General features: G+C 69.2%; 92 protein-coding genes and 5 pseudogenes. 56 read left to right on the top strand and 41 right to left on the bottom strand.

The genetic code is table 11. The features are described 5' to 3' along the window. Together ACWCP6_RS20345 and ACWCP6_RS20340 are read left to right on the top strand one after the other, a co-directional pair. Nucleotides 1-607 (top strand): hypothetical protein (locus tag ACWCP6_RS20345; protein WP_450933853.1); only part of this gene is annotated, 607 nt, incomplete at its 5' end. Nucleotides 608-1,052: 445 nt separating this feature from the next. Beyond that, nucleotides 1,053-1,826 carry a scabin-related ADP-ribosyltransferase gene (locus tag ACWCP6_RS20340; protein ID WP_450933852.1) on the top strand — a complete coding sequence of 258 codons (774 nt, stop codon included), beginning with the start codon at nucleotides 1,053-1,055 and terminating at the stop codon, nucleotides 1,824-1,826. A 424-nt stretch (nucleotides 1,827-2,250) separates the two neighbouring features. Here the strand turns inward: ACWCP6_RS20340 and ACWCP6_RS20335 are convergent, their stop codons facing one another. Next, nucleotides 2,251-3,303, bottom strand: a complete 1,053-nt coding sequence (locus tag ACWCP6_RS20335; protein ID WP_450933851.1) for an aldo/keto reductase — start codon at nucleotides 3,301-3,303, stop codon at nucleotides 2,251-2,253. Nucleotides 3,304-3,592: 289 nt separating this feature from the next. On the opposite strand from ACWCP6_RS20335, the gene ACWCP6_RS20330 reads away from it, so the two are divergent. Genes ACWCP6_RS20330 through ACWCP6_RS20320 form a run of 3 tightly spaced genes read left to right on the top strand, consistent with a single transcriptional unit; the run spans nucleotide 3,593 to nucleotide 6,428 of the window. Then, nucleotides 3,593-4,237 (top strand): TetR/AcrR family transcriptional regulator, encoded by a 645-nt coding sequence (locus ACWCP6_RS20330; protein ID WP_450933850.1) that lies wholly within the window; start codon nucleotides 3,593-3,595, stop codon nucleotides 4,235-4,237. Between the two features lie 26 nt (nucleotides 4,238-4,263). Beyond that, complete coding sequence (locus ACWCP6_RS20325) at nucleotides 4,264-4,947, top strand: VC0807 family protein (RefSeq protein WP_450933849.1); 684 nt, start codon at nucleotides 4,264-4,266, stop codon at nucleotides 4,945-4,947. 8 nt (nucleotides 4,948-4,955) lie between these two features. Beyond that, the gene (locus ACWCP6_RS20320; RefSeq protein WP_450933848.1) at nucleotides 4,956-6,428 is read left to right on the top strand and encodes an FAD-dependent monooxygenase; all 1,473 of its coding nucleotides are present in this window, start codon (nucleotides 4,956-4,958) and stop codon (nucleotides 6,426-6,428) included. 265 nt (nucleotides 6,429-6,693) lie between these two features. Here the strand turns inward: ACWCP6_RS20320 and ACWCP6_RS20315 are convergent, their stop codons facing one another. Together ACWCP6_RS20315 and fxsT are read right to left on the bottom strand one after the other, a co-directional pair. Then, the gene (locus ACWCP6_RS20315; protein ID WP_450933847.1) at nucleotides 6,694-7,194 is read right to left on the bottom strand and encodes a hypothetical protein; all 501 of its coding nucleotides are present in this window, start codon (nucleotides 7,192-7,194) and stop codon (nucleotides 6,694-6,696) included. A 279-nt stretch (nucleotides 7,195-7,473) separates the two neighbouring features. Next, the gene (fxsT, locus tag ACWCP6_RS20310) at nucleotides 7,474-9,762 is read right to left on the bottom strand and encodes an FxSxx-COOH system tetratricopeptide repeat protein (protein WP_450933846.1); all 2,289 of its coding nucleotides are present in this window, start codon (nucleotides 9,760-9,762) and stop codon (nucleotides 7,474-7,476) included. Between the two features lie 541 nt (nucleotides 9,763-10,303). Here fxsT and ACWCP6_RS20305 point away from each other — a divergent pair. From ACWCP6_RS20305 to infA, 5 genes are all read left to right on the top strand, one after another. Then, entirely contained in the window at nucleotides 10,304-10,774 is a 471-nt protein-coding gene (locus ACWCP6_RS20305; RefSeq protein WP_450933845.1) for an RICIN domain-containing protein, read from the top strand. Nucleotides 10,775-11,773: 999 nt separating this feature from the next. Next, nucleotides 11,774-12,274, top strand: coding sequence for a hypothetical protein (locus tag ACWCP6_RS20300; RefSeq protein ID WP_450933844.1), 501 nt, complete (start codon nucleotides 11,774-11,776; stop codon nucleotides 12,272-12,274). Between the two features lie 71 nt (nucleotides 12,275-12,345). Further along, complete coding sequence (locus ACWCP6_RS20295) at nucleotides 12,346-15,150, top strand: M48 family metallopeptidase (RefSeq protein WP_450933843.1); 2,805 nt, start codon at nucleotides 12,346-12,348, stop codon at nucleotides 15,148-15,150. Nucleotides 15,151-15,472: 322 nt separating this feature from the next. Then, nucleotides 15,473-16,270 carry a GNAT family N-acetyltransferase gene (locus ACWCP6_RS20290; RefSeq protein WP_450933842.1) on the top strand — a complete coding sequence of 266 codons (798 nt, stop codon included), beginning with the start codon at nucleotides 15,473-15,475 and terminating at the stop codon, nucleotides 16,268-16,270. A 213-nt stretch (nucleotides 16,271-16,483) separates the two neighbouring features. Then, nucleotides 16,484-16,708 (top strand): translation initiation factor IF-1, encoded by a 225-nt coding sequence (infA, locus tag ACWCP6_RS20285; protein WP_450933841.1) that lies wholly within the window; start codon nucleotides 16,484-16,486, stop codon nucleotides 16,706-16,708. Between the two features lie 86 nt (nucleotides 16,709-16,794). Here infA and ACWCP6_RS20280 read toward each other — a convergent pair whose 3' ends face one another. The 3 genes from ACWCP6_RS20280 to ACWCP6_RS20270 all read right to left on the bottom strand — a co-directional run bounded on the left by ACWCP6_RS20280 (nucleotide 16,795) and on the right by ACWCP6_RS20270 (nucleotide 19,845). After that, the gene (locus tag ACWCP6_RS20280; RefSeq protein ID WP_450933840.1) at nucleotides 16,795-17,667 is read right to left on the bottom strand and encodes an SCO6745 family protein; all 873 of its coding nucleotides are present in this window, start codon (nucleotides 17,665-17,667) and stop codon (nucleotides 16,795-16,797) included. 272 nt (nucleotides 17,668-17,939) lie between these two features. Beyond that, nucleotides 17,940-18,509 (bottom strand): winged helix-turn-helix domain-containing protein, encoded by a 570-nt coding sequence (locus ACWCP6_RS20275; protein WP_450933839.1) that lies wholly within the window; start codon nucleotides 18,507-18,509, stop codon nucleotides 17,940-17,942. A 289-nt stretch (nucleotides 18,510-18,798) separates the two neighbouring features. Then, nucleotides 18,799-19,845, bottom strand: coding sequence for an amino acid ABC transporter permease (locus ACWCP6_RS20270; RefSeq protein WP_450933838.1), 1,047 nt, complete (start codon nucleotides 19,843-19,845; stop codon nucleotides 18,799-18,801). Nucleotides 19,846-20,538: 693 nt separating this feature from the next. Here ACWCP6_RS20270 and ACWCP6_RS20265 point away from each other — a divergent pair. The 13 genes from ACWCP6_RS20265 (at nucleotide 20,539) to ACWCP6_RS20205 (ending at nucleotide 34,069) form a co-directional block, all read left to right on the top strand. Further along, nucleotides 20,539-21,690 carry an LLM class flavin-dependent oxidoreductase gene (locus tag ACWCP6_RS20265; protein ID WP_450933837.1) on the top strand — a complete coding sequence of 384 codons (1,152 nt, stop codon included), beginning with the start codon at nucleotides 20,539-20,541 and terminating at the stop codon, nucleotides 21,688-21,690. Next, complete coding sequence (locus ACWCP6_RS20260) at nucleotides 21,687-22,223, top strand: GNAT family N-acetyltransferase (RefSeq protein WP_450933836.1); 537 nt, start codon at nucleotides 21,687-21,689, stop codon at nucleotides 22,221-22,223. Before ACWCP6_RS20265 ends, ACWCP6_RS20260 begins: the two co-directional genes overlap by 4 nt. Further along, the gene (locus tag ACWCP6_RS20255; RefSeq protein ID WP_450933835.1) at nucleotides 22,220-23,188 is read left to right on the top strand and encodes an ABC transporter substrate-binding protein; all 969 of its coding nucleotides are present in this window, start codon (nucleotides 22,220-22,222) and stop codon (nucleotides 23,186-23,188) included. The genes ACWCP6_RS20260 and ACWCP6_RS20255 overlap by 4 nt, the downstream gene beginning before the upstream one ends. A gap of 21 nt (nucleotides 23,189-23,209) precedes the next feature. Next, complete coding sequence (locus ACWCP6_RS20250; protein ID WP_450933834.1) at nucleotides 23,210-24,238, top strand: amino acid ABC transporter permease; 1,029 nt, start codon at nucleotides 23,210-23,212, stop codon at nucleotides 24,236-24,238. Further along, nucleotides 24,235-24,999 (top strand): amino acid ABC transporter ATP-binding protein, encoded by a 765-nt coding sequence (locus tag ACWCP6_RS20245; RefSeq protein WP_450933833.1) that lies wholly within the window; start codon nucleotides 24,235-24,237, stop codon nucleotides 24,997-24,999. The genes ACWCP6_RS20250 and ACWCP6_RS20245 overlap by 4 nt, the downstream gene beginning before the upstream one ends. A gap of 40 nt (nucleotides 25,000-25,039) precedes the next feature. Beyond that, complete coding sequence (locus tag ACWCP6_RS20240) at nucleotides 25,040-26,023, top strand: ABC transporter substrate-binding protein (protein WP_450933832.1); 984 nt, start codon at nucleotides 25,040-25,042, stop codon at nucleotides 26,021-26,023. 92 nt (nucleotides 26,024-26,115) lie between these two features. Beyond that, on the top strand, nucleotides 26,116-26,682 hold the full coding sequence (gene ssuE, locus ACWCP6_RS20235; protein WP_450933831.1) for an NADPH-dependent FMN reductase: 567 nt from the start codon (nucleotides 26,116-26,118) through the stop codon (nucleotides 26,680-26,682). A 450-nt stretch (nucleotides 26,683-27,132) separates the two neighbouring features. After that, complete coding sequence (locus ACWCP6_RS20230; RefSeq protein ID WP_450933830.1) at nucleotides 27,133-28,092, top strand: glutathione S-transferase C-terminal domain-containing protein; 960 nt, start codon at nucleotides 27,133-27,135, stop codon at nucleotides 28,090-28,092. Between the two features lie 285 nt (nucleotides 28,093-28,377). Beyond that, nucleotides 28,378-29,580, top strand: a complete 1,203-nt coding sequence (locus ACWCP6_RS20225) for an LLM class flavin-dependent oxidoreductase (RefSeq protein WP_450933829.1) — start codon at nucleotides 28,378-28,380, stop codon at nucleotides 29,578-29,580. A gap of 18 nt (nucleotides 29,581-29,598) precedes the next feature. Beyond that, the gene (locus ACWCP6_RS20220; protein ID WP_450933828.1) at nucleotides 29,599-30,999 is read left to right on the top strand and encodes an NtaA/DmoA family FMN-dependent monooxygenase; all 1,401 of its coding nucleotides are present in this window, start codon (nucleotides 29,599-29,601) and stop codon (nucleotides 30,997-30,999) included. Then, nucleotides 30,996-32,123, top strand: coding sequence for an LLM class flavin-dependent oxidoreductase (locus ACWCP6_RS20215; RefSeq protein ID WP_450933827.1), 1,128 nt, complete (start codon nucleotides 30,996-30,998; stop codon nucleotides 32,121-32,123). The genes ACWCP6_RS20220 and ACWCP6_RS20215 overlap by 4 nt, the downstream gene beginning before the upstream one ends. A gap of 16 nt (nucleotides 32,124-32,139) precedes the next feature. After that, the gene (locus tag ACWCP6_RS20210; RefSeq protein ID WP_450933826.1) at nucleotides 32,140-33,267 is read left to right on the top strand and encodes an LLM class flavin-dependent oxidoreductase; all 1,128 of its coding nucleotides are present in this window, start codon (nucleotides 32,140-32,142) and stop codon (nucleotides 33,265-33,267) included. Nucleotides 33,268-33,562: 295 nt separating this feature from the next. Next, nucleotides 33,563-34,069 (top strand): DUF6624 domain-containing protein, encoded by a 507-nt coding sequence (locus tag ACWCP6_RS20205; protein ID WP_450933825.1) that lies wholly within the window; start codon nucleotides 33,563-33,565, stop codon nucleotides 34,067-34,069. Nucleotides 34,070-34,158: 89 nt separating this feature from the next. Here ACWCP6_RS20205 and ACWCP6_RS20200 read toward each other — a convergent pair whose 3' ends face one another. Next, on the bottom strand, nucleotides 34,159-34,980 hold the full coding sequence (locus ACWCP6_RS20200) for an alpha/beta fold hydrolase (RefSeq protein WP_450933824.1): 822 nt from the start codon (nucleotides 34,978-34,980) through the stop codon (nucleotides 34,159-34,161). Between the two features lie 420 nt (nucleotides 34,981-35,400). Here ACWCP6_RS20200 and ACWCP6_RS20195 point away from each other — a divergent pair, with 420 nt between their 5' ends. Further along, a complete protein-coding gene (locus tag ACWCP6_RS20195) occupies nucleotides 35,401-36,924 on the top strand; it encodes a hypothetical protein (protein WP_450933823.1) in 1,524 nt (507 codons plus the stop codon). A gap of 221 nt (nucleotides 36,925-37,145) precedes the next feature. Here ACWCP6_RS20195 and ACWCP6_RS20190 read toward each other — a convergent pair whose 3' ends face one another. After that, on the bottom strand, nucleotides 37,146-37,835 hold the full coding sequence (locus tag ACWCP6_RS20190; RefSeq protein ID WP_450933822.1) for a CBS domain-containing protein: 690 nt from the start codon (nucleotides 37,833-37,835) through the stop codon (nucleotides 37,146-37,148). 532 nt (nucleotides 37,836-38,367) lie between these two features. Between ACWCP6_RS20190 and ACWCP6_RS20185 the strand changes: the two genes are divergently transcribed. Beyond that, nucleotides 38,368-38,811: a universal stress protein gene (locus ACWCP6_RS20185; protein ID WP_450933821.1), complete on the top strand. Its 444-nt coding sequence runs from the start codon at nucleotides 38,368-38,370 to the stop codon at nucleotides 38,809-38,811. 31 nt (nucleotides 38,812-38,842) lie between these two features. Here the strand turns inward: ACWCP6_RS20185 and ACWCP6_RS20180 are convergent, their stop codons facing one another. The 8 genes from ACWCP6_RS20180 to ACWCP6_RS20145 form a co-directional block, all read right to left on the bottom strand. After that, complete coding sequence (locus tag ACWCP6_RS20180; RefSeq protein ID WP_450933820.1) at nucleotides 38,843-39,499, bottom strand: potassium channel family protein; 657 nt, start codon at nucleotides 39,497-39,499, stop codon at nucleotides 38,843-38,845. Further along, the gene (locus ACWCP6_RS20175) at nucleotides 39,496-40,155 is read right to left on the bottom strand and encodes a potassium channel family protein (protein ID WP_450933887.1); all 660 of its coding nucleotides are present in this window, start codon (nucleotides 40,153-40,155) and stop codon (nucleotides 39,496-39,498) included. The genes ACWCP6_RS20180 and ACWCP6_RS20175 overlap by 4 nt, the downstream gene beginning before the upstream one ends. Then, a complete protein-coding gene (locus ACWCP6_RS20170) occupies nucleotides 40,152-42,989 on the bottom strand; it encodes a cation-translocating P-type ATPase (RefSeq protein ID WP_450933819.1) in 2,838 nt (945 codons plus the stop codon). Before ACWCP6_RS20170 ends, ACWCP6_RS20175 begins: the two co-directional genes overlap by 4 nt. A gap of 228 nt (nucleotides 42,990-43,217) precedes the next feature. Further along, nucleotides 43,218-43,862 carry a CBS domain-containing protein gene (locus ACWCP6_RS20165; RefSeq protein WP_450933818.1) on the bottom strand — a complete coding sequence of 215 codons (645 nt, stop codon included), beginning with the start codon at nucleotides 43,860-43,862 and terminating at the stop codon, nucleotides 43,218-43,220. Next, nucleotides 43,859-44,512 carry a CBS domain-containing protein gene (locus tag ACWCP6_RS20160; protein ID WP_450933817.1) on the bottom strand — a complete coding sequence of 218 codons (654 nt, stop codon included), beginning with the start codon at nucleotides 44,510-44,512 and terminating at the stop codon, nucleotides 43,859-43,861. Before ACWCP6_RS20160 ends, ACWCP6_RS20165 begins: the two co-directional genes overlap by 4 nt. Before the next feature lie 173 nt (nucleotides 44,513-44,685). After that, complete coding sequence (locus ACWCP6_RS20155) at nucleotides 44,686-45,411, bottom strand: CBS domain-containing protein (RefSeq protein WP_450933816.1); 726 nt, start codon at nucleotides 45,409-45,411, stop codon at nucleotides 44,686-44,688. Nucleotides 45,412-45,491: 80 nt separating this feature from the next. Further along, on the bottom strand, nucleotides 45,492-45,914 hold the full coding sequence (locus ACWCP6_RS20150; protein ID WP_450933815.1) for an Hsp20/alpha crystallin family protein: 423 nt from the start codon (nucleotides 45,912-45,914) through the stop codon (nucleotides 45,492-45,494). 282 nt (nucleotides 45,915-46,196) lie between these two features. Continuing rightward, nucleotides 46,197-46,853, bottom strand: coding sequence for a CBS domain-containing protein (locus ACWCP6_RS20145; protein ID WP_450933814.1), 657 nt, complete (start codon nucleotides 46,851-46,853; stop codon nucleotides 46,197-46,199). Between the two features lie 475 nt (nucleotides 46,854-47,328). Here ACWCP6_RS20145 and ACWCP6_RS20140 point away from each other — a divergent pair, with 475 nt between their 5' ends. Beyond that, nucleotides 47,329-49,722 (top strand): glycoside hydrolase family 65 protein, encoded by a 2,394-nt coding sequence (locus tag ACWCP6_RS20140; protein WP_450933813.1) that lies wholly within the window; start codon nucleotides 47,329-47,331, stop codon nucleotides 49,720-49,722. A 22-nt stretch (nucleotides 49,723-49,744) separates the two neighbouring features. On the opposite strand, the gene ACWCP6_RS20135 is transcribed toward ACWCP6_RS20140, so the two are convergent. Continuing rightward, nucleotides 49,745-50,725, bottom strand: coding sequence for an Acg family FMN-binding oxidoreductase (locus ACWCP6_RS20135; RefSeq protein WP_450933812.1), 981 nt, complete (start codon nucleotides 50,723-50,725; stop codon nucleotides 49,745-49,747). 335 nt (nucleotides 50,726-51,060) lie between these two features. Continuing rightward, a complete protein-coding gene (locus ACWCP6_RS20130; RefSeq protein WP_450933886.1) occupies nucleotides 51,061-51,966 on the bottom strand; it encodes a DUF1918 domain-containing protein in 906 nt (301 codons plus the stop codon). Nucleotides 51,967-52,414: 448 nt separating this feature from the next. Between ACWCP6_RS20130 and ACWCP6_RS20125 the strand changes: the two genes are divergently transcribed. Then, nucleotides 52,415-55,057: a cation-translocating P-type ATPase gene (locus ACWCP6_RS20125; protein WP_450933811.1), complete on the top strand. Its 2,643-nt coding sequence runs from the start codon at nucleotides 52,415-52,417 to the stop codon at nucleotides 55,055-55,057. Between the two features lie 65 nt (nucleotides 55,058-55,122). Here the strand turns inward: ACWCP6_RS20125 and ACWCP6_RS20120 are convergent, their stop codons facing one another. Further along, nucleotides 55,123-55,767 carry a CBS domain-containing protein gene (locus tag ACWCP6_RS20120; protein ID WP_450933810.1) on the bottom strand — a complete coding sequence of 215 codons (645 nt, stop codon included), beginning with the start codon at nucleotides 55,765-55,767 and terminating at the stop codon, nucleotides 55,123-55,125. A gap of 112 nt (nucleotides 55,768-55,879) precedes the next feature. Further along, on the bottom strand, nucleotides 55,880-56,719 hold the full coding sequence (locus ACWCP6_RS20115; RefSeq protein WP_450933809.1) for a universal stress protein: 840 nt from the start codon (nucleotides 56,717-56,719) through the stop codon (nucleotides 55,880-55,882). Between the two features lie 403 nt (nucleotides 56,720-57,122). Here ACWCP6_RS20115 and ACWCP6_RS20110 point away from each other — a divergent pair. The 3 genes and pseudogenes from ACWCP6_RS20110 to ACWCP6_RS20100 all read left to right on the top strand — a co-directional run. Continuing rightward, a pseudogene (locus ACWCP6_RS20110) lies at nucleotides 57,123-57,293 on the top strand (acetate--CoA ligase family protein); the annotation flags it as partial. A 49-nt stretch (nucleotides 57,294-57,342) separates the two neighbouring features. Beyond that, nucleotides 57,343-57,876, top strand: a complete 534-nt coding sequence (locus tag ACWCP6_RS20105) for a flavodoxin domain-containing protein (RefSeq protein WP_450933808.1) — start codon at nucleotides 57,343-57,345, stop codon at nucleotides 57,874-57,876. Then, nucleotides 57,857-58,444 (top strand): Rv1733c family protein, encoded by a 588-nt coding sequence (locus ACWCP6_RS20100; RefSeq protein ID WP_450933807.1) that lies wholly within the window; start codon nucleotides 57,857-57,859, stop codon nucleotides 58,442-58,444. The genes ACWCP6_RS20105 and ACWCP6_RS20100 overlap by 20 nt, the downstream gene beginning before the upstream one ends. A gap of 101 nt (nucleotides 58,445-58,545) precedes the next feature. Here the strand turns inward: ACWCP6_RS20100 and ACWCP6_RS20095 are convergent, their stop codons facing one another. After that, nucleotides 58,546-58,893, bottom strand: coding sequence for a VOC family protein (locus ACWCP6_RS20095; RefSeq protein ID WP_450933806.1), 348 nt, complete (start codon nucleotides 58,891-58,893; stop codon nucleotides 58,546-58,548). 369 nt (nucleotides 58,894-59,262) lie between these two features. On the opposite strand from ACWCP6_RS20095, the gene ACWCP6_RS20090 reads away from it, so the two are divergent. Further along, entirely contained in the window at nucleotides 59,263-59,733 is a 471-nt protein-coding gene (locus ACWCP6_RS20090; RefSeq protein ID WP_450933805.1) for a hydrogenase maturation protease, read from the top strand. A gap of 386 nt (nucleotides 59,734-60,119) precedes the next feature. Here the strand turns inward: ACWCP6_RS20090 and ACWCP6_RS20085 are convergent, their stop codons facing one another. Next, entirely contained in the window at nucleotides 60,120-60,293 is a 174-nt protein-coding gene (locus ACWCP6_RS20085) for a CsbD family protein (protein WP_450933804.1), read from the bottom strand. A 137-nt stretch (nucleotides 60,294-60,430) separates the two neighbouring features. Here ACWCP6_RS20085 and ACWCP6_RS20080 point away from each other — a divergent pair, with 137 nt between their 5' ends. From ACWCP6_RS20080 to ACWCP6_RS20070, 3 genes are all read left to right on the top strand, one after another. Continuing rightward, the gene (locus ACWCP6_RS20080; protein WP_450933803.1) at nucleotides 60,431-60,601 is read left to right on the top strand and encodes a hydrophobic protein; all 171 of its coding nucleotides are present in this window, start codon (nucleotides 60,431-60,433) and stop codon (nucleotides 60,599-60,601) included. Nucleotides 60,602-60,894: 293 nt separating this feature from the next. Beyond that, on the top strand, nucleotides 60,895-61,173 hold the full coding sequence (locus ACWCP6_RS20075) for an SHOCT domain-containing protein (RefSeq protein ID WP_450933802.1): 279 nt from the start codon (nucleotides 60,895-60,897) through the stop codon (nucleotides 61,171-61,173). Then, nucleotides 61,173-61,796 carry a hypothetical protein gene (locus ACWCP6_RS20070; RefSeq protein WP_450933801.1) on the top strand — a complete coding sequence of 208 codons (624 nt, stop codon included), beginning with the start codon at nucleotides 61,173-61,175 and terminating at the stop codon, nucleotides 61,794-61,796. Before ACWCP6_RS20075 ends, ACWCP6_RS20070 begins: the two co-directional genes overlap by 1 nt. A 178-nt stretch (nucleotides 61,797-61,974) precedes the next feature. On the opposite strand, the gene ACWCP6_RS20065 is transcribed toward ACWCP6_RS20070, so the two are convergent. Then, complete coding sequence (locus tag ACWCP6_RS20065) at nucleotides 61,975-63,450, bottom strand: bifunctional aminoglycoside phosphotransferase/ATP-binding protein (RefSeq protein WP_450933885.1); 1,476 nt, start codon at nucleotides 63,448-63,450, stop codon at nucleotides 61,975-61,977. 97 nt (nucleotides 63,451-63,547) lie between these two features. Continuing rightward, on the bottom strand, nucleotides 63,548-63,703 hold the full coding sequence (locus ACWCP6_RS20060; protein WP_450933800.1) for a hypothetical protein: 156 nt from the start codon (nucleotides 63,701-63,703) through the stop codon (nucleotides 63,548-63,550). Between the two features lie 321 nt (nucleotides 63,704-64,024). Between ACWCP6_RS20060 and ACWCP6_RS20055 the strand changes: the two genes are divergently transcribed. Then, nucleotides 64,025-65,233 (top strand): phospholipase D-like domain-containing protein, encoded by a 1,209-nt coding sequence (locus ACWCP6_RS20055; protein WP_450933799.1) that lies wholly within the window; start codon nucleotides 64,025-64,027, stop codon nucleotides 65,231-65,233. 72 nt (nucleotides 65,234-65,305) lie between these two features. Here the strand turns inward: ACWCP6_RS20055 and mdlC are convergent, their stop codons facing one another. Further along, nucleotides 65,306-66,898, bottom strand: coding sequence for a benzoylformate decarboxylase (gene mdlC, locus ACWCP6_RS20050; protein ID WP_450933798.1), 1,593 nt, complete (start codon nucleotides 66,896-66,898; stop codon nucleotides 65,306-65,308). A 710-nt stretch (nucleotides 66,899-67,608) separates the two neighbouring features. Between mdlC and ACWCP6_RS20045 the strand changes: the two genes are divergently transcribed. Then, complete coding sequence (locus tag ACWCP6_RS20045; RefSeq protein WP_450933797.1) at nucleotides 67,609-69,258, top strand: allantoin permease; 1,650 nt, start codon at nucleotides 67,609-67,611, stop codon at nucleotides 69,256-69,258. Nucleotides 69,259-69,719: 461 nt separating this feature from the next. Next, complete coding sequence (locus ACWCP6_RS20040; RefSeq protein ID WP_450933796.1) at nucleotides 69,720-70,463, top strand: PIG-L deacetylase family protein; 744 nt, start codon at nucleotides 69,720-69,722, stop codon at nucleotides 70,461-70,463. A 223-nt stretch (nucleotides 70,464-70,686) separates the two neighbouring features. On the opposite strand, the gene ACWCP6_RS20035 is transcribed toward ACWCP6_RS20040, so the two are convergent. Then, a complete protein-coding gene (locus tag ACWCP6_RS20035; RefSeq protein WP_450933795.1) occupies nucleotides 70,687-71,025 on the bottom strand; it encodes a VOC family protein in 339 nt (112 codons plus the stop codon). A gap of 308 nt (nucleotides 71,026-71,333) precedes the next feature. Here ACWCP6_RS20035 and ACWCP6_RS20030 point away from each other — a divergent pair, with 308 nt between their 5' ends. The 5 genes from ACWCP6_RS20030 to ACWCP6_RS20010 all read left to right on the top strand — a co-directional run bounded on the left by ACWCP6_RS20030 (nucleotide 71,334) and on the right by ACWCP6_RS20010 (nucleotide 75,753). Beyond that, the gene (locus tag ACWCP6_RS20030) at nucleotides 71,334-71,948 is read left to right on the top strand and encodes a nucleotide-binding protein (RefSeq protein WP_450933794.1); all 615 of its coding nucleotides are present in this window, start codon (nucleotides 71,334-71,336) and stop codon (nucleotides 71,946-71,948) included. A gap of 98 nt (nucleotides 71,949-72,046) precedes the next feature. Next, on the top strand, nucleotides 72,047-72,211 hold the full coding sequence (locus ACWCP6_RS20025) for a hypothetical protein (RefSeq protein WP_450933793.1): 165 nt from the start codon (nucleotides 72,047-72,049) through the stop codon (nucleotides 72,209-72,211). A 685-nt stretch (nucleotides 72,212-72,896) separates the two neighbouring features. Then, nucleotides 72,897-73,712 (top strand): L,D-transpeptidase, encoded by an 816-nt coding sequence (locus tag ACWCP6_RS20020; protein WP_450933792.1) that lies wholly within the window; start codon nucleotides 72,897-72,899, stop codon nucleotides 73,710-73,712. 511 nt (nucleotides 73,713-74,223) lie between these two features. Continuing rightward, a complete protein-coding gene (locus ACWCP6_RS20015; protein ID WP_450933791.1) occupies nucleotides 74,224-74,616 on the top strand; it encodes a nuclear transport factor 2 family protein in 393 nt (130 codons plus the stop codon). Between the two features lie 105 nt (nucleotides 74,617-74,721). Beyond that, nucleotides 74,722-75,753, top strand: a complete 1,032-nt coding sequence (locus ACWCP6_RS20010) for an alpha/beta hydrolase (RefSeq protein ID WP_450933790.1) — start codon at nucleotides 74,722-74,724, stop codon at nucleotides 75,751-75,753. 251 nt (nucleotides 75,754-76,004) lie between these two features. Here the strand turns inward: ACWCP6_RS20010 and ACWCP6_RS20005 are convergent, their stop codons facing one another. Further along, nucleotides 76,005-76,919, bottom strand: coding sequence for a ketopantoate reductase family protein (locus ACWCP6_RS20005; protein ID WP_450933789.1), 915 nt, complete (start codon nucleotides 76,917-76,919; stop codon nucleotides 76,005-76,007). Nucleotides 76,920-77,177: 258 nt separating this feature from the next. Here ACWCP6_RS20005 and ACWCP6_RS20000 point away from each other — a divergent pair, with 258 nt between their 5' ends. From ACWCP6_RS20000 to ACWCP6_RS19990, 3 genes are all read left to right on the top strand, one after another. After that, entirely contained in the window at nucleotides 77,178-77,327 is a 150-nt protein-coding gene (locus ACWCP6_RS20000; protein ID WP_450933788.1) for a hypothetical protein, read from the top strand. Between the two features lie 179 nt (nucleotides 77,328-77,506). After that, on the top strand, nucleotides 77,507-77,707 hold the full coding sequence (locus ACWCP6_RS19995; RefSeq protein WP_450933787.1) for a hypothetical protein: 201 nt from the start codon (nucleotides 77,507-77,509) through the stop codon (nucleotides 77,705-77,707). Nucleotides 77,708-77,985: 278 nt separating this feature from the next. Next, a complete protein-coding gene (locus tag ACWCP6_RS19990) occupies nucleotides 77,986-79,035 on the top strand; it encodes a PP2C family protein-serine/threonine phosphatase (protein ID WP_450933786.1) in 1,050 nt (349 codons plus the stop codon). Between the two features lie 213 nt (nucleotides 79,036-79,248). On the opposite strand, the gene ACWCP6_RS19985 is transcribed toward ACWCP6_RS19990, so the two are convergent. Both ACWCP6_RS19985 and ACWCP6_RS19980 read right to left on the bottom strand, forming a co-directional pair. Next, nucleotides 79,249-80,169, bottom strand: coding sequence for an RNA polymerase sigma-70 factor (locus ACWCP6_RS19985; protein WP_450933785.1), 921 nt, complete (start codon nucleotides 80,167-80,169; stop codon nucleotides 79,249-79,251). Next, entirely contained in the window at nucleotides 80,166-81,371 is a 1,206-nt protein-coding gene (locus ACWCP6_RS19980) for an NAD(P)/FAD-dependent oxidoreductase (protein ID WP_450933784.1), read from the bottom strand. Before ACWCP6_RS19980 ends, ACWCP6_RS19985 begins: the two co-directional genes overlap by 4 nt. Before the next feature lie 535 nt (nucleotides 81,372-81,906). On the opposite strand from ACWCP6_RS19980, the gene ACWCP6_RS19975 reads away from it, so the two are divergent. After that, entirely contained in the window at nucleotides 81,907-82,482 is a 576-nt protein-coding gene (locus ACWCP6_RS19975; protein WP_450933783.1) for a hypothetical protein, read from the top strand. Between the two features lie 280 nt (nucleotides 82,483-82,762). Here ACWCP6_RS19975 and ACWCP6_RS19970 read toward each other — a convergent pair whose 3' ends face one another. After that, complete coding sequence (locus ACWCP6_RS19970; protein ID WP_450933782.1) at nucleotides 82,763-82,948, bottom strand: hypothetical protein; 186 nt, start codon at nucleotides 82,946-82,948, stop codon at nucleotides 82,763-82,765. Between ACWCP6_RS19970 and ACWCP6_RS19965 the strand changes: the two genes are divergently transcribed. Together ACWCP6_RS19965 and ACWCP6_RS19960 are read left to right on the top strand one after the other, a co-directional pair. Next, the gene (locus ACWCP6_RS19965; protein ID WP_450933781.1) at nucleotides 82,928-83,530 is read left to right on the top strand and encodes a sensor histidine kinase; all 603 of its coding nucleotides are present in this window, start codon (nucleotides 82,928-82,930) and stop codon (nucleotides 83,528-83,530) included. The genes ACWCP6_RS19970 and ACWCP6_RS19965 overlap by 21 nt on opposite strands. Beyond that, nucleotides 83,527-84,192 (top strand): response regulator, encoded by a 666-nt coding sequence (locus ACWCP6_RS19960; RefSeq protein WP_450933780.1) that lies wholly within the window; start codon nucleotides 83,527-83,529, stop codon nucleotides 84,190-84,192. The genes ACWCP6_RS19965 and ACWCP6_RS19960 overlap by 4 nt, the downstream gene beginning before the upstream one ends. An 865-nt stretch (nucleotides 84,193-85,057) precedes the next feature. On the opposite strand, the gene ACWCP6_RS19955 is transcribed toward ACWCP6_RS19960, so the two are convergent. Continuing rightward, nucleotides 85,058-85,717 (bottom strand): MSMEG_1061 family FMN-dependent PPOX-type flavoprotein, encoded by a 660-nt coding sequence (locus ACWCP6_RS19955; RefSeq protein ID WP_450933779.1) that lies wholly within the window; start codon nucleotides 85,715-85,717, stop codon nucleotides 85,058-85,060. A gap of 274 nt (nucleotides 85,718-85,991) precedes the next feature. Here ACWCP6_RS19955 and ACWCP6_RS19950 point away from each other — a divergent pair, with 274 nt between their 5' ends. Then, nucleotides 85,992-86,318: a hypothetical protein gene (locus ACWCP6_RS19950; protein WP_450933778.1), complete on the top strand. Its 327-nt coding sequence runs from the start codon at nucleotides 85,992-85,994 to the stop codon at nucleotides 86,316-86,318. 59 nt (nucleotides 86,319-86,377) lie between these two features. Here ACWCP6_RS19950 and ACWCP6_RS19945 read toward each other — a convergent pair whose 3' ends face one another. Next, entirely contained in the window at nucleotides 86,378-86,947 is a 570-nt protein-coding gene (locus ACWCP6_RS19945; protein WP_450933777.1) for a GNAT family N-acetyltransferase, read from the bottom strand. A gap of 253 nt (nucleotides 86,948-87,200) precedes the next feature. Between ACWCP6_RS19945 and ACWCP6_RS19940 the strand changes: the two are divergent. The 3 genes and pseudogenes from ACWCP6_RS19940 to ACWCP6_RS19930 all read left to right on the top strand — a co-directional run. Beyond that, nucleotides 87,201-87,350: pseudogene (locus tag ACWCP6_RS19940) on the top strand (IS5/IS1182 family transposase); the annotation flags it as partial. 56 nt (nucleotides 87,351-87,406) lie between these two features. Continuing rightward, nucleotides 87,407-87,949, top strand: a complete 543-nt coding sequence (locus ACWCP6_RS19935; protein WP_450933776.1) for a GNAT family N-acetyltransferase — start codon at nucleotides 87,407-87,409, stop codon at nucleotides 87,947-87,949. A gap of 188 nt (nucleotides 87,950-88,137) precedes the next feature. Further along, nucleotides 88,138-89,007 (top strand): alpha/beta hydrolase family protein, encoded by an 870-nt coding sequence (locus ACWCP6_RS19930; RefSeq protein WP_450933775.1) that lies wholly within the window; start codon nucleotides 88,138-88,140, stop codon nucleotides 89,005-89,007. Between the two features lie 42 nt (nucleotides 89,008-89,049). On the opposite strand, the pseudogene ACWCP6_RS19925 reads toward ACWCP6_RS19930, so the two are convergent. Beyond that, nucleotides 89,050-89,268, bottom strand: a pseudogene (locus ACWCP6_RS19925) (CGNR zinc finger domain-containing protein); the annotation flags it as partial. Nucleotides 89,269-89,509: 241 nt separating this feature from the next. On the opposite strand from ACWCP6_RS19925, the gene ACWCP6_RS19920 reads away from it, so the two are divergent. Both ACWCP6_RS19920 and ACWCP6_RS19915 read left to right on the top strand, forming a co-directional pair. After that, a complete protein-coding gene (locus ACWCP6_RS19920; protein ID WP_450933774.1) occupies nucleotides 89,510-89,905 on the top strand; it encodes a VOC family protein in 396 nt (131 codons plus the stop codon). Nucleotides 89,906-90,409: 504 nt separating this feature from the next. Beyond that, a complete protein-coding gene (locus ACWCP6_RS19915) occupies nucleotides 90,410-91,309 on the top strand; it encodes a LysR substrate-binding domain-containing protein (protein ID WP_450933773.1) in 900 nt (299 codons plus the stop codon). A gap of 113 nt (nucleotides 91,310-91,422) precedes the next feature. Here ACWCP6_RS19915 and ACWCP6_RS19910 read toward each other — a convergent pair whose 3' ends face one another. From ACWCP6_RS19910 to ACWCP6_RS19900, 3 genes and pseudogenes are all read right to left on the bottom strand, one after another. Beyond that, nucleotides 91,423-92,175 (bottom strand): SDR family NAD(P)-dependent oxidoreductase, encoded by a 753-nt coding sequence (locus tag ACWCP6_RS19910; protein WP_450933772.1) that lies wholly within the window; start codon nucleotides 92,173-92,175, stop codon nucleotides 91,423-91,425. A 544-nt stretch (nucleotides 92,176-92,719) separates the two neighbouring features. Further along, entirely contained in the window at nucleotides 92,720-92,917 is a 198-nt protein-coding gene (locus ACWCP6_RS19905; protein ID WP_450933771.1) for a winged helix-turn-helix transcriptional regulator, read from the bottom strand. Nucleotides 92,918-93,292: 375 nt separating this feature from the next. Continuing rightward, nucleotides 93,293-93,571 (bottom strand): annotated as a pseudogene (locus ACWCP6_RS19900) (hypothetical protein); the annotation flags it as partial. 117 nt (nucleotides 93,572-93,688) lie between these two features. Between ACWCP6_RS19900 and ACWCP6_RS19895 the strand changes: the two are divergent. After that, a pseudogene (locus ACWCP6_RS19895) lies at nucleotides 93,689-93,835 on the top strand (IS5/IS1182 family transposase); the annotation flags it as partial. A 110-nt stretch (nucleotides 93,836-93,945) separates the two neighbouring features. Here ACWCP6_RS19895 and ACWCP6_RS19890 read toward each other — a convergent pair. Together ACWCP6_RS19890 and ACWCP6_RS19885 are read right to left on the bottom strand one after the other, a co-directional pair. Then, on the bottom strand, nucleotides 93,946-94,659 hold the full coding sequence (locus ACWCP6_RS19890; RefSeq protein WP_450933770.1) for a M24 family metallopeptidase: 714 nt from the start codon (nucleotides 94,657-94,659) through the stop codon (nucleotides 93,946-93,948). Nucleotides 94,660-95,123: 464 nt separating this feature from the next. Next, nucleotides 95,124-96,035, bottom strand: a complete 912-nt coding sequence (locus ACWCP6_RS19885) for an alpha/beta fold hydrolase (RefSeq protein WP_450933769.1) — start codon at nucleotides 96,033-96,035, stop codon at nucleotides 95,124-95,126. Between the two features lie 118 nt (nucleotides 96,036-96,153). Here ACWCP6_RS19885 and ACWCP6_RS19880 point away from each other — a divergent pair, with 118 nt between their 5' ends. Further along, on the top strand, nucleotides 96,154-96,789 hold the full coding sequence (locus tag ACWCP6_RS19880; RefSeq protein WP_450933768.1) for a TetR/AcrR family transcriptional regulator: 636 nt from the start codon (nucleotides 96,154-96,156) through the stop codon (nucleotides 96,787-96,789). Nucleotides 96,790-96,869: 80 nt separating this feature from the next. On the opposite strand, the gene ACWCP6_RS19875 is transcribed toward ACWCP6_RS19880, so the two are convergent. The 3 genes from ACWCP6_RS19875 to ACWCP6_RS19865 form a co-directional block, all read right to left on the bottom strand. After that, nucleotides 96,870-97,235 (bottom strand): VOC family protein, encoded by a 366-nt coding sequence (locus ACWCP6_RS19875; RefSeq protein ID WP_450933767.1) that lies wholly within the window; start codon nucleotides 97,233-97,235, stop codon nucleotides 96,870-96,872. A 194-nt stretch (nucleotides 97,236-97,429) separates the two neighbouring features. Next, complete coding sequence (locus ACWCP6_RS19870) at nucleotides 97,430-97,678, bottom strand: alpha/beta hydrolase (RefSeq protein ID WP_450933884.1); 249 nt, start codon at nucleotides 97,676-97,678, stop codon at nucleotides 97,430-97,432. Nucleotides 97,679-97,708: 30 nt separating this feature from the next. Then, the gene (locus tag ACWCP6_RS19865) at nucleotides 97,709-97,876 is read right to left on the bottom strand and encodes a hypothetical protein (RefSeq protein WP_450933766.1); all 168 of its coding nucleotides are present in this window, start codon (nucleotides 97,874-97,876) and stop codon (nucleotides 97,709-97,711) included. Nucleotides 97,877-98,415: the final 539 nt, after the last annotated feature.

Below are 98,415 nucleotides of genomic sequence, written 5' to 3'. Positions count from 1 at the left end.
CCGGCTCGGGTGGATCTGCTTCGGGAGGCTCGACAGGAGGCGACAGCGGCGGTACCGACGGAGGCGCGGCCTCCGGTGGCACATCCGGCGGCGACGACGGCGGATCGAGCGGTGGTTCGGCCTCGGGTGGATCCGGTGGATCCGGTGGCTCAGGTGGCTCCAGCTCCGGCGGTTCAAGCTCGGGTGGTTCAGGATCTGGTGGTTCGAGTGGTGGCGACTCGGGCGGAAGCAATGGCGGGGACGGCGGCGGCGGTACCGACGGTGGTTCCGGCTCAGGTGGTTCCGGCTCGGGTGGATCTGCTTCGGGAGGCTCGACAGGAGGCGACAGCGGCGGTACCGACGGAGGCGCGGCCTCCGGTGGCACATCCGGCGGCGACAACGGCGGATCGAGCGGCGGCGCTTCGGGTGGATCCGGTGGTTCGAGCGGTGGCAGCAGCGGCGGCGGTTCTCACTCTGGTGGATCCGGCGGATCGGATGGCGGATCGGATGGCGGGTCGAGCGGTGGCTCATCCGGCGGTACGTCCGGTGGTTCGTCGGGCGGAGACAGTGGCGGCTCTTCCGGTGGTTCCGGTGGATCAGGTGGATCCGGTGGTTCGAGCGGTGGTAGCAGCGGCGGCGGCTCAAACTCCGGTGGTTCCGGTGGATCCGGCGGATCGAGTGGCGGATCGTCCGGCGGCACGTCCGGTGGTTCGTCGGGCGGAGGCAGCGGCGGTTCATCCGGTGGATCGGGCGGGTCCGGTGGTTCGAGCGGTGGCAGCAGTGGCGGGACCGGCGGCGTTACCGACGGAGGTCTGATCGGTGGTACGGGTTCCGGTGGTCTGACCGGTGGCAGCAGTGGCGGGACCGGCGGCGTTACCGACGGGGGTCTGATCGGTGGTACGGGTTCCGGTGGATCGAGCGGCGGCAGCAGTAGTGGTGGTTCATCGGGCGGATCGTCCGAGGGCTCGAGCTCTGGTGGCCGGCCCACCGCGCAGCCGGCACAGCCTGGCAACCCCGAGCCCCAGAATCCCGAGGACCCTGAGGGTCCCAAGGGTCCCGAGCAGCCCGAGACGGTGAAGGACTGTAACGCCAACGGCCTCAATGCCGGTGCCTTCGGCTCCGACGGCCGGGTGATCCTCGCGGTCGGCCCGGGCGATGGGGCTGGTGGCGCGGGCCTGGAGAACTCGGAGTCCGGTCTTGGCGCCCTTGCCGACGCCGCCATGGCCGCGAGCAGTGCCGTGATCTCCGGCTACGACACCTACCAGCAGGCCGAGAATGCCGTCGCCTGCTCGGTTGCCGGACCGCAGGACAACAACGACCACGACAACGACCAGAACAACAACGACCACGACGACGACGCCAACAGGAGCGACGGGCCGGAACCCAATCCCCATCCCGAGGTGGCGCTCGACCCGGACGTCGACGTGGAAGCGATTCAGGAGAGCATCGACGGCCAGGGCCATGTGACCTGGCGTGAGTCTCATGAACAGCTCTACCGCAATGACACCCGCCCGCCGAGCGTCATCTTCAACCAAGGCTTCGCGCCGCAGGATCCGTACAACCCGGACCTGGACAGCTACGTGAACAAGAGTGAGCATTCCGCCTTCGTCGGCACCACCAACAATGAAGCGTTCGCCAGCAAGTGGGGTGCCAAGTACGTCTACGACATCGATGCGCCTGGTGGCATCGACATCAATCAGACGTTCGGCCCCGACAGTCCCTTCTCCCACGAGGACGAAATCGCCTTCCCCGGCGGGGTCCGTCCCGAATACATCAAGGGCGTCTGGGAGGTGAAGCCGGACGGATCCCTCGGAAAGTACACCGCCAACAAGAACTTCAAGAGGTAGCCGGGGAAGGCGAGCGATCGGATGGGGCTCCGGCGTTGGCGCTGCGGGCTGCGTGGGTCGCTCTGATGCCTCGTCAGTCGGTGGCGGCAGACCGGGCCATGGGGTTCACCGAGCCGCCCGGTCATGCCGTCCCACGTCGGCGCAACATGGCGTCACGCGCCATGTTGCGCCGGCGGCAGCGGGAGTCCATTTCCGCGTGGGTCGGCGAGTGGGGCGGGAGATGACGGGGCCCTCGACCCGGTGGTGTGCCGGGCGAGGGCATCGTGCGTCCTGGACGACGAGACCTCTACGGCGCCGGGGGCGACCCGGCCGCCGGGGGTGGCGGGCGCGCCAGGCGCCGTGCAGGCGCAGTGCCTTGCGAGCGATGCCGTATGCCATACCTGTCCTGCACCGGTGTGATGCCCCGGACCTCGGACGGCACGGCTCAGTCCGCGGCCGCCCGCTCCCCGGCCGGGCGCCTGCGCCACGCCCGCTCGGTGATCGACGGCGGCTGCCAGACACCGTCGGCCTGATAGAGATCGGTGCCAGGTGCCACGATCTCGTCGATACGGTCGAGCACCGCGTCGTCGAGCAGCAGGTCGGCGCCCTTGAGCAGTGAGGCGAGCTGCTCCATGGTGCGCGGACCGACGATCACCGACGTGACGGCCGGATGCACCAGCGGGAAGGCGACGGCCAGTTCCGGCAGGGTGCAGCCCACCTCCTCGGCGAGAGCGACCAGTTGCTCGACGGCCGCGAGCTTCGCGGCGTTGCCCGGGACTGCGGGGTCGAAACGGTGCGGAGTGAGCTTGGCGCGGCCGGTGGTGAGGTCGACGGGCCGGCCCTCGCGATAGGCGCCGGACAGAAACCCCGAGGCGAGCGGTGCCCAGGTCAGCACTCCCATGCCCAGGCGCTGCGCGGTGGGCAGCACGGACCGTTCTATGCCGCGCGCGAGAACCGAGTACGGCGGCTGCTCCGTGCGCAGTCGCATCAGTCCGCGCCGCTCCGCCACATGGTGGGCCTCGACGAGGTCCTCGGCGGGGAACGTGGAGCAGCCGAACGTCCGGATCTTGCCTGCCCTCACCAGGTCGCTGAGGACGGAAAGGGTCTCCTCGATGTCGGTGGTGTGGTCGGGACGGTGCACCTGGTAGAGGTCGATCCGGTCCGTGTCCAGGCGCCGCAGGCTGTCCTCGACGGCTTTGAGGATCCAACGGCGCGAGTTGCCGCTGCGGTTGCGACCCTCTCCCAGCGGAAAGTGCACCTTCGTGGCGAGTACGACGTCGTCGCGTCTGCCCTTGAGGGCCTTGCCGACGATCTCCTCGCATTCACCGGCCGAGTACATGTCGGCGGTGTCCACGAAGTTGATGCCGGCGTCGAGCGCGGCGTGGATGATGCGTGCGCTGTCCTCGTGGTCGGAATTGCCGACGGCACCGAACATCATCGTCCCGAGGCAGTGGGTGCTGACCTCGATGCCGGTCTTGCCGAGGACTCGGTAGCGCATGAGGGTGCTCCTCGCAGGTGGTGGGGGCGGGTTGGGAGCGTCAGCCTAGGACTTGGAGTGCACGCGAGGGCAAGGGCATGGGGGGCTCCGTCGAGCCGCGTTGTCCGTTGCGCCGAGGCGGTCACTGCCCCCTCGCGATCAGCACCTGCCGCTTGCGGCGGAATTCCGTCCACGGGCCGAGCGGCACCGCCACGGCCGCGCCCACCGCGGGGTCGGTGGCCTGTCCGGTGCGAGCCGTCCGGGGGCATCGTCTTGCTTGGGTGAGCAAGCCCTCGCTATCGTCTTGCTCATGCAAGCAAGAAATGGCACGGGCAAGCAAGCACCAGGGCGCAGGACCAGGCCCTCGTTCACCGAGACGGGGCGCCGCGCCCAGATCGCCGCCGCGGCGATCGACGTCATCGCCGAGGTCGGATACCACCGGGCCTCGTTCGCGAAGATCGCCGAGCGTGCCGGGCTGAGCAGCACCGGGATGATCTCCTACCACTTCGACGGGCGGGACGACCTGATGCGCGAGGTCGTCTCCGAGGTGATGCGGCTGGCAGACGGCTACATCCGCCCCCGCATCGAGGCGCACGAGAGCTACGCGGCCCGCCTGCGTGCCTCCATCGAGGGCAACCTCGACCTGCTCGCCGAGTACCCGAACCATCTCGCGGCGATCGTCGAGATCCTCGCCAACCTCCGCAGCGGCGAGCCCGGCATGGTCGCCTTCCTCGAGACGACAGAGGCGAGCCTCGCCGTCCAGGTGGAACAGATCCGCAAGGGGCAGCGTGCAGGGGAGTTCTGTGACTTCGACCCCTGGGTGATGATGCGGGCGGTCCGCGCCGCCATCGACGACGTGGTGCGCCGCGCCACCCACGAACCCGAACTCGATGTGCGGGCCGCCGGCCGGGAGCTGGCGGACTTGTTCGACCGCGCCACCAGGAACACGTCATGACCGCAGCGGACACGGGGGAACACACCATGGCAATGCATCCGGCACCACAGACCGGCACGGACCGGGCCGCCGCGACGCCGGCCCGTCGCCGCACCGCCGCGCTGCGGCGACGGCTCGCCGCGCAGCTGCTCTTCGAGCTCGCCCTCCCGCTCGGCTCCTACTACGGGCTGCGCGCGGCCGGCGCCGGCCAATGGCTCTCGATGATCGCCGGCGGCTTGTTACTGCTGCCGTGGCTCGGCTACGGGATCGTGCGGCACCGGCGCGTGGAGGCGATGGCAGTCTTCACGCTGAGCCTGGTGGTGATCGGAACACTGCTGTCCCTGATCACTGCAAGCCCACGCGTGCTGATGATCAGGGACAGCTGGCTGACCGCCACGATCGGGCTCTGGGTCCTCGGCACGCTGCTCACCCGGCGGCCGTTCATCATGACGACCTCACGCGGCATCGTCATCGCCAAGGTCGGCGAGGACGGACTCGCCGCCTGGGAGGCACGGTGGGACACGGAGCCGATGTTCCGTCACCACCTGCGACTGCTCACGGGTGTGTGGGGCGCGGTCTTCCTCCTCGATGCGGTGCTGCGCATCGCGCTCGCGTACACGATCCCGGTGGACACCTTCCCGCTCACCAGCACCGTGCTCTGGCTGAGCCTGCTCGGCGGGCTGATCGCGTTCCACAACTGGTACCTCACCCGGCACGGCCTGAAGCTCTAGGGAGAACGATGGACGCCGGGGTCGAGGTACTGATCACGGGAGCGGGTCCTACCGGCCTGCTGCTCGCCAACGAGCTGGGCCTGGCAGGGGTACGGGCGGTCGTCGCGGAGCGGCTGCCCCACCGGACCGGCCAGTCCAAAGCGCTCAACCTGCAGCCGCGCACCGCCGAGATTCTGCACTGTAGAGGCTGGCTGGAGCCGGTCCTGCACCGGTCGCTGGCACTCCTTCCCTCCGGCCACTTCGCCGGGCTGCCACTCGACTACGGTGCACTGGACACCGCGTTCCCGCACCAGGTCGGCATCCCACAGGCCCGCGTCGAGGAGTTCCTGGAGGACCATCTCGCCGAATACGGTGTCCAGGTGCTCCGGGGCCGGGAGTTGGTGTCGTTCCGGCAGGACATGGACGGGGTCACCACCACCCTCCGCGCACCGGACGGCGCCGAGCGCACCGTGCGGTCCGGGTACCTGGTGGGCGCCGATGGTGGGCGCAGCACCGTACGCCGCGTCCTGGGCGTGCCCTTCCCGGGGCGGGACGGCCGCGTCAACATGGCCGTCGCCGACATCGAACTCGCTCTCGCGGAGGCCGAACCCGACGTCCTCGGCGAGCCATGGCGCCTCCCCGACCTCAGCCCTGACCCCGCGGGCTTCGCTTTCCTGCTTCCGCTCGGCGAGGGAGTGCACCGGCTGATCTTCGCCGGCCCCGAGCAGCAGGGCGTGAGCCGTGAGGCTCCGGTCACCGAGGACGAGGTGCGTGCGGCACTGTCCCGCTGTCCAGGCCCGCCGCACGAACTGCGTGCCGTCCGCTGGGCGTCCCGCTTCACCGACGCCTCCCGGCAGGTTGAGCGGTACGCCGAAGGCCGAGTGCTGCTGGCCGGTGACGCCGCCCACATCCACGCCCCCGCAGGCGGGCAGGGCCTCAACCTCGGCATGCAGGACGCGTTCAACCTGGGCTGGAAACTGGCCGCCGTGGCCCAAGGGCGAGCCCCGTACGGGTTGCTGGACACCTATCACGCCGAGCGGCACCCGGTCGGCGCCCGGGTACTGGCCAACACCCGTGCGCAGATGGTGCTGACGCTCCCCGACCCGGATGCCGTGGTGGTGCGCGAGTTGCTCGCCGACCTGCTCGCCATACCGGAGTCCAACCGCCGGGTCGCCGCCATGATCGCCGGGACGGACATCTGCTACCCGATGCCCGGGGCGCCGGACCACCCGCTGCTGGGGGTGCGGGCGCCCGACGTCCCCCTGCCGTCCGGCCGCGGAGCCCTGCTGGCCGGCGCCACGTCGGCAGCCGCTGCCGCGGTGGGCGGATGGGCGGACCGGGTCGACCGTCGTGACGGCAGGTCCGCGGCCGACGGCAGCGAGGCGTTGCTGGTCCGCCCGGACGGGCATGTCTGCTGGGCCGGCCCGGAGGACGACGCAGCCGGTCTGCGCGCCGCTCTCGTCCGTTGGTTCGGTGCGCGGAGCCAAAAAGCGTGCGCGTGACGCCGGATCGGATCACTACTTGGGCATAGGGCCCAGTTGCCGTTCTCCATACACATGGCCTCCAGGAGCGGCACAGGCTCGATGAGCCTCGCCGCTCTCGCGCTTCGTAGCCGTGGATCAGGAGCCATGGCGCGTCAGCCACCGGTGCAGCGCCGGCCGGCGGAACGGGTGAGGCCGCCGGCTGTTTAAGGTGGCGGCCGCTGCCCCAACCCAACGCCCGAGGGGCCGGGTGGCGGCTCCTGCGCTGCAGGCCTGCACAGGTGTGTCACGCGTCGCAGTGTTTGATGACCACGGGCGTGGTAGCGACGCTCCCGGTGGTCCGTGTCGTTCCGCCCTGGGTCACATCGGCCTTGTAGCGGATCCGGTAGGTTCCCGGGACGCACTCGGCAGAGACCTCGTAACTTTCCCCCTTCCTGCGCGAGACGGCCGTCGGGTCGTCGACACGGATGGAGGGCGTTACTTCGTACTCGCTGGGCGGCAGAGTCGCCCATTTGCCGTGCGTCCTGTGCTGCAGGGACGCCTGCAGAAGGTACCTGTCCGGACGGGAAGCGCATCGCGCCCGGACCGTGCCACTGAGCACCCACTCGAGATCGCCGCCATCACGCACGGTCACCGCGCTGCCGTCTGTCGCAACGGAGCAGCCGGCCACAACGGTGTTGCGTTCACCGGATGCCGGCGTGGCCGCTGGCGTGCCGGCCGCACAAGCAGTGCCTGCGACACCCAGCAAAGCGGTCAGTGTCCCGAGGACACCTGCGTGGTTGATCAAGTCTTCTCCTCTGACACCGGCGGTACCGGATCGGCAGGATCACCCTCAGGGCATCGGCCCCGGTCTGCGCACCGTTGGGTGACCGGGCGCTCCTGGCGCGCACCGCCGGACTCAACGCGGCACATGGTTCTCATGCACGGGGAGCCGTCCCGTGGTGACCCCATTGCCATCAGGTCACGGGTTCCCACACACGAAGAGTGCCGTCGGGATACGCCGGTTCCAGAATCCGCGATGGAGGAAAGTCGAGCATGGCCAGGCACGCCCAGACGGTCACCTGACTCACAGGTCGGCCGTATGTGAGCTCGGCAGCCGTGACTGATGCGTGCTCCTGATCGGTGGCGCGTCCTTCGTGTCGTAGGCCTCCCGGACCCCAACGACCTCGCCGTGCCCTTGGCAGCTGTCGTGTTTCAGTAAACAGTTGGCCAGAGCGAAGGCATCCTCGGTTTTGGGGTGGGTCTTGCCCAGCCGGGTGTTCAGGATCAGCGCGCCCCTGCGCGCGAGGTTCGCTGCGGTCGGGTCGTTCAACGCGTGCACGGCTCGGGCCTTGAGCAGCAGGGCGTACCCGATGTACAGGTGGTCCGGCGCGTAACTGGCCTCGCGGATCCGTAGCGCCCGAGAGATCAGCGGCACGGCCACGGCGTGGTCCTCCAGGTCGAGGTGGACACTCGCCAGTGCTATCAAGTCGAAGCTCACGTACGGGTCGTCCGGCCCGTACGCTGCCTCGTCGATCCGCAGCGCCCGCTCGGCCAATGGCACCGCCGCCTCGTGATCACCGAGAAGGTGTCGGATTCGTGCCAGGGTGGCCAAGTCCGTCGCGATGGCGGGACTATCCGCCGGGAGACAGGACTCGTGCAGGCTCAGAGCACGTTCCGCCATCGGAAGCGCTCGCTCCGGCGCGCCGCGGTCCCGGTGGATCTGCGCCAAGGTAATCAGGTCGAAGCCGATTTCCGCATCCCTCTGTTCGAGCGATTCGTCGATCGCGAAGGCACGCTCACACAGGGGCAGTGCCACCGGGTGGTCCCCGACCGAAAGGAGGAACGCCGACGCCAGCCTCAGCAGCACCGCCGTCTCCGCAGCGCACTCGGTCGGCGGCTCGTCCTTGGTCACCACAAGCGCGTGCGGGAGCAGTTCTTGCCATCGCGATCGCGCATCAGGGTCACCGTGGATGTCGTGTGGCACGGCCGCGAGCAGCGCACGGCACAGTCGCACCCGAGCGTCGGTGCGCACGTCGTCCGGCATCGCGGCGCGGATGGCGGCCTGCACCAGCCGGTGCAGCACAAGTGAGGAGGCTCCGCGCCTCGCGAGCCCAAGGCCGGCCAGAGCACCGACCGTCGTGTCCCACGCCACCGGGTCGGCCGCGGCTGCAATGAGTGTTTCCGTGCTGCCGCTGAACAGGTCCAGCGGGATCGGCTCCGGCGCCAGCAGGGCACACAGCTCCAGCAGCCGTATCGCTTGCGGCTGCTCGATCTCCAGCCTTCGCACGCTGAGCTGCCACAGTGTTGCGACCACTACCGTCGGCCGGTCCGCCAGCTCGCCCAGCGCGATCATGTCCTCCAGCCGGGACGTCAGCAGAGCCAGGTACTCCTCAGGCGCAGTCTGGTTGTAGTCCATGTACCCGGCCGCCTGCTCCAGCGCCAGCGGCAGGTCCCCCAGGTGCTCGGCGATCCGGTCCGCCACCACTGTGGTCATGCCGCACACCCGCCGGGCCAGCAGCTCCACCGCCTCGCGCCTGGTGAACACGTCCAGGTCGATGACGCCGGCTCTGCTCGACCAGCCGCGCAACCTGGTCGTGACGATGACGTGACCGTTGCTCCCCAGGTCACCCGACGGCAGGGCGTCCACGAGCGTGCCAGGTCTCTCCCCGTTGTCGAAGATGATCAGCCAGGGCCTGTGGTCCAGTAATTTGCCGTACACCTGTGGGACGACCTGCTCGGAGCTCACCTCCGCCAGTCCCAGCTCTCTGGCCAGCGATGCGAACTGCGACGCCACCAGATCGGGATCCTCGGCGTCCACGAACGCCACGAACCGGTATTTCGACCGGTAGAGGTAGGCGTACTCAACCGCAAGCTGCGTCTTGCCAACACCACCCAGCCCGTGCACGACCTGCATCGCGCCATCGTTGCCCGAGGTGAGGCGCTGGCGTAACTCCCGCAATGTGGCGTCGCGGCCGGTGAAGTTGGTGTTGCGCGGCGGCAGCCGATAGGTCGCCGGACGGGGTCGCGAGCCCGGAAAACGCGCCGCCGGTGCGCGGACCTCCCCGACAGCGGTCTCGAACAGGTCAGTGAGCGTGGCATGGTCACCCCGCAATCGCGCCAGTTCTTCCTCGGAGGAGAGGTCGATCCGACCGGCGTGCGCGGCGCGGACGCATGCGGTCACGTAGGCCGCGACCCGCTCCCACGGGGGCGGCTTTGTGAACTTGCCCGCCAGCAGGTCCGACAGCGACGACCGAGTGAGGACTTTGTTCTCGTCGTAGGCCAGCAGCTGCGCCTGGGTGGGTGACCCCGAGGACGTGCGCAACCGCTGCAACCGGTTGACAAACCAGCTTTGTGGCGAGTTCGGTCCCCTCATATTCGCCGCTTTCCCCCGTCTCGCTCTCCGGAATCGTCCGGACTTCGGAGTCCAAAAATGTAGCTCATCCAGCGGGGGAGCCCAGCGGATCCGGGCTCCTCCGAGACCGCCGCACCCGAGCGGCGCCACCCCTCAACGTAGACGGCGGCACAGGTGCCGCAGCACATCCCGACCGTCGAAGGAGTACAGCTCACGTCTTGTCGCTCAATCTCGGACTACGACACCAACGGGACAACGGCGAACAAGAACCCGGCAAGGCTTCCCACGCGTCTCGGTCGCCGCTGCAGGCAGTGACGAACGCGAGCGTCGTCCTGACCAATCCCAACAAGCCGGTCGCCGGAGGCATCCGTGCAACGACGAAAACCGATGCCCAAGCCCTGGAACCACCATCTCGGGCCGGCCAAGGACATCATCCGTCTGCGGTTCGTCGGCTTCGGCTGTCAGTTCCGGGCAACACCTTCTCATCACACATCAGGGAACCGGAATGACCGGGCGGTGCCACAGGCGGCGCGCCAATAATCTGAACTCGAGGGGATCAATCATGGAACTCAAGAGAAACCTCATTCGACTCGCCGGTGCGGGCGCGGCGATCGCATGCGGCTCGACGCTGCTGCTCGGCGGCGCAACCTCGGCGCAGGCGGCGCCGGTGAACTACCAGGTGATCAACGGCAACAGCAGCAACTCCTGTCTCCAGGTGAACATCTCGGGAGGCAAGGGAAACCTCGTCCTCGGCACCTGTGACCGCAGCGCGAAGCAGGTGTGGCAGATCAGCGGCGGCATCTTCAGGAACCCGGCATCAGGCCACTGCCTCGACGGAAACGGCGCGGATGTCTACACATTCCCGTGCAACGGTGGCGAGTTTCAGAAGTGGACGACCACGTCCGGCAGTGCGAAGTCCATCAGGCACACCCAGAGCGGCAAGTACTTGGACGCGAACGGAAGGGTTGGGGCCCAGGTCGTGTTCCAGTCCACCATCGGGGCGGCGTCCCGATGGGTGATCGACCCGGTGTGATGAATCGGCTGACCCCGTGAGTGCGGCGGGCCGTCCCCTCTGGCGGCCCGCCGTCCCGGAAGACACCGGTGTCCTTGCCGCTTGTCGGTAACCACGTGTGCCAGGTACAACCCCAGGGCTTCGGCGTAGTCGCTTGACGTCAGGATCGTGATGGTCGGTCAGTTCGGCTGGTTCAGGGAACGTGACAGGCCCGGGCTCCCAAGATCACGGAGTTCTCGACGCCCCGTGATCCGAGTGGAAGGCCGTGCCTGCCGACGCGTCATCGCCGATCCCGCCTGCCCCTGACCAATTCCGCCGGCATCCGGCGGCCGTGCTCGAGGACATCCCGGGCCTGCTGGAGCGGTTGGGCGAGTTGCCCGACCCACGAGATCCCCCCGCGGTGTGCGACACGCTCCGGTCGTCGTACTCGTGCTGAGCGCGTGCGCGGTTCTGGCCGGAGTAACCTCCCTGCTGGCAGTCGGCGAGTGGATTGTTGACGCCCCGTCCTCTGTCCTGGAACGCCTTGGCGTGCGGCCCGATCCGCTCTGGTCGTGACCAGCGACGCCCCTGCACACCCAGCGCGAGCACGCCGATTACCTGCCCGGCCGGGACGCGCACTACATCGTGATCGTCAAAAGGTCGAGGCCGTGCACCATGCCAGGGATGTGACGTTCGCAGAGGACACTTCCCAGCTGCGAACCGGTACGGCGCCTCCCGCCATGGCCACCTGGCGCGATCTCGCCATCGGCGCCCTCCGCCTGGCCGGGGACACGAACCTCGCCTCCCTACTGCGGCACAACGCCCGTGACGCGGCCGCCCTGCACCGGTTGATCGGTCGGTTTCGGAGCATCGACACCCACGCCCCCGATTACGACGGATCGCCGGCAGCCGTCCACCGCATCCCTCGCCGAGGATCACGCGAGCCGTGGCCGCACTCGCACATGACGGATTTCCTCGCTCTCTCCTGCGGCGGAGCGTGCTAAGTACATTCAACGAGCTTGCTATACACGGGGGTTCCTCATGGTGTTTGTACGCGATCTGGTGCGCGACGTGGTGGCGGAGCACGCGGCGCACGAGCTGCCGCTCGTCGACAGCTTGCGGAAGTTCGACGACGACCGGGTCATCCGCATCCTCACCCGGCAAGGACGGAGCAGGGAACCGCTCGGTTTCGGCTACGCCGAGGTGGCCGCGTTGGTCACCCCCGTGGTCTGGCTGGTTCTCGACCAGGCGGCCCGGCGCGCGGCTGACGTGGCTACGGAGAGCGCGATGGCGCGCGGCCGGGCGGGGGTCCGAAGGCTGTTGCGCCGTGCTCCGGCCGCATCGGACCGGGTACTGATCGAGTTGGCCCCCGCTGAACTGGCGCTGGTGCGGAGGCACATCCTGGAGGGCGCGGCCGAGCGGGGCATCGAACGCCGGGAGGCCGAGGCCCTGGCGGACGGTGTCGTGGCGCGGATCGCGACGGGCCGTCATGAGCGGCCCGAGGCACCTGACACACCCGAAGCGCCGGACGCCGTAGCGTGAAACCCTTCGATCCGCCGAGGAGTGTCACCGGAACCGGAGCCCGCTTCGCGCTCCTGATGATCCTCGTGACGGTGTCGAGCATCCCCATACTCGACACCGTGCTCTCCAGCACCCTGGACAGGATCGACAACCTGGGGGACGACAAGCAAGGCACCGGTTGTCTGTTGGCCGCAGGGTTCGACCCGGCAAGCAGCGATACGGACAATCTCCTGGCGACCATGAGCCGTCCGGACGCCTTGATGAAGTGCCTCGGCCAACAGCCGGAGTCGTACCGGGGCCTGATCGCGACCTTCGTGCTGCTCGCTGTGGCGGGGCTGGTGTACTGGTTACTGCCGACAGTGCGTGACCGGCAGCGCAGGTTGGTACCGGTCTCCGAGGTTGATGCCGACGGCACACTGGCGGCGGAGCTGGATGCGCTGCGCGAGCGCACCGGAATCCGCTCGGACCTCCGCTTCCGCGTGGATTCGGCCCGGATGACCTCTGGTGCCAGCGTCTACGGTCGTACCGGGAGCTACACCGTGTGCCTGCACGCGGGCTTGTTGGCCCGGCGCGGTACGGACTCCGAGGGCTTCCGCGCCGTCGTCCTTCACGAACTCGCTCACGTGCACCACCGTGATGTGGACTACGCCTACGCCGGCACGGCCCTGTGGCGGGTCTTCGTCCTTCTCGCCCTGCTGCCGGACTTCGTCTGGGTCGGCCGGGTCTTCTTCCTCGCCCTGTCCGGCACCGATTCACCGTGGTGGCCCGGGGCTGTGCCCGAACTCCTGGCCTTCATCTTTGCCGGACTCCTTCTGGCCGGACTGGTTCATCTGGCCCGGGCCGACCTGCTGCGCCGACGTGAATTCCAAGCTGACCGCCAAGCGGTGGAGTGGGGCGCGCACCCCGCCAACTGGAACCGCCCCGACCCGTCGGGCGCTGTGGCGCCCTTGCTGCACCGGCTCACCGCGCTGCTGCGGACGCACCCCGGCTGGGCCGAACGCAGGCGAGCCCTCAGCGATGCCGGCCACCTACTCGGGGTCAGCCGGCTGGAGATGTTCCTGACCGGTGTCTCGGCGTCTCTCCTGTACGGATCGCTGGGGACACTGCCCCTCCTGAGCTGGAGCCCCGCCCTCTGGCTCACGGTCGCTCTGGCGGCCCCGGTGGTCTGTATCGCCCTGGGCCTCCCGATCGTACGGACCGTGCGCACGGCCGACGGGCCTACCGGGTCCGGCGCGCTCGCAGGCGTCTGGCTGGGCTGCGGCCTGCTGGTGGGGGAATTCGTGAGCAGCGGGCGGTACCGGTTCGACTGGCTGCTGCCGAAGCCCCAGTATCTGCTGGCGTTCCTGTTCATCGCCGCCGTGCCCGCGGTGTGGTGGTCCCAGACCCTGCGCCTGGCCCTCGGCCTGCCGAAGCGGGGACAGCGCCGGGCAGCCGCGGTGCTCTGCGCGCTGGTGACTGCCGCGATGCTGTGGGGCGGGCTGCTGTGGTGGCATCTGGGAGGCGAGCGCATCGCCTTGGGAGCCGGCGACATGGGTGGGGCGCTGGCCAAGTCCTACGCCACATCGGTCCCGGGCAATTGGCAGGACTACAGCCTGGACCTGTCGACCCTCTCCGTCGGCATGCCCATGCTGACAACGCTGTACAACGAGAGTCTGGTCAGCGTTACGACGCTCCTGATGTGGCTAGTGCCGATGGTCCTTCTGCTACTGCAGCGCGCGGGCGCAGGTCTTCGGGCGCGTCGGACACTCGGTGCCGGTCTTGCTGGGGGTCTGGCGTCCTGGGCGGGGCTGGCCCTGGCGTCGTACGTGATGTACGCCCAGAGGCCGGTCACGTTCAAGGAGCGGGTCGGACCCTTTCTCATCGTCCATGTGTGGTGGGTGATCGTGACGGTGATGGCGGCCTGTCTGCTGACGGCCGCGCTTGTGGCGGCCTTCTCCCGGCGGCACTGGTTGTTGCGCGCGCTGATCGCCGCGCAGGTGGTCCAACTGATGGCGTACGGCGGGGTGTTCCTGCTCTTCTCCGCCGATGGCTGCCTGGGGCCGTTGAACACCGCCTTCGATGTCTGCCAGGGGCACCCCAGGCAGGCTCTGGCCGTCGACCGCGCCGTCACCGTCCTCACGCTCACCAACGCGGTCATCGGCGCGGGCTGCGCGGCCCTGGTGGGTGCGGGCCTGGCATGGGCAGTGCGCCGGTTGCGGGGGCAGCCGGCATCGGACGTGCCTGCGGTCCTTGCGCAGACCGTTCCGGTCCGCCGGCGCCTGGTACTCCTGAAGGCAGGTACGGTCCTCGTGCTCGGCGTACCCGCTCTGGTGCTGACCGCCGTGACGAGCACTCAGGCATCCTCCTCGCCCGTCGTGGCCCAGCCCCGGCAGGAGCACTCCGAGCCGGACAGGACAGGGCCGGGCAGGTCAGAGCCGGGCCGCACCCCGTCGGCGACGAAGGCGCCCAAGATCCGCACGTGGCAGACCTGGTCCTGGCTGAACCAGGGAGGGGCTCTGCACGAACAGCAGATCCTCGCCGCCTCGATGGAACTGAACGCCGCGATCCTGAAGACCAAGGCCCAGAAGCCGAAGAGGAACGGGAAGGTCTCGGTGGACGACAAGACGTTCAACCGTGCCTGCGGCACCTTGCGCAAGCGGGTCGAAGAAGCCCAGGACTACTTTCCTGTCCCCGACCATGACCTGCAGAAAACCTGGTCGGATGCGCTGAGCCGGATGCATCACGGGGCCAGCGGCTGCCAAGAGGCGATGTTTCCGCCCAAGGGTGAGCCGCACAAGACCAAAGGGGAGCGTGAGCGGCTCTTCATCACATCCCTCAACGAGATCGCCGAAGGGATGCCCGACCTCGGCAGTGCGATCAAGGACATCAAGAAGGCGGCCACCTCGAGGACCAAGTAGGGTCGGCGTTCCTGCGCGGGCGTTCGCCGTCGAGGACACCCTCCGCTTCGACCGGCTCGTGCTCGGCCTCGCCGCCGAGCACGTGCCGGCCCCCAAAGTTCCTGGTTTGACGCCCCGCGCCCGACGCCCGCGGGAAAAGGCGTTGGGCACGACGACCGCGGCTGGTAGCGTGCACGTGACCGTGAAGCCGTCATCAGGAGGTGAGACCCGTGAACGCTGTGTCCCATGGGCGCTCCCCCCTCGCTCCTTTCACGGTCGGGCGACTGACATAGGTGTCGCCGGGAGTGCCTGAACACAAGGCTCTCCTGAAAGGCAGACACCTATGAACACTGTGCATTTCACTGCGGGCGTGGCCGGGCAACCGGTGGTGGTCACGCAGGTCGCGGAACAGGAATGGCAGGCTCTTGCCGACGACCAGGTGGTCGGCTGCGGCGACGTCGCACACAGGCCCGACGGGCGGATCTTCATCAGCATCGATTCGTGGCACAGCGCAGCCTTCGGCCGACTCGCCGATGCGATGCTGGCCCACCTGCCCCGGCCCCTGTACACGGTGGTCGACGAGGCTGACCGCGATATGCGATCGAGCTGGGAGCGGGTAGGCTTCACCACCCGACGCCGCGAGTGGGAGTACCGCGTGTGCACCGACCCGCGGGCCACGGGGCTCGACGTGGTGCAGCCGCCATCGGGCGTGACGATCGTGCCCGCGGGGGAAACGGAGGAAGGCCCTCTGCGCGCGTTGGACCGCGCCATTCGGGAGGAGGTCGAGGCCACCGTCGGATGGCAGACGATGCCGGCCGAGGTATTGCCGCGCCCGCATGGGGTCACCCTGGTGGACCCGTCGAAGTACGCGGTGGCAGCGGCGTCCGACCAGTACGTGGGCCTGGTCCGGATCGCGCCGGTGCCCCGACTGCCGCGGATCGGGCTGATCGCAGTCCGGGCCGACCATCGGCGCCGTGGCGCCGCCCGGGCGCTGCTGGCTCACGCACTGGGTTCGCTGCACCGCACCGGGATCGAAACCGCAGTGGCCGAAGTGGACGAATCCAACCAGGCAGCGACGGCACTGCTCGACGGCATCGGCGCCCAGCGCGCGGGCAGCAACCTGGAGTTGGTGTGCCGCTGACGCCCCATCATTCACCGCCCGACCGGACCGAGGCCGGAGTACGGGTGATACAGGTCACCCGATGCGCCGGCATCGGTTCCGCATGCACAAGGTGGCCGGGCTCGGCAGGCCGCCGGCAACAGCTGCGTGTGCCTGGGTATCGCGATTGCGGTGCGCCGACGGGATTCGTCTCCGTGCCGATCTGACAGCCGCCGACCGAAGAAACGAGAGAACGTGACAAGAACAGCAAAAGGCATCGAAGTCGAGGGCACCGTCGTCGAGTGCCTGCGCAACGCCACCTTCACTGTGGAGCTCCAGAATGGGCACACGGTGCTCGCGCACATCAGCGGGAAGATTCGGAAGAACTACATCAAAATCCTGCCGTACGACCGAGTGCTCGTGGAGCTCAGCCCGTACGACCTCACCCGCGGCCGGGTCATCTACCGATACCGGTCGTAGCGGCGCCTGGGACGTGCCGATTCGGCCCAGGGACGGCCGACAGCAAACCGGCGCTGACCCCACCGCCGCCCGGACGGGTCAACTGATCAGGAACTGCCCGGCGATTGCTGTGGGGCCGGAAGACCCATGGGGTTGGGAAAGGGAATGGTGCCGGAGGTGAGGACCTGGTCCGCGGCAAGGCTGAGCAGGTCGAGGAGCTGGTTGGCCTCGGTGTGAGTGACTGCGCGGTAGGGCCGGACGGCCAGGGCATCGGTGCGCACCTCGATATGGGCGCGCAGGCCGTGTCCCTCGGCGGTGGGGTGTCCGCTGCCGCTCAGTAGTCCCCGTGCGGTGAGGCGGTCCGCAGCGGCCTGCCAGTCCTCCTCGGACCAGCCACGGTTGTCCCGCAGTACCGCAGCGGGCACGCCTTCCCCTGCGGCGAAGAGTACGAGAGCCTCGCAGCCGTCCAAGCCCTCGGCGGTCAGCACGGCGACATGGCCGTCACCACGGTGCTCGCGCAGCGTGGTGGCGGCCTGCCAGAGGGCGCCGACCGGGTTCTCCGACGCGGGCAGACCACGGTTTGCGGCGAACAAGGGGCGCCCGGCGCCATCCGCAACGGCAATCGCTCGTTCCAACAGGGGGACGACCTTCGCCGCCGTATCCGCCGCCGACGGCGCGATGCGGCGCAGTGCTGCGGTGGCCGCCTCGGCGCGGGCGCGGAGCACGGCCTCGGGTGTGGCGAATCCCCATGCGTCGGGGATCGAGCGTCGCACCATGGCAGGGTGGAAGCCGAAGAAGGCCGCCTCCACCACACCCGCCGTCACCGCCCCCAGCGGTGCGACCCGGGCTGCGAAGTAGCCCATCCAGAACCCGCGCAGGCCGACCTCGCGGTTGGCCTCGCGACTCTCAGGCGCGAAGTACGTGACCGCATGCAGGGGTTCCAGAACCTGCCAGACCGCACGGGCGAATGCTGCTTCCACGGGGGCATCGTCTCAGACGGCCGCACCGCCGCACGGGTCTTTCCAGCCCAAGCCCTGGGCATTCACAGCGAGTTCGGTGTCCGGACAGGCATACCGAGAGGGAACGTCGGGGCTTGCAGCGGCGAAGACTCGACATCACCTCATGGCAGTCGGCCTGGAGTCAGCGCCGCGCGCGCCACGAACCGCGGCCAGTGCACATGCCGGGCCCGGTCCGGTCGAATTCCTTGGCGGGTCCGGAGGGAGGAGTGGCAACGCCCATGGCGGTGATCTCCTCAGGGTCGGTGGGAGGCTGTGGTGTCGGGGCTCTCTTGCTGGTCGGGCACGTACTTGTAGCCCACGCGCCGTACGGTGACGATCCGGTGCCGGTGAGCCCTGCCCAGCTTGCGGCGCAGCCGCGCGATGTGGACATCCACGGTGCGGCCGTCGCCGATGTGGTCGTAGCCCCAGATGCCGGCCATCAGCTGCTCCCGCGAGTGCACCTGCTGGGGATGCTCAACGAGATGGGCCAGCAGCCCGAACTCCAGGTAGGTCAGATCGAGTTCGCGTCCGTCCAGTTCCGCGACATGTCGCGCGTGATCGACACGGAAGACACCGTCACCTGTCTCCTCCGCGCGAGGTGAGTCCGTGTATGCGACCGGTCGGATTTCCGGCCGTGGCACACCCTTGGCGAAGAGCTGGGTGGGGTCGGTGCCCTCGGGGACGAGCACAAGGTAGCCGACGAGGGATGCGGAGCCGTGTGCCCCGGTGCCGCCCGTGGTGGTGTCGCCCACGAGGCGCAGATGGCGCACGTCGAGGGCTGGTGCATCCGATGAAGTGGGCTGGGCCGGAAGTGCCGTGGTCATGGCGGTCGTCCTTCGGGAGTACGTCGGGCCGTCAGGCGCAGTAGTGGGTTCGCCTGATCACCCGGGATGAGAGAAGGAGCGGAGTTGGCACGCGAGACGAGTGAGCCGCGTGCCCTACGCGCGACAGCAGGCGGCGCTGACGACGTGACCAAAGTCGACATGCCGACGACGAACGAGTCGTTGCTGCGTGCGGGACATGTGCATCATCGTGCGCACCACCGGGGCGGGCCGTCAATACTTCCCTAGCAAATCGATAGGGAATGTGGGGAAGGCGACACGGCGGGTGGGCTCACCGGCCGCCCTCGACCGCGCGGCGGGCGCTGGGCGCGGTCGCTTTGGACAGGTCGGCGCGCAGCGCGGCCAGCCGGACCCTGTGCCTCTGCAGAGGTGTGGGCGGCAGTGCGCGGGCGGATCCTCGCGCGTAGTGGCGCTCGACGTAATACTGTCCCGCGCCGAGGACGGTCGTGACGGCGATGTACCAGAGGGTGGCGACCATCAGCAGCGGGATGACCTGGTAGGTCTGGTTGTAGACCAGTTGCACCGAGTACAGCAGGTCGTGCACGGCCAGCACGCTGACGATGCTGGTGCCCTTCAGCGTGCCGATCAGCATGTTTCCCGCGGCGGGGACGACGGAGCGCATTGCCTGCGGAATGACGATCCGGCGCAGGGTGCGGCGCCTGCCGATGCCGAGAGCCTGGGCGGCCTCGGTCTGGCCGGAGTCCACGGAGAGAATGCCGCCGCGGACCACCTCGGCGGCGTAGGCGGCCTCGTGCAGAGTCAGGCCGATGACTGCGGTGAGGGTGGGGCCGAGCAGGTTGACCGTCTTGACGGTGACGAACTGAGGACCGTAGGGGATGCCGAGACCGAGCGTCGGGTAGAGGGCACCGATGTTGAACCAGAACAGCAGCTGTGCCAGCAGCGGGGTGGACCGGAAGATCCATACGTAGCCCCAACTCAGCACGCGCAGAACCGGGTTGGCGGACATCCGCATCACGGCCAGGGGAGTGCCGAGCAGGAAGCCGAGCACCATCACGATGCCGGTCAGCCACAGGGTGAGCAGCAGCCCGTCGAGCACGGCGGCGGTGGTGAAGTACCGTCCGACCACGTCCCACTGGAAGGCGTCGTTGCGGACGACGGAGTCGACCACCATCGCGAAGGCCAGCAGCGCCGCGGCAGCAGTCAGCCGGCGGCCGACATACCGGCGGGGCACGATCCGTGGCAGCTCGTCGTCGGGACTCGGGCGGCCCGAGGTGCTGCCGGGGGTTGCCGAGCGTTCTGCGTGTGGGGCGGCTGCGGAGACGCGGGAGGAATCGGCGATGTCGGATGACGAGACCATCAGGATGCTCTCCAGGGGAGGGAGGCGCGGGCGTCGGAGACCACCCGGCGGCGCGCGTTGGTGAATCCCGATCAGGCGCAGTGCGGGCACGGGCGGTGGTGGGCTTTGCGTCATCACGGTCGCCGCGTCCCTCAACGCGGCCGGTGCAGCTGCCGCGTCGCGCGCGGCGGAGCCGGACCGTCCTCGATCGTATGGGCGTACCACGCGCATGTGTCAACCACCCACATGAACTGCAGAACGCCGGTCCGGCATCCGGGCAGTGGTTGACGAGAAGCGAGATGTACTGCTCAATTACTCGCATGAATGCCGAGCAGCACCTGGTCACCCGTGACCACATCGACTTCGGTCGTGTGTGGTCCGCAGCGTGTTGCGCCTGACGCGGCAGCGGGCCGTCTGACCGGCCCTTCCCTCCCTCGGTAATCCCGTCGTGGGCCGAGTTCCTCCCTTCGCGGCACCGTCGTACGCATGCGCTGAACACACGCTGAATCCGCGTACGGACCGGGCCTGCGATACCTGACCGCGCTGTCGCCGCCCGACCTCGCCCGAGGCCCATGCCCCGGCGTCATCACACCTGCCCACCATCTGGTTCCCGGCGCTGAAGCGCGGTCGACGCGCTGCGCCGAGGGCTGCTCCGCCGTGCTCGCGTGCCGCCCACGGCACGGCTCCGGAGCACTCGAGGAAAGGCCATCTCCCATGCCCGTGGAGTTCCTTGGCATCGCCGCCACCCATGACGGCTCGGAAACCACCCCGCGCTCCGGCGCCGCTTTCGACAAGGAGTACACGCTCCGGCTGGCCCGGGCCCACGAGGAACACGGCTGGGACCGGGTGCTGTTCGCCTACGGCTCAGGCTCGCCGGATCCCGCGCCGGCCGCCGCCTACGTCGCGAGCAAGCTGGACCGCCTGCAGCTCCTGCTGGCCCACCGGCCCAACGTGTCGTACCCGACCTTCGCCGCGAAGACCTTCGCCACCCTGGACCGGATCAGCGAGGGCCGGCTGACCGTGCACTTCATCACCGGCGGCAACGACCGTGAACAGGGCCGCGAGGGGGACACCCTCACCAAGGACGAGCGCTACGCCCGCACCCGCGAGTACATCCGGATCGTCAAGAAGATCTGGACCACCCACGAGCCCTTCGACCACGAGGGCGAGCACTACCGCTTCCACGACTTCGTCAGCGACGTCTTCCCCGTCCAGCAGCCGCGGCCGAACGTGTCGTTCGGGGGCTCGTCACCCGCCGCGTACGCCGCCGGGGGCGCCGAGGCCGACATCTACTGCCTGTGGGGCGAGCCCCTGGAGAGGACCGCCGAGCAGATCGAGGCGGTGAAGGCCGCCGCCGAGGCCGCGGGGCGTACGGACGTGCCGCGCATCCAGGTCGCGTTCCGCCCGATCATCGCCCCGACCGAGGAACTGGCCTGGGAGAAGGCCCGCCGTACGGTCGGCGCCATCAAGGCCCGCAGGGCGAAGGGTGAGCCGGTCACCAAGCGTCACAACGGGCACGCGACGTCGCAGGCCGCACCACCTCAAAACGTCGGCTCGCAGCGGCTGATCGCCATCGCCGAGGCGGGGGAGCGCTACGACCGGGCCCTATGGACCCCGACCGCTGCCGCCACCGGCGGCGCGGGCAACTCGAACGCCCTGGTCGGAACCCCGGAGACGGTCGCCCAGGCGCTGCTCGACTACTACGACCTCGGCGTCGACATCCTCTCCGCCCGCGGCTACGACCTGCTGGGCGACGCCATCGACTTCGGCCGGTACGTGATCCCGATCGTTCGCGAGGAGGTCGCCAAGCGCGACGCCGAGCAGGCGGTGCGCGGCCCGCAGACCCTCGCGGTGGTGAGCGGATGACCTCCGTCGCACAGCAGCCGCCGAACTCGGCCGAGCTTGCGGTCATTCACGTCGCCGTGTCCGACCCGCGCGTGAGACCCCTGCTGCGCGAACTCGGAGACGAGTACTCGACCCGCTACGGCAAGGACGCCCACGCCGAACTCGCCCGCTATCCCGACGCGGAGTTCACCGCACCCCACGGCGGCGTCCTGCTCCTGCTGCTCGAACAGGGTGAGCCGGTCGCGGGCGGTGCCTTCCGCCGGTACGACGAGACCACGGCCGAGCTGAAGCGCATCTGGACGCACTCCGCCCACCGGCGGCGCGGTCTGGCCCGACGCGTCGTCGCCGAGCTGGAGCGCGAGGCGAGCGCCCGCGGCTACCGGCGGATCCACCTGACCACCGGTCCGCGCCAGCCCGAGGCCCGCGGCCTGTACCTGACGACCGGCTACACCCCGCTCTTCGACACCGACGCGGACCCGGAAACCATCGGCCCCCTGCCTTTCGAAAAGCACCTGCCGGCCACACCACACCAAGGAGAGAGAGCCAACCCATGAGCGTCCGTGGCATCGGTACCCGCGACCCGCGACGTGCGACACGTCCGCGCATCGCCGTCACCGTCGCGGTACTGCCCGTACTGGTGCTGACCGCGTGTGGCTCCGGCGCGCCCTCGGCCACCCCGCCGGCGGCCGCCCAGGCACCGACGGACAATCCGGTCGCCTCCGTACACAAGGTGGACTCCGTCGCGGCCCTGCTGCCCGCCGACGTCCGCACGTCGGGCACGCTGCGGGTCGGCAGCGCGATCGGGCTCCCGCCCGGGGCGTACTACCCGAACGGGCAGGACAAGCCGCCCGCCGGCCAGGACATCGACATCGCCGAGGCGGTGGCCAAGGTCCTCGGCGTCAAGCCGGAGCGGCAGGACGCCTCCTTCGAGACGATCCTGCCGGCCCTGGGCAGCGGCAAGTACGACGTCGGCACCGGAAACTTCGGCGTCACCACCGAGCGGCTGAAGACGGTCGACTTCGTCACCTACATCAACGACGGCCAGGGCTTCGCGGTGAAGAAGGGCAGCACCGCAGTCAAGACGAAGGTCACGGACCTCACCCAGCTGTGCGGGCTGACCATCGGCACCGGAGCCGGAACCACCTTCGAGGCGACCCTCACCGCGCAGAAGGGGGTGTGTGCCAAGGCGGGCAAGAAGCCGTACGACGTGAAGGTCTACTCGGAGAACGGAGCGACGCTCACCGCACTCCAGCAGGGCCGGATCGACGTGATCATGTCGACCATCAACGGCCTGCGCCATCAGGCGGCACAACCCGCCTCGCAGACCACCTTCCTCGGCGAGTACCACCGCCTCGACGTCGGCTTCGCCTTCAAGAAGGGCTCCCCACTCACCAAGGCGTTCCAGGCTGCCGTCGACGAGCTGATCAAGAACGGCACATACGCCCGGATCCTCAAGAAGTGGGGCACCTCCGCCTCCGCGATCAAGACGTCACGGATCAACCCGCCCGAGCACACGTAACGACTGAGCAGGAACGCCACGATGGGACTCATCACCGAATCCGCTGCCGCGCCACCGGGCCCGGCTGCCCAGGGCGCAGGCCCTGGGACTCCTCCCGCCAAGGACGACCCGGCCTCGCTCAAGGTCGTCCCCGCCCGCCACTACGCCCGCTGGGTGGCGGCCGTCGCCGTGATCGTGCTGGTCGCCCAGTTCGTGCACGGGCTGTTCACCAACCCCGTCTGGGAGTGGGGCGTCTTCCGCGACTACGTCCTGTCCGAGACGATCGTCCAGGCGGTGTGGGTGACCCTCCAGCTCACCGCCTGCGCCACCGTGCTCGGCTTCCTCCTCGGCACCGTGCTGGCCTTCATGCGGCTGTCGCGCAGCCCGGTGCTGCAGACCGTCGCCTGGACCTACATCTGGATCTTCCGGTCCATCCCGATGATCGTCCAGCTGGTGTTCTGGTTCAACCTGAGCGCGCTCTACAAGGAGTTGGGCGTCGGCATTCCCTTCGGGCCGGTGTTCTGGTCCTTCGACAGCAACAGCCTCGTCGGCACCATCGGCGCCGCCGTCATCGGACTGACACTGCACCAGGCCGCCTATGCCGCCGAGATCGTGCGCGGCGGCGTCATCGCCGTCGACCACGGACAGCTGGAGGCCGCCGCGGCGCTGGGCATCCCCCGGCTGAGGCAGATCCGCCGGATCGTGCTGCCGCAGGCCATGCGCGCCATCCTGCCCACGGCCGGCAACGAGATCATCGGCCTGCTCAAGGGCACCTCGGTGGTGTACGTGATGTCCATCGGCGAGCTGTTCTACCAGGTGCAGGTGATCTACGGCCGCAACGGCCGCGTGATCCCACTGCTGCTGGTGGCCACCGCCTGGTACGTGCTGCTGACCTCCCTGCTGTCGGTGGCCCAGTACTACGTGGAACGCCGCTATGCCCGGGGCGCCAACCGCACCCCGCCGCCCACCCCGATCCAGCGCGTGCGGCGCTTCGTACGCGATGCGCGCATTGCGGCGGCACAGCGCCGCCGGCCCGTCACACCCGTAATCCCTCTGGGAGAGAGCCGATGAGCGAGGTGATGGTGGACGTGCACGGCGTCCACAAGAGCTTCGGCCCGCTGGAAGTGCTGCGCGGCGTCGACCTCCAGGTTCACACCGGCGAGGTCACGGTGATCCTCGGCCCTTCCGGCTCCGGAAAATCCACGCTGCTGCGCACCATCAACCACCTGGAGAAGGTCAACCGCGGCTGGATCGGCATCGACGGCGAACTCATCGGCTACCGCCGCCTGGGCGGCAAGCTGCACGAGCTGAAGGAGAAGGACGTTCTGAAGCAGCGCACCCACATCGGGTTCGTCTTCCAGAACTTCAACCTCTTCCCGCACCTGACCGTGCTGGACAACCTCGTCGAGGCCCCCGTCTCCGCGCTGCGCCGCCCGCGCAGGGAAGCGGAGGAGACCGCCCGCCGGCTGCTGGACCGGGTGGGCCTCGCCGACAAGGCCGACGCCTATCCGCGTCAGCTGTCCGGTGGTCAGCAACAGCGCGTGGCCATTGCCCGCGCACTCGCCCTCGAACCGAAGGTGCTCCTGTTCGACGAGCCCACCTCGGCTCTCGATCCGGAACTGGTCGGCGAAGTCCTCGACGTCATCAAGGACCTGGCCCGCACCGGAACCACCATGATCGTCGTGACCCACGAGATCGGCTTCGCCCGCGAGGTCGCCGACACCCTGGTGTTCATGGACGGCGGAGTCGTCGTGGAGCAGGGCCCGCCCGGGGCCGTACTGGACGACCCGTTGCACGAGCGCACCCGCACCTTTCTCTCCAAGGTCCTCTGACCAACCCTCACCCCCCGTCCCCTTCGCAAGGAGCACGACCGTGTCCACCTCGATCACCCGCCGCACCACCGCTGCCGCGCTCGGACTGACCGCCGCCCTCGTCCTCGCCGCCTGCAGCAACCCCGATGACGGCGGCACCACCGAGGTCGCGGCCTCCAAGGGCGCCAGTACGAAGATCAACCTGCGCCCGGACCAGCACCGCATCACCACCGACAAGGTCGATTCCATAGCAGCCGAGGTCCCGGAGAAGATCCGCAGGAGAGGCGTTCTGGAGATCGTCGGCTCGTCCGGCTCCGCCGCGCCGCTGACCTTCTACGCGACCGACAACAAGACCGTCATCGGCGTCGAACCCGACATCGCCCACCTGGTCGCCGGGGTGCTGGGCCTCAGGCCGCACATCAACACGGTCTCCTGGGAGAACATCTTCGTCGGCCTCGACAGCGCCAAGTACGACGTCGGCTTCAGCAACATCACCGACACCGAGGAACGCAAGGAGAAGTACGACTTCGCCACCTACCGCAAGGACAACCTGGGCTTCGAGGCGAAGAAGGGCAGCGGTCTGAAGGTCACCGGTCCCAGGGACGTGGCGGGCAGGACCGTCGCCGTGGGCAGCGGCACCAACCAGGAGAAGCTGCTCATCGAGTGGAGCAAGGAGGACGTGAAGGCCGGCCTGAAGCCGGTGAACATCAAGTACTACCAGAACGACAGCGACACCTACCTCGCGCTCCAGTCCGGCCGCGTCGACCTCTACCTCGGCCCCAACCCGACCGCCGCCTACCACGCGGCCACCACCGGGAAGACCGAGGTCGTCGGCACCTACTCCGGCGCCGGCGCGACCCTCCAGGGCCTCATCGCGGCCACCACCAAGAAGAACAGCGGCCTGGCCAAGCCTCTCGCCGACGCGCTGAACGAGATCATCCGCAACGGCACGTACGCCAAGGTGCTCCGACGCTGGGGCCTGTCCGACGAGGCCGTGGCCAAGTCCGAGATCAACCCACCCGGCCTGCCCAAGACCAACAAGTAGCCGTCGCAGGTGTACGGGGCCGCAGTACCGCCGCGGGATGCGGCCCCGTACCACGAACCCCATACCAACGTCCCGTTCCCGAAAGGTCCACCATGGCTACTGTCCTGTCCGTCTCCGGAAGTCCCTCAGCCACCTCTCGTACCGCCCGCCTGCTGCGCCACCTGGATGCGCGGCTCACGGCCCAGGGGCACGAGGTGGTCCCCCTGGACGTCCGCACCATCCCCGCCGAGGCGCTGCTCGGCGCCGACTTCCGGCACCCGGCGATCGTCGAGGCCACCGCGCTGTTCGACCGCGCCGACGGAGTCGTGATCGGCACACCCGTCTACAAAGCCGCCTACTCCGGGCTGCTGAAGTCACTGCTGGACCTGCTGCCGCAGTACGCCCTGACCGGCAAGACGGTCCTGCCGCTGGCGACCGGCGGGACCACGGCGCACGTCCTGGCGATCGACTACGCCCTGCGCCCGGTGCTCAGCTCCATGGGCGCCGGGCACATCGTCCAGGGCTGGTTCACGCTCGACAAGGACATCGTGGTGGGCGACGACGGAACCCTGACCGTCGCCCAGGGCGCGGCCGAGGCCCTCGCCCAGGTGGTCGACCAGTTCTCCGACGCCCTCGGCAGCCGTACGGCCCTGCTGGCGGCCGCCGGACGGGCGGCTTGACCGTGCGGCGGCGGGCGACTGGCGCATCGCCGCACAGGGACGGTGGGCCACGAGCCGCCTGGTCGGGAACTCGGCGATCAGCCTCGTAACCCGCGGCACGGGAGATGGGCAAGGCTCTCTTGACGAGGTTCGAAAGCCGATGGACACTTCAGAACGCAATCCCTAGTGGACGGGTAGGAAATGATGGAGCGTCTGGAGTCGCCCGCCGATCGCGCCCCGCGCGTGGGCCGGTCGCCCCTCCTCCTGACCTCCCGCCGGCACATCGATCTCCTGCGTGTCTGCAGCGCGGCGAGCCCTCTGCTCTGAACCCACGGTGCCCACCGGCACCGCATCTCCGCCGCGTACGGGTGCGCGCCGCCGCCGCCGCGCTCCCCTCACCTCACCTCACGTGCGTGCGCCGACGGGCGCACCTCTGAGAACCAGAAGCCGGACCCGGACTCAGGGAGACCCATGCCCGCCGCACCCCTGTCCACCGTCCCGTCCCACCCCTCACCGCCGTCGTTCCGGGGCAGAATCGGCCGCGACGCGAGCAGTGGTTACTACGCCACGTCACACCGCTACCGTCTGCACCTCTCGCTGTCCTGCCCCCACTGTCTGCGGATCGCCATCACCCACAGCCTTCTGGGGCTGGAGCAGTCCGTCCCGGTGGTGCTGCTGCCGACCGTGCCCGACAGCCCCGACGGTGGTTACTCCGCTCTGCGTCCGTTGTACGAGGCCAGCTCGCACCGGCATCCCGGACCGACTGCCGCCCCTGTGCTGAGCGACACCTGGACGGGGCGGATCGTCAGCACTCACACTCCGGACATCCTCCGGGATCTGACCCGGCACTTCGGCGAGGAGGGCTCCGACCGGCCGGTCCTCCACCCGCCCGGCGCGGAGCAGGAGATCGAGGCCGTCGAACACCTCTGCGAACACCGCATCAATGAGGCGGCTCAGCGCGCCGGGCAGGCCGACGCCGACGCCACGGCGCGTCGCACCGCCCTCAGTTCCCTGCTCCGGGACCTGGGCTCACTCGAGTGGCGGCTCGCCACCCAGGAGTTCATCCTCGGCGACGAAATGACGGCCGCCGACGTGCAGCTGTGGGTGACCCTGGTGCAACTCGACACCGTGCACCGCCAGCACCTGGACGCCGCCGCGGTCCACCACATCGCCGACCATCCGCACCTGTGGGCCTACGCACGACGACTGGCCGCCCACCACAGCTTCGGCGTGCACCTCGACCTGGACGCCATCGCCCGTCGACACCATGCCCACTGCCAAGGGCTGGAGGCCGCAGGTGCGGCGGTACAGATCCTCGACTGGGCCGGGCACGTCCCGGACGGAGCCACCGCCCAGCCGTCCCGGCAGTGCCCGGACGGTTTCATGGAACCGCAATACGCTCTGCACCTTCGTCCGTCCGGCCCGGCGTAGCCTGCGACGACAAAGGTCCCGCCTCGCCGGTGCATGGCGGGACCCATTCCGAGCAGGACAAACGGCCGGAAGGGCGGAGGTGACGGTGGTGCCCCCCGTTTCCCGCGTGCTCGTCACGGCTGTCGTGGATCTCGTCGCGAGTGACTGCCTCCGCCCGTGCTCCCGGGCCCACACCGGTCCGCAACGGGCGGCCGGCGCCCTCTGTCGTTCCCTGACCTGTTCCTAGCCGCTGAACCCTCGGCCTGAGGGTGATCACATACGGTCGACCAGGAAGGCACCCTTTTCGTGTCCGCACCTCCCTCTCTCCACCTGGCCGTGGCCCTGGACGGCGCCGGCTGGCACCCGGCTGCATGGCGCGAGCCGGACGCCCGGCCCCACGACCTGTTCACCGCCGGCTACTGGACCGACCTCGTGACCGAGGCCGAACTCGGCCTCCTCGACTTCGTGACGTTCGAGGACTCGCTCGGGCTGCAGTCTTCCCACCTCACGGAGCCGGACGCGCGCACCGACCAGGTGCGGGGCCGGCTCGACGCGGTGCTCGTCGCCGCCCGCGTCGCACCGCTGACCCGGCACATCGGACTGGTACCGACCGTGGTCGCCACTCACACCGAGCCGTTCCACATCTCCAAGGCGATCGCCACCCTGGACTACGTCAGCGCCGGTCGCGCGGGTCTGCGCGTCCAGGTGACGGCGCGGCAGAACGAGGCCGCGCACTTCGGCCGCCGCACGTTCCCACGTCTTCGCGCCGATGACCAGGACACCACACCCGGCCGCGAGCTGATCGCCGAGCTCTTCGATGAAGCCGCCGACTACATCGAGGTGGTGCGCCGCCTGTGGGACAGCTGGGAGGACGACGCGGAGATCCGCGACATCGCCACGGGACGCTTCATCGACCGTGACAAGCTGCACTACATCGACTTCGAGGGCAGGCACTTCAGCGTCAAGGGCCCCTCGATCACCCCGCGCCCGCCGCAGGGGCAGCCCGTCGTCAGCGCGCTCGCGCACCGGAGTGTGCCCTATCAACTGGTGGGCCGTTCGGCCGACATCGGCTACGTCACCCCGCGCGACACCGACCAGGCTCGTGGCATCGTCGCCGAGATCCGAGCCGCCCAGGCCGCGGCAGGGCGAGCGGAGGAGCAGCTGCACATCTTCGGTGACCTGGTGGTGTTCCTGGACGACGACCCCGCGGCGGCCGCGGACCGCAAATCCCGCCTGGACGGCCTCGCGGGCCACACCTGCACCAGCGACGCCGAAGTGTTCACCGGTACACCCCGACAACTCGCGGACCTCCTGCTGGAGTGGCACAGGGCCGGCCTGAGCGGCTTCCGGCTGCGCCCCGGAGTGATCGGCCACGACCTGGAGCAGGTCACCCGGAGCCTGGTGCCCGAGCTCCAACGCCGAGGCGCTTTCCGGCGCGCCTATGAGGAGCACACCCTGCGCGGGCTGCTCGGCCTCACCCGCCCCGCCAACCGCTATGCCGCCGCCTGAGAGGGGAGCCGTACGATCATGAGCAACCCGACCACGGGCAGGCCTCCGAAGCAGATCCATCTCGCGGCGCACTTCCCCGGCGTCAACAACACGACCGTGTGGAGCGACCCACGGGCCGGCAGCCACACCGAGTTCAGCTCGTTCACCCACTTCGCACGGACCGCCGAACGCGCCAAGTTCGACTTCCTGTTCCTCGCCGAGGGACTGCGGCTGCGCGAACAAGGCGGCCGGATATACGACTTGGACGTGGTTGGGCGCCCCGACACCTTCACCGTCCTGTCGGCACTCGCCGCCGTCACCGAACATCTCGGCCTGACCGGCACCATCAACTCCACCTTCAACGAGCCCTATGAGGTGGCCCGCCAGTTCGCAGCCCTGGACCACCTCTCGGGCGGACGAGCCGCCTGGAACGTCGTCACCTCCTGGGACGCCTTCACCGGCGAGAACTTCCGGCGCGGCGGATTCCTCCCGCAGGAACAGCGTTACTCCAGGGCCAAGGAGTTCCTGTCCACCGCCACCGAGCTGTTCGACTCCTGGCACGGCGACGAAATCGTCGCCGACCAGCAGTCCGGCACCTTCCTCAAGGACGCGCAGGCCGGGGCCTTCGTCCATCGGGGACAGCACTTCGACATCGCCGGCCGGTTCAACGTCCCGCGTAGCCCACAGGGCCGCCCGGTGATCTTCCAGGCCGGTGACTCCGACGAAGGACGCGAGTTCGCCGCGTCGAGCGCCGACGCCATCTTCAGCCGACACAGCACCCTGGAGGCGGGCCGCGAGTTCTACGCCGACGTCAAGGGACGCCTGGCCCGCCACGGCCGAACCCACGACCAGCTTCTCGTCCTCCCCGCGGCGACCTTCGTACTCGGCGACAACGATGCCGAGGCGCACGACCTGGCACATGAGGTCCGACGCCAACAGGTCAGCGGGCAGACCGCGATCAAGTACCTCGAACACGTCTGGAACCGCGATCTGTCCGGCTACGACCCGGACGGCCCGCTCCCTGACATCGACCCGGACCCCGGCGAGAACACCATCGCCCGCGGCCGGGCCAGCGTACGGATGTTCCGCGACCCGCTCGCCGTCGCCAGGCAATGGCGCGAGCGCGCCGCCGCGAAGAACCTGTCGATCCGCGAACTGGTCATCGAGACAACCGGCCGCCAGTCGTTCGTCGGCTCCCCGGCCACCGTCGCCGAGACCATCAACCGATTCGTCCAGACGGACGCCGCCGACGGCTTCATCCTGGTCCCGCACATCACCCCAGGCGGCCTGGACGAGTTCGCCGACACCGTCGTCCCGCTGCTGCAGGAACGTGGTGTCTTCCGCCACGACTACACCGGCACCACGCTCCGCGACCACCTCGGCCTGGCACATCCCGACGCCCGCGCGAAGCTGGGGGAGACCCGGCGGGCAGCGTCGTGAAGTTCCTGGCCATCACCCTCATCGTGCACGCCCCCGATCCGGTGACCGGCATCCAGAAGTCCACCAACGAGCGCTTCCGCGAGGTGATCGACGACGCGCTGCTCGCCGAGGAACTCGGATTCGACGGCTTCGGCGTCGGCGAACGCCACGAGCGGCCCTTCGTCTCCTCGTCGCCACCGGTCGTACTCAGCCATATCGCCGCACTGACCTCCCGGATCCGGCTGTTCACCGCCGTCACCACCCTGAGTCTGCTCGACCCGGTACGTGCATACGAGGACTACGCGACCCTGGACCACCTGTCCGCGGGCCGTCTCGACCTGATCATCGGCAAGGGCAACGGTGCCGCCCAGCGCGAACTGTTTCAGGTCACCCCCGAGGACCAGTGGGATCGCAACGCCGAGAGCTACGAGCTGTTCCGCAGCATCTGGCGGCAGGACAAGGTGAGTGCCTCTCCGCGCTTCCGCCCCGAGCTGACCGACGCCGAGGTGTGGCCGAGACCTCTCCAGCAACCCATCCGGGTCTGGCACGGCAGCGCGACCAGCAGGGAGTCGGTCGATCTCGCTGCCCGCTACGGCGACCCGCTCTTCTCGGCCAACGTCACCCATCCGATGGAGCCGTACGCCGAACTGATCCGCTACTACCGGGAGCGGTGGGAGCACTACGGCCACGACCCGGCCCGGGCCGTCGTCGGTGCGGGAACGGCCGGTTACTACGCGGCCCGCACTTCACAAGAAGCCATCACCGCATACCGGCCGGTGTTCGAAGGCCATCTCGCGTTCCAGAAACGCCTGGGCCTCGAGCCGGTGTTCCCGACCCTGGAGGACTTCGTCGAACGCAGCTCGGCACTGATCGGCAGCCCGCAGCAGGTCATCGACAAAGTGCACCGCTACCACGAGCAATTCGGGCACAGCGTGCTCCACCTGCACGCCGACGCAGACGGGCTCACCCAGGCCCAGCACCGCGCCTCACTCGAACTCTTCCAGTCCGACATCGCCCCCGCTCTGCGACGCGACATCCCCGACCCGCCGTTCCCCTGGGCGTCGGTCACCGCCGAACCCGAAGCCGAGCCCGGGCCCAAGCCCGCATTCGCGCCCGCATCGGCACCCGCGCCCACCCAACGCTGAGGAGCAGCACCCGATCATGTCCGGCATCCCTCTCGGAGTTCTCGACCTCGTCCCGATCTCGTCCGGCTCCACCGCCGCAGAGGCGCTGCGCAACACCATCGACCTCGCCCGGCAGGCCGAGCAGTTCGGCTACACCCGCTACTGGTTCGCCGAACACCACCTCAACCCGGGCGTGGCCGGGACCTCGCCCGCCGTCGTACTGGCCTTGACGGCCTCCGCCACGTCCACGATCAGGATCGGCTCCGGTGCCGTCCAACTCGGTCACCGCACCGCCCTGTCCACGGTCGAGGAGTTCGGACTGATCGACGCGCTGCACCCCGGGCGACTCGACCTGGGCCTGGGCCGCTCGGGCGGACGTCCCTCCGGTCGGTCGGCAGGGCCCCTGCCGACTACGACTCCCGTCGTCGACGGGCGCGCCCCCAACGGGCTGAAGATCCCGCCACGGTTCTCGCCCGAGCATCTGATCGGTTCGCCCCGCTTCCTGCTCCACCAGCAGCTCCTGCACCAGCCCGGCGCCCAACCCCAGGACTACGGCGAGCAGATCGACGCCGTCCTCGCGCTCCTGCGCGGCGACTACCGCTCCGCGGACGGGATCGAAGCACACGCCGTCCCCGGTGAGGGCGCCGCGGTGCAGGTATGGATCCTCGGCAGCAGCGGCGGACAGAGCGCCGAGGTCGCAGGCCGCAACGGCCTCCGCTTCGCCGCCAACTACCACGTCAGCCCGGCCACCGTACTGGAAGCAGCCGAGGGCTACCGCGCCGCGTTCCAGCCGTCCGACCACCTCGACAAGCCCTACGTCAGCGTCTCGGCCGACGTCGTCGTCGCCGAGGACGACGGGACGGCCCGCGAACTTGCCACCGGCTACGGCCCGTGGGTCCGCAGCATCCGCACCGCCGAGGGTGCCATCCCCTTCCCAACCCCGGAGCAGGCTCGCGCCCACGCCTGGACCGAAGCAGACCGTGCCCTGGTCGCCGACCGTGTCGACACCCAGTTCGTCGGCTCTCCGGGGCGCGTCGCCGACCAACTCGAACAACTGCAGGAGGCGACCGGCGCGGACGAGCTGATCATCACCACCATCACCCACGACCATGCTGACCGGGTGCGCTCCTACCAACTCCTCGCAGAGGAGTGGCAACGCCGATGAGCGTGTTCGAGGCTGGTTCCCGTTTCCGTGCGACGGCCGCCTTCGTCCAGGTCGACGCGGACGCACGGGGTTCGAGGGCTTCCGGGCAGTGGCCACCCGGTACGGCAAACGTACCCGTGTCTGCCAGGACACCGTGACCGTCGCAGCGATCAGGCACTGGCTCCGGGGGTACATCCATTATCGCCGTCCGCCGAGGTGCCTGTCACCGTTCTCCAGAATGATCTTTAAGCCCCATATGCGCCCCTAGGGTTGCGGATGACGAAGACAACGCAATCACCGAACCTGGGAGTTGAGAGTGGCGTACGACGCTGCCGGGCTGGCGGAGGAACTCAAGGCCATGGCTGCGAGCGATCATCGGTCCTCGGTCCACGCCAACAGCGATGACCCGGCCGAGCAGCTGGCGTGGCGCCGGCTGACCGCACGGCACGGTGACCGGCTCGGCGAGATCATGGACGACTACGGCTGGCCGACGGCAGAGCTCGTCGGTGAGGAGGCCGCTCGCTCGGCGTGGCTGATCGCCCAGCATGCCGACCGGCAGCTCCACGTCCAGCGACGCGCCCTCCAGTTGATGCAGCAGGCGGTTGCAGCAGGCTCGGCCGGCCCGCGCGAACTGGCCTTTCTGCGCGACCGCACGCTTGTGAACGAGGGTCGAAAGCAGATCTACGGCACTCAGATCGCCGGTGTGAAGGACGGGGCACCTGTTCCGTGGCCCTGTGAAGAGCCCGAGCGCATGGACGAACTGCGTGCGGAAGTCGGCATTGAGCCCTTCGACCAGTACGTTTCCAAGTTCTCGATGGCCTGACGCCGGCCGTGTCCGGCGGATCACCTCCCGAGGCCCACCTGCCATGGGTGTGATCCGCCGGACAGGTCCTGGCGACCCGGGACCGCGGATCAGCCGAGGCAGCGAGGCCGGAGGCCGGGATCGGCCGGTCCCCGGCGCTCCAGGGCATTGCGCACCCACTGTGCGACCACCTGGTCCTTGGGCGCCTGGTCGTGCTCGGTGGTGTCGAGCGGGCACGCGTCCTGGACCAGGACGTTGGTGACGTGGTTCTCCGGCCCACTCAGGTAGGCGCTGGTATAGGGGATGACGACTTCGTCATACTTTGTGGCGATCTGCGTGTAATCGGGGCCTGCGGGGGCCTCGGGGTCCGCATTGAGCTTCTGGAGCAGGTCGGAACCGGCGGTCTGATCGACGCAGGCCGGGCAGACGGTGGCCCCGGCCGCAAGGGCCAGCGGGTTCGAGGTGCCGTGGTTCGACGGCACGATGCCGACGAGGTCGTCCACCTTGGACGCGCCGCCCAGGAATTTCACGTAGTAGCGCGGCATCATTCCGCCCTGGCTGTGGCCCACCAGGTCCACCTTGTGCGTGCCGGTCGAACCGAGTACGGCGTTGACGAAGTCGCGCAGCTCCGCGGCGGAGTCGGGGATGGGGTCGGTGGCGGCATGGCCGTAGTTGAATGCGAACACGCAGTAGCCGGCGTCGGCGAGCTGTGGCGAGAGAGTGGCCCAGTTCTCGGCCATGGTCTTGAACGTGCCGTTCACCAGGACGACGGGCTCGGGGTGCGCCGCGTCCGGCTTGCAGGACCAGTCATTGGCTCCGGCCGGAGGGACGTCGGTGACGTCGGCGTGAGCGGTGGGTACGGGACCCATCAAGCCGAGGGCCGCCGTGGTGGCGGCAGCGGCCAGAAACCGGACGGGGGAGGGGAGGCGCATGGGGCTCTCCTTCGGTGGAACGCAATTCGAACCGGGTTCGACAATGCCGAACCATGAAACGGAATGTTTACTTCCGTCTTTGCGGGGGTCAACCCTTCACCCGACCGCTGCATGTCACACCGACAAGGCCTTGCGGTTTGGGGAAAACCGTGGGCCGCTTGCGACGGCTGGCGCCGCGAGTCCGATCCGGAGAACGGGCGCGAGGCGTGGTACCACGACGCGGAAGAAGGTCAGGGCCGGTGGAGGGGCACGGCAGAAGTGGGTCCCACGACAGACGGACAGCGACGCATGGTGGGTCGGTACGGGCTGGCGGGGAGTCGGCAGTACCGGTCCGCGCCCGGGTCACCGGGCAGGTGGTGAGCTCAGGTCGTGCGTCCGGTTGGGCGATGGCCCGTTGGATGATCTGATGCTCGGGTGTGCATGGTGACCCTTCTTCGGGAGTTCCAGTCCTGGTACTGGGACTGCGACTTCGACGATGCCGAGCTGCAGGCCGCGTTCGACGCAACCGACGACGCGACGACCGCCGACGAGTTCCAGCGGGCGTTCCTGGTGTTGCTGCGCAGCGAGGACACCGTCGCTCGCGGTACTGCCCTGGACTTCTTCGACCGCGCCGCCGCCACCAGCCGGTTCGGCCGGGCCAATCCGTTCGAGCCCTACCGGGAGGAGGTCCTCGCGGTCGCCCGGGAGATGCTCCGCCACCCGCCCCGGCCCGGCGACGACATCGCTTTCGAGGGCGCCGACCACGCCAGCGCCCTCCTCGCCCTCAAGAACGACGCGGGCCCCGAGGACGCCGAGGCCGTCCTCGCCGTGCTGCGGCGCCGCCCGGACGGGGAACTGCTGTACAACGCCCTGGGTGCAGCAGGCACCGTCCTCGCAAGCTCCGAGGCCCCCGACCCCCGGCTGGCCGCGCTGATCGGTGAGATGGCGTTCGACCGCTCGCTGCACATCGACGACCGGCACAAGGCGCTCAGCGCGCTGCGCGGCGCTGCCGGCGAGGAGGTGACCGCGCTGCTGGTCCGCGCGACCGGCGAGGACGACTACCGCTTCCAGCAGCAGGCGGCGTGGGCGCTGTCGATCGGTGAGCGGTTCTACGCCCACCGCGCCCTGCTCGAACGTCTCGACGACAGCTGGCCGGACGGCGAGCGCGGCTTCGAGGCGAGCGAAGTTCGTGAGGCTCTGGCCCCCGGCCCGCACAGCACCTACTGGCGTGGGGTCGACCCCGAGAGCCCGGGGCTGCTCCAGGCTCATCGCGAGATGCGCGCCCCCACCGGCAAAGGAGCTCACCGGCAGGCGTTTCGGACCATGCTGTACAGCGGGCTCGTCCCGATGGTGGGCATCGCGCTCGACCATTTCTGCGACAGCGACGGCCTTGCCCGGTTCCACCTGGACGTCGAGGCGTACCGCCCCAACGTCCTCGCCCTCGCTCGCCACCTCCTGACGCTGTCGCCGTCATCGGCCATGGCCGGCCCGGAGACCGGTGCCGGCGCCAGCCACGCCAGCGCGCTCGATGTCCTGGCGCTGCTCGCCGAACCCGAGGACGCCGCGCTGCTCGCCGCCGCGATCCGCCGCCGTGACTCTGCACCGCTGGTCCGCAAGCGCGCGCTCCGCGCCGCGCAGGACTGCCTCGACCGGTGGGACGAGCCGGACGACCGAGTCGTCGCCGCCCTGGAAGAGCTGATCTTCGACCCCTCGGCCGCCATGGACGACCGTACGCTCGCCGTCATCGCCCTGTTCGACGTGCCCGGGCCGCAGGTCACCGCCGTGCTCCTGAGCGCCGCCCACTCCAGCGTCCTGCCCGTCCAGGTGGAAGGCGCGCTCGGCCTCACCTACGACCACCTGATCGACCAGCACCGCGACCTGGTGCGCGGGCTCGCCGCATCCTGGCCCGCCGGCGACGACGAACCCGACCGGGCCTGGCTCGTCCGCCACGCGCTCAGGGACTGACGGCCGGCGCGGGTCTCGACGTGCTGCCGGGGTGCTTGACGGCAACGTCAGCGGACGGCGGCTGCTGCAGGCGGGGCGTCAGGAGCGTCGTCGTCCTGCTCGAGGGCAGGACGCGGCACCGCTGGACCGCGGCCTCGGTGCGCGGATCGATGTGGAGTCAGCGTCCATGTTCCGGTGATGTCGCCCTCGGCGTCGGCGGCAGCCCGGACGTGCTGGAGCAATCACGGTGAACGCTCCCGGACCGCCTTCCTGCGCCGGACCGCGGGTTCGATTTCCGGCTCCCGATCACTCGGAGCGTCGTCGAAGACATACGTCAGTCTGTCGATGACGGAGACGACCCCGTCCACCTGCCGGGCGACACGCACCGCAACCAGAATCTCGCTGAGCCGCTCGAGCTGACCCTCGAGCGTCACGACGCCATCCGCGACATTCACGGTGACCTTTCCCGGGGGCAGCCACAGCGTGCGTTCGAAGAGGTCCTCGACGATCTCTTTGCGGATCTCGGGATCAGGTCGCAGGAATACCTGCAGCAAGTCGCGCCGCGTCACGATTCCGGCCAGGTGTCCTTCGCCGTCGACCACGGGGAGGCGTTCCACCCCTCTGCTCGCCATGGTCCGTGCGGCCTCGGCGACGGTCTCGTCAGCGCGCACCGTGACGGCGGGACTTGTCATCAGGTCGGCGGCGGTAGGCGCTGCGCTCCTCGCGCCGGGGTCCGCCTTTCCGCCCCGACCGTTTTCCCAGCCGGGAGCAGGGCCCGTCTGGCGGACCACGAGGTCACTCTCCGAGATCACGCCCAGCACCATGTGCTGGGCATCGACGACCGGCACGCCACTGATCCGGTGCTCGGCCAGGAGTCCGGCGATCTCCTTGAAGGGCGTGCCCTCGGTCACCGAGACCACATCGCGCACCATCAGTTTGCCGATCTTGCTGTGCCTCACCGTGTTCGCCTCCGGCGCTGTCCCGCGGTTCCGTCGAGCCGGATCGGGTCCGGCTGGTCGCGGCGGTGCCCGCGTCTCGTTCCATCGGAGTACCGCATCGTCGCTGCCTTCGTACTGCTGGTTCGTAGGAGCCGAGTGGGCGGCTCAGGCAGGGCGGGTGAGGCGGTGGGCGAAGGCGTCGGCCCAGGCGATCAGCAGGACCCGGAGGAGCGCTGCCGGTAACGGCCGGCCGACCCACATCATGCCGGTCGCCTTCCCTCGGCCCTTCGCGCCGATGGCCGGGGACAGTTCCCCTACCAGGATGGCTGACGTGGAGGACCACTGTGGAGGGGCTGAAGGGCCCGGAGGCAGGACCGCTCGGCAGGGGCGCCCGAACCACCGGGCGGTCCATTCGCACGAGTTCACCCGCGCTCCCATGGCGGCCTCGTTCCCGGTCGCGCAGCGTGGAGGTGAGCGGGCGATTGCTGTCGCCCGGCCGAGTCGGACCGGGATGAGGAGAGACGCAATGGACACAGATGCCTCGAAGCCGCGCGTCGTGGTCGGCGTCGACGGGTCGTCGTCCTCTCGCGCCGCGCTGCGTTGGGCCGTGCGGTACACGGATTCCATCGGAGGCGACTTGGAAGCGGTGGCGGTGTGGGACCTGCCGGGGATGCGCATCTGGGCGGCTCCGCCCGTGGACGCGGATCTTGACGAGGAGAACGCCCGGGAGCTGTTCACCCGGGAACTGACGGAAGTGCTCGGCTCGGAAGGGGCTGCCTCGGTGAGGGCGGTGCTGGTGCGGGGCAATCCCGCCGAGATGCTCCTGAGCGCGGCGGTGGGGGCGGAGGCGCTCGTTGTGGGCAGCAGGGGGCGGGGCGGGTTCGCCCGGGCCTTGCTGGGGTCCGTGAGCCAGCAAGTCGCACTCCACGCCACGTGCCCCGTCGTGATCGTCCGTCCGGAGTCGGCATGACCCATGGCCTCGGGCCGGTGGGCCTGCCGCGTCACTGGAACGCGGCGTGGATCTCCTGCTCGGTGGCCGTGTGCGAGACGAGGAGGATCTCATCACCCGGTTGCAGGCGCACCCCTGGATCCGGCACCGTGGGCTGACCGCCGCGGATGACCGTGGCGACGACGGTGCCCGCAGGCAGCGGGATGTCGTCCAGGGTGCGCCCCACGGCTCGGGACTGCGGTGTGATGGCCGTTTCGATGACGTCGACACCTGCCTTGCTGAGTCGCAGCAGTGCCACGGTGTCCGTGGCGCCTGTGGCCTCCTCGATCAAGGAGATCAACGGGGTTGCCGACGGCACGGCCACGTCCACGCCCCACCGCTCGTCGAACAACCATCCGTTCTCCGCTTCGTTGACGCGGGCGGCGACCCGCGGGACGCGGAACTGCCGTTTGGCGAGGAGGCTGATGACGAGGTTGTCCTCGTCCTTGCCGGTGGCCGCGATGACCAGGTCGCAGGTGAGCACCCCTGCGTGCTCCAGGAGGGTGGGTTCGCACGCGTCGCCGGACACCAGGCGTACGGGAAAGCGGCCTTCGAGCTCGGCGATGCGCCGGTCGTCGGCCTCGACGAGAGTGACGTCGTTGCGGGCGGCAGCCAGTACCTGGGCGATCTGTGTGCCGAGGCGCCCCGCCCCCGCGATCAGAGCCTTCACGTTCCGAGCTCCTTGTCCAGAAAGCCCCGCAGTCGACTCAGCGAGGTGGCGGCGACAGCGAACGTGACGAGATCGCCGGGCTCGGCCGTCGTGCTGCCGGCCGGCACGAGGGAACGGCCTCCACGGGTGATCTCGACGACGCGGATCTCGCCGTCGACCTCGAATTCGATCAACCGCCGTCCAGTGACGTACGAGGGCAACTGGGAGCGCACAAGGAGGGTTTCGCCATTGCCGAAGGTGAGCTCGGGCGTGAGATGGCGGTGCAGCAGCATCTGGTGGAGCTGGTTCACGGTCCAGCGGACGCTGGCGATGGTGGGGATGCCCAGGTCGCGGTAGATGTCCGCGCGGCGCGGGTCGTAGATGCGGGCCAGCACGATGGGGACCCGGTAGGTCTCCTTGGCCGTCCGGGCGCTCACGATGTTGCTGTTGTCCCCGGAAGTGACGGCGACGAACGCGTCCGCGTGCTCGATTCCGGCGGCCTCGAGCACCGACCGGTTGTATCCGTTGCCCTCATGGAACTGTCCGGCAAAGCCCGCGGGCAGCAGTCTGCGGGTGCCGGGCATCCGGTCGATGATCCGGACGTCATGCCCCTCGGTGTTGAGCTGCGAGGCCAGCGTGGACCCGACCCGCCCACAGCCGGCGATGACCACTCTCATCGCGCTGCCCCCCTCCCGGCCGTCCGTCTGCGCAGCAGCCATTTGCGTGCTTCCTCGGCGGCCAGCAGCAGGACACCGAACACGGTCAGCACGGCCCAGTCCGCAGGCTCCAGTGGCGCTGTGTTGAAGACGGCCTGGAGCGGCGGCGCGTAGCTGATGGCGGCCATCAGGGCGATGCCGAAGCATCCGGCGAGCAGGAGCCAGGGATTGGACAGCAGTCCGATGCGGAAGACGCTCTGCCGGTCGGTGCGCACCGCGAGTGCATTGAAGAACTGGCTGACCACGATCCCGGCCTGCACCATGGTGATCGCCTCCCGGTAGACGATGTTGTCCTTCGTGAAATCGGAGTACGGAATGCCGGACGCATGGATGTGCCAGAAGAACACGGCGCACACCCCGAGTGCCTGGATGCCGCCCAGGAACAGGATGCGGCCCATGACGGCGGTCGAGAACAGTCTCTCGTCGCGCGGGCGTGGCGGGCGGTCCATGACATCCGGCTCCATCGGTTCGGCGCCCAGGGCCAGCGCCGGCAACACGTCCGAACCGAGGTCGATAGCGAGGATCTGCACGGCGGAAATCGGCACCAGGGGGAAGCCCACGAACGTCGCGGCCAGAATCGGCAGGAGTTCGGCGATGTTGTGACTCAACAGGTAGATCAGGAACTTGCGGATGTTCCGGTAGACCGAACGGCCCAGTCCCACCGCCGTGGTGATCGAGGCGAACGAGTCGTCCAGCAGCACCATCACCGCTGCTTCCCTGGCCACATCGGTGCCGGACCTGCCCATGGCGACACCGATGTCCGCGTGTTTGAGGGCGGGCGCGTCGTTGGCGCCGTCGCCGGTGACCGCGACGACCTCGCCGCGTCGTTGAAAGGCGGTGACCACACGCATCTTGTGCTCGGGGCTGACCCGGCACAGCAACAGCTCCGCCGACGACGCGAGCAGGGAGTTCACGCCGGCGTCGTCCAGACCGTCCAGCCGGGCGCCGGTCACCACGGTCGGCGACGGTCCTCGCACGATCCCCACGCGGCGTGCCACGGCCTCCGCCGTCAGGGGATGGTCCCCGGTGACCATGACGATCCGGATGCCGGCCCTGCGGCAGGCATCCACGGCAGCGCTGACCTCCGGCCGAGGCGGATCGAGCATCCCGGCCAGGCCGAGCAGTGTGAGCCCCGACTCGGCCTCGCGCTGCGGGGGGCGCGGACCGCTCGCGGGCCGCCACGCCACCGCCAGTACCCGCAGCCCCTGGGACGCCAGCTCGTCGTTGGCGGCCGTCACGTGGGCGCGCAGCTCGTCGGTGAGCGGGACCCGCTGCCCCTCCTGGTCCACGGCTTCGCAGCGGGCGAGCAGCTCCTGCGGCGCGCCCTTGACGTAGGCGCGGTGGCCGCCGGCCTCGGCATGCACGGTCGTCATGAGCTTGCGCACCGAGTCGAACGGGTATTCCGTCACGCGTGGCGCGGCAGCCTCCTCGGCTGCCGGATCGACTCCTGCCTTCGCCGCCGCGACGAGCAGGGCGCCTTCGGTGGTGTCGCCGAGGACCCGCCAGCCCTCCCTGCCCGACGGAGGTACCAGCCGGGCGTTGCAGCACAGCGCCGCGGCCCGGAGGAGCCCGTGCACCGCAGGCGCGTCGTCCACCGCGCCGACGGGCGCGTACCCCACACCCGTCACGGTGTGCGAGACGCCGCCGGCCCATGCTCGTACCACCGTCATCTCGGCCTGGGTGAGCGTGCCGGTCTTGTCCGTGCACACCACGGTGGTCGACCCGAGCGCCTCGACCGCCAGCAACTGCTTGACCAGCGCGTGCCGACGCGCCATCCGGCGTACGCCGATCGCCAGCGACACGGACAGCGTCGCGGGCAAGCCCTCGGGGACGAGCGCCACCATCACACCGAGCGCGAATACGAAGGTCTCGACGAACGGCTGCCCGGTGGGCACCCGCACCGCGAACAGAGCCGCACCGATCGCCAGAGCGACACCCGCGATACGGCGGGCCATGGAGGCCACCTGAAGTTGCAGTGGTGTCTTCTGCCGCGGTGCCGCGGCCGCGAGCCGGAAGATCCTGCCGAACTCCGTGGCTGCGCCGATGGCGAAGACGACGGCCTTCCCGCTGCCCGCGGCGACGTCGGTGCCCATGAACACGCAGTTGCGCGCCTCCAGCAGGGGGCCGGGTGCCACCGGCTCCGCCGTGCGGGGCACGGCATCGCTCTCGCCCGTCAGGGCGGCGTTGTTGACCGTCACCTCGTGCGCCTCGACCAGACGGCAGTCCGCCGGCACCGCGTCCCCGGCCTCCAGGACGACGACGTCACCGGGGACCAGGGCGCGAGCCGGCAGCTCCTGGCGCTCTCCGTCGCGCAGCACTCGGCATGTGTGCGGCACCATCGCCTGCAATGACTCCGCCGTGCGTTCGGCTGAGTATTCCTGGGCGAATCCGATGGCGGCGTTGATGACCACCACGCCGAGGATGGCCACGGCCAGTTGCAGGGTGCCGGGATCCCGTGGCTGACCCAGGGCGTAGGCCAGGAAGGTGATCGCCGACGCGACGAGCAGAACCACAGCGAAGAGGTCGGTGAACTGCGTGGCCAGTTGCCGCCACGGGTGCCGGTGTGCCGCGTGCGGCAGCTCGTTGGGTCCGAAACGGTTCCGCCGGGCCGCCACGTCGGTGGCCGAGAGGCCTCTGGGCGAGCCGGCGAGGGTCGTGTAGACCTTTTCGGTCGGGAGCGTCTGCACACGGAGCGGCTCGGCCCCGAGCGTCGGCTCCGGGCCGCCGCTTCCGGGCGCCTGCAGAGGGGATCCGAACGCCGTCGTGCGGTCGCTGTCACTGGATGGTGGCCCCAACCCGGCTCTCCTTCGCGACCGCAGTGGCCTGTTCCTCGGGAGCTCTGCGTCGCCGGTCTGCCGCAACCCGGAGAGGACCGGAGCGGCTGGTGCGGCCGAGGCCGGCCATACCCTCATCATGTACATGGTCTTGCAGTGACGCATCCGGGCGGGCTCGCTCCTGCAGGAGAGACCGGTTCGAGGTGCCGCTGACGGCACCGGGGCTCTCCACCAGGAGTTCAGCCTTCTTCAAGACCGGACATCCTGCGTCTCGTGTGCGGTGAGACGATCGATCACCGATACGACGCCGTCCGTCCGTCGCACGAGGTTCACCACGGCGGAGATGTCTCTGCGATCCTCGAGCGAGCCCTCGAGGGTGACCACCCCGTCGACGACGTGGACGGCAATCGCATCGGGCGGCAGTCCCAGGGTGCCCACGACGACGTCCTCGATGACACGGCTCCGGATCTCGGGATCGGGCCGCAGAAAGCTCAGGAGAAGGTCGCGCCGGGTGACGATGCCCACCAGCCGCTCCGCCTCGTCGACGACGGGCAGCCGCTCCACGCCTCTCCTCAGCATGGTCCGGGCGGCTTCCGCGACCGTGTCGTCGACGTGCACGGTGATGGCGGGCGCTGTCATCAGCTCACGGGCCGTCGGCTGTTCCGGATCGGCTCGCGGGGTGGGCCACTCCCCGGTGGTTCCTCCGGCAGACGCCTGGCGCGCCAGCAGATCGCTCTCGGAGATGACGCCGATCACACGGTCGTCGTCACCGAGAACCGGAAGGCCGCTGATCCCGTGGACGGCAAGGAGCTTGGCCACCTCCTTGAAGGGAGTCGACGGCATGACCGAGACGACGTCATCGGCCATCACGGCCCCGACTTCGGTGTGTCTCATCGCCCTGTCACCTCCTGTTCGACGCGGGTGTTGCCGGGCGGAGCCGATTCGTCCGCTGTGTCGTCCCGCTCGTAGCTGAGCCGGCCGGTCACGTCCACGACGCCGTCCACGCTCTCGCACAGGCGCAAGGTGACCGGGACGAGGCTCCTGCGCGGCACGCTGCCGCTCAGGGTCACCTTGCCGTCGGTGACCTCGACAGTGAGAGCCGACGGCGCGAGGCCGAGCACGCAGGTGAGGACATCCTCGATGATCTCCTCCTGGATCGCGTGATCCCTGCGAAGGAACAGCTGGACCAGATCGCTGCGGCTGATCACGCCGATCAGCCGTCCGGATGCGTCCACAACCGGCAGACGCTTGACCCTGCGCGTTTCCATCGTCCGGGCCGCCTCGACGACGCTCCATTCCGGCCGGGCGACGACAGCGGGACTCGTCATCAGTTCATCGGCCGTGTGCGCACCGTTTTCGGCCGTCCGTCTGCGCAGCAGATCCGCTTCGGAGACGACACCGACCGGCCTCTCGTCGTCATCGACGACCGGCACGGCGGTGATGTCGAACTCGTCGAGGAGGCGCGTGATCTCCTTCAGGGCCGTGCCCCGCTCCACGCTGACGGCAGTGGGTGTCATCAGGTCTCCCACGCTGCGGTGCCTCATCGCTCGCCGGTCCCCTTTCACGCGGAAGTCGTGTGCCTCGGTGCCTGGCCTCGTTCACGCCCGTTCACGCCCGCCGCGGCAGCGGGTGTCACCTCCGGCCCCGTTCGGATGGCGGCAGCGCGACCTGTACGAGCCGGCAGGGCCACACGTACGACTGTGCGTCGCGCATCGCATCAGCTGCCGTGCGCGGAGGGCGCATGACCTGCCCGGCTCACCTTGTGGACGTGCGGTGGATCCAGGTCGGAACCGATGTCGTCGTAGGTGTAACCGATCGACTGATGGACGGCGACCACGCCGTCGACGGAGCGGCAGAGTCGCTCGATGACAGGGATCACGGTTCGCTCCTCGACCCGGCCCGTCAGCGTCACCACACCTTCGCGTACGTCGATGTCCACGGCGCCGGGCGTCAGCCCCAGGGTCTCGCCGAGCACGTCGTGATGGATCTCGTCGGTGATGGCCTCGTCGCTGCGGAGGAAGGGCCTCAACAGATCGCAGCGGCTGACGATTCCCACGAGCCTTCCGGTCTCGTCGATCACGGGAAGCCGCTTGACCGTGTTGCGGTTCATGGTGCGGGCAGTCTCCACGAGGCTCCAGCCGGGCCGCGCCGTTACGACGGGCCGGCTCATCATCGCCTCGGCGGTCTCGGCACCGGCTCGTGCCATTTCGTCCGGACCGAGTCCGCGCACGGTGGGTCGTCCTTCCGGGTCGGGCAGGCCGGCGGCCTTGCGGAGCAGGTCGGCCTCGGACACGACGCCCACCGGGCGTCGCTCGTCGTCGACGACCGGCACCGCCGTGATGTCGTTGTCGTGGAACAGCTGGGCGATCTGCTTGAAGGAAGAATCCGGACGCGCCGTGACGACATTGCGCGTCATGACTTCACTGACGGTGCGATGCTGCATCCTGTTCCTCCCGTGCACTCCGCCGGGTACGGATGGGCCCTGGGGGCACGAGTCCCGACACCCCCTCTGCGAGGCCGGATTCACGCGGTGTGCTTGATCTCGATGTGCTTGGCCTCCGCCTTCTCCTGCCCGAGACCGACACTGACGGTGAGCATGCCGTCCTTGTACTCGGCCTTGACGTCTTCGTCGTTGGCCCCCGGGGGCAGCGCGACGCTGCGGCTCATGGACCCGTAGCGGATCTCGCTCCGGTTCTTGTCCACCTCGCGCTCGGTGCGCTCCGCCTTGACGGTGAGGATGCCCTCGCCGATGGTGACGTCGACGTCCTTGGGCTCGACGCCGGGAAGCTCCGCACGGAGGAAGTAACGACCGTTGTCGATGTAGTCCTCGATCCGGACCGTGTACAGGTCGCCCATGGTGGGCATGGCGAAACGGGCGGGCAAGGCCTCGAACCAGTCGGGCAGCTCCGGGAACGAGAGCCGCTGCCGCCGTGCGATGGTGTTCATCTCGGTATCTCCTCGGGTCATGACGCAGTCGTGATACGTCCAGTGCACTGCGCGCGGCTTCCGCATGCTGGGGCCGACCAGTCCGCAGTGGAGGCCCGAAGGTCCCCTCCATGGACGCGACGGGCCCGCTCCGGGCGGCGCCCGGGGCCCCGTCCGCAGGGAGGGACTCCTGCAGGGCGGCGTGCCTTGTGGACCGCCTGCCCGAGGAGCGGCGTCCGTTGACTGCTCCGACCAGTGATGGCGGCCCTGGCGCGCCGGGCATGTCATCGCGCCGCCACCGGCTCAGCCGCTCTCGGACGGGCCTTCCAGGGCCACCTTGACGTCGACGACGCCCTCCACGGCATAGGCCAGCCGAGCAGCGAGGGGAACGAGCGAGGTGTCGCGGACCCTGCCGCTGAGGCGGACCACGCCCTCGGCGACCTCGACCCTGATCCCGTCACGGGACAGGGGAAAGAGCTGATCCACGACGTCCCTGCGTACTTCGGCTTTGAGGGCGTCGTCCGGCCGAAGGAAGACCTTGAGCAGGTCGGCCCGGCTGATGATGCCTTGCAACGTACCGTCCTTGTCGACGACGGGGAGCCGCTTCACGCGATTGCGTGCCATGGTGCGGGCTGCCTGGGAGAGCGTGGCGTCGGCGCGGATCGTGACTGCGGGCGATGACATGAGTTCCCTCGCTCGCACGGCTCCGGCCTTGAGGGTCTCGTCCAGCTGGCGCATCTGTTCGATCATGCCGGGGGACACGTCATGGAACTCCTCCTTGGCGAGGAGGTCTCCTTCCGAGACCACGCCCACCACTCGTCCCTCGCCTTCCAGGACCGGGACGCCGGTGACCTGCCACTTCTCCATGGCTGCCAGGATTTCCTTGAACGGGGCGTCTAGCTCGACGGCGACGACCGTCCTCGTCATGACGTCGTTCACGATGTACGGGGTGCGGGTCATGATGTGCCTCCTGCTCTCTGCCTCCTCGTGTCGTGAACGTCGTCTTCCACCGTCACACCCAGGCCGCCGCGCACGGATGGGCCGACAGGGCCCGTCAGAGGGTCGTCCGGCCCAAGCCTCCAAGACGGTGTCCGCAAGAACCTGGTCGGAGACGGACGGGAACGGCGCCTGTCGCGGCACGTCGGCGTGCCGGTCGGATGCGTGTAACCGCCTCTCGCGCCGCATCCGGTGCTGTGCGGGGCACCGCCGTTCGCCGGGCACGCATGATGGCGCAGGGAGCCACCACGGCCTTGGACGACGCGGGGTCGGTGGGGAGCCGAACCAGGGAGTTGCTCATGTCAACGGGGATCACCGAGGTACCCGACTTTGTGCCGCGCACCGCGGCTGCTTCCCGCGCACCGAGCGCTCACGACGTCGCCTCAGCCCTCGAGGACCTTCGCGGACCATGTGCGGGCCCGTATGCCGAGGACCGCCCATGACGACGGGATGGACGTGGGCCTACAACGGATACGACCCCAAGCAGGTACGTCTGAGGGAGGCCCTGTGCACCCTCGGCAACGGCTACTTCGCGACTCGAGGAGCCGCACCCGAGGTTCGTGCCGGGCCTGTGCACTATCCGGGCACGTATGTCGCGGGCTTCTACAACAGGCTCGAGTCCACGGTCGCCGGGCGCCGGGTGACGAACGAGGACATGGTGAACCTGCCGAACTGGCTGCCACTGCGTTATCGCTGTTGCCCGGACGAGGAGCCGGCCGGCCCCTGGCTGACGCCCGACCACCCCTCCCTGCGCCGTTACTGCGCAACCCTCGATCTGCGGTCGGGAGTACTCACCCAACGCCTGCTGTTCCAGGACCGGCTCGGCCGTCGCCTGGGAGTCACGCACACCCGGATCGTGCACATGGGGAATCCGCATCTCGCCGCCCAGCAGAGCATGTTCCGGGCATACGGATGGAGCGGTCGCATCGACGTCGAGTCCGCCTTGGACGCAGACGTCGCCAACGAAGGAGTGGCGCGCTACCGCGACCTGAACGGCCGCCACCTGACCGGACACCGGACCGGTGCCACGCAGGACGGAACAGCGTGGCTCGGGTGCCGGACGACCGCCTCGGACACCGGTGTCGGGATGGCGGTGCGCACGACGACCGACGTGCCCCGGTCGTCGAGCATGCACTGCGACGAACGCCGGGTGGTGCAGAGGTACACGCTGCCGATCTCTCGGGAGCGTGGGGTGAGGGTGCACAAGACGGCGGTGCTGTACACGTCGCTGGACACGCCGGACCCTGTGGCCGCCGCGCTCGGTGACATGTCGAAGGCACAGGAATTCGAGGAACTCCTGTGCTCGCACCGGACGGTCTGGGCACAACTGTGGAACCGGGCCGAGCTGCGCGTGCCCGGGGAGGCCGGCCGCATCCTGCGCCTGCACACCTTTCATGTGCTGCAGACACTGTCGCCGCACACCGCGGCGCTCGATGTCGGCGTCCCTGCCCGAGGACTGCACGGCGAGGCCTATCGCGGGCATGTGTTCTGGGACGAACTGTTCGTCGTGCCGTTTCTGAACCTGCACTTCCCCGACGTGGCGAGAGCCCTGCTCGACTACCGCCACCGTAGGCTGCCACGGGCTTGCGAAGCGGCTTCGGCCGCGGGGTACCACGGAGCGATGTTCCCGTGGCAGAGCGGCAGCGACGGCCGTGAGGAGACCCAGCGACTGCATCTGAACCCGCGCTCCGGCCGTTGGTCCCCGGATCACTCGAACCTGCAGCGACACGTGGGATCCGCCATCGCCCACAATGTGTGGCGCTACGGCCAGGCGACGGGAGACACGGACTTCCTGTACGGCCGGGGTGCCGAACTGCTGCTGCAGATCGCCAGGTTCTGGGGCTGCGTCGCGACGTACGACCCGGCTCTGGAGCGGTACCGCATCCGCGGTGTCGTCGGGCCCGACGAATATCACGATGCCTATCCCGACGCCTCGTCCCCGGGGCTCGACGACAACGCCTACACGAACGTGACGGCCGCCTGGGTGCTCGCCCGCGCACTCGATCTGACAGAGCAATTGCCGCCTGCCCGACGGGAGGAACTCTTCGACCGGCTTGCCCTGCACGATGAGGAGCTGGCGCGGTGGGGTGACGTCTCACGTCGACTTCGGGTGCCGTTCCATGCCCGAGTGGTGAGCCAGTTCGAAGGCTACGGAGACCTCGTCGAACTGGACTGGGACGCCTACCGGGCCCGGTACGTCGACATCCGGCGACTGGACCGGATTCTGGAGGCCGAAGGGGACTCGGTCAACCGATACCAGGCGTCCAAACAGGCCGACACCCTCATGCTGGGCTATCTGTTCCCACCCGAGGAGCTGGCCGGGCTGTTCGCCCGCCTGGGATACCGGCTCGACGACGAGACGTGGCACCGGACCGTCGCCTACTACCTGCGGCGCACCAGCCACGGTTCGACCTTGAGCGGTCTGGTGCACGCCTGGGTGCTCACGCGGCTCAAGGGCAGGGACGCATGGCGGTTCTGCGAGGAAGCCCTGCTGAGCGATGTGGCGGACGTGCAGGGCGGGACGACGGGGGAGGGGATCCACCTGGGGGCCATGGCGGGCACACTGGACCTGGTGCAGCGGGGCCTGACCGGTCTGCAGGCCGATGAGCGGGGGCTGCGGTTCGACCCGGTACCCCTCCATGAGATCCCACGCTTCGGGTTCTCGCTCGAATTCCGCGGACACGGGCACATCCATGTCCGGCTGTTGCCCCACCGGCTGGGCATCAGCGTCCCCGACTCACAGGACACTCCTCTGACCGTACGCCTGGCAGGGGGACGCACGGTCACCGTCGCAGCAGGACAGCAGGGGTGGTTCCGCCTTCCGGACGGCTGACCGGCGCGTACGCGATGCCGCGTCACACGATGTCGAGGACTTCCTCCACGGGCCGGCGCGGAGTCGGGTGCCCCTCGGGGCCGTATCCGAGACGGATCACCATCTGCACGTGCCCCATGGCCGAGCCCGGGTCGCGCACCGTCCAGCGTAGTTCGGGCCATTCCAGGGGCTGGGAGGTCAGGGAGGCCACGAGACCGTCCAGCGTCGCCTGGAGCAGGACCCGCTCCAGTGCCTGGCCCGCTCGGAGCCAGTCATCGGGCCGGTCGTGGACCGTGCCCAGAATCGCGATCTGGGGTCGCTTCTCGAAGGGGGCCCACCCGCGCCCGGGTACCGTCCGGCCCGCACCGAAGTCGCGCACCGGCGAGGTGCTCCCGTGCTGACGTGGGCCGAACGCCTCCGCGGGAATGCCCTCCGAGGCCACGGTCGAGGGGTCCGTTCGCAGCCAGCGGTCGGCCTCGCCGCGTACGGCCGTGTCCACCGCCTCACGGCCTTCGGCGTCGTGGACGAGTTCCAGCACCGATCGTGCGTGCCATGCGTCGGGGAAGACCAGACGTGCTCCTTCGAGCACGGCCGCACCGCACAGTCCGTCCCGGAGGACGTCAGGGATCTCGTCCTCCAGGAACGGATGCCGGCTGGTGTGACGCCGATGGATCGCCGGATGGAAGAGAGCCAGTGTCCCGTCGCCGGCGGCGTGGGAGAGGTCGACCTCGGCGAGCAACTCCGGATCGCCGGCGTCGGGCAGGAGCCGGGTCGCCGGCTCGCGGCCGGCTGCCACCGCGGCGACGCGCAGATTGAACAGTGCGGCACCGCAGCCCAGATGCAGGCCACGACCCGCAGGGTCGATGACCGGCAGTGCACGACTGGGGTCCGCGTACAGCTGGAGTGTGCCCCTGTCGCGGAGGAACCGGAACGACCAGGGCTGTGCGTTGTGCAGCGACGGAGCCGCTGTCGCGTCCTGGACCAGCGCGGTCACGACGGACGAGGTCAAGGGTGGCGCGGTCATCGGATGCTCCCTTCGCCGCGGCCATGAGCGTCCGGACGGACCATCGATCGCACCGTCCTCCTGCGGTGGTGTTCCGGCGTCGGCCGGGATGGTGGAACCAGATTGGGGGCGGGCAGTGCTGCGGGGGCAGGGGCCGCTCGGACCCTTCCAGGGGCCGAGCGGGCCGAGCGGGCCGCGCGCCTCGGTCGCCGCCCCTGCGCCTCGGCCCGCGGTATCCGACCGTGGCGGATTGGAGTCCGGCCATCGAGCCCGTGATGACGACAGACCGCACGGCGAACGCCTCCGTCCCGCAGCCCGGCGGCAGAGTCTCCCGGAGACGAAGCCCCGGCACATCCCTACGTATCAGCGGGCACGATGCGGCGGCCCGTGAGACGCCTCGGCTCGATCGTCACCCACATCTCGCGCTCACCTCCCGGCCACGGCTCGGTATGGGTGCCTTCGGTCAGCCGCTGCACCGTCCGGGGCTCGGTGACGATATGAGCGGGGCCGACGGCGAGCACGCTCCAGCCCTGGCTCAGGGCCTCGTCCACGTGATCGACCTCGAATGCGACCTCCGCTCCCACGGCGGCGCCGAGTACCGAATCAGGTGCCGTCCGGAAGGCGATCACGTCGTCGACGACCTCATAGTTCACCGGGACGACCGCCGGGCCGTCCGGCGCCGACACCGCGACACGCCCCACCCCGTGGGTGGAAAGCCGGGCGCGGCATTCTTCGGGTCCGAGGTCGATCAAAAGGGGGTGCAGCAGTGCCTTTCCCTGTCCGGGCGGCAGCTCGATGCCCCCGCCGCGCAGGGCCGCGACGCTTGTGCCCAGCGCGGCAGCCAGATTGATGAGACTCGCCAGACTCGGGTCCGCCGGACGTTCCTCGACGTACGCCAGGTAGTCAGGGGCCATTTTCGCGCGGCGGGCCGCCTCTGCACGGGTCATCCCCTGGCGCTTGCGTTCGGCGGCCACACGCCGACCGATGTCGCCGGCTGCCCCGGCGGGCCGGCCGGAAACGCCACCCGCCTCGTCCGGGATCGTCCGGGCAGCATCAACGATGCTCGTGGAAGCGTGCTCAAGGTGACGGATGTGCGCGTCGGAGCCGGGGAACACGAGCGTCACCTCGTCCGTGTCCGACCAGCGCACGTCGTACGGGGGCGTGCCGTCGTCGTGGTGGAGTCCGACGATCTCACCGTCCCGTTTCGTAGCGCCTGTGGACGGGCTTTCGACCACGAGGTGATCGCCGAGGTGAGCTCGCATGATCGCCGCCGTTTCCTCAGAATGCTGCTGTACCCAACGTGCCACGCGCGGCGCGCAGGCGCACCGGCTGAGAAACCGTGATGCCGCGGGCCGGGCGCACTGGTACGGGGGTTTACGGTCCACGTGGGTGCCGATCTCGGTCGGCTCACCGTGGGCCATGGGCCCTGACGTGTTTCCCAGCGGGCACGTCCGGCGGTCCTGGCCTGGAAGGGAAGGCAGCATGCAGCACCGAACGGTTGCAGGATTCATGACCCGGGCGGTCGTCCGTCTGCGCCCGGAACCGTCTCCGTCATGACCGGGTCGATCGGCCTGTGGGGACTCCCGCAGGGTGTCTTCGCCGCAGAGAGAACACCACCGGCCCCGGCAGCCCGGTCTCCCCTGCATCAGGCCGCTCAGCCCTGCCACCGGCCGTGAACCTCGTGGCGTTTTCACGGAGGAGCCGACCGCGATGACGGGCCCCGAATCGCGCGACCGTGAAGAGGCGGCCTCCCGCGCCCCGGCCCGAGCGAACGGCCGGGACCCGGGACTGACGGATGACCAGGCCGCGCACCTCCTCGCCGAGCACGGTCCGAACGAGGTGTCCGTCCGCCCCCGCGTGGGGCTGCCGGTACGCCTGGTGGCTCAGCTCCGCGACCCCTTGATCATGGTGCTCCTGGGGGCCGTTGCGTTGACCGTCCTGACCGGCGACCACGCGGACGCGATCGTCATCGCTCTGGTGATTGTCGTCAACACCACCGTGGGGGTGGCACAGGAAGTCAAAGCCGACCGAGCCGTGGCAGCGCTGTCGGCGATGGCGGCACCTGCCACCCGTGTGCTGCGCGGCGGCACCGAGCGCGAGATCGCCGCCCGGGAGGTGGTCCCCGGCGACGTGCTGGTACTCGGCGAAGGCGACATCGTGCCTGCCGATGCCTCTCTGGCGCAGTCTTCGGCACTCCTTGTCGACGAGTCCATGCTCACCGGTGAATCCGTTCCCGTGGACAAGGATGTCCGTTCCGGACCGCGGGAGAGCATGCTCAACGCAGGCACGGTCGTCGTGCGAGGCCGGGCAACGGCGGTGGTCACGGCGACAGGTGCCCACAGCGCCCTCGGGCGGATTGCCGGACTGCTGGAGAGCCGCGTAGAGCCGACGCCGTTGCAGCGGCGCCTCGCCTCCCTGGGCCGCGTCCTTGCCGTGGTGACGTTGGCCCTGTGCCTGGTGGTTTTCACGTTGGGGATCGTCCGGGGCCTGGCACCCGAAACCATGGCGGTCACGGCCATCAGCCTCGCGGTGGCCGCGGTACCCGAGTCGCTCCCCGCCGTCGTCACGCTGGCGCTGGCCCTCGGCGCTCGGCACATGGCTGCGCGCCATGCTCTCGTCCGCCGCCTGCCGGCCGTCGAGACGCTCGGATCCGTGACCGTCCTGGCCACGGACAAGACGGGAACCCTCACGGAAGGGCGCATGGTCGTCGAACGCGTCTGGACCCCCGAACGGACCGTCACCTTCAGCGGCTACGGCTACGAGCCGACCGGCGACGTCCTCGTCGACGGCCATGTCGCCGACCGGACGGAACTGGCGCCTGCCCGAGAACTGCTGACCGTCGCCGCGCTGTGCAACGACGCCGGACTGCGGCCGCCGGAGCGCTCGGGTGTCGGCGTCGCAGGCCGCTGGTCGGCGCTCGGGGATCCCACCGAGGCCGCTCTGCTCTGTGCGGCGGTCAAGGCCGGCTGCGGCGACCAGCACACGCTGCGCGATACGTTTCCGCGGCTGGACGAGGCCCCGTTCGACAGTCTGCGCAAGCGCATGACGACGCTGCACCGCTCGCCGGAGGGCGGGGTCATGGTCTGCCTCAAGGGGGCGCCGGAAGCGGTACTGGACCACGACGTGCTCGATGAACCCGAGGGGGTGGTCGACCGGGCGCGGCGATCGGCGGAACTGCTGGCGGCGGAGGGATTCCGGGTGCTCGCTGTTGCATCCGGCCCGCGCGATGCCATGCCTGTCCGAGTGAGGGATGCCGAGTCGGGGCTGCGTCTGCGCGGGCTCGTAGCGCTGAGTGATCCGCCGAAACCGGAAGCGGCAGCGACCCTGACGGCGTGCCGGACGGCGGGCATCGTCCCGGTCCTCGTCACGGGAGACCACCCCGCGACGGCGGGAGCGATCGCCAGGAGAGTCGGGCTGCTCCCCGGAGACGCTCCGGCCGACCGCATCGCCACGGGGCGCGCGCTGGCGGCCGGTGACGTTGGCGATCCCACAGCCGTGCGGGTCTTCGCCCGCACGGACCCCGGGCAGAAGCTGGACATCATCGAGGCCTGGCGCCGCAACGGGGCGGTGACGGCCATGACGGGCGACGGAGTCAACGACGGGCCCGCCCTGCGGCATGCTGACATCGGGGTCGCCATGGGGGGCCGGGGCACCGAGGTGGCCCGGCAGTCCGCCGACCTGGTTCTCACCGACGACGAACTGTCGACGGTCGTAGCGGCGGTGGAGGAGGGTCGTCGCGTCTACGACAATGTCAGGCGCTTCCTCGTCTACGGACTCTCCGGAGGCGCGGCCGAGATCCTCGTGATGCTGCTCGGCCCGGCGCTGGGGCTCCCGCTGCCGCTGCGGGCCGCGCAGATCCTCTGGATCAATCTGCTGACGCACGGGCTCACCGGTGTGGCCATGGGAGCAGAGCCCGTATCCCCGGGCGCCATGCACCGGCCTCCGCGGCCGCCGCAGCAGCACGTCCTCGGCCACGGCTTGTGGCAACGGGTGCTGTTCCTGGCAGCCGTCGTGACCGCTGCCTGTCTGCTCGTCGCGCTGTGGGCGCAGGCTCGAGGGGCGCCGTGGCAGAGCGTGCTGTTCCTCGCGCTCCTGGGCGCTCAACTCGGGGTCGTCCTCGGTCTGCGTACGCCACTGCTGACTCGGGAGAATCCTTTCCTCCCTCTGGCCGTGCTGCTCTCCGCGGCGCTGGGGGCGGCGGCGCTCACCGTGCCGTTCCTGCGCACGGTGCTGGAGACGGAACCCCTCGCCTGGCCCGAGGTTGCCGCAGCGGCGGCTGTATGCCTGACGGGCTTCGTGGCGGCCCGAGCGAGCGGGCGGCCGTGGGCCAGGCGACTGGTGGCCCGGTCGTGAGAAGACGTATCGGCAGAGTTGTGCCGAGGCTTCCAGGGGAGCACCCGGCAGGCACCGGTCCGTGGTCAGGGCGTTCCGGCCGAGCCGTGGCTCATGTCCAGTCTGATGTCCACGACGCCCTCGACGGCGCGCACGGCGCGGGCCAGCAACGGGACCAGCTGCGTGTCCGGGAGGATGCCGGTCAGGGTCACCACGCCCTCGGTCACGGACACGTCGACATCGAAGGCGGCGGGCAGAGCGTGCAGGACCGTCCGCCGGATCTCCGCGGCGATGTCGTCGTCCGAGCGCAGGAAGACCTTCAGCAGATCGCCGCGACTGACCACACCTTCGAGCATCCCTGTGCTGTTGACGACCGGCAGTCGTTTGACCCGCCGGTGGGCCATGATCCGGGCCGCTTCCGCAAGGGTGGCGTCCGGGTGAACCGTGACAGCCGGACTGGACATCAGTTCCTCGGCAGTCACCGCAGCCGCCTTCGCACGCTCCGACAGCGAGCTCACGCGCGCGGGATCGTCGAGCCGGAACTCCTCCTTGGGTAGCAGGTCGGCTTCCGAGACCACTCCGATCACGCGCCCCTCACCCTCGAGTACGGGGACGGCGCTGATCTTCCACTGCTCCATCACCGCGACGATCTCCTTGTAGGACGCCTGGCGTCCGATGGCGACGGCCGTGTGGGTCATCACGTCACTGACGGTGTGCGGGGACTCGGACATGGGGATCACCTGCCGGTTCTCGTGGCCCCGGACCGTGGCGCCACGGGTCTCAGGAAGGGGAATCGGGACGGCTGTCGGAGGTGCATGCACGGTGCGAGCGCGCTCCGCCGTCTCAGGTGTGCGGCACCAACGCCACAGGGCACGCCGCATGGTGGAGTACGGCGTGGTTCACGGTCCCCAGCTGCATGCCGAAATTGCCCTTCTTGCGGCGCGCGCCGACGACGAGCAGGTCTGCGGCGGCCGAGGCCTCCAGCAGTACCGTCGAGGCGGAACCCTCGATGGCCTCGCCGCTGACGGTGTGAGGGCCCATGGCCACGCCGGCCCGTTCCAGGGCATGGGCGACCTGTTCTTCCGCCCGCGCAGCCAGGTCGTCGGGATTCGGGTCACCGGTGCCTTCGTGCGCCGGGCGACGCCATGCGTGGACGGCCCTGAGCGCAGCGCCGCGCTGCTCGGCCGTTCGCGCCGCGAAACCGATGACGGCTGCCGCCTCGGGTGCTTCGTCAACCCCGACGACGACCTGGCCGAACGTGTCGAGTCTGTTCTTCTCCCCACCGCGTACCACGATGACCGGCGATTCTGCGTGAGCGGCGACCGACAGACCGACCGAGCCGAGCAGCAACCCGGACAGCCCGCCTCGCCCGCGGTTGCCGACGACGACCGCACAGGCCGCTTGGCTCGCTTCTATGAGGGCAGCGGCAGGGTCGTCCCAGCGCACTTCACCCGTCACCTTCGCCACGGTGGATCGTCGGGTCGCCCGCTCGACCGCTTGATCGGCGATCTCGTGTGCGTAGGACTGGGCCGGGCCACGCCCGGTGTCGAACGACGGCGCATGGCCCTCGTACCAGACCCATCGCGAGCTGTACAGGACCCGCAGCGGTACGTTACGCCGGACCGCTTCGTCGACCGCCCAGTCCAGGGCGTCCAGGCTCGCGTTCGAGCCATCGACCCCCACGACGAGAGGTTGCTCCACTGTCGCCATCCCCTTCCGGGTCTCTTCCCATGCACGGGGCTTTTTCTCGGACGGTCTCACCCCCACTTGCCCCGGTGAAAGGGACTCCTGGGACCCGGTCGGGGGCCGATCGGACCTGTGCCTGCATCGACCGCTGCTGGACGGCGTGGCGCTGCGCCATCCTGCCGACCGGGGCCGGACGGCCCCCGCCCACGGCCCGATCGGCCTCTCGGCAGGCGAAGGCGCACACCGGACGCTGAGTACGAAGCGTCTGGATCGGAGTGCGGCGATGAGCGACGACAAGGGGTGGGCCCATGCACTGCCGGCGGAGGGCACGACCGTACGCATCCGCCCCGCCGGTCCCCGTGACCACGATGTCGTGCAGGGCTTGTACGAGGGGATGTCGCTGGAACAGCTTCTGCTGAGGCTCTCCCGGATGGCGAGCGATCTGCCACAACTCACCGAAGCCGACCTGAACCCGGTCCTGGCACGCGCCGAAGGCGCGACCGTGATCGACGCCCGGCTGCATCTGGAGCCGCGGCACGCCCACGACCCGTATCTGCGACGTCTGCACTGACGGGCTTCAAGGCGTTGACGAGCATCGAGAGCCGAGGAGGTGCAGCACCATGACGCGGAAGATCCTGGTGGCCTACGCATCGAAGTACGGATCCACCGCGGAGATCGCCCGGTCCATCGGAGAAGTTCTGGGCCGGACCGGGGTGGTGGCCGATGTCCTCCCGGCCGGAGGCGTCCCCGATGTCGCCCCGTACGACGGCGTGGTGCTCGGCGGCGCCGTGTACGCAGGACGCTGGCACAAGGATGCCCGTCACTTCGTCCACCGCAACCGCAGAACGCTGGTTCATCGGCCGGTGTGGCTGTTCGGCAGCGGTCCGCTGGACGTGTCGGCACTCGAAGAACGGCCGCCGGTGCCTCCTGGCATACGACGTGTCGCCAACCGTCTCGACGCCAGGGACTGCATCACGTTCGGCGGACGGCTGACCCCCGATGCCGACGGACTCGTCGCCCGATTGATCGCCGACTCCGGCAACGCAGGAGACTTCCGGGACTTCACCCGAATCGAGTCCTGGGCAGAACGTATCGCCGAGGAACTGGCTGCCGAACCGGAGAGGCGTCAAGACCATGTCCGCCGGAACCCGTGACCGTTGGTGGCGCTGGCGGCGCAACCCTCTGCGCAGCCGTTCCTATCTCGTGGAGGCATGGGCGAACCTGCTGATCGCACTGGCGGTGCTCGTGGGGATGCCCACCGCCGCCTTCGTCGCCGGCAGTGCCGCATACGACCATGCCCGTGCCCAGGCCGTCATGGAGCGGGCAACACGGCGTCCGGTGCAAGCAGAAGTCGTCGCACGCGTTCCGCAGTTCGCCTATGCCAAGGAGACCGACCCGGCCAAAGTGGTCGTGACGGTGAGATGGAAGGACTCCACCGGCACGCCCCGAACCGGAACCGTTTCGGCCCGCAGAGGCACCACGAGGGGGGACGGCGTCCGGATATGGCTCGACGAGCGCGGTCGGATCGCATCTGCGCCCATGGGGGGCCAGGAGATCACCACGCGTGCGTGCTGCGCCGGGTCCGAAGCGGCAGTCCTCGTGGCGCTGGGCGCCGTGTCCCTCCACGTGGCCGTGCGGAGCACCATGCAACGTCGCCGGCTCGCGTGCTGGGAACGCGAATGGCGGCAGGTCGGGCCTCAGTGGGACATCCACCGGACCTGACCCGGCGGTGGTGTACCCGACGGCTCACGATGCCGACCACCCGGTCGCCCGGCCAGCCCCTGGAGGCCGGTGCGCCTCCGACCGGGTGAAGCCCGCACACCTCAGGGGCCGACGTATTCGTACACACCCCCGTGAGGGTGTCGCAGCACCGCTCGCTGACCGTTGGGGGTGGGCTGCGCCGGCATCACCACGGTGGCACCGGCTGCAACCGCTTCTTCAACGGCGACGGCCAGATCTCCAACCGCCAGAGTGGCACTCACTCCGGCCACCCTCTGCACTGCCTCCTCCGGACCGGAGTACAGAAGGAAGGGCCCGACGCTCGCCAGATGCACACCGGCGAAGGCGAAGCGGCCGGCCGTCCGGCCCGTCAGCCGCTCGTAGAAGGGGATGGCCGCTTCCAGGTCGTCAACGCGCTGTCGTGCGACTACCGAGTCGATCTTCACCGGCATGTTGGAACTCCTCCTCCGTGTGGGGGTTCTGCGTTTGATGTTGTCATGCCAATCGCCATGCTCGCTTCGACCTGGCGTGGTCTACGAACGGTCGGCCGTTGGCACGGCCTGCGCGGTCTCGACCGCTCTGGCGGTCTATTTCACCTCCCTGACGGATCCCGACAGGAGAATGTGACGGTCGGACAGCTCCCAGTCGCCCGGATCCGGCGTGACACGAGTCGGAGCGTCCTTCTGGGCCGATTCCCACCGCATGGCAGCCCCGTCCTGGAGCCCTCTGCGACCACTGTCCGCACCACTTCGCGTGCACTGGGCCGAACGGCCCCTGCATGCGGCCGTCGAGCCCTGCCCGCCCTCGACGTGGTGATCGGCGTGGGCAACCCGCTCCGTGGTGACGACGGGGCAGGACCGGCGGTCGTAGAGGCCTTGCGGGGCAGGGTCCCCGACGACACCGTGCTGACGGTCAGCGACGGTGAACCCGGCCGGATGCTCGAACTGTGGCGGGGCGCGGACACCGCGGTCGTGGTGGAAGCCCTCCCTCTGCGCCCGGCCAGGCTGCACACCCTGACGGCGGCCGAGGCGGCCGACCGCGCGGGCAGTACCGCGAGTACGCACGCCCTGGGGCTGGGGGAGTGCCTGGCCCTGGCCGAAGCCCTCGACCTGCTCCCTCGAAGGGTGATCGTGCACGCAGTGGAAGTGGCCGACGTCGGGCTCGGTGCGGGGCTGAGCGACCCGGTGCGAGCGGCCCTCCCCGAACTGGTCGAGCGTACGTCCGATTCCGTGCGGCATGCCCGTGAAGGGAATCACCTGCGGCGGACGTCCGGCGGTCCGCCGTCACCGTGACCGGCCGGCCTGGGCGGCAGTCCGTGCAAGGCTGCGCCTTGCCATGCCGAGCCCGCATCCTCAGCCGCCCGTCGTTCCGCGCTCTCCCGGTCCAGCAGCAGCCGGAGCCTGTGTCCCAGCAGGTCCGCTCTGCGCAGCGCGGTGGCCTGGTCGCGGCGAAGCCACAACCGCCCGGCCCGTCCCACCGGCACTCGGCACCCATGTGCGCTCATCCCGGTTCCTCCTCCTGTGGCGGGGCGTGGGTGTCGAGCGCAGGCCGCCCGTCACGGTGCCGCCGCGGTTCGGCCCATGCGCTTATCAGGGGTGAGGGAGCAGCGGCAGTCTTTCGACGACGACAGAAGGGCCTTCCCGTTCGGGAAGGCCCTTCTGAGGGGTGCGATTCGATATCAGTGCTTGAAAGCGTCCTTGGCCTTTTCCTTCGCCTCGCGGGCATCACCGGTGCTCTTTTCCGCCTGCCCCTCGGCGGCCATGCGGTCGTTGCCAACGGCGTTTCCCAGGGCCTTCCTGGTCTTGCCCTTGGCCTGCTCGGTCTTCGCCTCGGCCTTCTCGGCGGCACTCATGGAACACGCTCCTCTCAGCTCTGAGTCGCTGTTGCGGTAATCCGCTCGTGCCCCGGCTTTCTCCCGACAAACAGGGGTGCCGAGGAGGATTGGCGCTCAACAAGTCGGGCACACGGGGCGCCAGGAGGTTGATAACTATGGTTCCCCTGCTCCTTGTTCTGCTTCTCGCTGTGATCCTTTTCGGCGCCGGTTTTGCCGTCAAGATTCTGTGGTGGGTGGCCCTCGCCGTCCTGGTGCTGTGGCTGCTCGGCTTCGTCATGCGCTCGACGGCTGCGGGCGGTGGCCGAAGCCGCTGGTACCGATGGTGACCTGACCCCGCTCCCCCCTCCCCGCAGGGCCCGGCCCACACCCGGCCGGGCCCTTCGTCGCGCAAGCAGTCAGGCGCCTGGACACATGTCCGTGAACAGGGCGTCCGCAGCGAAGGCGGGGTGAGCGGGGTCGCCGTCCGGCACCCGAGCCGCCTCGTGCACTCCAAGGGGCGATGTTCGGCGAGCGGACCCTGGGGAGGGGGACCGAACGGCCCTTGTATTCGGGGGCGGGGTCGGCTCAGCGTGGATACAGAGAGGACTTTCCCGACGTCACCAGCCTTTCGGAGGTGAGGATGATGTATTGGAACGGGGGAGGCTGGGCCTGGATGGCCTTCATGCCGCTGCTGTGGATCGTTCTGATCGGCCTCGTCGTGTGGGCGGTGGTTCGCCTCACGCACCACCCGGCCGGCCATGAGCAGGGGCCTGATCAGCGGTGGGCGGATCAGAGGTGGGCGGGGCAGCGCGAGACCCCGGAGGAGATCCTCGACCGCCGCTTCGCCTCCGGCGAGATCGACGCGGACGCCTACTCCGAGGCACGGCAGCGGCTGGCCGCGCACCGTTCGAGGCCCTGATGACCCGGCTGCGGGCCGCCTGGGTACCGCTGGCCGTGCTCGTCGTGGCGCTTGGCGCCCTCATCGCCTCTCTCGTGTGGGTCTCGAGCGGTCTCGGCGGGCCGGTCGGCGGGCCGATGAGGGCGCCGGTCTCCCGGGACGGCCCGGTGCGCGGCCCGACGGACGCCGACCGCGCGGCAGACCGCTTCGGCGAACGGTGGGGCCTGCACACCGGAGAAATGATGCGGTTCACCAACGGCTACTACGCCGAACTTCTCGATTCTCACGGCAGGCGTGCGACCGAGGTGCTCATCGATCCCGGCAGCGGCGCCGTCCAGCTCGAGTTCGGTCCTGCCATGATGTGGAACACGGCCTACGGCACGATGCGGGCCCGTGCCGACCACCAGTCTGCGACGATAAGCCCGCAGCAGGCAACCCGGATTGCCGACCAGTGGCTCGAAGATCACCGTCCGGGCTTGCAGGCCGCCGAGCCCGAGGCCTTTCCCGGCTATTACACACTGCACACGCTGCGCCACGGGAAGATCGACGGCATGCTCTCCGTCAACGACCGTACCGGTGATGTCTGGTACCACACCTGGCACGGCCGCTTCATCGAGATGAGGGAACCACCTGGTGGCACGTAGGTCATGTCGTGTGGGTGACGAGGATGTCGGCACCGCGGGGACGGCGTGCTGAGCCGAGGTGTGTCTTCGTCGTCGATGCCGGGTGCGTGAACCGTCGTCGGGCCCCTTCGAGGTCCATGTGGTGGCCGATGTTCGTGTGCTCGAGGAATGAGTGGCCCGACGATCGTTGCGTGTCTTCTCAGTCCGACTCCGTGAAGGGACGGCGGTAGACGGGGGCCTGGCCTGTGCCCCAAGGGCGTATGGCGGCCAGTGCCTGGACCACCGCTGCTTCCAGGGGGCCGCTGGTGTCGATGGCGATGGCCTCTGCCCACGGCGGTTCTTGTGCTGCGATCGCGGTGGCCACGGCGACGTCGGCATCCGATGCTCCGGGTGCGCGGGAGTGCAGGCGGGCTGCCGAGACACTGCCCGGAACCCGGCAGTGCAGGGCGATCAGGTCGGCGCTGACGTCCTCCGCCATGTTCAGGGCCGCTTCGCGCTGACGCGCATCGGACCAGGTGGCGTCCAGGACGACGGACTCGCCGGAGGACAGCAGGGTGGATGCGCGGTCGAGCAGCGCCGCGTAGGTCCTGGCGGTCCACTCGGCTGTGTACAGGCCTTCACCGTAGGCGGCCGCCGCGGACTCCTCTGCCGGCATGCCGGCCAGCTCCTTGCGGAGCCGGTCGCTGCTGAGCAGTGTGATGCCGAGGCGATCGGCCAGCGCACCGGAGAGGGTGGATTTCCCGCTGCCGGGCAGCCCACCGACGAGCGTCAGGCCGACAGCGGAGCTACGAAGGTGGCGCAGTGCCGTCGTGACCAGGCGCCGTGACGCCGCCTTCGCGTCGGGTGCACCCTGGTGTGCCTGTATCAGGGAGACCTTGGCGCGGACGAACGCCCGGTAGGCGACGTAGTGGTGCCACAGGGACGGCGGCGCGCAGTCGCCGGAGTACTCGCTGTACTGGGCGAGGAAGTAGGCCGCGGCCTCCGGAGCGCCGAGCTGCTCCAGGTCCATGGCGAGGAACGCCGCGTCGTCCAAGCCGTCGACATGGCGGAGACGGTCGTCGAACTCCAGGCAGTCCAGGACACGGGCTCCGTCGTCGAGGCAGAAGATGTCGTCGGCCAGCAGGTCGCCGTGGCCGTCGACCACGCGCCCCTGCCGGATGCGGGTGTCGAACAGCTGCTTGCGGCCGGACAGGTAGCGGCGCACCAGTCGCTCGACCTCTTCCAGGCCGTCGGGTACGAAGCCGTCCTCGGTCAAGGCGCGGACCGCTGCGAAGCTGGCTTCCCAGCGCGACGACAGCGCGTCCCGCGTGCCCTGCTGATCGACTTCCCCGCTGCGGGGCGCGCTCGCGTGGCAGGTGGCGAGCTGCCGAGCGACGGACCGCAGGACATCCTCAACCGCTGCGCCTTCTCGCACCAGCCGGGAGAGGCGTCGGTCCGCCGGCATACGGCGCATCACGACGAGCGGCTCGGCGTCGTCCCTGCCCGGGCCGCGGAACTCACCCAGGCCCAGGTAGACGTCGGGGGAGAAACGGCGGTTGAGAGCTATTTCCCGCTCGCAGGCGGCTCGGCGGGCCGTCACTGTGGCGTAGTTCAGGAACCCCAGGTCGACCGGCTTTTTGAGCTTGTAGGCGCGGTCACCGACGAAGAACAGGACTGCGGTGTGGGTCTCGCACACCTCTGCGCGGGGGAGCGGCGCAGTGCCGAGTCCTGTGCCGGACCGGAGCACGGATGCGTCGGACTGATGCAGCGGCACCATCGGCTCCGCGGCGTCCTCAGGCACAGCCATGGGGGACCACGGTGACGGGGCACCGGGTGTCGGGCGAGCCGTCGAGGCCCGCGGTGACGACTGGCTCCACGGCCATGGCCTCCGTCTCGTAGGAAGCTGGAACGAGGGCGAACAGGTCCACCTGCCCCCACGGGGTGCGCACGCCTCGCGGCCCTCTATTTCGAGGAGTACCCCAAACCTTCCCGTGGTGCATGCGGGGGCGGTGCCGGGCTGGGCTCGGGGCGTGGAGTCCGGAGGAGAGGGACCCTGACGACTTCCCGGCTGGTACGCGGGGCACGCCCTGTCCGGGCAGGGGCACGCCTCGTCACCGGCAACGACATATTTCGCTCACGAGTCCGCCCACGACAGCGGCGGGGATTCAAGGCCGACGGCGCGGATGATGCGGCGGTTGTGGGGCATGTGCTGCCTAGGTCGTCGGGCATCCGGCCATGACCTGTGTTCACCGTACAAATGGAGATCAGTCGTGAGTCTTGACGAGATACCGGTAGCCTTCGCTCGTCGGACGGGTTCCGACGTCGATGCCCGCAAGCAGCGCCTGCGCCGCCGCCTGGAACGGCTGATCGGTGTGGCTGCGACCGAGGGGAACGAGCTCGTTCCCCTGCGCAACGGTGAGGAGATCTTCCCGGCGATGCTCGGGGCGATTCGTTCGGCGCAGCACACGATCGACATGATGACGTTCGTGTACTGGCGTGGTCAGATTGCCCGTGACTTCGCCGTCGCCCTCGCCGACCGTGCCCGCGAGGGAGTACGGGTGCGGCTGCTGCTCGACGGCTTCGGAGCCAAGGAGATCGAAGAGCGGCTGCTGGACCTGATGGATGCCGCCGGCGTGGAGGTGGCTTGGTTCCGCAAGCCCGTCCGACTGTCGCCGTTCAAGCAGAATCACCGCTGCCACCGCAAGGCCCTCATCGTGGACGAGAAGACGGCATTCACCGGGGGAGTCGGGATTGCGGAGGAATGGTGCGGGGACGCCCGCAATCCGGGTGAGTGGCGCGACACCCATGTACAGGTGCGTGGACCGGCCGTGGACGGGATTGCAGCCGCCTTCGCGCAGAACTGGGCCGAGTGCCACGACGAACTCTTCGACGACCGTGACCGTTTCGTCGAACACGACCAGATCGGCTCCTCGGTCGTCCAGGTCGTCCGCGGCTCGGCCAGCATCGGCTGGCAGGACATGCAGACCCTCATCCGGGTCATGCTCGACTCCGCCGAGGAGCGATTCCGGCTGGCCACCGCCTACTTCGCGCCGGACCCCTACTTCATCGACCTGCTGTGCCGGACAGCTCGTCGCGGTGTGCGCGTGGAGATCCTGCTCCCCGGCCCCCACACCGACCAGCGCGCCTGTCAGTTGGCCGGCCAGCACCACTACACGCGTCTCCTGGAAGCCGGCGTGCACATCCGCCAGTTCCAGCCGACCATGATGCACGCGAAGATCATCACAGTGGACTCGGTTGCCGCGCTGGTCGGGTCCACCAACTTCAACCGCCGCTCCATGGACCACGACGAAGAGGTCATGCTCGCCGTCCTCGACGAGGAGTTCACCGCTGTACTCGACCGCGACTACGAAGCGGACCTGGAGCGCAGTGTGGCCGTGGATCTGGCTCGCTGGAAGAGACGTGCGGCCTTCCAACGAGCCAAGGAAGCCTCCGTCACAGTGATCCGGCGCTTCCTCTGATCACAATGGCCTCGTCGCGGACCAGGGCGGGCCGAGCTGTTCTTGACCCCTCAACCCGGTGCGGGTCGGGAGTCACAGCGGGCCGGTGCCTCGCAGGGCCTGCACAGGGACGTCGACAAGGGTGGGGCCGGGGCTGGTGAGGGCTGCGCTGAGAGTGTCGGCGAGACGATCGGGGTCGTCGGCGCGGGTGGCGGTGATGCCGAGTCCGGTGGCGACGGCCACGATGTCGAGACCGGGCAGATCGAGGGCGGACTGGATCGGCGGGGGGAAGGCGTCGATGCCGTAGAGGGTGGTGAACTCCTTCATCGCGCCGTACTCGCTGTTGTCCAGGACGAGGACGGTGAGGGGAAGCCGGTGCCTGGCCGCGGTCCACAGGGCCTGGACGGAGTACATCAGGGAGCCGTCGCCGATGAGGCACAGGGTGCGGCGGTCGGGGTCGGCCAGGGCTGCTCCGACGGATGCGGGCAGGGCCCAGCCCAGGCCCCCGCTGAAGGCGTTGTGGAACTGACCTGCCTCCATCGGGAAATGGGAGCGGATCTCTTCGCGGTAGGAGGGGGCCTCCTCGAACACCGGCGTGGCGGACGGCATCAGGGTGTGCAGCAGATGCAGGACCGCGGACGCCTGGAGCGGCGCGGTCAGCGGCGCGGGCCGGGGGCGGGATGGCGCGGTGGGAGGGGTGCGGTGTGCGCTCTGGTCCGGCAGTTGTGCGAGCAGCGCGCGGATGCCGGAGCGGGCCGAACAGATCAGGCTCTCCCCGACCGGGGCGGAAAACGCGTGCATGGGGTTGTCGGTCAGATGCAGGCACCGTGTGCCGTCGGGCAGGAAGGGGCCCTCGGTGTGGACGTGGTAGGTGAAGACCTGGGCACCGATGACCAGGACGACATCGTGGCCGTTGAGCCGCTTGGTCACTTCCTCGCGGGTGGCGGTGAGATACCCCTGGAACAGCGGGTGCTGCTCGGGGAAGCCCGCCCGGGAGCACCAGGGGGCACCGTAGACCGCGGCGCCAAGGCGCTCGGCCAGCAACACGGCGTCGGCTGCGGCACCGTCGCCGTCGACGGCGGGGCCGAGCACCAGGGCAGGATTCTTCGCATCGGCGAGGATGCCGCTGAAGCGGGCAATGGCGGCGGTGTCGGCGCCCAGCGTCGGGACGACAGCGCGCGGCGGGACCGGCACTGCGGGCTGGGCCCAGTCGTCCTCCGGGATGGACACGAACACGGGCCCGCAGGGCGGAGTGAGCGCGGTGAGCAGTGCGCGGGCGATCGCCCCGGGGACGTCGGCCGCGCGCGCGGGCTGGAGCGCCCACTTCACGTAGGGCCGGGGGAACTGGTCGGCTTCGATGGCGGACAGATAGGGCTCAGTGGGCAGCATGGCCCGGGTCTGCTGCCCGGCCAGCAGGACCAGCGGGCTCTGGTTGCGCCACGCGGCGATCACGCTGCCCAGGGCGTTGCCGACACCGGCTGCCGAGTGCACGATGGCAACCCCGGCGCGTCCGGTGCGCTGCGCGAGGCCGTCGGCCATCGCCACCGCGCTGCCCTCCTGCAGGGCCAGGACGTACTCCAGGTCGTCCGGCCAGTGCAGGTACATGTGCATCTCGGTGGAGCCCGGGTTTCCGAACACTCGCGTGACATCAAAGTCACGCAGCACCCCGAAGACTGCTTCGGCCACGGTCGGCCCATCAGTGCGGACATCCACAGGAGCCATGGAAGACCCTCTCTCGCGTCCCCCGCACCAGCATGAGCACCACGGATGAAGGGCGCCACACGAAGTCCGGCTGCAGGAGGGCACACGCCTGGTTCGTTTACTGGGCAATCAAGCCGGGCGCACGAAGCAGGGCACGGGCACAAGCTGCGCCAGGTGCCACGGAAGGACTCCGGAGGCCACCTCGTGGAACGAGGGCCGCGCCGAACTGCCCTGGCCGGGTTCCCGCCCGTGAGTACGTGCCCCTTCACACCCCGGGCGTGGCCCGGCGCGGTGATCTGCTGGACCAGGCAGGAGGATGCTCCCTCCGCACTCCTGCCGGTCGGCGGGCTGCGACAACTGGGGGAGTGCGCCCGGGTGCCCAGGCTCGGTCCACCTCCGCACCGCCGCGAACTGCATGCACCCCACCCTGCACGCGACGGCAGGCATCGAGGCAGTGGTGTCGGTCGGCCGCCCAAGGCAAGACGGCAGCAGGGGGGCCTCGGAAACGGCGCGTTCACAACATCGGGGACCGACGGTAACAACCGATTTCTAGCATGACCGACCGTGGGATCAGAGCCGTATGCAGGGCCGCACGCGGCTCATGACGGTACGTCGGCTCCCCCGTCCTGCCGATGACGCCAAGCGGGGAACATTCCACACCGAAGCTCCGCACCAGCACCATCGGGAGGCGCGCCATGAGTACCACCGAGTCACCGCTGATACCGGCGGAAACGACGAGGGCCACGGAGGACCAGGCGATCAAGGAGACGCTGGAGGACTACACCCTCCGCTTCGCCCCGCGCAGTTATCGCCGCTGGACCCCCATGGTGGTGGCGACGACCGCGCTCGGTGGCATCGCCTACATGGCAGACTTCTCCATCGGAGCCGGCATCGGTCTGGCGCATGGCACCGGCAACGCGCTCGTGGCCATCGCGGTGGCTGCCGTCGTCATCTTCCTCACCGGCTTCCCGCTGGCGTACTACGGTGCCCGCTACAACATCGACCTCGACCTGATCACCCGCGGCTCCGGCTTCGGCTACTACGGCTCGGTCATCACCAGCGTCATCTTCGCCAGCTTCACCTTCATCTTCTTCGCGCTCGAAGGCTCGATCATGGCCCAGGGCCTCAAGCTTGGCTTCGGACTGCCGTTGTGGCTGGGCTACCTGGTCTCCACACTGATGGTCATCCCGTTGGTGATCTACGGGATGAAGGCGCTCAGCACGCTCCAGGTATGGACGACTCCGGTGTGGCTGCTGCTGATGGTGGGCCCCCTGGTCTACTTGATCGCCACCGACCCTGGCACGGTCGACCGGTTCCTCGCCTACACCGGCACGGACGGGGACGGCGGCGTCAACACCGCCTCGGTCCTGCTCGGCGCGGGCGTCTGTCTCTCCCTCATCGCGCAGATCGGAGAGCAGATCGACTACCTGCGTTTCATGCCGCCCAAGACCGAAGCGAACAAGCGCACTTGGTGGACCGCAGTGGTCATGGCCGGCCCCGGTTGGGTGGTGCTCGGCGCGCTCAAGCAGGCCATCGGCGTCTTTCTCGCCGTCTACATCCTCGCCAGGGTCGGTCCGACAGCCGCGCCCGAACCGATCCAGCAGTTCCGCGGCGCCTTCGACGCGATGATGCCCACATGGATGGTCATCCCGTTGGCCGTGGCCCTGGTGGTCATCAGCCAGATCAAAATCAACGTGACGAACGCGTACTCCGGTTCACTGGCGTGGACGAACTCCTTCACTCGAGTCACCAGGACCTACCCCGGCCGCCTGGTCTTCGTCCTGGTCAACCTGGGCTTCGCGCTGGCCCTGATGGAAGCCGACATGTTCAGCTTCCTCAACAGCATCCTGGGCTTCTACTCGAACTGTGCGATCGCCTGGGTGGTCACCGTCGCCACGGACATCGGCGTCAACAAGTACGTTCTCAAACTGTCCCCGCGTCGACCGGAGTTCCGCCGCGGCATGCTCCACGCGGTCAACCCGGTCGGCGTCGTGGCCTTCGTCGCCGCGTCCGGCCTGTCGATCGCCATGTACTTCCAACTGCTCGGCAACACCCTCCAGCCGTATTCTCCCGTCGCCGCAGCCGTGATCGCCCTCGCCCTCACCCCCCTGATGGCCATCGTCACCAAGGGCAGGTACTACCTCCGCCGCACCGACGACGGCATCACCGAGCCCCTGCTGGACGCGGACGGCAACCCGAGCGCCGTCACCCTGGACTGTCATGTATGCCACCAGCCGTACGAGCGCCCGGACCTGACTGCCTGCGTCACCCACGACGCGATCGTCTGCTCGCTCTGCCTCAGCACCGACAAGACCGGCGGACACGTGCTGCCGGCCACCACGTAGCTGCCCCGCCGCTTCCCATGGCCGCAGGGCGGGGCCTTCGGGCTCCGCCCTCGTCATGCGCCTGAGAGCCGCTGCCGTTCCTGTACTTGCAGCAGGAGGATTTCGCCGGCCGGGCGCCGCAGAATGTCCGCGGCGCCCATAGTGATGTAGCTGTGGCCGTAGGGGTTCAGTCGGGCGCGATCACGGACCATGCAGGGGACGGGTGGGCTGTCCCGCGCCGTTCGCCAAGCGGCTGCCTCGTACTGCGGTAGCGAATGCGGGCCGGCGTCGGCGTCGGGTAGGCGCAGGCAGGTGCACAGCACCCGATTCTCCGCGCACCTGGTCCAGACCGTCCCGTGAAGCATGGAAGACGCGGACGACATACAGACCGAACCTCCTTCACGCCACCGTCGAGGGCACGCTTGAATCGCTCAATGGCCCCGGCTCAGCGAGGCCCTTTTGGGAAGGGAAGGTCTGTGAACATGTCCGAGCCAGAGGTCACACAGCTCCAGCCCATGCCGGACGATTGGCAGCGCGCCCTCGCTGTCGTGGCACACCCGGACGACCTGGAGTACGGGTGTTCGGCGGCGATCGCCGCCTGGACCGACGCCGGCCGCGAGGTCGCGTACGTCCTGGCCACCCAGGGCGAGGCGGGTATCAACACACTGGAGCCCGCGCAGTGCGGTCCGCTACGGGAACGGGAACAGCGGGCGAGCGCAGCCGTAGTGGGAGTGACCGTCGTGGAATTTCTCGGCCACAAGGACGGCGTCATCGAGTACGGCATCGCTCTTCGCCGTGATATCGCCGCCGCCATCCGCCGACACCGGCCCGAGTTGGTGATCACCCTCAACCATCGGGACACCTGGGGCGTCGGTGCCTGGAACACCCCGGACCACGTTGCCGTAGGCCGCGCCACCCTGGACGCAGCGGCCGATGCCGGCAACCGCTGGATCTTCCCGGAGCTGGTCGAGCAGGGCCTGGAGCCATGGAACGGGGTGCGCTGGGTCGCCGTCGCCGGATCCGGCAGCCCCACGCACGCGGTGGACGCGGAGCCGGGCCTGGAGCGGTCGGTGCGATCACTTCTCGAACACCGTTCATACATCGAGGCGTTGACCGACGAGGACCCGGAGACGTACGTCCGGGGCTTCATGACCCAGGCCGTCGGGTGCAACGCGGAGGCCTTCGGCGGAAAGCCCGCTGTCACATTCGAGCTCTTCAGCCGCTAGCTTCCTGAGCCAGGAATTCCGTTCTGATGGCCGGCGAGGCGTTCGAGGATTTCGTCTTCGGTCCACGTCGGTCGCGCGGCCTGGGCCACGTAGAGCGGGGTGCGGTCGCACCGCTGCAGCCTGCAGCGGCAGTGCGACTGATGCTCGCCGTTCCTGAGGCAGCGCGGGCTGGGTCCGGAGCGGCGAGACGCAACCTTCCAACCGTGGGAGGGGACCGGGGGCATCAGCCCGCGATGCAGAACTCGTTGCCTTCCGGGTCCTGCATAACGGTCCAGGTCAGCGGACCTGCGGACCGTTCCCCGACCGCAGTGGCTCCCAGCCCGACCAGTCGGTCCACTTCGGCATGTCGGTCTTCGGCATGGAAGTCGATATGGACCCGGTTCTTCACCCGCCTGGGCTCCGGCACTTGTTGGAAGCCGAGTACCAGCGGCTTCCCTCGCACGATGACGAACTCACCGCCGAAGTCCTGAGCGATCTCCGTGTCCAGGGCCTCGGCCCACCACGCAGCGAGTCTGCGGGGATCGGCACAGTCGACGGTGATCATCTTCGCTTCCAGCGTCATGCCACACACCTTAGCGCCCGTCTGCCCTTCCCAGCCGAGCGTCTGTCCAGCTCAGGCCACTGATGGGTAGGCGCTTTCTGCGGGGGCGGTGACGACGAAATGCGTCCAGGGCGAGGTTTTCGGGCCAAGGACGGTGGACCCTGGTGTGGGGAATGTGAGTGTCCGATCCCCTGCGGCAAGCGTGGACCGACCAGAGGCACGGTTTCTGAGTGCTTGTGAGTGAACGTCAAAGCTCTACGCTCGCGCCTGACCCTAATAGTGGATCAAGCCCTTTATGGTCGGGTGCTGTGCCTCTGAGCTGTGCCTTTGTGAATCTCAAGCCCGGGGTCGGCAAGACGACCAGTGCTGTATGGCTGGCCCACGCGCTTCATGAGTCGGGTTGTTCGCCGCTGTTGGTCGACGGTGACCCGGCCTCCTCCGCGCTGCGCTGGAGCGAATTGGCCGACGGTTTTCCGTTTCCGGTCATCGCCCTGCCAGTGGGCGACGTGCACCGCCGCGTGAACGACTTCCTTGGCAGTCGACAGGCCGTGGTACTCGATGCGCCACAGTTGGAGGACCATCCTCGCATCGCCCGCAGCATCATGAGGTACGCGAGCGAGTGGATCGTCCCGGTGACGCCCGCTCCCATTGAACTGGACCGGATGGCACCCATCCGCTCCGAGATGGACGACGTGCAGACCCTCCGCGCCGAGCCTGCACGCGCCGCGGTCCTGCTGAATCGGACCAATCGTCCCGACGCCACGCGCACCGGCCCCGACGCCGACGCTCGTGAGGCGCTCACCGAGTGGGGTTTCGTCGTGCTGGGCACCCAGATTGCGCGGCTTGAGCTGTACGCCCAGTCGTTCGGAAGTCCGGTTCGGGCCAAAGGCTCGGCGTACATGGACCTCGCCGATGAACTCATCAAGCGTCAGGAAGAGCGATGAAGGAACGGAAGGACAGATACCGCGCGGCGTTGGACCGTACAGGGGACACCGCTGCTCGGTCTTCCCACGTCACGACGCTGCACGGCAGGTACGTTCGCGTGACCATCGAAGTGGACCCCGGCCTGGAGCGCAATCTGACGCGCTGGGTCGGTCCACCGCTGTCCGTGCTGGTGCTCGCCGGCACGACGGTCCTACGCGCCCTGGCCGACACAGCCGCAAAGGTGCCACGATCCATCAGCGGCGCCCGACATCCGGAGCCGTAGCGGCTGCGTACGGGTCGCCGCCGCGCGGACGCCTCCCACGACCTCATCGCCTACGTGCAGTCCTGGCCGTGGACCGGACACACCCCGGAGGGCTGCAACCACTGCGGCCGGACACGCATTTAATCCCCACCGACTGCCATCTGGACGAATCACCAGAACGCCGCGGTGGAGGTCGGGCTGAAGGCCAGAGGCTACCCGGCCGGGACGCTCGAAGGGACCTTGGTGTCCCAGCGCTGACCCTCTCGCGCCCCAGGTCGGGGCTGCGGCGCGTCCCGGGCGTACCCGTTCCGCAGGCATCGAGATGTTCTCGAAGCTCAGCGACATCACTCTCTCGTGGAACCAGGCGCTCTCACCGCTGAGCAACGGGCGTTCGCGGAACTCGATGCAAATCCAACAGGTCGTAGGGGCTGATCTGTGTGCGGGGTGGCGCGCTGGAGCGGGTGCTCGGCCTGGGCGGTCTGTTCGTGGAGGCGTCATGGTTCACCTCCAAAGGGCACGGCGTGGCCGCCAGCGGGGACAGGGGATGTGCGAGCACAGTGTGCATCGCCGGGATGCGGCTGCCCGGTCATAAGGTTCCAGGCCGATGCAACCTGGCCCGGTGCCCGTGCGTATAGGAGGCGATAACCGCACTTCACTTGGGGATTTCATGTGCGTGGACCCTTCGGCCGGTCGGACCGCTGGCCGTGTGGGCGCCGCTGTCGTGGCCGGTGTCGCCCTGTTCTCGGCCGTCGGCTGCTCGACGGACGCGGGTTACGGTGTCCGGGTGGCCGGCGGCGCACCGGATGCCCGGGGCTCGGCCGCAGCGGCCGCGAAGGCTGCGGGCGGGGACAACGACGGCGCGGGGAAGACGTCAGCGCGTCCGACTGCGTCGGTGCCGGAGCCCGCCGCGCTCGCGCAGGCGAGGGTGAACATATCCGACGGGCAGACGGTCGGTGTGGGCATGCCGATATCCGTCACCTTTCCGCGGCCGGTCCCCGCTGCCGAGCGCAAGGCCGTGGAAGGCTGGCTGCGAGTGCAGACCGCGTCCGACACGACCGGTGCGTGGAGCTGGGTGGAGGACAACAGCCGCCCCTACGGGGAGCGTGTCGACTTCCGCCCCAGGACCCCCTACTGGCGGCCCGGCACCAAGGTCACGCTGCACCTCGGCTCGCACGGCGCAAGCCACTTCACGATCGGCAGGTCGCTGGTCGCCACGGTCGACGCGAAGGCGCACCGGATGACCGTCCGCACCGGCGGGACGACGAAGAGCATCCCAGTCACCACCGGGGCTCCGGGGACGGATACCTGGAACGGGACGATGGTCGTCAAGGACAAACAGCGCAAGGTGTACATGGACTCCCGAACCGTGGACCTCGGTACCGAATACGCCGGCGACTACTACTGGGCCGTGCACCTGACGGCGTCGGGGACGTACGTGCACCAGAACAGGCGAGCGGATACCGAGGCCGGGCACAGCAACGTCACCCACGGCTGTGTTCGCCCTCGCGCCCGAGGGCGGTAAGTGGGTGTACGACGCCATCAAGCCCGGCGCGCGTGTGGAGATCAAGGGCCGGCAGGCCGCGAGCGCGGATCCGGACTCCGTGTGCTATGACCGCCGGCCGATTGCCGGCAACCGCTGATGCCGCACCGGCCGCGTGGTGCGGGCATGCGGATCGGATCGGTCCAAGGTTCCGCGAATTCGGCGCCGTTGGCGACCAGGGCACCGACGCAGGCAAGGAGTTCGCCCGTATCCGCCCGTTGGGCCCGCGCGCAGCATCTCCGGTCAGGACCGCAGGGCTTGCGCGGAACCGCTCGGTCGGCCGGCGGTGAAGGCGGAATCGGGAGCTCCACACCACGCCCCTGAGGACTGGGAGCTCCTGTCGAAATGATTTTGGGGTGCTCGGTTCAGGGTCTGCGGCGCGGGCCCCACACATGCGCGTGCGCTGCGCACGCTTATGCGCTACAGTCATACGTGTGCGCCGCGCACGCATTACACACGGCGGGGCGCTGCCCCTCCGATCGAAGGAGTCACCTTGAACCGCACCGACATCCGCACCGCTCTCACCGACCTCCTCTTCACCCCCGGGCTCGATCTGGACGAGGCCGCCGACCGTCACTTCGCCCCCGACTACCGCCAGCGCACCGACGGAAGCTGGGCGGACCGCGCGGAGTTCCTCTCCCACATCGGCCACCTCCGCAAGGTGGTCGCCGACGGCAAGGTCGAGGTCCACGACGAACTGTTCGACGGCAACCTCTACGCAGACCGCCACACCGTCGACGCCACGAAGACCGACGGCACCACGGTCCGCATGGAGGTCTACGTCTTCGCCGAGTTCGCCCCCGACGGACGCTTCCGCCGGCTCGAGGAGACGACCCTCATGCTCGAAGGTGCCGACGACGACCGCAACCTCGGCAGCGCCCGCTGAGCCCCACACCGCCGACCCGTTCCCTCATGGCCGCCAAGGAGTCCGTGATGAAGCAACTGCTGTTCCCCGACAACCCCCAGTTCTGGTACGAGACCCCTGCGCTCGATGAGCCACATCGCCTACGGCGGCGCCGACTTCGGCGAGGTGGTCGCCACAGGTGAGCGCATCATCGAAGGCGACTACGACAGCTGGCACGAGGAGTGGCTCGCCACCGCCGACCGTGTGGCCGCCGAGGCCCAGAAGGCCCTGGACGCCGGACACACCGTCAGCGCCCGCGACGGGTTCCTGCGAGCCTCGAACTACTACCGCTCGGCAGAGTTCTTCCTGCACGGCCACCCCTGCGACCCCCGCCACGACCACGCCTACGACCGCAGCGTCGCCTGCTTCCAGGCCGCGGCCGCCCTGTACACGCCCCGCATCGAACCGGTCCGCATCCCGTATGAGGACACGACTCTGCCCGGCTACCTCTACCGGGCCGACACCACCGGCACACCTCGCCCGACCCTGATCATGCACAGCGGCTTCGACGGCACCGCCGAGGAACTCCACTTCAGCGGCGCGCTGGCGGCCCTCGAACGCGGCTACACCGTGCTGACCTTCGACGGCCCCGGACAGCCCGGGCCGCGGCACAACGAGGGACTGGTCTTCCGCCCGGACTGGGAGAACGTCATCACCCCCGTCGTGGACTTCGCCGAAACCCTCCTGGAAGTCGACAACAGCCGTATCGCGCTGCTCGGTTCCAGCATGGGTGGCGTGCTCGCCCCCAGGGCAGCTGCCTTCGAACACCGCCTCGCCGCACTGATAGCCGTCGACGGCGTCTACGACCTCGGCCAGACAGCCACCCGCAACATTCCCGGCGACCGTGGCAAAGCCGAACGGCTCCTGCGCGCGGACTCCAACCCGGAACTCGACGCCCGCTTCGAGCAGATCATGGCTCAGGACGCGACCGCCCGATGGGCGATGAACCACGGCATGTACGTGATGGGCGTGGACACCCCCGGGCCTTCAGCGCCTCCTACCTCGACTACACCCTCCAAGGCGGCATCGCCGAGCAGATCCAGTGCCCCACGCTCGTGTGCGACGCCGCCGAGGACGAGTTCTTCAAGGGCCAGCCCCAGCAGCTCCACGACCACCTGACCTGCCCCAGGACCCTGATGGTGTTCACCGCCGAGGAAGGCGCCGGTGCCCACTGCCACCCCGGCGCCATGCGCCTCTCCCTGGCCCGGATCTACGACTGGCTCGACGACACCCTCTGATGAGGATGCCTGAACACGCCCGGGGCAACTCCTCGCCCCACTCGACGTACGACAAGACCGCCACCTCGTACGAAGTGGCGGTCAGCCTCGCGTCGTTCCTGCCGTGAGCAGGATCCGTTCGGAAGACGGACCCTAGTGGCCGGCGGCTCGCAACTCCCGTACCAGGCGTGCCGTCACCGGCACAGGTACGCCGTGCCGGTCGGCCGCGCGCAGCAACGCGCCGCCGATGGCATCGAGTTCGAGAGGCCGGCCGGCTTCCGCGTCGCGCTGCATGGAGGACTTGGCGGCGGCCGGGAAGGCGTCGTACCGGGCCAGGGCCTGGGGCGGATCGACGAAGGCGCCGCAGGCACCGCTGACCGCGGTGGTCTCGGCGACCAGGCTCTCCAACTCCTCACGGTGGCGGGTGCGGGCCTCGCCGAGGGGAAGGCCGTACCGAGTGGTGAGCAGCGCGAAGGGAGCGAGGAAGGCCATCTTCGCCCAGAGGGCCGCTGTCTCGTCCTTCACCACGCGAGCCGTCGCGCCGGCGGCGGAAAGGGCGTCCGCCAGGGCTTCGAGGCGTGGGCGGGGGGCCGTGCCGGCTGCCAGGTCGATCTCGACGAACGGGCTGCCATGCTCGATCACGACGGGCCCGGTCGCGTCGGGACCAAGGCGGGTGGACTCCACACGGATCACTCCGGGCGCCACGCGGTCGGGCTGGTAGCGAGCGCGGAGGGTCGCGGGGTGTTCGACGCCGTTCAGCAGCGGCACGATGAGGGCGTCGCCGAGGGCCGCGGGCGTGACGCGGTCGAGCGCGGCATCCAGAGTGGTGTGCTTGACGGTGATCAGGCACGCGTCGACCGGCTCGCGCAGTTCGGTGTCCGCTTCCACGGTGGCTCCGAAGTCGCCGAACTGGCGGCTGTGGACCTCGATCCCGCTGCTGCCCAGGGTGTGTGCCGTAGCTTCGCGGGCCAGGCAGATGACGCGGTGGCCGGAGCGGGACAGCAGGGCGGCCAGCAGACCGCCGATGCCGCCGGGACCCAAGATGGCCACAGTCGGCTTGTTCGTCATTACGTTGTCCTCTCGTCGGTCGGCCCCGGTGATCGGTGGCCGCCTTCAAGACGATCTTCGCAGAGTTGCGCGTCATACGTGTGACTTGGTGCAGATACCCAAGTGCGAACACGCTGTGGGCTCACCCTTGTTGTCCCTCTCGTTCTCGCGTGCGGGCGAGGGGACGGGGCCGGCCGGCCGTTGTCGGTTCGGCCGCCGTCCGATCAAGCCCAGCACCTCGTCCGTGGTGCGCACGTCGCCGAATGAACGGTGGATCGTGTGCGGTACGGCGTTGTGGTCCTGATCGCGCCGGGCCGCGTTCGCGTCGCAACCATCAGCACGCGCAGGCCTCTGGTCGCCGCGTCCCGGGCCGAGGACTCGCGGAAGGACACCATGTCGATCACGATCAGCGCGGTGCGCGCCGGGTGAGGCGCCCATACGCGTGCCGCCTGCCGCGCCTCACCTCCTGCCTCGCGTACTCCTGGGGTTCAATCCGCCAGTCGTGGATCTTGGAGTCGGTCTGCATGCGTCCCCCGCTCGGCCTTACGTCGACTCGGACGAACCTGCCCCCGACACTGACAAGCACACCGTGGCCGCCTGCCGGGCGTGTGTCGTGCTCGGAGTGGCCCATTGCTGCACCCACTGCTGCGCACAGCCTGCGGCACCGCTCCCGGCCGCCCGATCTGCTGCCCGGCGGAGTCGAGACCGTCGTCGGCGCCGACAGCACCCTCGCCGCGAACGTCGACCGCCTCATGTTCGACATCAGCCACGTGATCAAGGCCTGGTCGGGGCGCCGGCATCCCCTGTGAGACCGCTTTCCCATGTCCCCTCTGGAGGGCGGCGGGGGACGGGCGGGACAGGTGGGACGGGCGGCGCGGACGTCCCGGGGCGTCTGGAGAGGGAATCGTCGCTGATCCGAATTTCCCCGACCGGGGCGGCTTGCGTCACGCTCGGGAAGTCACGGGAGCGACGAGTGGAGCGGCGCACGTCAACAAGGCACGCTGTACCCATGCGGTCGCTCTTCCGCCCGTCCCCTTGGCGAGGAGCGGGCGGTCACAGATGGCTCCTCTTTGCACTCGCGCAGAGTTTGCCGTTCATCCTCGCGCTGCTCGTCGTGGGGATCGAGCTCTCGCCCGCACACTTTCTGTACACCGGCCCCATTCTCACCGCGACGCCGGCATTGGCCGCGGTGACCATGGGCCCCATAGGCACCCTCTCGGCAGCGCTCTTCGCCCTGGCCGTCCAGGTGACCACCGCCACCTACAACCAGGCATGGGGCAGCCAACAGGTCTACACCAACCTTCTGGCCATCGTCCTGGTGTCCGTGGCCAGTGTCATGACCAGCAGCGCCATTGCCACACGCAGGCGCAGAGAACTCGATCAGGTGCGCCGGATCGCCGTGGCGGCACAGGAAGTCATCCTGCGGCCTGTCCCCGCACGACTGGGCCCGGTGCATGCGGCCAGCCTGTCCCTTGCGGCTGAGACGGGCGCACAGATCGGTGGCGACCTCTACGAAGCCGTTCAGACGCGGTACGGCGTGCGGCTGATCGTGGGGGACGTCCGCGGCAAGGGGCTGAACGCGGTGCGGGCGGTCGCTGTGGTGCTGGGCGCCTTTCGGGAGGCCGCGCACTACGAACCCGACCTGGTGGAGGTCATGAACCACTGCGCGGCCGCGCTGCATCGGGAGGCTGCTGTGCCGGGCGCGTTCGGCCAGGAAGCCCTGATGGAGGGATTCACCACAGCGCTCATGGCCGAGGTGCCGCCGGACGAACCCGTTGTGCGCCTGGTCAACCGTGGGCATCCGCCACCCCTGCTCCTGCACAAGGGCGAGGTGCAAGCCCTGATGCCGGCCTCGCCGCTGCCGCCCCTCGGCCTGGAGGACTTCATCACCCACGGGATGGTCAAGCCGGAGAGCTGTCCCTTCGCGCCCGGTGACCGTCTGCTGCTGTACACCGACGGTGTGATCGAGGCCCGCAACCGTGACAACGACTTCTTCGCCCTGCCCGAGGCCATGCAGGCGGCGCACACCCACGCTCCCCAGGAATTCCTGGAACACCTCCACCAGGCATTGATCCGCCACACCGAGGGCCATCTGGCGGACGACGTGGCGGTGATCCTCATCGACAGGCTGGGCTGAGCGTGCGGAACCGGGGCAGGAAGGCCCGCGCCACCGCGACCGTTTGCGCGGCACCGGGCGAAGGGCTCCGCCAAGCGGCGTTGCAGACCTGATGGCATCTCGACCACGGTCTGTTCGGTCGTCGTCGGCGGGGCCCCGGACGGCCCTTCGGCCGACGCCCCACCGGCCGTACTCCGCGCAGGCCGGCCGCATGACATCAGCACCGATGCAACCTCACTGCGTCCCGACGTCGTAAGCGGTGCCGTCCGCGACGGCCCGGAGTTTGTCCGGGTTGGCCATGTTGTGGATGGCGGTGATGCGGCCGTCGGCGTCGAAGTCGAAGGTGACGGTGGCGATCACGCGTCCCGGCCCGCTGAACACGATGCCCGGGCCGCCGTTGATCTCGACGAGTTCGGCCTTCATGTCGGCGGGCTCGACGCCCTGGTAGGTGACGGTGCCGATGGCCGCGAACCAGGCGGCCACCGTGGCCGCGCCCACCACCGGACGGAGGGCCTGGCGGACCTTGCCGCCGCCGTCGGTCCACAGGGTGACGTCCGGGGACAGCAACTCCATCAGCGCGTTGACGTCCCCGCCGGTCGCGGCGGCGAAGAACCGCTCGGTGGCCTCGCGCTGCCGCGACCGGTCGGCGACGAAGCGCGGCCGCCGGTCGCGCACGTGCTCGCGGGCTCGGTGCGCGGCCTGCCGCACCGCGGCTTCGGAGCGCTCCACCGCCTCCGCGATCTCGGCATGGCTGAAGTCGAAGACCTCCTTCAGCACGAACACCGCGCGCTCGAGCGGGCTGAGCGTCTCCAGCACCACCAGCATGGCCATCGACACCGACTCGGCGTCCAGGACGGCTTCGGACGCGTCCCCGCCGGTGAGGATGGGCTCCGGCAGCCACGGTCCTACATACGTCTCCCGCTTGTGCCGGGTGGAGCGCAGCCGTTCCAGCGCCAGGTTCGAGACGATGCGCGTCAGGTACGCCTTGGGTTCGGCCACCTGCGAGCGGTCCGCGGCCGACCACTTGATCCAGGCATCCTGGACGGCGTCCTCGGCATCGGCCGCGCTGCCGAGAAAGCGGTAGGCCACGGAGAACAGCAGGTTGCGGTGCTCATGGAAGACCCGCTGGTCGGGGCGGGCGGACAAGTGGGTCACCGAGCCTCCCCGACGCGGGTGAAGCGTCCCCCGCGCGGCCAGAACGCGCCCGAAGCGGGCATCTTCTTCATACGGCCATAGGTCGGCCAGGGCGAGGCGGTCACCGTCTCCTTGTACCGGACCGCCACACGGCCCGTCAGGCAGATCCTGCGTGGGCTGTCGTCGGGTCGTGTGAACTGCACCACCGCGTCGTCGCGTCCCAAGCTCACCGGCGTGTGGTAGTAACCGAAGCGGAACGGCTTCGGTTGCTTGCCCTTGAGCACACGGTCGATCGAAAGTGCGGCGTGCACGCCGGTCGGCATGCCGCCCTGGCAGGTGCCGTGCATGACGCCGTAGCCCTGGCGGATCGCAGCCGCGTCGCCGATCGCGTACATGTCGGGGTGGGAAACCGACCGCAGCGCGGCGTCGGTGACGATGCGTCCGCGCTCGTCGACGGTCAGCCCGGCGGCGGCCGCCAGCGGCGACATCCGCGTACCGCTCGTCCACAGGACCGCGTCTGCGGCGATGCTCTCGCCGCCTGCCAGTTCGACCGCGTCCGGCAGCACCTTCACCACCTCGACGCCGACGCGCACCTGGACGCCCAGCCGGTCGAGCGCGGCGTGCACGTATGCCTTGGCCTTCGGGTTCATGGCCGCACCGGGCTCGGCTCGGCCCAGCAGCACGACGTTCAACTCCGGGTACCGCTCGGCGATCTCCGCAGCAGACTCGATACCGGTCAGCCCGCTGCCTGCGACCACCACCGTGCCGCCGCCGAGCCGCCCAAGCCGGTCGGCCAGCAACTCGGCGTCCTGGGCGCCGCTCAGGGTGTACGCGTGATCCTCGGCCCCCGGCACCCCCGACGTGTCGGCCGCACTGCCCAACCCGTACACCAACGTGTCGTAGTGCAGGACCCGGTCGTCGTCGATCCGCACGGTCTTCGCTTCCGCGTCCACCGCCGTCACCCAGCCACGCACGAACTGCGCCCCCGTGCCCTCCAGCATCTCCGGGATGCTCAGCTCGACGAGCCGCTGGCCAGTCGCCGTCATGTGCAGTCGCATTCGCTCGCTGAACCGCTCCTGCGCATTGACCACGGTTACCTGCACGCCGCCGCGCCGCTGGACCCGGGCCGCGAGCTGGACGGCCGCGGACATGCCCGCGTACCCAGCCCCCAGAATCACCACACGGTGCGTGGCCGTCATGCCGGTCTCCTGCTGTGCGCTCATCGTTCCGTCCTCCTCCACTCGCTGCTGACGACCACCAATGGAAGCGGACAGCCCGTCCGTGACATGAGTGCGATGTGATGCGCGACACAGACCGAATCTGGGCCCGGCGGAAGGCAATCGAAGGGGTCCGCGACATCGCCATGACTCCGCAGCCGCGACGACTGCCGGTGCCCCTCGGAGCGCGGGCCGGCAGGAAATCTCCGGTCGAGGAGACGATGGTCAGGACAAGGTGCGGAACGTCACTCGTGCCTCGTCGGCGGCGTCCTTGTAACTCAGAGGAAGCAGTTCACCGGGCAAGTCGGGCAGCCGGGGCCGGTGAAAACCACATGGTCCCTGCCCATCCGGGCAGCGGTCACGGCGCACGGTGAAGTCGAACGTCGACCCTCAGCAGGCCAAGACCGGAGAGCCGGCACAGAGGGAGGCAGGTCCTCGGTCCACTCCCAGGCCGTCAGCCTCATCTCCCTCCTCCGGGGGAAGGAGGAGATGGGTCACGTCGGCGATGCCCAAGGGGGCTGCCGCGGCGAGGATCCACGGCATGACCAAATTCAGTGCCTTCACCATCGCCCCACTCCTCGTCACCGTCTACGCGGGCTTCCGCGTCCTGGACGGCCTGGACGGAGAGCGCGGTCCAGGTCCGGCCTGGACGGCCGGTCACCTCGCGTTCCTCGCCGCGTTGATCCTGTTCGTGCCGGTGTTCCTGGAGCTGCGCCGACTGGCGGGCCGTGGCCCGTTCGCCACGGCCACGGCCGTCGTCGGCCTCGTCGGTGCCGTCTGCTCCATGGCTCAGATCTCCGTCGACATCGTCGTTGGTGCGCTCGCTGCGGACCACGAGGCCATGCGGAGAATGTTCGCCGACGTCCAGAGCGTCCCCGGAGTGCACCTCGTCGTCTACATCGCGGGACCCGTGCTGCTCTACCTCGGCCTGCTCGTCATGTTCTGCCGGCTCGCGCTGGCCCGGGCCGTTCCCGTATGGCGGGCCGCGGCGGTGGTGCTCGCCGTGCTGGTCTCCCTCCTGGGCCTGGACGCGCTGCCGGCCGTGGGCCTGTTGCTGTGCGCCGGCCTCGCGCGGTTTCCCCGACGCGGCAACTCTCCTGCGACCGCGCACAGCTGAGGGACCGTCGAACGCCCCCGTGGAGGAATCCATCTCCTATGCCCGCGCTGCCCGTACCCCCTTCGCTCCGCCGCCTGGCGGGCTCGCCATGGTCGGAGGTCACGCTCGCCGTCGTCGCCACCGTCGCCCAGATGGCGCCCCTGCTGTTCGTGCACAGCGACAGCGGACGCCCCTGGCACTGGTGGGGGTACGTCGTAACGGTCGGGGCATCCCTTCCCCTGGCGGTGCGCCGACGCGCGCCGGCACTGGTCCTGCTGGTCTGCGCCACGTTCGCCGGCCTCTACGACCTTGTCTCCCCGTTGCCGCGTACGCGCTCGGCCGGGCCTCCGCCGGCTCCCGTGCCGAGGCTGCCGCGCTGGCCGAACGCGCCGCCCGCCTCGAACGCGAACGCCAGGTGGACGAGGAGCGCGCCGCCGAACGCGAACGCGCCCGGATCGCCCGGGACATGCACGACGTGCTGGCCCATTCGATCAGCCTGATGGTCGTCCAGGCCGAGGCCGGGCCGGTGGTGCTGGACACGGATCCCACCCGCGCCTCGGCCGCCTTCGGCGCGATCGCCGGCACCGGCCGCGACGCCCTGGACCAGTTGCGCCGGATGCTGGCCGTCCTCAAGGAGGACGACGATCCGCGCGCCCCGCAGCCGACCATCCACGACCTGCCCGCGCTCGCCCGCCAGGTGGCACGGGCGGGCCTGGAGGTGTCGAGCACCGCTGAGGGCGAGCCGCGTCAGGTGCCCGCCGACTGTGGTGCCGTGGCGTACCGGATCGTGCAGGAGGCACTGACCAACGTCGTCAAGCACGCCGGCGCGGACCGCGCCGAGGTGCGGCTGCGCTGGTGTGACGACGGGCTGGAGATACGCGTCGTCGACGACGGACGTGGCGCGGGGAAGAGTCTTCCGTCCGGCGGGAACGGTCTGATCGGCCTCCGCGAGCGGGCCGCCGCCTGCGGCGGGACCGCGACGGCGGGCCCCCGGGAGGACGGCCTCCCGGGATTCGAAGTGCGGGCGTGGCTGCCTCTGGCCGCGCCGGAAGTGGGGGCGGTGTCGTGACGATCCGCGTGGTGGTGGCCGACGACCAGGAGCTGGTACGCGCCGGATTCGCCATGATCCTGGCAGCGCAGCCCGGCATCGAGGTCGTGGCGGAGAGCGGGGACGGGTTCGAGGCGGTCGGCGATGCCCGCGCACACCGCCCGGACGTCGTCCTGCTCGACATCCGGATGCCGGGGATGGACGGTATCGAGGCGGCCCGGATCATCTGCGGCGAAACGGACTGCCGGGTGATCATGCTGACCACCTGGGGGCAGGACGACTATCTCTTCGACGCTCTGCGCGCGGGCGCGAGCGGTTTCCTGCTCAAGGACGTACGGCGGGACGACCTCGTGCACGCGGTCCGCGCGGTTGCGGTGGGCGACTCTCTGCTCGCCCCCTCCGTCACCCGCACCCTGATCGCCGCCTTCACCTCGGGCGCCGCCGTACCGCCACCGCGTCGCGAACGCCTGGACGTCCTCACCGCTCGCGAGCGCGAGACGATGCGGCTCCTCGGCGCCGGCCTGTCCAACGCGGAGATCGCCACGGCGCTGGTGGTGAGCGAGCACACCGTGAAGACACATGTCAGCAACGTGCTCACCAAGCTGGGACTCCGTGACCGGGTCCAGGCCGTGATCGCCGCCTACGAGACCGGACTGGTGTTTCCCGGGCGCCTCACGAACTGAACCACGGCGGCACCCCCGTGGACGCGCAAGGCACCCTGCAGCGCCGGCGCGTGCGCCGACCCCGGCCGCCGACATCCGTCACCTCGGCCGCGCGCCGCCGAAGCCCCGTACGCCCCTCCCACGAGGGGCAGAGCCGCTGTTCGCGCCATGTGGCGACTGAGAACGCTTGATCAAACCCATCCACCAAGCAAGCAGAGGAAGTCGGCCATACACTGATGGTGACGTCCGGATCTGCTCGCAACGACGCCGGTACGCCAGGTGAGGGTCTCTGAGGACGAGCCTCACCCGCATGATCACAGGGCTCAGCACCTCATGGGCGGCATTCGAGGCCGCGCGCGAGCCGCAGGCCTCCGCCAGGTGCGATGCCAAGGTCCCGGCCCTGAGCGCATGAGGACTTCGTGCGACGTGGGGCGGGCCGCAGAAACTCATCACAGGATCGCCCCGAAGGGGAAGCGCGATGCGTACGAAATCGATCAAGCTCCGCCGCGCGATCGTGGCGCTGTTCACTGTTTCCGTCCTCGGGTTCGCCGGAGCGACTGCTGCAAGTGCGGCACCTGCGACGGCATCGGCACCTGCTTCCACCGCACAGCACTGTGGCTGGTATCAGGGCCACTACTACTACTGCTAGGACGAAGACCGGGACAGGGGGCCACGGCTGGAACAGGCAAGACCTCGCGCAGCTCGGGAGCACACCTGGGCACGGCACTTGCATCGCCACCAGCCGGCAGTACCCCCGCCCGGTCCCCAGTGGCCGGGCGGGCGGCGAGTGCTCGTTGGTGTGCCACACCTTCTGCCTTCGCAGGCTCCGGTCCGCAAGGTGAAACCGTCACTCGGGGAGGTGGTTCTGCGATCGCAGGCCGGCCCGTTACTCGTACCGGTACTTCAGCGAGTCCGCCTCCGCCTGCTCGATGTCGGCGATCGTCAGCTCCGGCATCCGCAGTTGGGCCAGCGTCACCTCGGCCGAGGCCGGCTGGGCGTCCGCCGACAGCCACTCCTCCGGCTTCCATGCCGCGCTGCGCAGCAGCGACTTGGGGCAGTGCGGGTAGACCTCCTCGATCCCCAGCACCAGCGCACTGGCCGGCGGCTTGCCGACGGCGGTCAGCTGCGACAGCAGCTCTGGGCGGGTGGAGACGCAGGCCCGGCCGTTCACCCTGAGCGTCGTGGTGCGCCCCGGGATGACGAACAGCAGCCCGGCCCGTCCGGTGGCGACGACGTTCTGCAGGGTGTCCAGACGCTTGTTGCCGGTCGCGTCCGGTATCGCCACCGTGCGTGCGTCCAGGACGGCGACGAACCCGGCGGGGCCGCCGCGCGGAGAGACGTCACAGTTGCCCTCGGCATCCGCGCTGGCGACCAGGACCAGCGATGAGCAGCCGATCAACCGCCGGGTCTGCTCGGTGAGTTCGGTCGTCTGCTTCCGCACGGCCGCGTCGCTGGGGAGTTCGTAGACCCGGCGCAACGCCTCCTGGTCGGGCACGGCGTCGAGGCGGAGCGAGTCGAAGGCGCTGCCGGCAAGGGGTGTCGTCATGCCTCCGACCCTAATGGGCCCGACCTGTTATTGATCTCGGTCGGTGAGTGTGGGGACATGGAGACGGCCTCGCGAGTTGTCTGATGTGTGAAGATCAAACACGCCCGCGCGGCCAGGTCCCATCCTGCCTTCTGCGGACTGTCGCCTGCCGATCGTCACCAGTCACATGGGGGGAGTCGACGACAGGCATGCAGGACGCCGCCATGCCTGTTCTACGCCGCGACTAGGGTCTGTTGCGAAAGTGCCAGCTGACGCTGGTTGCTAGGGTCCGGGCATGGCGCGGTTGAAGATCGAGATATCCGTCCCGAAGAGTCATGTCGAGGAGGTGATCGACGCTCTCCAAGCGGCTGGCGCGGGGCGGGTCGGCGACTATGCCCGATGCGCCAGCACCTGGCGGGTCACGGGAACATGGAGGCCCTTGCCTGGTTCTCAGCCATATGACGGCGAAGTGGGCGAAGTGCAGCAGGGCGAGGAGAGCAGGGTTGAATCTGTCTGCGATGCCGAGCAGGCTGCAGCCGTGCTGCGAGCAGTACGCGCGGCCCATCCGTATGAGGAACCGGTCATCCACTTCCTGCCTTTGTACGAGCCAGGCATCGAATGATGACCGAACTGGTCATAGCCACTCGTTGATCGCTGCGACCAGCACGGTCGCTTCGATATTCAGGGGCAGGGAGTGCCGTTAACGGGCGGTGTAGGGCGGTTCAGCCGCCAGACCACTTCGATACCGCTGCCTGAGGGAGCTGCGGGCGGTGTTACCTGTTCACGGCAGACCTCTGTGAAGCCCAACCGGCGTGGTACGGCGGCGCTGGAGGTGTTGGCCAGGTCGTGCGCGATTTCCAGGTACTCCACGTCCGGCAGGGTGAACATCTCGGTGACCATGGCCGCCGCCGCCCTCGTGGCGATGCCCTGGCCCGTGGCGGCAGGGTGCAGCCAGTACCCCATGCGCCGGCCCTGAGGTTCGACCCCGCGGTAGCTCTGGCACATGCCGATGAGACTGCCGTCTTTGGCGATGGCGTAGTTGTACACGTCACCGCTTGCCCACTTCGACTCGGACTTCGCGAGGAAGTCTCGGGTGCTCTTCTCGCTGTGACCGGCGACCCACGGCTCCCAGGGGCGCAAGTGGTCCAGAGACTCTTCGATCAACTTGAACGCCGGGGCGAAGTCGCTCTGCCCTCGCCAGCGTCGCAGGACGAAGTCTCCGCACTCGATGATCTGCCTCGGTCGTTCCATGACGGCCATGATTGTTCGCAGCACGGCTCGCTGCAACAGAAGGCCCTCCAAGGCATGTGAGCGATCAACGTCGCCTTTCGACTCTCAACTCGTGCTCGTACGAGCATCGTTGGTACGACTAACGGAGGCTGTGCCGTAGCGCCTCCTTCAGCTCGAGGCAGGGTGATCGTCGGCTGCGGGCAGCTGCGGGCAGCTGCGGGCGGCTGCGTCGGCGGCAGACTGTGCCGCGCGTCGCCCCGTCGCCGGGGGAACCTCCGGCCGTCTGGGCCGCCACCGCCGGGTGGTGGAACGGGCGATGGCCTGACTCAGTGGATGCCGCCGCCTGTACGGCCGCTACGAGCGCAAGGCCGAGCACTTCCTGGCTTTCGTCGGCATCGCCGGCACCCTCCGCCGCTACACCAACTGGGGTGATCGAATATTCGTTTGCCGCCGGCCAGTCCGGCCGGATAGGAAAGGCGCATGCTTAAAGGCAGCAAGGTCGGGCTCAGGGCCCGGCATGAGGACGACATCCCGATCCTGCGGGCGGAGCTCTACGACGACGTGGTCAACTCCTCACGGGCCGAAGGCGGGCCGTGGCGGCCGATCACACCCGGCTCGAAGGATCCGCGGCTCGTGGTGGACGACAATGAGCAGGGGAGCGTCCCGTTTTCCGTGGTGGAGCTGGGCGGCGGCACGCTGGTCGGCACCGCGGTGCTGTGGGGCATCGACAACCACAACCGGTCCGCGCACATCGGCCTTGGACTGCGGCCGTCCGCCCGCGGGAAGGGCTACGGCACCGACGTCGTCGCGGTGCTGTGCCACTACGGTTTCGTCGTGCGCGGCCTGCAGCGGCTGCAGATCGAGACGCTGTCGGACAACGCTGCGATGCTGCACTCCGCCGAGCGCAACGGCTTCGTCCGCGAGGGCGTGATGCGCTCCTCGGCCTGGGTGATGGGCGAGTTCCTGGACGAGGTGCTGCTCGGGCTCCTCGTCCAGGACTGGAAGCCGGACTCGCAGGGCTAGGTTGCCGTCCAACCGTCAGGGGCGGGCTGGAGCGGAGATGGACGGCCGAGGGATGGCTGCTGCCGCCTCCGCAGGCGTACGCTCAAGGGAGCGCACAGCCTGGCACCGCCCCGCGGTTGATCCTCATCGTCGGGTCTGGTTCACGGTGAACAGCCGTACAGGTCAGGCGGAATTCCTACGATGTCGCCATGACGATCTCTGGGCGGAAGCAGCCGCTGATACGTGTCTTGTATGACGAGTCCCGCAGTGACCTGCGGGATCCGACTCGTCCGCGTCCGGTCCGTCTCTACCTGTGGGAGCCGCACCATCCGCTTGCTCTCCCCGCCCCACTGGCCGTCGTCTCGCACGGCACCGGAGGTTCGGGCAGCAGCATGGAGTGGCTGGTAGGGCCGCTACGCGAGGCGGGTTTCCGAGTTGTGGCCCTGGACCACCACGGAAACAACTTCGTAGACGGCTACGAGCCGGAAGGCTTCCTGCATGTGTGGGAACGGCCGCGAGACGTTTCCTTCGCCCTCGACGCGCTCGCTCGTGAGCAGCCCCTTGGCCCGGTCGGTGTGGCGGGTTTCTCCCTGGGCGGCTATACGGCGGTGGCACTTGCCGGCGCTCGTGTCGATCCGCAAATCCTGTGGGCGGTGATGACGGGGGCGGTCCCCTTGCCGGAGATTCCCGAGTTTCCCGGCGCACTCGAGGCACTGCGGAAGAAGTACCCACTGGACGACTCGTCACGACGTGCGCTGGACACCGCTGGGGCAGACCTCTCGGATCCCCGAGTGCGGGCAGTCTTCCAAGTGGCCCCCGGAGTGGGCGCTCTCGTGACCCCGGAGAGCCTGGCAACCATCCAGGTACCAGTGGGCATCCGCTGGGGTGGAGCGGACACGGTCAACCCGTACGAAGTCGACACCAGGCCGTACCTGGAACACATCCCCACAGCGAATGGCTGCTCGGTCGGCCCCGACGTTCGCCACGAAGACTTCTTCACGCCGGAACCCGCCAACTCCGCTGTCCGCGTCCAGGTGGGCAGGGAGGCGGCCGCCTTCTTCCAGCAGCACCTTGTTTGAGCCCTCGACCGGTTCGGGGATGGGCAGGGGCGGACGACGCGGCTGACGCCGGTAGTGGCGAGCTGCTCGGGCACGGTTTCCGCACGATGCCTTGCACCATTCCCGCCGCCCATGGCTTTTGACGAAGTAGCGCACGCAGCGGGGCGCGGTGCAGGCGCGCAACTGCTCGCGCTGCGAGCCGCTCAGGAAGTCGATGGCAGCGCGGGCCAGGGCCGCCATGAGTCGAACCGTCGGATCGTTCTCCGCCGACAGCAGACGGGCCAGCCGTGGGGGCGCCTTCAACGGCCGCTACACCTGCAAGCAGTCGCGAAGCGGCACGCGAACCCGAGCGGCTCGAGAGCTGCCGAGGCAGGGTCGGTGCTGTTCGAACCGCACGGTCAGCTGCACCTGGTCGTCCGGCTGTCACATTCCCTCGTCTTGCCGCGTCATATGGACGAACCACACAGCACGGTCGATGTGACCGAGCCGCTGACGAGGCGCAAGAACGAACGAGGAGAAGGTGATGTTGAAGAACCTGATGTATGTGACGGTTTATGTGACCGACCAGGACCGGGCTCTGGCGTTCTACACAGACGGTCTCGGCCTGCAGAAGCGAGTCGATTACCCGGGTCCTGACGGGCGGTTCCTGACGGTCGCTCCTGGCGATGACTCGGTCGAGATCATCCTGTGGCCGGGCAACCCGGGGCAGGGCCGGGCCGGCGATGGCGCGGAGTCCAGCCCCGTGCCGGGCCCGATATTTCTCGAGTCCGACGACCTGACCGCAGAGTTCAAAGTGCTCCAGTCACGTGGCGTCGAGTTCGCCGATCCCGAGCCGATCCCCTATCCCTTCGGCATCCGCGTCACGGCGTTCGATCCCGACGGTAACCGGATCGAGCTCCGTCAGCGGAGCCGAGGCTGAAGCAGCGACAGCTGACCGTCGAACGGCGGAGCCGGACCCGAAGGGCCCGGCTCCGCCGCCGCGTACAGCGCGGTGCCGTTCCTGGACTCATGCCGGCGAGAGAATGCCCTCGATGGTGCGGTAGGACACGTCACCGACCGAGATGGCCCCGGCGCAGGCGGCTTCCGGCCGTGCGTAGCCGTGCAGGTGCGCGCCGTCCGCCCCCGGCGCTCCGTACTCGGTTCGGCCCTTCCAGCCGCGGTGCAGGAGGATGTGTAGACGTTTGGGGGTGCGGGCCGGCGTCCGCTGTTCCAGTCGGCTCTCGCCGACCGGGAGCGGGTACGTGACTGGTCGAAGTCGAGCAGGCCTCCGCGAGCGGACGTCGGGATCTGTCGGCCAGGAGGCTCCTGTGGTCCCTGAGGGCGCAGGGAAGCAGCCCAGCACCTGACCCTTCTGCTAGCCCGCCGGCTCGTCACGCACTGCTCCGAGCGCGACACGCTCGGGACGGCGTGGTGGCATGAGGACATGGAGTTGCGGGAGCTGCGGGCGTTCGTGGCGGTGGTGGAGGAGGGCGGGGTGTCCGCCGCGGCGCGGCGGCTGCACGTGAGTCAGCCGGCCCTGTCCCAGACGATGAGCGGACTTGAGCGGCAGCTCGGGGTGAAGCTGCTGGTGCGCGGCAGCACCGGGGTGCGGGCCACCGAGGCGGGAATCGCCCTGTTGGCGGAGGCACGCTCGGTACTCGCCCGGCACGATCAGGCCCTACGGGTGATGGCTCGGTACACCGGCCCCGGTGGCGGGGCACTGCGGATCGGGATCCCGCTCGAATTGCCCACGGGGCTGCTCGACCCTGCCCTGGCGGACCTGGCCGAGGCTCATCCGGACACACGAGTGCAGGCCCGGCACCTGTCCACGGCCGAGCAACTGACGGCGCTGCAGTGCGGTGAGCTCGACGTCGGCTTCCTGCGGGAGCGTCCGTCGGGCCCTCAGTTCGACGCGCTGCTCGTCGTACGCGAGAATCTCGGTGTGCTGCTGGCTGCGGAGCAGGCCGCCGAACTCGCCGGTCCCGACGGCATCGCTCTGGATGCGCTCGTCGGCCTGCAGTGGGTCGGATTCCCTCGCTCCGGCAGCCCCACCTGGTACGACGAGCTGACCGCGATCCTGCGTGGGCACGGCCTGGACCTGGGACCGGAGGCTCCGCAGGGGCAGGCGCTGATCGCGGAGGTGAAGCTGGCGGCGGTCGCGGCCGGGCGGGCCTTCACGCTGGCTCCGCCCGGGTGGCAGCAGCCGCTGCCCGAGCGTGTGACCTGGTCGCCGCTGGTCGGGCATCCGCTGGTGCGGCGTACCTGGGCGGTGTGGCCGGCCGAATCGCACCGCCGTGACCTCGGCCGGTTCATCGCCGCGCTCGACCGGTCGGTCAGCAACTGAGCCCGGCCCTTCCCGGAGCGAAAGCGAATGGGTCAGGCCCCACGCAGGTGCGCTACGGGCAGGAAGCGCCGGACGGACACCGAGCTGACGCCCCCTACCGGGGTCGGCGCGCCTCAGACAGCTGTACGGCCGCCGTCGACGGGCAGGATGGCTCCCTGCACGAAGCTCGCCCCGTCCCCGGCCAGGTAGGCGATCGCCTCGGCGATCTCCTTCGCCTCGGCGGGCCGTCCGGCCGGGGCCTGGGCGGCGAGGGCGTCGAGGTCCTCGCCCATGTCGACGGTTCCCTCGGTACGGGTGGGACCGGGCTCCACGGCGTTGACCCGTACCCCGTGGGGGCCGAACTCGGCGGCCCACGCCTTGGTCAGCAGGTTCAGCGCGGCCTTGCTGGAACCGTACAGCGCCATGCCCGCGACGCCGTACTCGGCGACCATGGTGCTGACGTTGACGATCGCACCGTGCCCGCGCTCGGCCATCGCCGGGGCGAGCTGCGCCACCAGATGGAACGGAACCTTCACATTCAGGTCGTAGACGGCGTCGACGTCGCTGGGCGAGGCCTGTGCCGTCGGGCCGAACGGGAAGATGCCCGCGCTGTTGACCAGGATGTCCACATGGCCTCCGCCCAGCTCGGTGGCCTTCTGTACCAGCTGCCGAACCGACGCCGCGTCCCGCAGGTCGGCCGCGAGGAAGTCAGCCTTGCCGTCGCGTGCCCGGATGGCGGCGACCACCGTCTCGCCGCGGGACGCGTCGCGTCCCGCGACCAGCACGTGCGCGCCTTGCTCGGCGAGCAGCGCCGCCGTCGCGGCGCCGATACCGCTGGTCGCTCCGGTCACCAGCGCCACACTCCCGGTCAGATCAACAGAACCCATGAGGGCCGTCCTTCGCATGGAAAAGTGAGCACGAACGAGGCGCGGGCGGGCCCGCGTTCCGTCGTCCTGTCACCTCGTGCGTGAGGTGACGGGAGTCCAAAGCGCCTGTGCCTTTCCGGGGATTCCGGCTCGGCCATAGGCGGATGCGATACCCGCTGTCAGGGCGGAGTCGCCATACCTTTCCTACCGTCCATCGGTCGCCTGCGCAGCCGGGGCCCCTGGTCAGAGCCTGCGCACTGGTCACAGGCAGCACTTATGACCGCCCTTGGTCAGGCGTATGGCCGATGGCGATGAACTACGCCCACCTCCCTTCGTGCCGAACGTCGGCCGCGGGAGTGATCGGCGCCGTCGGACCCGGCTCCGGCCAGCACCTCGCCGTCGGGGGCAGGGCCGTGTGGTGGGCTCGCGCTGCGCCATTTGCACCGGACCGGTGGACGGCGTGTGCGTGTGCTCACCGTTGCCGTGTGCGGCGGTGGTCCGGTCGCCGATCGCCGGCCCGCGGCCGTGCTCGTCGGGGGTGCAGCCGAAAGCCCGGTCGCCGTCCTTATCGGCAGGGCCTCCGTCGGAGACCTCGATGTGCATCATGCGGCTGTCTGGATCGCGGTCCGAGAGCCTTCACGACGTCGAGCAGGGTACGGCCGATCCCGGTGAGGGCGTATTCGACCCGGGGCGGCAAGGTGGGGTGGACCGTACGAGTGACGATGCCGTCGTGTTCCAGAGCGCGCAGGGTGGAGCTGAGCATGCGCTCTGTGATTCCGTCGCTGGCCCGGCGCAGCTCGTTGAAACGATGGGCCCTTTCCCGAGGCGGCAGATGACGGTGACCGGCCACTTGTCGCCGATGCCGTCGAGGATGTCGCGTACGAAGGCCGCCCGCTCAGCGGCCGTGTGCCAGTGCGCCGACTCGTCCATGGTGGCCCCCGCCGGTTCCTCCGGTGATGCCAGGGCCCTTTGAACTGCCTTCTCGCCCGCTTCGGCGGTCGGCCCGCTGACCGCAGGGCGCGGACCGCGGAGAGCAGATGTTCCACACCTCGGGCGGCACCACTGTCTGGCACCGTTCGATGGCAGCGCGGCCACCCGATGGGTCGGAGACCGGGTGTCAGCACCTTCTGCCGGCTGGCTAGAAGAGGCGGGCGCGCATGTGCTGCGTGAGGTTCTCGAGGGTCTCGCGCAGCCATGGGCTGCGGACGGCTGGTAGCCGGACCAGGGTGTGTTGGAACGCTTCCGGGTCGGCCCGGAACAGGTGATGGGGGCGCGGTGCGGGCGGGTCGTCGCGGAGGACGCCGTCGGGCATGCCGCCCGACGCGGGGACGGGCAGGTACGGCTCGGGGAAGGCCAGCCACAGCCACACCCCGAAGGGCAGCGGCACCATGTACGCCGAGGTGGCCGAGCCTTCCGGCGGGCCGCCGCAATCTCTGCACGGAACCGCTGTCTCAGCCGCTGCCGCAGCACTTCAGCCAACGGTGATCGGGCTGGCTGAAGCGCTGGCAGGCGGCGCTGATGTGCAGCGTGCTTCGGCGTGGTGCTGAGCATCATCTCGGCCGGGCCCAACCGTCACGACTCCCCGCTGCTCGCGCCCACCCTCAAGGCCGCCGACGAGGAGGTCGGCGGCCTTCCCGACCAGGCGAACGCGAACCTGGACCGCGGCTACGACAGCGACAAGGCCCCGCGAGGGTGATGGCTGTCCGGTGGGACTCAGCTGGCTCCTTGGCCTTCACCAGCATCGCCTGCACCCTCATCTGCTATTGGGGACTCGCCGATTGAGATGACTTCTCAGGCGAGATCCAGGAGTTGCTCATAGAAGCCGCCGAAGCCGCGCGCGCGGTCCACGAGGTGGAGTTCGAGAATCCAGTGGCAGTGCCGCCCGGTCCTGTCCGTCCGTCGCAGCGGGGTGTCGTTCTCGGGCGTGATGTAGGACTCCGCCTTGGCGCCGTCGTTCACCTCGTGGGGGAACTCGCCGACGAGGTGGCCGGCGTGCCAGATGCCGATCTCCCAGCCTGCTTCGACTGCGAGTTGTTCCACCTCGGCGAAGAGCCCGCGGCCGGTGATGGCGGGGTCGGCGGCGAAGGCGGCCCGACCCGCGTCGAAGATCCGGGGGAGGTCGCTCAGAAGCCGGTGCTTGTGCGGGTCGTCACCGAAGACGTAGGTGCGGCCGAAATCCGCCTCGTACTCCTCGAAGATCGGGCCGAAGTCCGCGAACGCGACGTCGTCCTCGCCGATGATCCGGTCCGGGGGGTTCTCCCGGTACGGGAGAAGGGTGTTGGGGCCCGAGCGGATGATGCGCTTGTGCCAGTGCTTGGTGGTGCCGAACATCTCGTTGGCCAGGTCCCGGATGCGGTCGCTGACCTCGCGCTCACCCACGCCGGGCGTCACCAGGCCGCGTGTGGCGACCTCGTCGAAGAGAGCGATCGCCTTCTCCTGCGCTGCGACGAGCCCGGCTACCCGACGGTCCTCGTCCGGCCTTGTGTGGTCTGCTTCGGGCGGCACCCTGATTCCCCCAACTGTCCGCTTAGGTGAGTCCCACCCATCTTCACATGTGTGAGTGCAGATGGTGAATGGGTTCGCGTATGCACCCCTCAGCTGGTCGGCGAGGCCTTGCAGTCCCTCGGCGGCGCCAGGGTCGTCCTGGCCACCGCCGGGAACTCCGAAGCCATCACCGCCACCGTGAACGGCCTGACACGGTCGGCTGACCCCACGAGCCGTCAGGGCACGTCGGCCACCCTCCTGAGCCGGGGCGGGCGAGTTCGTCGACCGTCCCGGCTTCGGCCGTGGTCACCAGGAGGCAACCAGCTCGGTCGCCCTTCAGGCGCAATCCCGCACCTCCGAGGACACGCCATTTGGGGGTGCACTCATGCAGCAGCGACCGGCCGTTGCCGGTCCGGGACGGCGCTGGTTCGCCGGCGGACAGGCAGGCTCGGGCCGTCCCTCGGGCCCGCCGGATGCGGGGGCTGTCAGTCGATGGAGTCCATGAAGCTCAGCATCCGGCGATTGATCTCGTCCGCGTGGTCGATCTGGGGCCCGTGGCCGGTGTCGGAGATGACTTCGGCTCGGGCCCCTGGAACCAGGCGTGGGACGCGCTCGACTTGCCTACGCGGGTGCACGAGCAGGCTTCGCTTACCGAGCGCCAGGTAGAGCGGGGTGCGGATGGTGGACAGTTCGTCCTCGGACAGAGGCAGCGGGGCGGGACGGCGTATGCGGTAGGCGCGAACGCCCAGCCTGATCATGGTGCGTAGCTCCGGCACGATGAGGACCGGCTGTTCCAGCCACGCTGCCAGTCGTGGGCGTAGCGCCCTGGGCGCGAAGGTCGCGAACAGGCTGGCGAAGATCCAGACGAAGAAGCGCAGACCTACTTTCTCCAGGCCGCCGGGGTCGAGGAGTGTGACCGAGGCGAGGCGGTCGGGCCTGCGGTGCGCTTGGTTCAGAGCGAGCCACCCGCCGTAGGAGGAGCCGACCAGGTGCACGCGTGCGAGCCCGAGCTCGGCGAGTGTCTCGTCCAGCCACTGAGCGGCGCGTTCCGGTTGATGGATGGGTTCGCGCTGGACACTGCGTCCTGGATCGCCCGGGGTGTCGATCGCGTAGACCGGGCGGGCGGCGCTGAGGGCGGGGCTGTTCGGGTACCACATGGCAGAGCAGGAGCCCGCTCCGTGCAGGAGGACAACGGGCGTGCGCGACTGGGCGGCCGGGTCCATGGGGCCGTACTTGTAGACGTGCGTGGTGCCGAAGGAGGTCTCCACGTCCGTTTCCGCGTGAGCGGATGCTCCGAGCGCATAGAGCGCATCGCAGGCCGCGAAGTAGCGGTCGCGCCAGGCATCGCTCACATAGCGGCCGACATCGGCCTGGATGCGGGTCGCGGTTTGGGGCATGGCCACCTCCGGGTGTCGAGTCTTCGTGGTACGAACGTATCACTATGATGGTACGGCTGTATCATCAACTGGGTGGGGCCCACCCGGCCGATGGAAACAGCGAGCGGAGGAGCGGTCGATGCCCAAGCGCGTGGACCATGCAGAGCGGCGTACCGAGATCGCCGAGGCGCTCCTTCGGGTGGCGGCGCGACGCGGGCTGCATGCCGTGGGCATGCGCGATGTTGCAGCGGAGGCGGGCGTCTCACTGCGACTGGTGCAGTACTACTTCGAGACCAAAGAGAAACTGCTGCTCTACGGGCTGCAGCATCTGGCCGAGAGATTCGGGGAGCGGGTCACCGCCCGGATTCGGGCCGCCGGCCACGATTCGGGGCCGCGCGCGATCATCGAGGCGATGCTGAAGGCGGCATTGCCGGTCGACGAGGAGAGCCGCATCTTCCACCTCGTCTACACCTCATACGCCGTTCTGTCCGTCACCGACGAGGCGCTCGCCGCTCAGCCCTTCATCACGAACCCGGATGCCGCTGAGAGCGCCCTCGTCGAACTCCTCCGGCAGGCAGAAGAGAGCGATCTCATTCAGCCTGGCGTGGACGCGAAGGTGGAAGCCGTCAGTCTGCTCGCCATGTCAGCGGGACTCGGTACCAGCATTCTCGTCGGCCAACGCAGCCCGGAGGCGGCCGCCACAGTTCTGGACCACCATCTGGACCGCATCTTCCGAGGCGACATTGCCGGCGGGGGGACGCGGACGCGGGAGTGACGTCGTCGACCGGATCTCTTGAGTGCAGGCCTCTCCCGCATCATTCGGATGTGGCTCCGCTGATGACCGCCGGGCAGTGCTTAGGGCTGATGACAGACGGCCTCGACGTTGTTCCCGTCGGGATCGCGGACGAATGCTCCGTAGTAGGACTCGTGGTACTCCGGCCAGAGCCGGGGCGAGTGCAGGCCCTCGGCGCCCACCGCGAGGGCTGCTGCGTAGAAGGCGTCCACTGCAGCGCGGTCGGCCGCAGCGAACGCGATGTGCAGTTCACGCGCAGCCGCGGGGTCGGTCGCGGGGACCAGCCACAACGGGTGGCCCGTGACCCCGAAGCTGATGTTCTCGCCAAACTGCTTCTTGCGCTCACCACCTAGCGGAGCGAGCACGGCGTCGTAAAAAGCGGCGCTGGCTGCGATGTCGTGTACCTGGATGGCAATGTGATCCAACATGCGCCAACCCTGCACGATCGCAGGGGAGTTGTCGTGCAGTTTTCGTTCAGACACTCCCTGGCCGAGCACATCAGCACACGCCTGTCGTGTGCTGGTCCATGACCCGCTCGCGCACGGTCTGCTGACCGGCATCTTCACCGAGGACGCCGCGTTCCCCGCCCGTCCCGCACTGCATCGCGATGGGGTTGGCGCTATCAAGCCCCGTGGTGCATCCCAGGACCGGTCTGTTCGCTGATCCACGACTCAGCGAAGCGTGTCCAGGTCGAGGCCTCTCCGGCCCCATGGGCCAGACCCAGGCTGTGGGGGCCGTGGGGGAAGACATGCACGGTGTGTGGCACATGATCGGCGGCCAGTGCCGCAGCGAGGCGATAGGTGTGCTCCGGTGGAACGAATGAATCCTCCGCCGTGTGCCAGAGGAAGAACGGAGGAGACGACGGAGTCACCAGCGCGTCGAGCGAGGTCGAACGACGCAATTAGCGCCGGATCTCGCTCTGTAGTGCGGCGAGCGGGGCTGGATGCGGTGTGTTGAGCGGATACCGGAAAACGCTCGCCTCCCAGCCCGATGCTTCGAGCCAATCGACGATCGGCTGGGCCTCGTGCTCGGCGTACACCTCGTAGCCGCCTCCTGGCAACACGATCACATGCACAGGCATCTCATCGTCCCTCTTTCATCGACCGGGCGAGCCGCTCTGGCGCACGGACTGAGTAAGACTGGCTCGGCGGGTCCCGCGGCCAGTAGGACGAAGCCCGGGACAGCCGGACCAGGGCAAGGGCTGCCGGAGTCACCCTGCCGGGTGGCCTCGCAAGCGAGCGACTCGGCCGGGGCCGGGTGACTGGAGCGCCGCGTCGTTGACGGTTGTCAGCCGACTGGGAGCACCATCCGGAAGCGGGCCTTGCAAGGCAAGCGTCTTCTGGTAGGCCTCATCCGCACGGTCCAGCGGTACGGCCTCGGTCATCGACCGGAAGTTGTGCAGGGCGCGAAGGCCATGGTGTCTTCCACGCCCTGCGAGGTGCCGGCGTGATGGGCCTCGGAAGATGTGGGGGCTCCGCTCAGGGCCTCGGTTCTGGGCTGAGTCGGGGGCCTATTACCTGGGTGGTAATCGCGTGGGCGGGCGGGGCGCGGCAGGGTGGAGTCATCGGGTTCCGAGCCGGCGGCCTCCCGGGGCGTGCACCGGGCCAA

The organism is Streptomyces sp. NPDC002004 (assembly GCF_053593975.1).
This window is presented reverse-complemented; position numbering and strand designations above follow the sequence as displayed.

Bases quoted from the DNA above. Each gene is read 5' to 3' on its own strand.
- ACWCP6_RS20045 (WP_450933797.1), top strand. From the start codon at position 67,609: ATGAGTACCACCGAGTCACCGCTGATACCGGCGGAAACGACGAGGGCC.
- ACWCP6_RS20190 (WP_450933822.1), bottom strand. From the start codon at position 37,835: ATGGTGCGCGATGTGGTCTCGGTGACCGAGGGCACGCCCTTCAAGGAG.
- ACWCP6_RS20135 (WP_450933812.1), bottom strand. From the start codon at position 50,725: ATGACCGCGCCACCCTTGACCTCGTCCGTCGTGACCGCGCTGGTCCAG.
- ACWCP6_RS20100 (WP_450933807.1), top strand. From the start codon at position 57,857: ATGTCCGCCGGAACCCGTGACCGTTGGTGGCGCTGGCGGCGCAACCCT.
- ACWCP6_RS20035 (WP_450933795.1), bottom strand. From the start codon at position 71,025: ATGACGCTGGAAGCGAAGATGATCACCGTCGACTGTGCCGATCCCCGC.
- ACWCP6_RS20325 (WP_450933849.1), top strand. From the start codon at position 4,264: ATGGCAATGCATCCGGCACCACAGACCGGCACGGACCGGGCCGCCGCG.
- ACWCP6_RS19935 (WP_450933776.1), top strand. From the start codon at position 87,407: ATGCTTAAAGGCAGCAAGGTCGGGCTCAGGGCCCGGCATGAGGACGAC.
- ACWCP6_RS19915 (WP_450933773.1), top strand. From the start codon at position 90,410: ATGGAGTTGCGGGAGCTGCGGGCGTTCGTGGCGGTGGTGGAGGAGGGC.
- ACWCP6_RS20130 (WP_450933886.1), bottom strand. From the start codon at position 51,966: ATGCGAGCTCACCTCGGCGATCACCTCGTGGTCGAAAGCCCGTCCACA.
- ACWCP6_RS20095 (WP_450933806.1), bottom strand. From the start codon at position 58,893: ATGCCGGTGAAGATCGACTCGGTAGTCGCACGACAGCGCGTTGACGAC.
- ACWCP6_RS20085 (WP_450933804.1), bottom strand. From the start codon at position 60,293: ATGAGTGCCGCCGAGAAGGCCGAGGCGAAGACCGAGCAGGCCAAGGGC.
- ACWCP6_RS19955 (WP_450933779.1), bottom strand. From the start codon at position 85,717: ATGACGACACCCCTTGCCGGCAGCGCCTTCGACTCGCTCCGCCTCGAC.
- ACWCP6_RS20075 (WP_450933802.1), top strand. From the start codon at position 60,895: ATGATGTATTGGAACGGGGGAGGCTGGGCCTGGATGGCCTTCATGCCG.
- ACWCP6_RS19980 (WP_450933784.1), bottom strand. From the start codon at position 81,371: ATGAGCGCACAGCAGGAGACCGGCATGACGGCCACGCACCGTGTGGTG.
- fxsT (WP_450933846.1), bottom strand. From the start codon at position 9,762: ATGAGGGGACCGAACTCGCCACAAAGCTGGTTTGTCAACCGGTTGCAG.
- ACWCP6_RS20290 (WP_450933842.1), top strand. From the start codon at position 15,473: ATGAACACTGTGCATTTCACTGCGGGCGTGGCCGGGCAACCGGTGGTG.
- ACWCP6_RS19945 (WP_450933777.1), bottom strand. From the start codon at position 86,947: ATGGAACGACCGAGGCAGATCATCGAGTGCGGAGACTTCGTCCTGCGA.
- ACWCP6_RS20320 (WP_450933848.1), top strand. From the start codon at position 4,956: ATGGACGCCGGGGTCGAGGTACTGATCACGGGAGCGGGTCCTACCGGC.
- ACWCP6_RS19905 (WP_450933771.1), bottom strand. From the start codon at position 92,917: ATGCTCAGCTCCACCCTGCGCGCTCTGGAACACGACGGCATCGTCACT.
- ACWCP6_RS20250 (WP_450933834.1), top strand. From the start codon at position 23,210: ATGGGACTCATCACCGAATCCGCTGCCGCGCCACCGGGCCCGGCTGCC.
- ACWCP6_RS20160 (WP_450933817.1), bottom strand. From the start codon at position 44,512: ATGAGGCACCGCAGCGTGGGAGACCTGATGACACCCACTGCCGTCAGC.
- ACWCP6_RS20165 (WP_450933818.1), bottom strand. From the start codon at position 43,862: ATGAGACACACCGAAGTCGGGGCCGTGATGGCCGATGACGTCGTCTCG.
- ACWCP6_RS20070 (WP_450933801.1), top strand. From the start codon at position 61,173: ATGACCCGGCTGCGGGCCGCCTGGGTACCGCTGGCCGTGCTCGTCGTG.
- ACWCP6_RS20175 (WP_450933887.1), bottom strand. From the start codon at position 40,155: ATGAGAGTGGTCATCGCCGGCTGTGGGCGGGTCGGGTCCACGCTGGCC.
- ACWCP6_RS20150 (WP_450933815.1), bottom strand. From the start codon at position 45,914: ATGAACACCATCGCACGGCGGCAGCGGCTCTCGTTCCCGGAGCTGCCC.
- ACWCP6_RS20245 (WP_450933833.1), top strand. From the start codon at position 24,235: ATGAGCGAGGTGATGGTGGACGTGCACGGCGTCCACAAGAGCTTCGGC.
- ACWCP6_RS20005 (WP_450933789.1), bottom strand. From the start codon at position 76,919: ATGACGAACAAGCCGACTGTGGCCATCTTGGGTCCCGGCGGCATCGGC.
- ACWCP6_RS20010 (WP_450933790.1), top strand. From the start codon at position 74,722: ATGAGCCACATCGCCTACGGCGGCGCCGACTTCGGCGAGGTGGTCGCC.
- ACWCP6_RS20125 (WP_450933811.1), top strand. From the start codon at position 52,415: ATGACGGGCCCCGAATCGCGCGACCGTGAAGAGGCGGCCTCCCGCGCC.
- ACWCP6_RS20230 (WP_450933830.1), top strand. From the start codon at position 27,133: ATGCCCGCCGCACCCCTGTCCACCGTCCCGTCCCACCCCTCACCGCCG.
- ACWCP6_RS19950 (WP_450933778.1), top strand. From the start codon at position 85,992: ATGGCGCGGTTGAAGATCGAGATATCCGTCCCGAAGAGTCATGTCGAG.
- ACWCP6_RS20330 (WP_450933850.1), top strand. From the start codon at position 3,593: ATGCAAGCAAGAAATGGCACGGGCAAGCAAGCACCAGGGCGCAGGACC.
- ACWCP6_RS19930 (WP_450933775.1), top strand. From the start codon at position 88,138: ATGACGATCTCTGGGCGGAAGCAGCCGCTGATACGTGTCTTGTATGAC.
- ACWCP6_RS19965 (WP_450933781.1), top strand. From the start codon at position 82,928: ATGCACGACGTGCTGGCCCATTCGATCAGCCTGATGGTCGTCCAGGCC.
- ACWCP6_RS20210 (WP_450933826.1), top strand. From the start codon at position 32,140: ATGTCCGGCATCCCTCTCGGAGTTCTCGACCTCGTCCCGATCTCGTCC.
- ACWCP6_RS20260 (WP_450933836.1), top strand. From the start codon at position 21,687: ATGACCTCCGTCGCACAGCAGCCGCCGAACTCGGCCGAGCTTGCGGTC.
- ACWCP6_RS20105 (WP_450933808.1), top strand. From the start codon at position 57,343: ATGACGCGGAAGATCCTGGTGGCCTACGCATCGAAGTACGGATCCACC.
- ACWCP6_RS20080 (WP_450933803.1), top strand. From the start codon at position 60,431: ATGGTTCCCCTGCTCCTTGTTCTGCTTCTCGCTGTGATCCTTTTCGGC.
- ACWCP6_RS20255 (WP_450933835.1), top strand. From the start codon at position 22,220: ATGAGCGTCCGTGGCATCGGTACCCGCGACCCGCGACGTGCGACACGT.
- ACWCP6_RS20270 (WP_450933838.1), bottom strand. From the start codon at position 19,845: ATGGTCTCGTCATCCGACATCGCCGATTCCTCCCGCGTCTCCGCAGCC.
- ACWCP6_RS20335 (WP_450933851.1), bottom strand. From the start codon at position 3,303: ATGCGCTACCGAGTCCTCGGCAAGACCGGCATCGAGGTCAGCACCCAC.
- ACWCP6_RS19920 (WP_450933774.1), top strand. From the start codon at position 89,510: ATGTTGAAGAACCTGATGTATGTGACGGTTTATGTGACCGACCAGGAC.
- ACWCP6_RS20220 (WP_450933828.1), top strand. From the start codon at position 29,599: ATGAGCAACCCGACCACGGGCAGGCCTCCGAAGCAGATCCATCTCGCG.
- ACWCP6_RS20200 (WP_450933824.1), bottom strand. From the start codon at position 34,980: ATGCGCCTCCCCTCCCCCGTCCGGTTTCTGGCCGCTGCCGCCACCACG.
- ACWCP6_RS20120 (WP_450933810.1), bottom strand. From the start codon at position 55,767: ATGTCCGAGTCCCCGCACACCGTCAGTGACGTGATGACCCACACGGCC.
- ACWCP6_RS20300 (WP_450933844.1), top strand. From the start codon at position 11,774: ATGGTGTTTGTACGCGATCTGGTGCGCGACGTGGTGGCGGAGCACGCG.
- ACWCP6_RS19880 (WP_450933768.1), top strand. From the start codon at position 96,154: ATGCCCAAGCGCGTGGACCATGCAGAGCGGCGTACCGAGATCGCCGAG.
- ACWCP6_RS20195 (WP_450933823.1), top strand. From the start codon at position 35,401: ATGGTGACCCTTCTTCGGGAGTTCCAGTCCTGGTACTGGGACTGCGAC.
- ACWCP6_RS19970 (WP_450933782.1), bottom strand. From the start codon at position 82,948: ATGGGCCAGCACGTCGTGCATGTCCCGGGCGATCCGGGCGCGTTCGCG.
- ACWCP6_RS20305 (WP_450933845.1), top strand. From the start codon at position 10,304: ATGGAACTCAAGAGAAACCTCATTCGACTCGCCGGTGCGGGCGCGGCG.
- ACWCP6_RS20140 (WP_450933813.1), top strand. From the start codon at position 47,329: ATGACGACGGGATGGACGTGGGCCTACAACGGATACGACCCCAAGCAG.
- ACWCP6_RS19910 (WP_450933772.1), bottom strand. From the start codon at position 92,175: ATGGGTTCTGTTGATCTGACCGGGAGTGTGGCGCTGGTGACCGGAGCG.
- ACWCP6_RS20040 (WP_450933796.1), top strand. From the start codon at position 69,720: ATGTCCGAGCCAGAGGTCACACAGCTCCAGCCCATGCCGGACGATTGG.
- ACWCP6_RS20185 (WP_450933821.1), top strand. From the start codon at position 38,368: ATGGACACAGATGCCTCGAAGCCGCGCGTCGTGGTCGGCGTCGACGGG.
- ACWCP6_RS20265 (WP_450933837.1), top strand. From the start codon at position 20,539: ATGCCCGTGGAGTTCCTTGGCATCGCCGCCACCCATGACGGCTCGGAA.
- ACWCP6_RS20275 (WP_450933839.1), bottom strand. From the start codon at position 18,509: ATGACCACGGCACTTCCGGCCCAGCCCACTTCATCGGATGCACCAGCC.
- ACWCP6_RS19975 (WP_450933783.1), top strand. From the start codon at position 81,907: ATGACCAAATTCAGTGCCTTCACCATCGCCCCACTCCTCGTCACCGTC.
- ACWCP6_RS20145 (WP_450933814.1), bottom strand. From the start codon at position 46,853: ATGACCCGCACCCCGTACATCGTGAACGACGTCATGACGAGGACGGTC.
- ssuE (WP_450933831.1), top strand. From the start codon at position 26,116: ATGGCTACTGTCCTGTCCGTCTCCGGAAGTCCCTCAGCCACCTCTCGT.
- ACWCP6_RS20155 (WP_450933816.1), bottom strand. From the start codon at position 45,411: ATGCAGCATCGCACCGTCAGTGAAGTCATGACGCGCAATGTCGTCACG.
- ACWCP6_RS19885 (WP_450933769.1), bottom strand. From the start codon at position 96,035: ATGCCCCAAACCGCGACCCGCATCCAGGCCGATGTCGGCCGCTATGTG.
- ACWCP6_RS19875 (WP_450933767.1), bottom strand. From the start codon at position 97,235: ATGTTGGATCACATTGCCATCCAGGTACACGACATCGCAGCCAGCGCC.